The organism is Catenisphaera adipataccumulans, assembly GCF_014202755.1.
In the GTDB taxonomy this organism is placed as follows: domain Bacteria; phylum Bacillota_I; class Bacilli_A; order Erysipelotrichales; family Erysipelotrichaceae; genus Catenisphaera; species Catenisphaera adipataccumulans.
In genome coordinates, this window is sequence record NZ_JACHHK010000004.1 from 1 (window position 1) to 115,343 (window position 115,343).

113 protein-coding genes, 1 tRNA gene and 4 other annotated features (1 of these 118 running past the window's edge) are annotated in these 115,343 nt (G+C 47.8%); of the genes, 91 read left to right on the top strand and 23 right to left on the bottom strand.

Annotation, left to right across the window (positions count from 1 at the left end):
- Nucleotides 1-139: 139 nt before the first annotated feature.
- Nucleotides 140-1,513: a class II fumarate hydratase gene (gene fumC / locus HNQ47_RS05760; protein ID WP_183328447.1), complete on the bottom strand. Its 1,374-nt coding sequence runs from the start codon at nucleotides 1,511-1,513 to the stop codon at nucleotides 140-142.
- A gap of 126 nt (nucleotides 1,514-1,639) precedes the next feature.
- On the opposite strand from fumC, the gene pulA reads away from it, so the two are divergent.
- The 5 genes from pulA to HNQ47_RS05785 are packed head-to-tail and all read left to right on the top strand — an operon-like array spanning nucleotide 1,640 to nucleotide 8,964.
- Nucleotides 1,640-3,745: a type I pullulanase gene (gene pulA, locus HNQ47_RS05765; protein ID WP_246346081.1), complete on the top strand. Its 2,106-nt coding sequence runs from the start codon at nucleotides 1,640-1,642 to the stop codon at nucleotides 3,743-3,745.
- Between the two features lie 50 nt (nucleotides 3,746-3,795).
- Entirely contained in the window at nucleotides 3,796-5,310 is a 1,515-nt protein-coding gene (locus HNQ47_RS05770; RefSeq protein WP_183328448.1) for an IMP dehydrogenase, read from the top strand.
- Between the two features lie 56 nt (nucleotides 5,311-5,366).
- On the top strand, nucleotides 5,367-6,500 hold the full coding sequence (locus HNQ47_RS05775; protein WP_183328449.1) for an anaerobic ribonucleoside-triphosphate reductase activating protein: 1,134 nt from the start codon (nucleotides 5,367-5,369) through the stop codon (nucleotides 6,498-6,500).
- A gap of 2 nt (nucleotides 6,501-6,502) precedes the next feature.
- The gene (locus tag HNQ47_RS05780; RefSeq protein ID WP_183328450.1) at nucleotides 6,503-8,533 is read left to right on the top strand and encodes a ribonucleoside triphosphate reductase; all 2,031 of its coding nucleotides are present in this window, start codon (nucleotides 6,503-6,505) and stop codon (nucleotides 8,531-8,533) included.
- 8 nt (nucleotides 8,534-8,541) lie between these two features.
- Nucleotides 8,542-8,964 (top strand): PPC domain-containing DNA-binding protein, encoded by a 423-nt coding sequence (locus tag HNQ47_RS05785; protein ID WP_183328451.1) that lies wholly within the window; start codon nucleotides 8,542-8,544, stop codon nucleotides 8,962-8,964.
- A 51-nt stretch (nucleotides 8,965-9,015) separates the two neighbouring features.
- Here the strand turns inward: HNQ47_RS05785 and HNQ47_RS05790 are convergent, their stop codons facing one another.
- From HNQ47_RS05790 to HNQ47_RS05800, 3 genes are all read right to left on the bottom strand, one after another.
- Complete coding sequence (locus HNQ47_RS05790; RefSeq protein ID WP_183328640.1) at nucleotides 9,016-9,726, bottom strand: IS3 family transposase; 711 nt, start codon at nucleotides 9,724-9,726, stop codon at nucleotides 9,016-9,018.
- A complete protein-coding gene (locus HNQ47_RS05795) occupies nucleotides 9,690-10,166 on the bottom strand; it encodes a helix-turn-helix domain-containing protein (protein ID WP_183328452.1) in 477 nt (158 codons plus the stop codon). The genes HNQ47_RS05790 and HNQ47_RS05795 overlap by 37 nt, the downstream gene beginning before the upstream one ends.
- Before the next feature lie 81 nt (nucleotides 10,167-10,247).
- Nucleotides 10,248-11,036 (bottom strand): DeoR/GlpR family DNA-binding transcription regulator, encoded by a 789-nt coding sequence (locus HNQ47_RS05800; protein WP_183328453.1) that lies wholly within the window; start codon nucleotides 11,034-11,036, stop codon nucleotides 10,248-10,250.
- A gap of 100 nt (nucleotides 11,037-11,136) precedes the next feature.
- On the opposite strand from HNQ47_RS05800, the gene HNQ47_RS05805 reads away from it, so the two are divergent.
- Genes HNQ47_RS05805 through HNQ47_RS05815 form a run of 3 tightly spaced genes read left to right on the top strand, consistent with a single transcriptional unit; the run spans nucleotide 11,137 to nucleotide 12,731 of the window.
- On the top strand, nucleotides 11,137-11,775 hold the full coding sequence (locus tag HNQ47_RS05805; protein ID WP_183328454.1) for a flavin reductase: 639 nt from the start codon (nucleotides 11,137-11,139) through the stop codon (nucleotides 11,773-11,775).
- A 39-nt stretch (nucleotides 11,776-11,814) separates the two neighbouring features.
- Entirely contained in the window at nucleotides 11,815-12,288 is a 474-nt protein-coding gene (locus tag HNQ47_RS05810) for a macro domain-containing protein (RefSeq protein ID WP_183328455.1), read from the top strand.
- Entirely contained in the window at nucleotides 12,285-12,731 is a 447-nt protein-coding gene (locus HNQ47_RS05815; RefSeq protein ID WP_183328456.1) for a potassium channel family protein, read from the top strand. The genes HNQ47_RS05810 and HNQ47_RS05815 overlap by 4 nt, the downstream gene beginning before the upstream one ends.
- 34 nt (nucleotides 12,732-12,765) lie before the next feature.
- Here HNQ47_RS05815 and HNQ47_RS05820 read toward each other — a convergent pair whose 3' ends face one another.
- From HNQ47_RS05820 to HNQ47_RS05830, 3 genes are read right to left on the bottom strand one after another with little or no spacing between them, the layout of a single operon-like run.
- Nucleotides 12,766-13,275, bottom strand: coding sequence for a ferritin (locus tag HNQ47_RS05820; RefSeq protein WP_183328457.1), 510 nt, complete (start codon nucleotides 13,273-13,275; stop codon nucleotides 12,766-12,768).
- A gap of 48 nt (nucleotides 13,276-13,323) precedes the next feature.
- On the bottom strand, nucleotides 13,324-14,211 hold the full coding sequence (locus HNQ47_RS05825) for a PHP domain-containing protein (protein ID WP_183328458.1): 888 nt from the start codon (nucleotides 14,209-14,211) through the stop codon (nucleotides 13,324-13,326).
- On the bottom strand, nucleotides 14,208-14,972 hold the full coding sequence (locus HNQ47_RS05830) for a DeoR/GlpR family DNA-binding transcription regulator (RefSeq protein WP_183328459.1): 765 nt from the start codon (nucleotides 14,970-14,972) through the stop codon (nucleotides 14,208-14,210). Before HNQ47_RS05830 ends, HNQ47_RS05825 begins: the two co-directional genes overlap by 4 nt.
- A gap of 181 nt (nucleotides 14,973-15,153) precedes the next feature.
- On the opposite strand from HNQ47_RS05830, the gene deoC reads away from it, so the two are divergent.
- Together deoC and dapF are read left to right on the top strand one after the other, a co-directional pair.
- Nucleotides 15,154-15,864: a deoxyribose-phosphate aldolase gene (gene deoC, locus HNQ47_RS05835; protein ID WP_183328460.1), complete on the top strand. Its 711-nt coding sequence runs from the start codon at nucleotides 15,154-15,156 to the stop codon at nucleotides 15,862-15,864.
- 80 nt (nucleotides 15,865-15,944) lie between these two features.
- Nucleotides 15,945-16,823 carry a diaminopimelate epimerase gene (gene dapF, locus HNQ47_RS05840; protein WP_183328461.1) on the top strand — a complete coding sequence of 293 codons (879 nt, stop codon included), beginning with the start codon at nucleotides 15,945-15,947 and terminating at the stop codon, nucleotides 16,821-16,823.
- Between the two features lie 102 nt (nucleotides 16,824-16,925).
- Here dapF and HNQ47_RS05845 read toward each other — a convergent pair.
- A tRNA-Leu gene (locus HNQ47_RS05845) sits at nucleotides 16,926-17,009 on the bottom strand.
- Nucleotides 17,010-17,089: 80 nt separating this feature from the next.
- Nucleotides 17,090-17,332 carry a hypothetical protein gene (locus HNQ47_RS05850; RefSeq protein ID WP_183328462.1) on the bottom strand — a complete coding sequence of 81 codons (243 nt, stop codon included), beginning with the start codon at nucleotides 17,330-17,332 and terminating at the stop codon, nucleotides 17,090-17,092.
- A gap of 112 nt (nucleotides 17,333-17,444) precedes the next feature.
- On the opposite strand from HNQ47_RS05850, the gene HNQ47_RS05855 reads away from it, so the two are divergent.
- The 13 genes from HNQ47_RS05855 (at nucleotide 17,445) to holA (ending at nucleotide 30,390) form a co-directional block, all read left to right on the top strand.
- Nucleotides 17,445-18,248, top strand: coding sequence for an RICIN domain-containing protein (locus tag HNQ47_RS05855; protein ID WP_183328463.1), 804 nt, complete (start codon nucleotides 17,445-17,447; stop codon nucleotides 18,246-18,248).
- A gap of 94 nt (nucleotides 18,249-18,342) precedes the next feature.
- Complete coding sequence (locus HNQ47_RS05860; RefSeq protein WP_183328464.1) at nucleotides 18,343-19,974, top strand: hypothetical protein; 1,632 nt, start codon at nucleotides 18,343-18,345, stop codon at nucleotides 19,972-19,974.
- A gap of 91 nt (nucleotides 19,975-20,065) precedes the next feature.
- The gene (locus HNQ47_RS05865) at nucleotides 20,066-20,890 is read left to right on the top strand and encodes a glycoside hydrolase family 25 protein (RefSeq protein WP_183328465.1); all 825 of its coding nucleotides are present in this window, start codon (nucleotides 20,066-20,068) and stop codon (nucleotides 20,888-20,890) included.
- A gap of 44 nt (nucleotides 20,891-20,934) precedes the next feature.
- Complete coding sequence (locus tag HNQ47_RS05870) at nucleotides 20,935-21,489, top strand: TetR/AcrR family transcriptional regulator (protein WP_183328466.1); 555 nt, start codon at nucleotides 20,935-20,937, stop codon at nucleotides 21,487-21,489.
- Nucleotides 21,490-21,746: 257 nt separating this feature from the next.
- On the top strand, nucleotides 21,747-24,371 hold the full coding sequence (alaS, locus tag HNQ47_RS05875) for an alanine--tRNA ligase (RefSeq protein ID WP_183328467.1): 2,625 nt from the start codon (nucleotides 21,747-21,749) through the stop codon (nucleotides 24,369-24,371).
- A 93-nt stretch (nucleotides 24,372-24,464) separates the two neighbouring features.
- The gene (locus HNQ47_RS05880; protein ID WP_183328468.1) at nucleotides 24,465-24,716 is read left to right on the top strand and encodes an IreB family regulatory phosphoprotein; all 252 of its coding nucleotides are present in this window, start codon (nucleotides 24,465-24,467) and stop codon (nucleotides 24,714-24,716) included.
- Entirely contained in the window at nucleotides 24,716-25,150 is a 435-nt protein-coding gene (gene ruvX, locus HNQ47_RS05885; RefSeq protein WP_183328469.1) for a Holliday junction resolvase RuvX, read from the top strand. The genes HNQ47_RS05880 and ruvX overlap by 1 nt, the downstream gene beginning before the upstream one ends.
- Nucleotides 25,151-25,179: 29 nt before the next feature.
- Entirely contained in the window at nucleotides 25,180-25,458 is a 279-nt protein-coding gene (locus HNQ47_RS05890) for a DUF1292 domain-containing protein (protein WP_183328470.1), read from the top strand.
- Nucleotides 25,451-26,539, top strand: coding sequence for an endolytic transglycosylase MltG (gene mltG / locus HNQ47_RS05895; RefSeq protein WP_183328471.1), 1,089 nt, complete (start codon nucleotides 25,451-25,453; stop codon nucleotides 26,537-26,539). The genes HNQ47_RS05890 and mltG overlap by 8 nt, the downstream gene beginning before the upstream one ends.
- Before the next feature lie 39 nt (nucleotides 26,540-26,578).
- Nucleotides 26,579-27,061, top strand: coding sequence for a transcription elongation factor GreA (gene greA, locus HNQ47_RS05900; protein WP_183328472.1), 483 nt, complete (start codon nucleotides 26,579-26,581; stop codon nucleotides 27,059-27,061).
- Nucleotides 27,062-27,146: 85 nt separating this feature from the next.
- Nucleotides 27,147-27,587, top strand: coding sequence for a ComEA family DNA-binding protein (locus HNQ47_RS05905; protein ID WP_246346083.1), 441 nt, complete (start codon nucleotides 27,147-27,149; stop codon nucleotides 27,585-27,587).
- Nucleotides 27,584-29,452, top strand: a complete 1,869-nt coding sequence (locus HNQ47_RS05910; RefSeq protein ID WP_183328474.1) for a ComEC/Rec2 family competence protein — start codon at nucleotides 27,584-27,586, stop codon at nucleotides 29,450-29,452. The genes HNQ47_RS05905 and HNQ47_RS05910 overlap by 4 nt, the downstream gene beginning before the upstream one ends.
- Before the next feature lie 2 nt (nucleotides 29,453-29,454).
- A complete protein-coding gene (gene holA, locus HNQ47_RS05915; protein WP_183328475.1) occupies nucleotides 29,455-30,390 on the top strand; it encodes a DNA polymerase III subunit delta in 936 nt (311 codons plus the stop codon).
- 31 nt (nucleotides 30,391-30,421) lie between these two features.
- On the opposite strand, the gene rpsT is transcribed toward holA, so the two are convergent.
- Nucleotides 30,422-30,685: a 30S ribosomal protein S20 gene (gene rpsT / locus HNQ47_RS05920; protein WP_183328476.1), complete on the bottom strand. Its 264-nt coding sequence runs from the start codon at nucleotides 30,683-30,685 to the stop codon at nucleotides 30,422-30,424.
- A 114-nt stretch (nucleotides 30,686-30,799) separates the two neighbouring features.
- On the opposite strand from rpsT, the gene fmt reads away from it, so the two are divergent.
- The 20 genes from fmt to HNQ47_RS06020 all read left to right on the top strand — a co-directional run bounded on the left by fmt (nucleotide 30,800) and on the right by HNQ47_RS06020 (nucleotide 50,913).
- Nucleotides 30,800-31,729: a methionyl-tRNA formyltransferase gene (fmt, locus tag HNQ47_RS05925; RefSeq protein WP_183328477.1), complete on the top strand. Its 930-nt coding sequence runs from the start codon at nucleotides 30,800-30,802 to the stop codon at nucleotides 31,727-31,729.
- Between the two features lie 9 nt (nucleotides 31,730-31,738).
- On the top strand, nucleotides 31,739-33,544 hold the full coding sequence (lepA, locus tag HNQ47_RS05930) for a translation elongation factor 4 (RefSeq protein WP_183328478.1): 1,806 nt from the start codon (nucleotides 31,739-31,741) through the stop codon (nucleotides 33,542-33,544).
- Nucleotides 33,541-34,608, top strand: coding sequence for a radical SAM family heme chaperone HemW (gene hemW, locus HNQ47_RS05935; RefSeq protein ID WP_183328479.1), 1,068 nt, complete (start codon nucleotides 33,541-33,543; stop codon nucleotides 34,606-34,608). The genes lepA and hemW overlap by 4 nt, the downstream gene beginning before the upstream one ends.
- A gap of 88 nt (nucleotides 34,609-34,696) precedes the next feature.
- Nucleotides 34,697-34,963, top strand: a complete 267-nt coding sequence (rpsO, locus tag HNQ47_RS05940) for a 30S ribosomal protein S15 (RefSeq protein ID WP_183328480.1) — start codon at nucleotides 34,697-34,699, stop codon at nucleotides 34,961-34,963.
- Between the two features lie 87 nt (nucleotides 34,964-35,050).
- Nucleotides 35,051-37,234 carry a polyribonucleotide nucleotidyltransferase gene (gene pnp, locus HNQ47_RS05945; protein WP_183328481.1) on the top strand — a complete coding sequence of 728 codons (2,184 nt, stop codon included), beginning with the start codon at nucleotides 35,051-35,053 and terminating at the stop codon, nucleotides 37,232-37,234.
- A gap of 43 nt (nucleotides 37,235-37,277) precedes the next feature.
- Complete coding sequence (pepV, locus tag HNQ47_RS05950) at nucleotides 37,278-38,690, top strand: dipeptidase PepV (RefSeq protein ID WP_343052913.1); 1,413 nt, start codon at nucleotides 37,278-37,280, stop codon at nucleotides 38,688-38,690.
- Between the two features lies 1 nt (nucleotide 38,691).
- Nucleotides 38,692-39,327: a tRNA (guanosine(46)-N7)-methyltransferase TrmB gene (gene trmB, locus HNQ47_RS05955; protein WP_183328482.1), complete on the top strand. Its 636-nt coding sequence runs from the start codon at nucleotides 38,692-38,694 to the stop codon at nucleotides 39,325-39,327.
- 14 nt (nucleotides 39,328-39,341) lie between these two features.
- The gene (locus tag HNQ47_RS05960) at nucleotides 39,342-40,001 is read left to right on the top strand and encodes a hypothetical protein (RefSeq protein WP_183328483.1); all 660 of its coding nucleotides are present in this window, start codon (nucleotides 39,342-39,344) and stop codon (nucleotides 39,999-40,001) included.
- A 2-nt stretch (nucleotides 40,002-40,003) separates the two neighbouring features.
- Complete coding sequence (locus tag HNQ47_RS05965; protein ID WP_183328484.1) at nucleotides 40,004-41,320, top strand: UDP-N-acetylmuramate--L-alanine ligase; 1,317 nt, start codon at nucleotides 40,004-40,006, stop codon at nucleotides 41,318-41,320.
- Nucleotides 41,321-41,405: 85 nt separating this feature from the next.
- The gene (locus tag HNQ47_RS05970) at nucleotides 41,406-41,876 is read left to right on the top strand and encodes a hypothetical protein (RefSeq protein ID WP_183328485.1); all 471 of its coding nucleotides are present in this window, start codon (nucleotides 41,406-41,408) and stop codon (nucleotides 41,874-41,876) included.
- 1 nt (nucleotide 41,877) lies between these two features.
- The gene (locus HNQ47_RS05975; RefSeq protein WP_183328486.1) at nucleotides 41,878-42,444 is read left to right on the top strand and encodes a hypothetical protein; all 567 of its coding nucleotides are present in this window, start codon (nucleotides 41,878-41,880) and stop codon (nucleotides 42,442-42,444) included.
- Nucleotides 42,441-43,451 (top strand): LacI family DNA-binding transcriptional regulator, encoded by a 1,011-nt coding sequence (locus HNQ47_RS05980; RefSeq protein ID WP_183328487.1) that lies wholly within the window; start codon nucleotides 42,441-42,443, stop codon nucleotides 43,449-43,451. Before HNQ47_RS05975 ends, HNQ47_RS05980 begins: the two co-directional genes overlap by 4 nt.
- A gap of 49 nt (nucleotides 43,452-43,500) precedes the next feature.
- The gene (gene ybeY / locus HNQ47_RS05985; RefSeq protein WP_183328488.1) at nucleotides 43,501-43,956 is read left to right on the top strand and encodes an rRNA maturation RNase YbeY; all 456 of its coding nucleotides are present in this window, start codon (nucleotides 43,501-43,503) and stop codon (nucleotides 43,954-43,956) included.
- Nucleotides 43,937-44,278 (top strand): diacylglycerol kinase family protein, encoded by a 342-nt coding sequence (locus tag HNQ47_RS05990; RefSeq protein ID WP_183328489.1) that lies wholly within the window; start codon nucleotides 43,937-43,939, stop codon nucleotides 44,276-44,278. The genes ybeY and HNQ47_RS05990 overlap by 20 nt, the downstream gene beginning before the upstream one ends.
- 10 nt (nucleotides 44,279-44,288) lie before the next feature.
- A complete protein-coding gene (gene era, locus HNQ47_RS05995) occupies nucleotides 44,289-45,188 on the top strand; it encodes a GTPase Era (protein ID WP_183328490.1) in 900 nt (299 codons plus the stop codon).
- The gene (gene recO, locus HNQ47_RS06000) at nucleotides 45,166-45,894 is read left to right on the top strand and encodes a DNA repair protein RecO (RefSeq protein WP_183328491.1); all 729 of its coding nucleotides are present in this window, start codon (nucleotides 45,166-45,168) and stop codon (nucleotides 45,892-45,894) included. The genes era and recO overlap by 23 nt, the downstream gene beginning before the upstream one ends.
- A 96-nt stretch (nucleotides 45,895-45,990) precedes the next feature.
- Nucleotides 45,991-47,370 (top strand): glycine--tRNA ligase, encoded by a 1,380-nt coding sequence (locus tag HNQ47_RS06005; RefSeq protein WP_183328492.1) that lies wholly within the window; start codon nucleotides 45,991-45,993, stop codon nucleotides 47,368-47,370.
- A gap of 13 nt (nucleotides 47,371-47,383) precedes the next feature.
- Entirely contained in the window at nucleotides 47,384-49,126 is a 1,743-nt protein-coding gene (gene dnaG / locus HNQ47_RS06010; protein ID WP_183328493.1) for a DNA primase, read from the top strand.
- A gap of 3 nt (nucleotides 49,127-49,129) precedes the next feature.
- Nucleotides 49,130-50,272, top strand: a complete 1,143-nt coding sequence (gene rpoD / locus HNQ47_RS06015; protein ID WP_183328494.1) for an RNA polymerase sigma factor RpoD — start codon at nucleotides 49,130-49,132, stop codon at nucleotides 50,270-50,272.
- Complete coding sequence (locus tag HNQ47_RS06020) at nucleotides 50,269-50,913, top strand: tRNA (adenine(22)-N(1))-methyltransferase (protein WP_183328495.1); 645 nt, start codon at nucleotides 50,269-50,271, stop codon at nucleotides 50,911-50,913. The genes rpoD and HNQ47_RS06020 overlap by 4 nt, the downstream gene beginning before the upstream one ends.
- Here HNQ47_RS06020 and ispH read toward each other — a convergent pair.
- Nucleotides 50,908-51,810 carry a 4-hydroxy-3-methylbut-2-enyl diphosphate reductase gene (gene ispH, locus HNQ47_RS06025; RefSeq protein ID WP_183328496.1) on the bottom strand — a complete coding sequence of 301 codons (903 nt, stop codon included), beginning with the start codon at nucleotides 51,808-51,810 and terminating at the stop codon, nucleotides 50,908-50,910. The genes HNQ47_RS06020 and ispH overlap by 6 nt on opposite strands.
- 79 nt (nucleotides 51,811-51,889) lie before the next feature.
- On the opposite strand from ispH, the gene HNQ47_RS06030 reads away from it, so the two are divergent.
- From HNQ47_RS06030 to HNQ47_RS06060, 7 genes are all read left to right on the top strand, one after another.
- Nucleotides 51,890-53,221, top strand: coding sequence for a DEAD/DEAH box helicase (locus tag HNQ47_RS06030; RefSeq protein WP_183328497.1), 1,332 nt, complete (start codon nucleotides 51,890-51,892; stop codon nucleotides 53,219-53,221).
- Nucleotides 53,218-54,087 carry a deoxyribonuclease IV gene (locus HNQ47_RS06035; protein ID WP_183328498.1) on the top strand — a complete coding sequence of 290 codons (870 nt, stop codon included), beginning with the start codon at nucleotides 53,218-53,220 and terminating at the stop codon, nucleotides 54,085-54,087. Before HNQ47_RS06030 ends, HNQ47_RS06035 begins: the two co-directional genes overlap by 4 nt.
- Nucleotides 54,088-54,180: 93 nt before the next feature.
- Nucleotides 54,181-54,918 carry a GDSL-type esterase/lipase family protein gene (locus HNQ47_RS06040; RefSeq protein WP_183328499.1) on the top strand — a complete coding sequence of 246 codons (738 nt, stop codon included), beginning with the start codon at nucleotides 54,181-54,183 and terminating at the stop codon, nucleotides 54,916-54,918.
- Between the two features lie 12 nt (nucleotides 54,919-54,930).
- Nucleotides 54,931-55,674 (top strand): GDSL-type esterase/lipase family protein, encoded by a 744-nt coding sequence (locus tag HNQ47_RS06045; protein WP_183328500.1) that lies wholly within the window; start codon nucleotides 54,931-54,933, stop codon nucleotides 55,672-55,674.
- A gap of 10 nt (nucleotides 55,675-55,684) precedes the next feature.
- Nucleotides 55,685-56,164, top strand: coding sequence for a DUF4358 domain-containing protein (locus HNQ47_RS06050; RefSeq protein ID WP_183328501.1), 480 nt, complete (start codon nucleotides 55,685-55,687; stop codon nucleotides 56,162-56,164).
- A 12-nt stretch (nucleotides 56,165-56,176) separates the two neighbouring features.
- Complete coding sequence (locus HNQ47_RS06055) at nucleotides 56,177-57,556, top strand: MBOAT family O-acyltransferase (RefSeq protein ID WP_183328502.1); 1,380 nt, start codon at nucleotides 56,177-56,179, stop codon at nucleotides 57,554-57,556.
- Between the two features lie 15 nt (nucleotides 57,557-57,571).
- Complete coding sequence (locus HNQ47_RS06060) at nucleotides 57,572-58,714, top strand: DHHW family protein (RefSeq protein ID WP_183328503.1); 1,143 nt, start codon at nucleotides 57,572-57,574, stop codon at nucleotides 58,712-58,714.
- A 21-nt stretch (nucleotides 58,715-58,735) separates the two neighbouring features.
- Here the strand turns inward: HNQ47_RS06060 and ispG are convergent, their stop codons facing one another.
- Both ispG and HNQ47_RS06070 read right to left on the bottom strand, forming a co-directional pair.
- The gene (gene ispG / locus HNQ47_RS06065) at nucleotides 58,736-59,785 is read right to left on the bottom strand and encodes a flavodoxin-dependent (E)-4-hydroxy-3-methylbut-2-enyl-diphosphate synthase (protein ID WP_183328504.1); all 1,050 of its coding nucleotides are present in this window, start codon (nucleotides 59,783-59,785) and stop codon (nucleotides 58,736-58,738) included.
- Entirely contained in the window at nucleotides 59,757-60,590 is an 834-nt protein-coding gene (locus HNQ47_RS06070) for a carbon-nitrogen hydrolase family protein (RefSeq protein WP_183328505.1), read from the bottom strand. Before HNQ47_RS06070 ends, ispG begins: the two co-directional genes overlap by 29 nt.
- A 113-nt stretch (nucleotides 60,591-60,703) precedes the next feature.
- Between HNQ47_RS06070 and HNQ47_RS06075 the strand changes: the two genes are divergently transcribed.
- The 10 genes from HNQ47_RS06075 to HNQ47_RS06115 all read left to right on the top strand — a co-directional run bounded on the left by HNQ47_RS06075 (nucleotide 60,704) and on the right by HNQ47_RS06115 (nucleotide 67,235).
- Entirely contained in the window at nucleotides 60,704-62,782 is a 2,079-nt protein-coding gene (locus HNQ47_RS06075; protein WP_343052917.1) for a peptidoglycan D,D-transpeptidase FtsI family protein, read from the top strand.
- Nucleotides 62,783-62,840: 58 nt separating this feature from the next.
- Nucleotides 62,841-62,990 (top strand): 50S ribosomal protein L33, encoded by a 150-nt coding sequence (gene rpmG, locus HNQ47_RS06080; protein ID WP_183328506.1) that lies wholly within the window; start codon nucleotides 62,841-62,843, stop codon nucleotides 62,988-62,990.
- Nucleotides 62,991-63,022: 32 nt separating this feature from the next.
- Entirely contained in the window at nucleotides 63,023-63,625 is a 603-nt protein-coding gene (locus tag HNQ47_RS06085) for an MBL fold metallo-hydrolase (protein WP_183328507.1), read from the top strand.
- A gap of 50 nt (nucleotides 63,626-63,675) precedes the next feature.
- Nucleotides 63,676-64,686 (top strand): ATPase, T2SS/T4P/T4SS family, encoded by a 1,011-nt coding sequence (locus HNQ47_RS10085; protein ID WP_246346085.1) that lies wholly within the window; start codon nucleotides 63,676-63,678, stop codon nucleotides 64,684-64,686.
- 451 nt (nucleotides 64,687-65,137) lie between these two features.
- Complete coding sequence (locus HNQ47_RS10090; protein WP_246346100.1) at nucleotides 65,138-65,605, top strand: type II secretion system F family protein; 468 nt, start codon at nucleotides 65,138-65,140, stop codon at nucleotides 65,603-65,605.
- Between the two features lie 60 nt (nucleotides 65,606-65,665).
- Nucleotides 65,666-65,995, top strand: coding sequence for a competence type IV pilus major pilin ComGC (gene comGC, locus HNQ47_RS06095; protein WP_183328509.1), 330 nt, complete (start codon nucleotides 65,666-65,668; stop codon nucleotides 65,993-65,995).
- Nucleotides 65,979-66,368: a prepilin-type N-terminal cleavage/methylation domain-containing protein gene (locus HNQ47_RS06100; protein ID WP_221248059.1), complete on the top strand. Its 390-nt coding sequence runs from the start codon at nucleotides 65,979-65,981 to the stop codon at nucleotides 66,366-66,368. Before comGC ends, HNQ47_RS06100 begins: the two co-directional genes overlap by 17 nt.
- Nucleotides 66,355-66,516: a hypothetical protein gene (locus HNQ47_RS06105; protein WP_183328511.1), complete on the top strand. Its 162-nt coding sequence runs from the start codon at nucleotides 66,355-66,357 to the stop codon at nucleotides 66,514-66,516. The genes HNQ47_RS06100 and HNQ47_RS06105 overlap by 14 nt, the downstream gene beginning before the upstream one ends.
- Nucleotides 66,479-66,871: a competence type IV pilus minor pilin ComGF gene (locus HNQ47_RS06110; protein ID WP_183328512.1), complete on the top strand. Its 393-nt coding sequence runs from the start codon at nucleotides 66,479-66,481 to the stop codon at nucleotides 66,869-66,871. The genes HNQ47_RS06105 and HNQ47_RS06110 overlap by 38 nt, the downstream gene beginning before the upstream one ends.
- The gene (locus HNQ47_RS06115; protein WP_183328513.1) at nucleotides 66,831-67,235 is read left to right on the top strand and encodes a hypothetical protein; all 405 of its coding nucleotides are present in this window, start codon (nucleotides 66,831-66,833) and stop codon (nucleotides 67,233-67,235) included. The genes HNQ47_RS06110 and HNQ47_RS06115 overlap by 41 nt, the downstream gene beginning before the upstream one ends.
- 35 nt (nucleotides 67,236-67,270) lie before the next feature.
- Here HNQ47_RS06115 and HNQ47_RS06120 read toward each other — a convergent pair whose 3' ends face one another.
- Nucleotides 67,271-68,599, bottom strand: coding sequence for an LPXTG cell wall anchor domain-containing protein (locus HNQ47_RS06120; RefSeq protein WP_183328514.1), 1,329 nt, complete (start codon nucleotides 68,597-68,599; stop codon nucleotides 67,271-67,273).
- A gap of 228 nt (nucleotides 68,600-68,827) precedes the next feature.
- On the opposite strand from HNQ47_RS06120, the gene bsh reads away from it, so the two are divergent.
- The 13 genes from bsh to tyrS all read left to right on the top strand — a co-directional run bounded on the left by bsh (nucleotide 68,828) and on the right by tyrS (nucleotide 85,811).
- Nucleotides 68,828-69,796, top strand: coding sequence for a choloylglycine hydrolase (gene bsh, locus HNQ47_RS06125; RefSeq protein WP_183328515.1), 969 nt, complete (start codon nucleotides 68,828-68,830; stop codon nucleotides 69,794-69,796).
- Between the two features lie 83 nt (nucleotides 69,797-69,879).
- Complete coding sequence (locus tag HNQ47_RS06130) at nucleotides 69,880-71,151, top strand: MFS transporter (RefSeq protein ID WP_183328516.1); 1,272 nt, start codon at nucleotides 69,880-69,882, stop codon at nucleotides 71,149-71,151.
- Nucleotides 71,148-72,089, top strand: coding sequence for an ABC transporter ATP-binding protein (locus tag HNQ47_RS06135; protein WP_183328517.1), 942 nt, complete (start codon nucleotides 71,148-71,150; stop codon nucleotides 72,087-72,089). Before HNQ47_RS06130 ends, HNQ47_RS06135 begins: the two co-directional genes overlap by 4 nt.
- Entirely contained in the window at nucleotides 72,089-73,270 is a 1,182-nt protein-coding gene (locus tag HNQ47_RS06140) for an ABC transporter permease (RefSeq protein ID WP_183328518.1), read from the top strand. The genes HNQ47_RS06135 and HNQ47_RS06140 overlap by 1 nt, the downstream gene beginning before the upstream one ends.
- A complete protein-coding gene (locus HNQ47_RS06145; RefSeq protein WP_183328519.1) occupies nucleotides 73,257-74,399 on the top strand; it encodes an ABC transporter permease in 1,143 nt (380 codons plus the stop codon). The genes HNQ47_RS06140 and HNQ47_RS06145 overlap by 14 nt, the downstream gene beginning before the upstream one ends.
- A gap of 38 nt (nucleotides 74,400-74,437) precedes the next feature.
- Nucleotides 74,438-74,636: a binding site (T-box leader), on the top strand.
- 32 nt (nucleotides 74,637-74,668) lie between these two features.
- Nucleotides 74,669-77,065, top strand: coding sequence for a leucine--tRNA ligase (leuS, locus tag HNQ47_RS06150; protein WP_183328520.1), 2,397 nt, complete (start codon nucleotides 74,669-74,671; stop codon nucleotides 77,063-77,065).
- Nucleotides 77,066-77,321: 256 nt separating this feature from the next.
- Nucleotides 77,322-79,979 carry an InlB B-repeat-containing protein gene (locus HNQ47_RS06155; protein ID WP_183328521.1) on the top strand — a complete coding sequence of 886 codons (2,658 nt, stop codon included), beginning with the start codon at nucleotides 77,322-77,324 and terminating at the stop codon, nucleotides 79,977-79,979.
- Nucleotides 79,980-80,000: 21 nt separating this feature from the next.
- Nucleotides 80,001-80,981 (top strand): DUF7601 domain-containing protein, encoded by a 981-nt coding sequence (locus HNQ47_RS10135; protein WP_343052932.1) that lies wholly within the window; start codon nucleotides 80,001-80,003, stop codon nucleotides 80,979-80,981.
- The gene (lepB, locus tag HNQ47_RS06165; RefSeq protein ID WP_183328523.1) at nucleotides 80,978-81,493 is read left to right on the top strand and encodes a signal peptidase I; all 516 of its coding nucleotides are present in this window, start codon (nucleotides 80,978-80,980) and stop codon (nucleotides 81,491-81,493) included. The genes HNQ47_RS10135 and lepB overlap by 4 nt, the downstream gene beginning before the upstream one ends.
- A gap of 46 nt (nucleotides 81,494-81,539) precedes the next feature.
- A complete protein-coding gene (locus HNQ47_RS06170) occupies nucleotides 81,540-82,658 on the top strand; it encodes a DUF7601 domain-containing protein (protein ID WP_183328524.1) in 1,119 nt (372 codons plus the stop codon).
- 18 nt (nucleotides 82,659-82,676) lie between these two features.
- The gene (gene srtB / locus HNQ47_RS06175) at nucleotides 82,677-83,600 is read left to right on the top strand and encodes a class B sortase (RefSeq protein ID WP_183328525.1); all 924 of its coding nucleotides are present in this window, start codon (nucleotides 82,677-82,679) and stop codon (nucleotides 83,598-83,600) included.
- A 6-nt stretch (nucleotides 83,601-83,606) separates the two neighbouring features.
- A complete protein-coding gene (locus HNQ47_RS06180) occupies nucleotides 83,607-84,296 on the top strand; it encodes a hypothetical protein (RefSeq protein ID WP_183328526.1) in 690 nt (229 codons plus the stop codon).
- Nucleotides 84,297-84,364: 68 nt separating this feature from the next.
- Nucleotides 84,365-84,550, top strand: a binding site (T-box leader).
- Between the two features lie 28 nt (nucleotides 84,551-84,578).
- Complete coding sequence (gene tyrS, locus HNQ47_RS06185; protein ID WP_183328527.1) at nucleotides 84,579-85,811, top strand: tyrosine--tRNA ligase; 1,233 nt, start codon at nucleotides 84,579-84,581, stop codon at nucleotides 85,809-85,811.
- Here tyrS and mnmL read toward each other — a convergent pair.
- Genes mnmL through HNQ47_RS06200 form a run of 3 tightly spaced genes read right to left on the bottom strand, consistent with a single transcriptional unit; the run spans nucleotide 85,805 to nucleotide 89,040 of the window.
- Entirely contained in the window at nucleotides 85,805-86,740 is a 936-nt protein-coding gene (gene mnmL / locus HNQ47_RS06190) for a tRNA modification radical SAM protein MnmL/YtqA (RefSeq protein ID WP_183328528.1), read from the bottom strand. The genes tyrS and mnmL overlap by 7 nt on opposite strands.
- Before the next feature lie 14 nt (nucleotides 86,741-86,754).
- Nucleotides 86,755-87,768 carry a 3-deoxy-7-phosphoheptulonate synthase gene (aroF, locus tag HNQ47_RS06195; protein WP_183328529.1) on the bottom strand — a complete coding sequence of 338 codons (1,014 nt, stop codon included), beginning with the start codon at nucleotides 87,766-87,768 and terminating at the stop codon, nucleotides 86,755-86,757.
- Nucleotides 87,769-87,780: 12 nt separating this feature from the next.
- Nucleotides 87,781-89,040, bottom strand: a complete 1,260-nt coding sequence (locus HNQ47_RS06200) for a shikimate kinase (protein WP_183328530.1) — start codon at nucleotides 89,038-89,040, stop codon at nucleotides 87,781-87,783.
- 201 nt (nucleotides 89,041-89,241) lie between these two features.
- On the opposite strand from HNQ47_RS06200, the gene aroD reads away from it, so the two are divergent.
- The 5 genes from aroD to ileS all read left to right on the top strand — a co-directional run bounded on the left by aroD (nucleotide 89,242) and on the right by ileS (nucleotide 94,765).
- A complete protein-coding gene (aroD, locus tag HNQ47_RS06205; RefSeq protein ID WP_183328531.1) occupies nucleotides 89,242-89,940 on the top strand; it encodes a type I 3-dehydroquinate dehydratase in 699 nt (232 codons plus the stop codon).
- A 42-nt stretch (nucleotides 89,941-89,982) separates the two neighbouring features.
- Nucleotides 89,983-90,516, top strand: a complete 534-nt coding sequence (hpf, locus tag HNQ47_RS06210; RefSeq protein ID WP_183328532.1) for a ribosome hibernation-promoting factor, HPF/YfiA family — start codon at nucleotides 89,983-89,985, stop codon at nucleotides 90,514-90,516.
- A gap of 83 nt (nucleotides 90,517-90,599) precedes the next feature.
- Nucleotides 90,600-91,046: a cell division protein SepF gene (locus tag HNQ47_RS06215; protein WP_183328533.1), complete on the top strand. Its 447-nt coding sequence runs from the start codon at nucleotides 90,600-90,602 to the stop codon at nucleotides 91,044-91,046.
- A complete protein-coding gene (locus tag HNQ47_RS06220) occupies nucleotides 91,036-91,800 on the top strand; it encodes a YlmH/Sll1252 family protein (protein ID WP_183328534.1) in 765 nt (254 codons plus the stop codon). The genes HNQ47_RS06215 and HNQ47_RS06220 overlap by 11 nt, the downstream gene beginning before the upstream one ends.
- Nucleotides 91,795-92,004, top strand: a binding site (T-box leader). It overlaps the preceding gene by 6 nt.
- Nucleotides 92,005-92,035: 31 nt before the next feature.
- Nucleotides 92,036-94,765: an isoleucine--tRNA ligase gene (gene ileS, locus HNQ47_RS06225; protein WP_183328535.1), complete on the top strand. Its 2,730-nt coding sequence runs from the start codon at nucleotides 92,036-92,038 to the stop codon at nucleotides 94,763-94,765.
- 69 nt (nucleotides 94,766-94,834) lie between these two features.
- On the opposite strand, the gene ilvA is transcribed toward ileS, so the two are convergent.
- From ilvA to ilvB, 4 genes are read right to left on the bottom strand one after another with little or no spacing between them, the layout of a single operon-like run.
- Nucleotides 94,835-96,040 carry a threonine ammonia-lyase gene (ilvA, locus tag HNQ47_RS06230; protein ID WP_183328536.1) on the bottom strand — a complete coding sequence of 402 codons (1,206 nt, stop codon included), beginning with the start codon at nucleotides 96,038-96,040 and terminating at the stop codon, nucleotides 94,835-94,837.
- A gap of 9 nt (nucleotides 96,041-96,049) precedes the next feature.
- The gene (gene ilvD / locus HNQ47_RS06235; protein WP_183328537.1) at nucleotides 96,050-97,717 is read right to left on the bottom strand and encodes a dihydroxy-acid dehydratase; all 1,668 of its coding nucleotides are present in this window, start codon (nucleotides 97,715-97,717) and stop codon (nucleotides 96,050-96,052) included.
- Between the two features lie 48 nt (nucleotides 97,718-97,765).
- Nucleotides 97,766-98,272, bottom strand: coding sequence for an acetolactate synthase small subunit (ilvN, locus tag HNQ47_RS06240; RefSeq protein WP_183328538.1), 507 nt, complete (start codon nucleotides 98,270-98,272; stop codon nucleotides 97,766-97,768).
- A 10-nt stretch (nucleotides 98,273-98,282) separates the two neighbouring features.
- Nucleotides 98,283-99,941: a biosynthetic-type acetolactate synthase large subunit gene (ilvB, locus tag HNQ47_RS06245; protein WP_183328539.1), complete on the bottom strand. Its 1,659-nt coding sequence runs from the start codon at nucleotides 99,939-99,941 to the stop codon at nucleotides 98,283-98,285.
- Between the two features lie 416 nt (nucleotides 99,942-100,357).
- On the opposite strand from ilvB, the gene trpE reads away from it, so the two are divergent.
- The 8 genes from trpE (at nucleotide 100,358) to HNQ47_RS06285 (ending at nucleotide 109,309) form a co-directional block, all read left to right on the top strand.
- Nucleotides 100,358-101,872: an anthranilate synthase component I gene (gene trpE, locus HNQ47_RS06250; protein ID WP_183328540.1), complete on the top strand. Its 1,515-nt coding sequence runs from the start codon at nucleotides 100,358-100,360 to the stop codon at nucleotides 101,870-101,872.
- Between the two features lie 4 nt (nucleotides 101,873-101,876).
- The gene (locus tag HNQ47_RS06255; RefSeq protein WP_183328541.1) at nucleotides 101,877-102,701 is read left to right on the top strand and encodes a glutamine amidotransferase-related protein; all 825 of its coding nucleotides are present in this window, start codon (nucleotides 101,877-101,879) and stop codon (nucleotides 102,699-102,701) included.
- Nucleotides 102,702-102,743: 42 nt separating this feature from the next.
- Nucleotides 102,744-102,933: a binding site (T-box leader), on the top strand.
- A gap of 48 nt (nucleotides 102,934-102,981) precedes the next feature.
- Nucleotides 102,982-104,652 (top strand): 2-isopropylmalate synthase, encoded by a 1,671-nt coding sequence (locus HNQ47_RS06260; RefSeq protein ID WP_183328542.1) that lies wholly within the window; start codon nucleotides 102,982-102,984, stop codon nucleotides 104,650-104,652.
- A gap of 3 nt (nucleotides 104,653-104,655) precedes the next feature.
- On the top strand, nucleotides 104,656-105,936 hold the full coding sequence (gene leuC / locus HNQ47_RS06265; RefSeq protein WP_183328543.1) for a 3-isopropylmalate dehydratase large subunit: 1,281 nt from the start codon (nucleotides 104,656-104,658) through the stop codon (nucleotides 105,934-105,936).
- The gene (gene leuD, locus HNQ47_RS06270) at nucleotides 105,933-106,433 is read left to right on the top strand and encodes a 3-isopropylmalate dehydratase small subunit (protein ID WP_183328544.1); all 501 of its coding nucleotides are present in this window, start codon (nucleotides 105,933-105,935) and stop codon (nucleotides 106,431-106,433) included. Before leuC ends, leuD begins: the two co-directional genes overlap by 4 nt.
- Nucleotides 106,430-107,521, top strand: a complete 1,092-nt coding sequence (gene leuB / locus HNQ47_RS06275) for a 3-isopropylmalate dehydrogenase (RefSeq protein ID WP_183328545.1) — start codon at nucleotides 106,430-106,432, stop codon at nucleotides 107,519-107,521. The genes leuD and leuB overlap by 4 nt, the downstream gene beginning before the upstream one ends.
- Before the next feature lie 61 nt (nucleotides 107,522-107,582).
- Nucleotides 107,583-108,647 carry a branched-chain amino acid aminotransferase gene (locus HNQ47_RS06280; protein ID WP_183328546.1) on the top strand — a complete coding sequence of 355 codons (1,065 nt, stop codon included), beginning with the start codon at nucleotides 107,583-107,585 and terminating at the stop codon, nucleotides 108,645-108,647.
- An 86-nt stretch (nucleotides 108,648-108,733) separates the two neighbouring features.
- Nucleotides 108,734-109,309, top strand: coding sequence for a TMEM175 family protein (locus HNQ47_RS06285; protein ID WP_183328547.1), 576 nt, complete (start codon nucleotides 108,734-108,736; stop codon nucleotides 109,307-109,309).
- A 31-nt stretch (nucleotides 109,310-109,340) separates the two neighbouring features.
- On the opposite strand, the gene HNQ47_RS06290 is transcribed toward HNQ47_RS06285, so the two are convergent.
- Nucleotides 109,341-110,210: a phosphoribosylaminoimidazolesuccinocarboxamide synthase gene (locus HNQ47_RS06290; protein ID WP_183328548.1), complete on the bottom strand. Its 870-nt coding sequence runs from the start codon at nucleotides 110,208-110,210 to the stop codon at nucleotides 109,341-109,343.
- 41 nt (nucleotides 110,211-110,251) lie between these two features.
- Nucleotides 110,252-111,361: an FAD:protein FMN transferase gene (locus HNQ47_RS06295; protein ID WP_183328549.1), complete on the bottom strand. Its 1,110-nt coding sequence runs from the start codon at nucleotides 111,359-111,361 to the stop codon at nucleotides 110,252-110,254.
- A gap of 118 nt (nucleotides 111,362-111,479) precedes the next feature.
- On the opposite strand from HNQ47_RS06295, the gene HNQ47_RS06300 reads away from it, so the two are divergent.
- The 5 genes in view from HNQ47_RS06300 to HNQ47_RS06320 are tightly spaced (at most 12 nt apart) and all read left to right on the top strand, a layout consistent with a single transcriptional unit that may run on beyond the window.
- Nucleotides 111,480-112,781 carry an RnfABCDGE type electron transport complex subunit C gene (locus HNQ47_RS06300; protein ID WP_183328550.1) on the top strand — a complete coding sequence of 434 codons (1,302 nt, stop codon included), beginning with the start codon at nucleotides 111,480-111,482 and terminating at the stop codon, nucleotides 112,779-112,781.
- 12 nt (nucleotides 112,782-112,793) lie between these two features.
- Nucleotides 112,794-113,933, top strand: coding sequence for an RnfABCDGE type electron transport complex subunit D (locus HNQ47_RS06305; protein WP_183328551.1), 1,140 nt, complete (start codon nucleotides 112,794-112,796; stop codon nucleotides 113,931-113,933).
- On the top strand, nucleotides 113,930-114,448 hold the full coding sequence (locus HNQ47_RS06310) for an RnfABCDGE type electron transport complex subunit G (RefSeq protein WP_183328552.1): 519 nt from the start codon (nucleotides 113,930-113,932) through the stop codon (nucleotides 114,446-114,448). Before HNQ47_RS06305 ends, HNQ47_RS06310 begins: the two co-directional genes overlap by 4 nt.
- A 2-nt stretch (nucleotides 114,449-114,450) precedes the next feature.
- On the top strand, nucleotides 114,451-115,104 hold the full coding sequence (gene rsxE, locus HNQ47_RS06315; RefSeq protein WP_183328553.1) for an electron transport complex subunit RsxE: 654 nt from the start codon (nucleotides 114,451-114,453) through the stop codon (nucleotides 115,102-115,104).
- 1 nt (nucleotide 115,105) lies between these two features.
- On the top strand, nucleotides 115,106-115,343 hold the 5' portion of the coding sequence (locus HNQ47_RS06320; protein WP_183328554.1) for an electron transport complex protein RnfA. The gene runs 341 nt beyond the window's last position; only the first 238 of its 579 coding nucleotides appear in the window; it begins with the start codon at nucleotides 115,106-115,108; its stop codon lies beyond the right edge, outside the window.

The window sequence follows — 115,343 nt, forward strand, 5'->3', positions numbered from 1 at the left end:
CCCGAACACAGAAGTTAAGCACTCCCGCGGCGAAAATAGTTGGGCCTGCCCCTGCGAACATAGCACGTTGCCGGGTTTTTCTTTGCCTCTTTTGATAAAAAAAGCAGATATTCAGTGAATAGAATATCTGCTTTTTATATTATTGATGGATCATTTTTTTCGGATCGACGTATGTATCAAATTCCTCTTCAGTCAAATAGCCAAGCTCTAAGATTGCTTCTTTTAAAGTCAGATTATTTTTATAAGCATATTGACTGACTTCACCGGCCTTTTCATAACCAATGACTGGATTCAAACATGTCACCAGCATCAATGAATTATGAAGATTCTTTTCGATAACTTCACGATTTGGTTTTAATCCTTCCAGACAGCGGATCGTAAAGGAATCAATGGTATCACTTAAAAGACGAATGCTTTGATCCATATTATAGGCTATCACAGGCATGAATACATTTAATTCAAAATTTCCCTGGCTGGCCGCAAATCCAACGGCTGCATCGTTGCCCATCACTTGAACTGCCACCATCGTCATTGCTTCACACTGCGTCGGGTTGACTTTGCCAGGCATGATGCTCGAACCCGGTTCATTGGCCGGAATGTCGATTTCATGAATGCCGCAGCGCGGTCCGCTGGCCAGCCATCGAATATCGTTGGCGATCTTCATACAATTGGCGGCCAATCCTTTTAATGCTCCGGATGTAAAGAGACAGGCGTCCTTGCTTGTCAGGGCATGGAATTTGTTTGGATCTGGTATAAATGGCAGATCTGTCATCTTTTTAATATAGTCGATGCAGACCTGATCAAATCCTTCCGGACAATTGATGCCAGTACCTACAGCCGTTGCGCCGCAGGCCAATTCATAAACAAAGTTCAATGCCGATTTCAGCTGGCTTTTACTATGCTCCAGCATCGATCGGTATCCGCTTAGTTCCTGTGAAAAATAGAGCGGTGTCGCATCCTGAAGGTGCGTACGGCCGATTTTGATGATCCCTTGATTTTCTTCTTCCAAACGGTGTAGAGTTTCGATCATCCGGTCCATCTTAGGAAACAGCCGGCGGTTGATTTCCGTAGCAATCATAATATGCAGCGCAGCCGGAAAGGTGTCGTTTGAGCTTTGCGAACAATTCACTGTGTCGTTAGGATGCAGAATTTCTTCTCCTGCGAATTCGTTCCCGATCCCGGCAATCACTTCATTCATGTTCATATTTGTCTGTGTGCCGGAACCCGTCTGCCATACATGCAGAGGGAACTGGTCCGCATATTGTCCATCGAGAATGGCATCACAAACATGGACGATCGCATCGCGTTGTTTTGCATCGATTTTATGAAAATCAAAATTCGCCAGTGCGCAGGCTTTTTTTAAGACCGCAAAACTGCGGATGATCGATCGCGGCATTCGTTCATCCCCGATCTTGAAGTTGTTCAGACTGCGCTGCGTCTGGCTTTTCCAATATTTATCTGCCGGGACTTTCACATCGCCCAGCACATCGTGTTCGATTTTATATTTTTCCATCGTCTGCCTCACTTTTTAAATAACAATACCATAATTCCATACACTTTGAAAACGTTTAGTCATTTTAATAGTCTTGTCTGAAATTTCATGTTATGATAGTCAAAGAAAAGGAAAGAGGCCGTTAATATGCGAATGAAAGAAGCATATGAGGCGTATCTGGACGACTATAATTGTTTAAATGTCTATATATCGAAGAATTTTTTCGAAGGAAAAAGCCGAATATTTCATTTAAAAGATACGCACGATAGGATCATACCGCTGACGATCCAGTCAAGATCCGATTTATATAATGGGTACACCCATTATCAATTATCATTAAATGGAGCCTTGCAGATGGGAGAAGAATACACACTGTATGACGAACACTGTCAGACAACCGTGGTTCGCTATTCTCATATTGTCAAAACCGAGCGCTTTAATGAACAATATAATTATGAAGGCGACGATCTCGGCCTGACATATTCTAAAGAACAATCTATATTTAAACTCTGGTCACCCATTGCTTTACAAATTGTATTATGTCTGAAAAACGGCGGCGAAGCCGAAACGTACCCGATGCATCGTGAAGAAAAGGGTGTTTTTTCTGTCACTGTCCACAAAGATTTATTAAAAGCACGCTATACATTTATGGTCCGGGTCAACGGTAAATGGAACGAGATCGTCGATCCATATACTTCATTTTCGGGACCAAATGCGGAATACAGCGTAGTTTACGATAAATCACTGCTGCATCTGCCGCCGCGTGTGCCGATGGCACCATTGGCGGATAATGTAGATGCGATCATCTATGAAGCCAGTGTCCGTGATATGACCTCTGCCAATGATATTGGTGTTGAAAATCCGAAAAAATTCAAAGGATTTACGGAAGAAAACGAAAACACCCGGGCAAAAAACACGGGATTCAGCTATCTGCGTTCGTTGGGAGTCACCCATGTACAGCTGCTGCCGGTTTGTGATTTCGGCAGTGTTGATGAGGTATATCCAAATATCTTCTACAACTGGGGCTATGATCCGGTCCAGTTCCGCTGTCTGGAAGGCAGTTATTCGACAGATCCACGCAATGCGGTCGCCCGGATCGAGGAATTTGCACAGTTGGTGCATAACTGCCACAAAGCAGGACTGCGTGTCAATTTGGATATTGTCTTTAACCATGTCTATAAGAAAGAAGAATTTTCGCTGGAGAAGCTGGTCCCGAATTACTATTTTCTGATGAATCGGGAAGGTGAATTTTCCAACGGCAGTTTCTGCGGCAACGATATCGATTCGCAGCCGCCGATGGCCCGTAAATATCTAGTAGAAACGTGCAGACGACTGATCGAATGGTTCGATATCGATGGTTTCCGCTTTGATTTGATGGGCATCCTGGACATTCATCTGATGAATGAAATTACGCAGGTGTGCCGAAAGATGAAACCAGGATTTATGATTTACGGCGAAGGCTGGAACATGCCGAGCTTCGTGCCTGAAAATCTGCGGGCTTCGCAGATCAATCAGGCGGAGATGCCGTTTGTCGGACATTTTTCGGACAGCTTCCGGGAAACGGTCCGCGGTTCCAACGCCGATTTGAATCAGCAGGGCTACTCGAACGGAAACTTTGATTTGATTTATTCGATGATGGATCGAATGAGTGCCTCCGGCAATGCGTTCAATGCACCGGGCAAGGTGATCAATTATGTAGAGTGTCACGACAACCATACCCTCTGGGATAAAAACCGGGTCGCCTGCCATGGGGAAGGCCGCGATGTCCGTGAAAAACGTCAGGTACTGGCCAATGCGATGGTGCTGCTTTCTCAAGGCGTACCGTTCCTGCATGCCGGTCAGGAGTTCGGCCGCACGAAGCAGAACTTAGGCAATACCTACAACCGTTCTGACAACTACAACAGTATCAATTATATCCGAAGGGATCATCACATCAGCATCGTCACGGATACGATCAAGCTGATTTCGATCCGCCGGAAATACAGTTGTTTTCGACTGCGCACGGTCGAAGAAACACGGGATCAAACCAGTTTCCAGACCATCGAAAACCGGGTGCTGGTCTACATCTGCGAAAGCAAAGAAGATAAATGCATCAGCTTTTTCAACCCGTCCAACGGATACTATACATACAACTTGGATCATGATGTACAAGTCATCTTTGACAATGGTTCATCCAATACGCATCTGACCCGCAATATTCAGATCGCACCGTATAGTGTCATCGTCTGTGATATGATGAAACAATCTGCTTGACATCGATGGACAGGGTGATATAATCAACGCAAAAAATAAAGGAGAAAACAATGGCAAAATTTTTTGAAGAACCTTCAAGAACGTTTAACGAGTACTTATTAGTACCGGGATACACCGGAGAAGACTGCACACCGGATCGGGTCAGTTTGAAAACACCTTTGGTGAAGTTCCGAAAAGGGGAAGAAGAACCTGCATTGTCTTTAAATATTCCGATGGTATCGGCCATCATGCAGGCGGTCAGCGGCGAGAAGATGGCTTGTGCGCTGGCCCAGGAAGGCGGCGTTTCGTTCATTTACGGAAGCCAGTCGATCGAATCCCAGGCACAGATGATCCGCAATGTCAAAGCGACGAAAGCCGGTTTTGTCGGCAGTGATTCCAATGTCAGTCCGGAATCCACTTTGGCAGATGTTCTGGCATTGAAAGCACAGACGGGTCATTCAACGATGGCTGTGACCGAAAACGGCAAAGCCGACGGTAAATTGGTCGGCATCGTCACCAGCCGTGATTACCGTGTCAGCCGTATGGATCCGGCGACCAAGGTCAAAGAATTCATGACACCGTTTGAGCATCTGATCGTCGGCGGTGAAAACATCACTTTATCCGAAGCCAACGACATCATTTGGGACAATAAATTGAATCAGCTGCCAATCGTGGATAAGGATCAAAAGCTGAAAGCATTCGTGTTCCGTAAGGATTATGAATCGCATAAGGGACATCCGCATGAATTGCTCGACAGTCAGAAGCGTTACATTGTCGGGGCCGGTATCAATACCCGCGATTATGCGGAGCGTGTTCCGGCTTTGATCGAAGCCGGTGCGGATATATTGTGTATTGATTCCAGTGAAGGTTTCTCGGCATGGCAGAAAAACACTATTCAGTGGATCCGTGATCATTATGGCGACAGCGTCAAGGTTGGTGCCGGAAACGTTGTTGATGCGGAAGGATTCCGTTTTCTGGCCGAAGCCGGTGCGGATTTCGTAAAGATCGGTATCGGCGGCGGCTCGATCTGCATCACCCGTGAACAAAAAGGTATCGGCCGCGGTCAGGCGACCGCAACGTTGGATGTTGCCCGCGCACGGGATCAGTACTTCAAAGAAACCGGTATCTATGTGCCGATCTGCAGTGACGGCGGTATTGTCCACGATTATCACATTACATTGGCCCTGGCCTTCGGTGCTGACTTTGTCATGTTAGGACGGTATTTTGCCCGTTTTGATGAAGCCCCGAACAAACTGGTCACGGTCAACGGCAATTATATGAAAGAATATTGGGGCGAAGGCAGTGCCCGTGCCCGCAACTGGCAGCGTTATGATGTCGGCGGCGAACAGAAAATGTCTTTTGTAGAAGGTGTGGATTCGTATATTCCATATGCGGGAAGTCTGCATGAGAACGTCGGACTGACGCTTTCGAAGATATCGCATACGATGTGCAACTGCGGCTGTCTGACCATTCCGGAACTGCAGAAGAACGCCAAAGTGACGCTGGTTTCCCAGACCAGCATCGTTGAGGGCGGTGCCCACGATGTGGTGGTTCGTGACGAAAAGTTTGACGCGCGCAAAAAATAAACAACCAGCTCGATGAATTCATCGAGCTTTTTTCATGATTGTGCTAAAATTGGATTATGAGCAACCAAAGTGATTTATTATTGGATGTCAGTATCCTTTACCGCAGTACACAGAAGTACTATGACCGGATGCTGCAGAAACTGCACATGACGTATGCCCAGCTGCCGATCCTGATCATGATATATGAACAGGAAGGGATCACCATGCAGCAGATCGCCAATCAAGGGGTGTACGACAAGGGCACGATTTCAAAAAATGTAAAGAATCTGCAGACTATGGGATTTATTCGGACGCAGGAATCCAAGAAAGATAAACGAAATAAAGAACTGTATACGACGGATCAGGCAAAGCAGATCATGTTTCACGTTTATGGGATCCGGCGGGATTGGTGGCATCATTTGACCAAAGATATACAGACCGATGAATTGGATCATTTTATCTCGCTGTATCAGACGATGGCGGAAAATGCCCGCAGATATGCGAATACAGAAACTCATCCGATTCATTTTTATCAGTGGCAGAAAGTCAGTCTGGATGCTTATCCGGATCAAGTAGCGACGGTTCTTTCGACCGGCGGCTGCAATTTTCGCTGTCCGGCTTGTGTGAAATCTGATCTGGTTTTTCTTCAGGAGTCGACACAGGAAATTCTGATGGATGACGTGATCGATTATTTAAACAAGCGCAGAGGCATCATACAGGCTGTCAGTATTGAGGGCGGCGAGCCGCTGATGCAGGATGGCATCGCCTACTTTCTGCGGCAAATCAAAACCATGGGCTATAAAGTGAAAATTTCTACGAATGGCTCTTTTCCGGATCGTCTGAAAGAGTTAGTCAATGAACAGCTGGTCGATTATGTATCGATGCGGATCAAGAATGGCCCGCGTCATTATGGCAAAGCGATCGGCATGGATACACATGATGTCAGCGATATTCAAGAATCAGCAGAATTTTTGATACACGGCTCGGTCGATTATGAATTCTGGTGGCAGCCGATCAAAGAATTTCATAATGAAAAAGAAATTCAGGAAATTGCCCAGTGGCTGCAGGGAGCTAAGCGTTTGGTCGTTGCACCGCTGCCTGCCGGGGCACGCATGATTCAGCCGGATCTGCATGGTCTGCCGGCAGAACAAATCAAACAAGCAATCGAAATATTAAGGGGAACAATTCAAGACGTTCAAATGGGGGATTGAAAATGAAAGTCAAAAAGCGTGACGGAAAGCTGGTCGACTTTGATCTGCAGAAAATTAAAGTGGCCATTGCCAAAGCCTTTGCATCGTTAAACAAAACATATGATGATTCGATTCTGGACCTGCTCAGTCTGCGGGTCACAGCAGAATTTCAGGATCGTATCAAGGATGATCAGATTCAAGTCGAAGAAATTCAGGATGCGGTCGAAAAAGTCCTTTCGGTCTCGGGCTATGCCGATGTGGCCAAGGCGTATATTTTATATCGGCGGCAGCGCGAAAATGTCCGCAAGCTGAATACCAGCGAGCTGAATTATAAAAATATCGTCGATACTTATTTAAATGAACCGGATTCCGATCAAACGGATGATACATCTTCTTTATATTCGGTCGGCGGACTGATTTTATCAAATTCTGCCGCAATTACCCGCAACTACTGGCTGTCTGCCGTGTTTGACCAACAAATTGTCCGGGCGCAGCAGAACGGCGATATCTATATTCACGATTTAGATATGTTGACGGGAGACAGTGCCGGATGGTCACTAAAAACATTGATCGAGCATGGTCTGGGCGGTGTCGAAAAGAAAATTTCCTGTCGGCCGCCGAAGCATTTGTTTTCCATCTGCAATCAACTAGTAAACTTCTTAGGAATCATGCAGAATGAATGGGCCGGCGCCCAAAGCATCTCTGGCTTTGATACCTATCTGGCACCGTTCGTGAAAGCGGATCAGCTGGATCAGGCTGCCGTGGATCAATGCATCGAAACATTTATTTACGGTGTAAATATGCCAAGCCGCTGGGGCACGCAGTCACCGTTTTCCTGTATCGGGTTTGACTGGGATGTACCGGAGGTATTAAAAGAGGAACCGGTATGGATCGGCGGAAAAAAAGGTGATTTCTGTTATGGGGACTGTACCCAGGAAATGCGCATGATCCAGAATGCCTTCTTTCGCATCATGGCTTCTGCCGATCAGTCGGGACACGGGTTTCCGTTTCCGATCCCGACCGTCACGATCGGACCAGACTTTGACTGGGACGACCCGAGCGGCCGCTGGCTGTTTCAGGCAGCCGGAACTTATGGTACGCCATATTTTATGAACGGCCGTCTGCAGGATGCAGGCAAGCGTTCATTTGCGGCATGGAGCGAGGATCAGCTCATGAAAAAAACCGGCGGATACTATGGATATCAGGCTGGTTCCGGAAGCATCGGCATGGTAACGATCAATTTACCGAGGATCGCATATCGATCGGAAGATGAAAATGATTTTTTCCGGCAGCTGGAAGAATGGCTGCAGGTATCGATTCGTTGTCTGGATTTTAAACGTCAGGTATTGGAAAAATTGATGCAAGGCGGGTTGTATCCGTATACAGCACGATATATTGAGAATTTTGACCATCATTTTGGTACGATCGGGATCGTCGGCATGAATGAAGCTTGTCAGTTTGCCGGCTGGGTCAATGAAAGTCTGCTGGAGCCGAAAGGCCAGGCATTCGGTCTGAAGGTGCTCCGGTTCATGAATACGCATTTGATCCAGGCTCAGCAGAAAAATCATCACTTTTATAATTTGGAAGCAACACCGGGCGAACATGTTTCCTATTGGTTCGTGGAAAAAGATCAGGAATATTATCCGGAGATGAATGACGAGGGCCGGAAATGTTATACCAACTCGACGGATCTGCCGGTCAACGCCACGGAGGACGTATTTGAAGCGCTGGATATTGAACAGAAGTTCCAGCCATTATACTCCGGCGGCTCGGCATTCCATATTTATCTCAATAAAGCTATCAAAGATTGGAAACATTGCCGAAATCTGGTCCGTCAGGTCATCGATCATTTTGAAATTGTCAATTTTACCGTCTCCCCGTCTTATTCTGTTTGTCCGGAACATGGATACTTGCCGGGCGTGCAGGCGGTTTGTCCGGAATGCGGCGCAAAGACGGAAATCTGGGCTCGGGTTGCGGGTTATTATCAGCCGGTCGAAGACTGGAATGAAGGAAAGAAACAAGAATTTATTCAGCGTAAGAACTTTGTGGTATAGGAGAGTGTATGGAATATAAAAAATTTGATTCTGTTTACGTGGTCCGGATCGACCGCGGTGAAGAAGTAATGGAACAGTTAAAAAAATTTGCGGAGGCCGAAGCCATTCAGACGGCAAAGATCGAAGGGCTGGGTGCAGCCGATCATGTCGAAATGGGATTGTATGATGTCGGCAAACAAGCGTATGAATCGCATACGTTTGATCAGCCGATGGAAATTTCACAAATCAACGGCAGCATCACCCGTGCCGGCGGCGAACCGTATTTTCATCTGCATATCAATGTTTGTGATGAGAAACAAATCAGTTACGGCGGCCATTTGAATGCCTGCCGGATCTCGGGGACCTGTGAACTGTTTGTGACGGTGATCGACGGTTGTGTCGGCCGTCAAAAAGACCCAAAGGGAACCGGACTGAACGTGTTTCAATTTTAAAAAAGACCGGCTGCTAATATGGGGCGAACCCCAAAAGTTGGACAAAATAAGTTATCTAGATTTTAAGGCTTGATTTCTTGCTTCGCAAGGAGTCAGGCCTTTTAATCTGACCTGGATCCTTTCTGTATTGTAATAGGTGATGTATTCTTCCATCGCTGCTTTCAGTTCCTCCAGGCTCTTAAATTCATATTCATGTCCATAGAACATCTCGGTCTTCATCTTTCCAAAGAAATTCTCCATCACACAGTTATCCAGGCAATTGCCTTTTCGTGACATGGACTGTATGATTCCATGCTCCTTCAAGATGGCTCGATACTGCTTCATTTGATATTGCCATCCCTGATCACTATGTAAGATCAAAGCATCGAATTTCGTATGACCAGCGAATGCCTGCTCAAGCATATCAACCGTCTGTTTAAAGTCAGCACTTGATGAAATATTGTATGAAATGATCGTATGATCATAGAGATCCAGGATCGGTGAAAGATAGAGCTTGCCGGCCGCAATGTGGAATTCGGATACATCCGTCGCCCAGATCTGGTTGCTTCTCTCGGTATTAAAGTCACGAACATAAACTATTGTATGATCTTCTTCATCCACCTTTGGATGGAGCAGACGATTCGATACTGTCTCATTGAAATTCCCTCTATAAGATCTATATTTGGCACGCGGTGTGATACCGTAAAGGTCCATTTTCTTCATCAGGCGTTTCACCGTCTTATGATTCACATGAAAACCGTCTCTCTGAAGCTGCAGTACGATCCGGCGATAGCCATATCGCCCTTTAGTTCGGTCACTACTCCCGCGATTTCTTCTTTTCCCGGTTCTCTTTTACCGTAACCAAAGCATTTAATTTTTTTAAGTATGCGTTTTGTATCGTAAGAATCTCGTTCTGCCTGCGAAGATCTGCAATTTCTTTCTGCAGGGCTTCGTTCTTCTGAGGAAGATCCTTCGGTTTCTTCTTTGCCATGGGTTTTCCTGCCTTTCTTCTTTTCAATAACATTATACCCGTTGGCGATATATTCTTTCACCCATCGTGGTAAAGTTCCCTGATTGGAAAGGCCAAGATCCAATGATACGTCTCTCATGGATTCATGTCCGGCAAGTACACGTTCGATCGCTGCTTTTTTGAATTTTGGTGAATAGTAGGTCCAAGAATGTCGGATCTGTTCAATGCCCCAGCGGTCTGCTAAATGAACCATTTATTGTATATTTCTGCTTTTGTCTCATATAAATATTTCATAAAGAAAAACCCCTCCAGTTGGTCGTCCAACTTTTGGGGTTCATTTCAAATATGCAGCCGGTTTTTCCATTGTGATCATTTGAAAATTTTCCGGAAATTCAATGTCTTCTTCCGGCTGATTGCAGTAAATCGTGTCAAACTCGTCCAGCGCACAGAAGCGGCAGGAGCCGAGAACATTCAGTTTCGATGCATCGATCAATAAAGAAGAATGACGGGAATTCTTCATAGCAGCGATCTTGATATCGCGGGTCTCCAATTCAGCGGTATAAGCCAGATTGTTGGCGATATCCAGACCGGCACAGCCGACAAAGCATTTATCAAAAAAGAAATCTTGGATCTGCCGAATGGCCGATGTGCCGACGCTCATCGCATACTTTGGTGCATAGCGGCCGCCGACCACAAATAAATTGCAGGCGGAATTTTCCACGATCCGGGTCGGTACCAGATGATTGTGAGTCACGATAGTGACTGGTTTTTGTTTGATGTAGTCGATCAAGTACATCAGGGAAGTGCCGCCGTCAATAAAGATACAATCGCCGTCCTGTACTTCCTGCGCCGCTGCCTGACAGACACGTCGTTTTTCATCCGCGTGCAGCCGGAATCGACGCTGCATAAATACTTCTTTATCCGGTGTCAGCAGGGCACCTGGATTGACTGGAATGGCACCGCCGTTGATCCGTTTCAGTTTGCCTTGCTGCTCCAGTTCATGCAGGTCCCGGCGGATGGTCGCTTCTGAAACCTGATATGAACGGACCAGTTCATTGGTATACAAAATGTGATCGGATTGCAGCTGGGCAATCAATCGGTTTTTTCGTTCTTTTCCCGTCATAAATACGCCCTTGTTTATCATATCGGATTCTGAATAAAATATCAATTCCCGGCAATTTATGATACGATGAAAGTAACAAAACAGATGAAAGGAGAATCACATGAACGAACGCGCCATGTATCAATTAACATATGGATTGTTTATTCTCAGTGCCGCCGGTGACGGTACACGGGCATCTGATAATGCATGTATCATCAATACTGCGATCCAGGTAACTTCGCAGCCCAACCGCATTTCCATTGCCGTAAACAAATCCAACTATACGCACGATTTAGTGATGAAGAACCGGGCATTTAATGTTTCGGTGTTATCAGAAGAAGCGACGTTTGATTTATTTCAGCGTTTCGGCTTCCAATCCGGCCGGGATGTCGATAAATTCGATGGATTCAAGGAATGGAAACGCAGCGAAAATGGATTAGTCTATGTCACGAAGGGCACCAATGCCTATCTTTCCGGGAAAGTCGTGCAAACGGTCGATCTAGGATCGCATACATTATTTATTGCCGATGTTACAGATATGGACGTCCTGAGCGATGTTCCATCCGCAACGTACACATATTATCAGAATCATATTAAGCCAAAACCGAAAAAAGCAGCGGCCGGCAGGAAGACAAAGAAGGTGTGGCGCTGTAAAGTCTGCGGCTATATCTATGATGGGACGGATCTACCAGCCGATTATATTTGTCCGGTTTGTAAGCATCCAGCTTCCGATTTCGAACAAGTCGAAGTCGAAATTTAGGCTCTCGTAAGAGAGTCTTTTTCAAAAGGAGGGATGACAATGCCATTCAAGATTGTTTACGGCGATATTACGACAATGCAGGTCGATGCGATCGTCAACGCAGCCAACAGCCGGCTTCTTCAGGGCGGCGGAGTATGCGGTGCCATTTTCCGGAAAGCCGGGCCTGCGCGGCTGCAGGAAGCCTGTGATCAGGCAGCGCCGGTAGCCACCGGTCATGCAGCCATTACCCCAGGTTTTGATTTACCAGCGAAATATGTCATTCATGCGGTCGGCCCCATTTATCGTGCCGATCAGGCAGAATTGTGCCGCCGGCAGCTGGCTTCGGCTTATACCGAGTCATTGAAACTGGCTGATGAACATCATTGTGCCGATATCGCTTTTCCGCTGATTTCTTCCGGGATCTATGGATATCCGAAGGCAGAAGCACAAGCGGTGGCTGAAGATGCGATCCGCACTTATTTAAAACAGTCGGATTTGATGGTTTATCTGGTTTTATACGGAGGCGGACGATGAGTCGGAAGCGACGCCGGCATAGACAAAAACGCCGCCGTCTGTTGATGCGTGCATTTCGATCAGCTGGGGTCGTGCCGGTTTTTGAGATTTATCTTGTCTACTTCATCGTGGCAGCGATCATCATTCAATGGGCCGAGCCTTCGATCCATCATATCACCGACAGTCTTTGGTACTGTTTTGCGGTTGCGACAACGAGCGGCTTCGGAGATTATACTGCTGTGACCGCGGTCGGACGGATCGTTTCGGTTTTATTAAGCGTATACTCTATTGCCGTCACGGCAATCTTTACAGCCGTGATCGCGTCGTATTTTATGGATTTGTTTAAACTTGATGCATCTGAAAGTTCAAATGCGTTGATGGATGATCTAGAGAATCTGCCGGAGCTTTCTAAAGAAGAACTGGCTGAATTATCGCAGCGGGTCAAAAAGTTTCGGGAACAATAAAAAAGGGATCATTTTTTGATCCCGTTTTCATTTATTAAACCAGCGACGGTGCCGCATAAACACGGCCGGCCAATTCCTGATTCAGTGCATACAATCCTTTTGGATCGCCTGCATATAATTCATATTTTTTGATCAAATCATCGGCATTCTTTTCTTCTTCGCCTTGTTCCTTGACGAACCAATCCAAAAACTGCAGTGTACGGTAGTCCTTTTTTTCATCTGCAACACGGTAGATTTCGTTGATCAGCGACGTAACGTAGCATTCGTGCTCATAAGCGGCTTTCAGCGGATCGTTCAATGCTTCACACTTCACATCCGGTTTTTGAATGGCATCGAAAGTCACGGATTCACCGTTGTTGAACAGGTAAGTACGCATGAGCATCGCATGGTCGCGTTCTTCTTGTGCCTGCACATCGTACCAGTTCGCAAAACCGTCCAGACCTTTGTCATAGTAGAAGTTGGCAAAATCTAAATACAAATAAGCAGAATAGAATTCTTTGTTGATTTGATCATTCAACAGATTTTTTACTTTGGCATCTAACATGATGATCCCTCTTTTCCGTTCCCATCATACAACAACTGCTTTCCTGGCTCAAGCAAAAGGCTTGATCGTCTGTAAGGCAGAAATCAGAAGCTCCTGGTCTTCCGGCGGCATGCTGCAGTCGCCGATCTGGATCTGCGGTTTGGTCTTGCCGTGATAATCACTGCCGCATGTTTTCAATAAATGATTCGCCTCGGCTGCCTGCCGATAGTAGGCAATTTGTTTTGGTGAGTGATAAGAACTGTATACTTCCATGCCGTCAAAGGGCAGTTTCATCAGCTCATCCAACAACGATTTATCTTCTTTAATATTATTCCCTGGATGAGCCAATACGATTTTCGCTCCCTGACTGCGGTAAATGTCAAAGGCATCGAGCATCGGCATATAGACGATGGGCGCATAAGCGGGTTTTCCTTTTGCGCAGTATTCCCAGAAGAAGTCGACATACGGGCTGGTGCTGTGCATGCCGCCTGGAAAGAACTCTTTTAAATAAGGATTATTTCGGTTGCGGGGATCGGCCATTGCGACTTCACAGACAGTTTCCGCTTCATAGACGCCGTTGGGGCGCAGGGCTTTCAAACGATCATGATCGATAAACAGATGCATTTCATTTTCGATGTAGCGCAGACGTTTCCATCCGGCCTGACGTTCCGCTTCGGTCACTTCGCTGCGGATTTTTTCCCAAACGGGATCATCCGGCTGGATGCCGTAGCCCAGCACATGAAAATCATGATCCGCAAAGACGCAGTCCAGTTCGATGCCTGCAAGCCAGCGAATGCCGCGGCAGTCCGGCGTTTCGCGATAGGCGCGCGTCGTATTGTGATCACAGACTGCAAGCGTGTTCAGACCGTTGGCTTTCGCCAAATCAAAAAGTTCCTGTACTTCTTTCTCACCGTCCAGACTGTATTTGGAATGGATGTGTAAATCGATGGTATTCATTCTTCTTTCTCCGTTTCTATAATTTGATCAATGGGCAGCTGGGCTTTCACGGTGGCTGGCAGCGAAGTTGTGACCAGGACGTCGAAATCGCTGAAATCGGCATACTGCCAAGCTGCTTCCTGTTCGAATTTACCAGCTGCTGCAGCCAGGATCTTTTGCTTGGAACGATGCATCACGATTTGATCGAGGATCACCTCGACCGGTGTGCCGTTGGCCGGTCCATTTACTCCTTTGCATCCGTCCATGCCAAGAATACACGTATCAAACCGCATGGTCTGTACCATTTGAAGGGCGTAATCTCCCACAAGCATATGTCCTTTTTTGTAGAGTTTTCCGCCCAACGCATAGATCGTATGCCGGCTGCTGAATCCTGCCCGAACCAATTCATAGCTGTCTGTGACGATGGTCAGATCGCGCTTGGTTTCAAGGAAGTGCATCAAGGGCAGGACCGTACTGCCGCCGTCGATGTAGATCATTGCACCGTCATGGATAAAGGGCAGTATTTTTTTTGAAATAGCACGCTTTTCATGGTTGTCTTCCTGATAGCGGACCGTGATCGGCGGATCGGTCTTGAGCGGACGTATGACCGCACCGCCATGAATGCGCAGGATCGATCCTTTTTCCTCTAGAAAACGAAGATCCGTACGGATGGTTTCGGGTGTCACATGATAACGTGCAGCCAGCTGTTCGACCGTTGCCTGCTGTTCGGTTTGGATTTGTTTTTCAATAGCTTTTCGTCGTACATTATTTTTCTTTGCCATAGGATTCCTCGCTTTGATTGTATACGGTTTAATGAAATTATATAGGAAAATAAAAGAAAAAGCAGAAATAAAAGAAAATACAATAAAAATAAAAGAAAAGATCCGTATAAAATTTGGAAATCAAAAAAATAATTTCAATATTTCTTTCTGTGCTATGATAAGAATAACAGGAGGAACAAACATGAAACCAAATAAACCAGCAGCAGAAATGACAACCAAGGAACTGGCTTCCTACATTGATTATTCCGTTTTGAAACCGGAATTCACGGAGCAGGAGATCATTGATCTGACCAAAGACGGTGTCAAGCTGGGCTGTGCGACGATCTGCATCAACCCGGGCTATATGGAATTGTGCCGTCCGTATGTCCAGGGATCGGATACAAAGCTTTGTCCGGTCACGGATTTCCCATTTGGCGACAGTTCCACGGCCAGCCGTGTGAAACAAATTGAAGATGTCGCTAAATACGACGAGGTAAAAGAAGTCGATATCGTGGCTAATTTTGGTAAGATCCGTTCCGGCAAACTGGACGAAGTGACCGAAGACTTGAAGGCTTGTGCAGAGGCTGCCCATAAATATGGACGCGAGCTGAAAGTCATTTTGGAGACCGATGCTTTGACAAAAGAAGAAATCAAGGCCGGCTGTCATTGTGTCATGGACTCCGGTGCCGACTTTATCAAGACCAGCACCGGTTTCTTGACCGGACATGACAATGTCGGTGCAACACCGGAAGTCATTCAGCTGATCATGGATGAGAATCAGGGCAAATGCAAGATCAAAGGATCCGGATGCATCCGTACCCGTGAACGTTTCTTGAAGCTGATCGATATGGGAATTGACCGGATGGGTATTGGATTCCGTTCGATCCCGGTCGTACTCGATCTCAAGCGTTAATTTGAAATGCACTCCTTCGGAGTGCTTTTTTATTGACAGGTGGTATATAATAAAGATAAAAAAGCGGAGGAGGACCGGAAATGAATTTTCACTTTACAAAAATGGAAGGTGCCGGAAATGACTATATTTATGTCGATGAATTCAAGGAACCGATTCCGGAAAATATAAAGTCAGCACTGACGCAAAAATTATCCAATCGTCATTACGGGATCGGCAGTGACGGTGTGATCTTTATCAAACCATCCAAAGCCGCCGATGTGGAGATGGAAATGTATAATGCGGACGGAACGCCGGGCGGCATGTGCGGCAACGGTCTGCGCTGTGTCGGGAAATATGTTTATGATCGTTCACTGGTCAAAGAGAAGACATTTACCTTGGAAAGCTCCGGCGAGATGAAGAAAGTAGAAGTGATCCAGACGAATCCGGATGGCTCCGCAAAGATGCTGAAGGTGGATATGGGGGCACCGATCTTGGATGCTGACCGGATCCCGGTCACTCATGCAAAAACACGGCCGTTCGAAGGTGAACAAGCCGTGATCGATGAGCCGATCGAAGTACAGGGAAAAACCTATCGGATGACATGTGTCTCGATGGGCAATCCGCACGCAGTTGTTTTTGTCGAGGAAACGGATTCTTTGCCTTTAGCTGCCATCGGACTGCATTTCGAGCATCATGCATGGTTCCCGAAGCGCACGAACACAGAGTTTGTCCAAGTGCTCAACGAAGAGCATGTGAAAATGCGTGTCTGGGAGCGCGGGATCGGCGAAACGATGGCCTGCGGAACGGGATGCTGCGCAACGGCCGTCGCTTGTATCCTGAATCATAAAACCGGCAATAAAGTGCAGGTCGATGTATTGGGCGGACGGATCCTGGTGGAATGGGACCGCGAAAAAAATACGGTTTACATGACCGGACCGGCGGAAGAAGTTTTTTCTGGCATCATTAATATAAAATTGTAGAACATTCAACCAAAAAAAATAGCGCATTGGCTTGATCATAAGCCAATGCTTTTTATTAAGATGAGCAGAAAAAAAGCCTTTTGAAAAAGGCTTTGAAGACAATGGTGCGGGTGACAGGACTCGAACCTGCATGCCAATGGCGCTAGATCCTAAGTCTAGTGCGTCTGCCAGTTTCGCCACACCCGCGTACCTAAAAGATTAGACTATTTTATGAAAAAAAGCAAGCACTGCTGAAAACATGCTTACTTAAAGGAAAAATTGAGGCATCAATGAAGAACGGTCGGACGATGTTCTGCCTCGATCTGCTCTTGCACATAGGCTTCTAATTTGTCCAGTAATGCATCATCGATTTCGATCCCGTCGATCTTAATATGGTCAGGAATCTGGCTGCGGATGAAATGAATAGAAGGAATCTCAACCATTTCCTGATCGCCCATTTCATCTTCCAATTCTTTCAGCTTTTTTAGGATCGGAGCAGCTAAGATTTTAATTGCTTCATTTTCTGTCATATCTATATTATAGTGGAAAAACGGGTATGCTTCAATTACGAAAATTTGACAAAACACAGAAAGTAAGGTAAAATCTCGCGAAGAAACTGAATGGTCACCATTCAGTTTTTTTGTGAAGAGAAAAGGAGTGATGAATATCTTCGCCAACAAGCAAAAATTATTCGGGGCAGCTGCCGCATTTGTGATGATGTTTTCGATCGTTGCACAACCGGCAAATGCGAAGACAGCCAACGCCAAATTGGCCGATGGTACGTACCAGATCACGACAGCTGAAGAAAATTTAGCTTTAAACAAAGATGCAGATTTTGAGGATAAGAAAGATTCGGACGCACAGAAATGGAGCGTCAGCAGTGATGAAAAGGGATATTTGAAAATTACGAATGTCGAATCCAATCAGGTGCTGACTTATAAGGACAAGCAGCTGACTTTAGCCGATGATGCCGATTCCAAAGCGCAGAAATGGCAGCTGAAGAAAACAAGCGACGGCTATCAGATTCGATCCGTTTACAATTCGAAATACAGCCTGGCCGAAAATGAGAAAGCCGAATTGGAAAATGCCAAGGGCAAGGCAGAGTCCTTTACGTTCAGCGAAACGGAAAAAACGCAGACCTGGACCGGCCCGGTATTAAGTGCTTCTGCGGGATCCGTTGAAGGACCGTCCGGCCGGGAGACTTACTACAACTTGGACATGTCCGGAGTCGTTTCGGCCATGCAGGCAGCTGGTATCGAAGGAGAATACTGGGTCCGCGAAGACGGTGTAAAAATGTACGGGGATTATGTGATGGTGGCAGCCAATTACAGCATCCGCCCGAAAGGGACATTAATTGAAACATCGTTGGGAACCGGCATTGTCTGTGATACTGGTGGATTTGCTTCTGTCAATCCGACACAGTTAGATATTGCCACCAATTGGTAAGCAGAACCGCTGAGGCGGTTCTTTTTTTCTTGAAAAAGATTGTCAAATCATTTAACATTGAAATGAGTTTGTAAAATCAGAAGAGAGGTGTTCTATGGAGAGCAGATATAAAAGAAACTTATTGATTGCTGCTTCTGCTGCCTTTATCGCAGTCGGAGCTAAGACGGCTGCGCTGTCCATCCAGGCAGATACAGTCGATCCGGCGGAAACGATCGTAACCGCATCGGATACCGACACAACCGATACATCTGTGTACATCACAGAAGAAAATGAAGATACTTCAACGACTGAATCTGCACAAGATGAAACTGCAGAAACCAGTGAGGAAACTTCAAAAACGGAATCAACGCAAAATGAAATCAAGGAAAATACAAACAGTACGACTGATCAGACTACACTGAGCCGGGTTCAAAAGAACCAAAGTCTCTATCAGTCTATCAATGAAACGATTTTAAATGGCTGGTCCTCGGATTATCAGAAATATTATGTCGACGGAACAGCCGTGACGGGATTTAAAGACATCAACGGCAGTACCTATTATTTCAATGAAGATGGTACAAAAGCATTGGGCCAGCGTCGAATTGGGGATTACTGGTACTGCTTTTTACGAAATCAATCCAATGAACTCAGCAACGGCCGGATGGTCAAGTCACAGTTTTTTGATTTGAACGGAATTTATCATGCTTCCTGGGACCATGATAAGACGGCTTATTACGATGAAAACGGACATATGCGCTATAAGCAGCAGCACATCGGCAAGTATTGGTACTGCTTCGATCAGTATTCCGGTGCGATGAAGACCGGTTTTGTCAATCTGACGGGAACGTATCACGCATCGTGGGATCAGGATAAGACGGCCTACTATGATCAAAGCGGCCGCATGCAGTATAAACAAAAATACATTGACGGTTACTGGTACTGCTTCGATCAGTATTCCGGCGCGATGAAGACGGGTTTTGTCAATCTGACCGGGGATTATCACGCATCCTGGGATCAGGACAAGACCGCATATTATGATAAGAATGGGCACATGCTTTATAAGCAGCAGCACATCGGCAAGTACTGGTACTGCTTCGATCAGTATTCCGGTGCGATGAAGACTGGTTTCGTGGATCTGAACGGAACGTATCATGCATCGTGGGATCAGGATAAGAAAGCTTATTATGATCAAAACGGCCGGATGCAGTATAAACAAAAATACATTAACGGTTACTGGTATTGTTTTGATCGGATCTCCGGTGCGATGAAGACAGGGTTTGTCAAATTGACCGGCGATTATCATGCCGCATCGGAAGCAGATAAAACGGTTTACTACGATGAAAACGGACATATGTTATATGGCTATCAGACCATCAACGGCAAAAAATATTATTTTGATACAGCCTCCGGTGCAATGATGACAACCACAGAGTGGGACGGCCCGGTATTAAATGCCTATCTTGGAACCGTGCAGGGACCTTCCGGAACCGAAACCTACTACAATCTGGATATGTCCGGCGTGGTTTCGATCATGCGTTCCATGGGATATAGTGAAAAAGACTATCCTTATTGGGTTCGTTCGGATGGTGTGAAGATGCTCGGTGACTATATCATGGCTGCTGCCAATCTCAGCGTGCATCCGCGCGGATCTTTGGTCGACACGAGCTTAGGCAAAGCCATCGTCTGTGATACAGGGACTTTTGCTTACTTCAATCCGACACAGTTAGACATCGCCACAACATGGTAAAAAATCAGACAAGATCTTTATTGGATCTTGTCTTTTTCTATATCCACTATGTCCCTGACGTATTTGGAGCAGAGTGTGTTAAAATAATTTCATGAAGAAATTCAATCGAAAAGGAATCATCTGGTATCGATTGGTGCTGGTCATTGTGGTTGCTGCTTTGGCTGTTTTTGGCATCGCCCGCGGCATTCAGACTTTGATTTTCCGCCAGGAATCTGCCCATATTCAATCTGATGTCAATGCGTATTCCTACCAAAAAAAGAAATTCAAAAATAAGAATGGTTTTAAAATTTATACAGGCAGTGATTACACTTACTATAACGGCATCGATGTTTCTTCCCATCAGGGGGATATCGACTGGGATCAAGTCAAGGATTCTGGTGTGGATTTTGTGATGATCCGGTGTGGTTTCAGCAGCTTGGATACGGGAAAAGTTCATACGGACGAAAACTTCAAGAAGAATATCAAGGCAGCGAAAAAAGCCGGACTGCGTGTCGGTGTCTATTATTTTTCTTCCGCGAAAACCAAAAAAGAAGTTACCAAGGAAGCAAATTATGTTCTGAATTTGATCAAAGACTATGATCTGGAATTTCCGGTTGCTTATGATATGGAATACTATAATGGCGCCAGCCGTGCGGATTCATTATCCAAAAATAAGAAGACACAGTTGGCCTTGACGTTCTGTGAAAAGATTGAAGACGCTGGCTATACGCCTTTGATCTACGGCAACGATACCTGGTTTACGGATCATGTGAAGTTATCGAAAGTGAAAAAATATGCGCTGTGGTATGCGTCCTATTCACAGAAGCCGAATATGACCCATTATTTTGCGATGTGGCAGTATTCCAATACGGGCAGTCTGCCGGGGATCGACGGCGATGTGGATATGAACATTTATCTGGAACCGAAAGAGAGTTGAATTATAAACTATTTTTCGTTAAAATTTAGGCAGTGAGGTAATGTATGTCTGATTTTACGGAACAAGCAATTATGGAGGCTTTCGTCGAGCTGCTCGAAGAAAAACCGTTCAATAAAATTACGGTCAAGGACATTGTCGGCCGCTGCGGCATCAACCGCAATACGTTTTATTACCATTATCAGGATATTTACGATTTGTTGGAGAAAGTCATCCGTTATTATCTGGAGGCTTCCAATATAAAAAATCTGTCCCGTGAAAACTGGAAAGAAACCACCGACACGATCGTCCAGTTTGTGGGCAGTCATAAGCATGCGATGGCGCATGTCTTTGATTTCATCGGCGCAAAAGAACTATGCCATTATTTTCGCGAAGTCAGCTGGCAGGCCATCGAACATTATATGGAGCCGGTGTTCACGACCTTGAATGCGCCGGAAGAAGATCGGGAGTTTTTCCTGCGGCTGATGTCGAATTCCGTTGTCGGTACGATCATGGAATGGGCGGAACACGACTTTAACAAAGCGTTTGCGGACCGGGTCATCGAACGGCTGGCCTACTGGCTGACGGGCAGTTTGAATATGATCGATTACTGGCGAAATTAAGGTTGTTTTTTTTGCTTGATATGATAAACTATTCACGTCCGGCAGTGAAGAAAATAAGTACGGTATCCTGCAGAGAGGCAGAGATAAAGCGGTTGGTGGAAGCTTTACGAACAGGATATGCGGAAGCTCTTTCGGAGTCGGGCCGTTGCCGGCGTTAACGGAAAGTAAGGGCATCGCTGCGGCGATGAACTAGGATGGTACCGCGTAGTTATACGTTCCTAGAAAATGGGAACGTTTTTTTATTGGAGGAAGATAAAATGAAAGATTTAACCGGAAGTCAGATCCGGCAGATGTTTTTGGATTACTTTGCCGGAAAAGGACACATGATCGAACCGGGAGCAAATTTGATCCCGCGAAACGACCCGACATTGTTGTGGATCAATGCCGGCGTTGCAGCATTAAAGAAGTATTTTGACGGTTCGGAAAAACCAAAGTGCAACCGGATCGCCAATGCGCAGAAGAGTATTCGAACCAATGATATCGAAAATGTTGGCAAGACGGCCCGGCATCACACCTTCTTTGAAATGCTGGGAAACTTCTCGATCGGCGATTACTTCAAAGAGGAGGCCATTCCATTTGCGTGGGAATTCTTGACCAGCGAGGAATGGATGGGCATTGATAAAGACCGTCTATATATTACGGTGTATACGGATGATGCGGATGCTTATCGGATCTGGACCGAAAAATGCGGTGTGGATCCTTCGCATATTTTGAAAACCTATGATAACTTCTGGGAAATCGGCAAAGGACCGGGCGGGCCGGACTCGGAGATCTTCTTTGACCGCGGGGAAAAATATGATCCGGATCATATCGGCGAAAAACTGTTCTTCGATGAGATGGAAAACGACCGTTACATCGAAGTATGGAATATCGTCTTCTCACAGTATGACTGCGATCCCTCGATCCCGCGGAAAGAATACAAAGAACTGCCGCAGAAGAACATTGATACCGGCATGGGCCTGGAGCGGCTGGTTGCGCTGGTGCAGGACGGCGAAACCAACTTTGATACCGACCTGTTCCTGCCGATCATCCATGCGACCGAGAAAATGGCGGATGTGCCGTATGAAGGCGAATACAAGATGGCTTACCGGGTCATTGCCGACCACATTCGTACGGTGACCTTCGCACTGAGCGACGGCGCTAATTTCTCAAACAGCGGCCGCGGCTATGTGCTGCGCCGGGTACTGCGCCGGGCAGCCCGTTATGGCTTGAAATTAGGCTTGGACGATGCGTTCCTGTATAAACTGGTGCCGGTGGTTGCCGATACGATGAATGATTTCTATCCGTATCTGGAGGATCATGTGGCATTCAACCAGAAATTGATCAAGATCGAAGAAGAGACCTTTAAGAAGACTTTGCGCAACGGCCAGATGCTGCTGGATGAAGAAATTGCCAAAGCCAACGGTGAACTGAGCGGTGAAGTGGTTTTCAAACTATATGATACCTACGGATTCCCATTTGAACTGACACAGGAGATCGCCGAGGAGAGCGGTGTCAAAGTCAGCCGGGAAGCTTTTGATGAACAAATGAACAAACAAAAAGAACGGGCCCGCAAAGCGCGCGCGAACAAGGATTCGTTTGCCAGCCAGAACGAAGCTTTGATGAATTTCACCGAGCCAAGTGAATTCATCGGCTACGATCGGATCGACTGCCCGGCAAAAGTCATCGCTTTGCTGAAGGACGGCAAAATGGTCGACAGCCTGGAGGACGAAGGACAGGTCATTCTGGATCAGACGGTGTTCTATGCGGAAAGCGGCGGCCAGGTGGCCGATACGGGTACGATCACAGCCGATGGGCTGGAATGTGAAGTCTTGGATGTGCAGAAGGCCCGCAACAAGCAGCATGTCCATACGGTGAAAGTGAAATCCGGTATTTTGGAAAAAGGCATGGCCGTGCATGCATATGTAGATGGAATGAAGCGCCGGAAGACCACGGCCAACCATTCGTGCACGCACCTTCTGCAGAGTGCGCTGCGTCAGGTCGTCGGTGAGCACATTCACCAGGCCGGCAGTTTCAACAACCCGGATTATCTGCGGTTTGACTTCAACCATTACGAAAAAGTCACCGATGAGCAGATCCGCAAAGTCGAACAGTTGGTCAATGAATACATTGAAGAAGCATTGCCTGTCACCAAGGAAGTCATGCCGATCGAAGAGGCACGGAAATCCGGTGCCACAGCCTTATTCAATGAAAAATACGGCGATATGGTCCGCGTTGTCACGATGGGCGATGTATCCAAAGAATTCTGTGCCGGCTGCCATGTCAACAACACGTCAGAAATTGGCGTATGCAAGATCGTCAGTGAAGAAAGTGTCGGATCGGATATCCGCCGGATCACGGCTAAAACGGGACTGGCGGCTTATGAAGAGTTTGCCCATGAACACGCGATGCTGGAAAACATTGCGGCCAGTGCGAAACAGAAAACGATCAAAAAGATCGACCGGAAGGTCGCATCGGCCTACGATGATCTGAAGGCGGAACAGAAAGAGAATGCCGAATTAAAGAATCAGATCTTTGCGCTGAAGTCGAAAGACTGGGAAAAGGATATCGAAGATTTAGGCACGGTGCATCTGCTGATGAAAGAAGTGCAGGGCATGGAGGCCAATGCGTTGAAGGATATCGTTTCCAATGTCAAGAGCAGCGATCCGAACGTTGTCTGCTTCTTTGCGAATAAGAACGGAGGCAAGGTCGTCTTTGTGGCAGGAGCCGGAAAAGAAGCGGTCAAAGCCGGTGTGCACAGCGGCCGTTTGGTCAAGCAGGCTGCACAGATTTGTGCCGGCAACGGCGGCGGAAAACCAGATATGGCACAGGCCGGCGGCAAGGATGCGGCCAAGCTGCCGGAAGCGCTGCAGACGGTTCGTGATTTCTTGAACAATCTGTAAAATTTGCCCTCTTTTTGAGGGCTTTTTGGGTGCAAATCATTTATCTTTGAATCGTTTTCATGTATAATGGGGTAAGTCAAGGAGTGTGATAGCATGAAAGACGTTACTGAAACAATGACCTTCACAACCGAAGAGATCCGCAGAGAAAATATCAAAGCCATTCTTCAGGAAGTCAGTGACGCATTGGAGGAACGCGGCTATAATTCCGTCAATCAAATTGCCGGATATCTGATCAGTAATGATCCTGCATATATTTCATCCCATAAAAATGCACGAAATCTGATTCAGCGCATTGAGCGCTATGAGATCATCGAAGAATTGGTTCGCGCGTATCTGGAGAAATAATGTCCAGAATTATCGGTCTGGACTTAGGAAGCAAGACCTGCGGCGTTGCGATCAGTGATCGCTCGCAGCTGATTGCCAGAGCGCTGAAAACGATCCGCTTTGAATCCGATGACTACGATGACTGTTTTGATCAGGTGCTGGCATTGCTTGATGAACAGGATGTTCATGAAGTGGTGCTCGGACTGCCGAAGCATATGAACGGGGACATCGGGATCCGCGGAGAAATATCCGTACAGTTTGCCGAGGAACTGAAGAAAGAGGGCGTAAAAGCGATGCTCTGGGATGAACGGCTGACGACGGTAGCTGCCGAAAAGATCCTGCTTGAAGGAGATGTTTCCCGCCGGAAGCGGAAGAAAATCATTGACCAGATGGCGGCAGTACAAATTCTGCAGAACTACCTGGATAGAAAAAGAAACGGGAGTTTACCGGAATAAACTCCCGGTTTTTTGTGAAAGGAGAAATTATGTTGGATTCGAATTATTTATATATCACCGACGATGAAGGCAACGAACATAAAATGATCATCTTGTTTACGTTTGTCAATGAAGAAAATGGCAATCAATATGTGATCTTCCAGGATCCGGAAGATGAAGACGATGAAGTCTTTGCGGCTCGTTATGTCGAAGCCGATCCGGAAAACGACCAGGGACAGGGCGACTTATTTGAGATCGAAACCGAGGAAGAATGGGATATGATCCAGGAAGTCGTCAATACATTTGCTGAGGATTATGAGGATGCATAAGACAAAGAAGGTCAATAAAAAGAGAAAGCTGATCAAACGTCTGGTTGTATTGCTGCTGGTGGTCCTGGTTGCCTGCGGCGGTTCCTTGTATTATCGGCAGACTCTGCAGCCGGCTGGTTCAGGGAAAAAAGAAGTTCTGTTTCAGATCAAAAGCGGTGACAGCTATGATACGGTCCTGTCCAATTTGGAAGAAAAAGATCTGATCAAATCAAAAACCACCGCGAAGATCTATGCCCGTTTGTCGGGGCACAATACCTATTATGCGGGTTATTATCGGCTGAATAATGGTATGTCGACCAGTGAGATCCTGGATTATATTGCAGATATCGATAACGCAAACAAAGAACAGATATCCATCACAGTTACAGAAGGGGAATGGGCCAAGGATGTGGCGAAGTCCATTGCGAAAAAATACCCGAAATACAGTGAGGATGAAATCATCGAAAAATGGAATGACAGCGATTATATCAAGCAGCTGGCAGAAGATTACGAATTTCTCGATGCTGATGAACTGAACAGTGCTGATGTCAAGATCAAGCTTGAAGGCTATCTGTATCCGCAGACGTATTTATGCGATCCGGATGCTACGATCGATGACATTACGCGGAGCATGCTGGATCAATTTGATGCGATTTATCAGAAATACAAATCAAAGATCAAAAAGAGCGGCTATTCCACGCAGGAAATCGTGACGCTTGCCAGCATCGTTCAGTTTGAATCGGGCAAGAAATCCGATATGAAAAAGATTGCCGGCGTGTTCTATAATCGTTTGAAGAAAGATATGAAATTGGAATCCAGCGTAACGGTCTGCTACGCCTTGTATGATGATTTCGTTTCTCCTTCAGCTTGTGAAGTCAATACCGATGTGGATTCTCCATACAATACGTATCAAAATGAAGGCTTACCGGTCGGACCGATCGATAATCCAGGGGAAGATGCGATCAACGCGGTCCTGAACCCGGAAGAAAGCGATTATCTGTACTTCCTGGCGGATGTCAATGGCGATGGCACGGTCTACTATTTTAAGACCTATGAAGAGCACAAAGCCAAAATGGAAGAGTTGAATTTAAATATCGAATAGTGCTATAATCTCAATGCACAAAAAAGGAGTGGAAGATACATGGCGGATGAAAAAAATTATGTGACCCAGGCTGGTTATGATGCCTTGGTTGCCGAACAGAATGATTTGGTTCATAATGTCCGGGCGCAGGTCATTGTCGAACTGCAGGAAGCCCGTGCACAAGGCGACTTGTCCGAGAACGCCGACTATGATGCGGCCCGTGAACATCAGGCACAAGTAGAAGCTCGTATCCGTGAGCTCGAAGTTCTGATCAAGAATGCGGTCATCATCGAAGAAGAAGGAGCGAATAAACAAGGTCCGAAAGTCGTCAAACTGGGCGCAAAAGTGAAGCTGTTGGATTTATCGGATAACACGGAACATACCTTTAACATTGTCGGTTCGATCGAGGCTGATCCGCTGAACGGCAAGCTTTCGAACAACACGCCGTTGGCGGAAGCCATCATGGACAAACAGGCCGGCGACGTTGTACGCGTCAACCGTGTTGATGAACCATACGACGTGAAAATTTTGGAAGTCCGTTAGTTTAAATATACTAAGCATTCGTATATAGAGAAGGGTGAGTTTATTGAAGCGCATTCTTCTCTGTTTTTTTATCTTGGTTTTCTTTTTGGCAACGTATTACGGTCGTTATCAGCCGGTGTCATTGGATCTGGTGCAGCCTACGGTCAAGCAAGTCGAAATCAAAGGCGCCGTTAAAAAACCAGGGGTTTACACAGTAAAGTGGGAAGCAACGGTCCGCGATGTCATCAAGGCGGCCGGCGGGACTTCGGCTGATGCGGATACTGGTACAGTTTCCATGGTCAAGGAGGTCAACGATCATGATGTGATCGTCATCCCGGAAAAAGAGGCGACGCCGCAGACCAAAGTCTCCATCAACAGTGCGACCTTGGAACAGCTGGATGCCCTGCCTGGGATCGGGCCGGCACTGGCGCAGCGGATCATTGATTATCGTGAGCAGACACCTTTCCAAAGTATCGAAGACATTCAAAACGTCAAGGGCATTGGAGAAGTGATGTATGCGAAGATCAAAGATCAGATCACATTATGACATGGCTTCTGCTTTGTGCGCTGGGTACCACAGCACTGCTGATCATCCGGATCCCGGTTTTTATGATTGGTTTTGCGGTCGGGTTCGGGATCATGTTAATGTGGCTGTTCAAGCGGCCGGCCATCCTGGCTGTTTGGATTTTTTTGAGTGCCGCATCTTTCATACCGGTGATCCATCAACCGCCTGCCGCAGCGCCGGGCAACTATGAGATCTGTGAAATCAAACCGCATTATTGTCTGGCGCAGAAGCAAGGATCGAAGATCCTGCTTTACGGCATCAATTCTCCCAACTATCATGATGTGTATCACGTTTCACATGTCGAAAAGTTTTCTTCGTTGAAAAATATCGGTCTGTTTAATTTTGAAGAGTACTTGAAAAAACAGGGGATCGAATATGCCGCACGCTGCACCGACCGTGATCTGGTGCACAGTTCCCGTTCCTTGAAAAGCCGGGTCTATTCGGTACTGTCGCGCAATCCGTATTATCGTGCGCATCTTTATGGCATTTACGATGAGAATACATCCGCGCTGACTCCTTCGCTGGGACTGGCGGTCATCGGTTTTCTGTCGTTATTTGAATATGGGTTGATGCGGATCGTCAGCCGGCGAACGGCCCAATGGTGCACGCTTGTGCTGGCGATCCTTTCCGGCTGCTTGTTTGTTTTCACAAACAGTTTGGTGCGCTGGATCACATTTAAAATGGGACGGATCTTTTTTAAAGAATGGGATCGTTCTGTTTCGTTCGGAGTCTTTTTATTTCTTTTCCTTTGCCCGCTGGCTGCTGGTGACTTTGCGTTCTTATTGCCGCTGTGTCTGCGACTACTTTACCGGCTGGTGACCGATCCGTCCAAACGCATTCTATACACACGTATGTGTCTGTTTCTTTTTCAATGCATGTATTTCCATTCCATCAACTGGGTCTTGTTTCTGTTTTTTCCGATTCTTCGTTCGGTGCAGGGAGGACTGCTTTGTATTGCCTGGTTATTTCCGGTGGAAACCCTTTGGCAGCATCTATTGTCCTGCCTGCCCATGATCCAGACCCATTATGTGCCTGGTCTGTTGTTTTATCTTGTTTTCGTGGCATGGCTGCTCACGCGGAAAAAATCATTGATCTTTTGTTTATTATTGATGCCGTTTTTCGAGACCACATTGGATCCGTTCTTTCATGTATATATGTTGGATATTGGGCAGGGGGACTGCACGTTGTTGGTTGAACCGCATAAAAAGTCTGCCGTCATGATCGACTGCGGGCAAAGTTTATACCGAGATAATGTAGAGACGATCATTGTCCCGTTTTTACGATCCCGGCAGATCGATCATTTGGATGCATTGATCTTGACGCATGATGATTATGATCATAGCGGCGGCGCCGAAGAACTGTGCCAAAACATCCCGGTCGATCATGTCATCACCGATTCGTATCAGAAGATCCCGGTTCGATATCCATTTTATTCATTACTGCCGGATCGTTCGGTCCATGATGAAAACAGTAAAAGTATCGTGTCGTATTTCAGCTATGATGATATGCAGTATCTATGGACCGGGGATGCGGATACCGGCGTGGAGGAACAAATCATAAAAACCTATGATCTGGATGTAGATGTGCTGAAACTTGGTCATCATGGATCGGATACGGCTTCGTCGTATGATTTCCTTGATCGCACCCGGCCTATATTGGGACTGGTTTCGGTCGGGGCACACAATCGCTATGACCATCCCTCTTCATCAGTCATTGGCCGTTGTCATGATTTAGGGATTCATGTCTTGGAAACCAAGGATGTTGGTATGATCCATATTCAGTCATTCTATCATTTTACATTCTTTACAACAGCGACCCGGATATTTGGTATAATAAGCCCGAGGTAGGTATGTACTATATTATTTACGGAAATGATAAAAATCGCATTCATCAGCGGATCACGACGCTGCAGAAGAAATATCACATCGAATCGGTCACCACGATCGATGCGACCCAGGAACCGCAGTCAGCCGTCCTAAATGAGATGGACAGTGTTTCACTGTTCGATGACCAGAAGATGATCGTGGTGGATCATGCAGATTTTCTTTCATCCAAAGATACGACCCACTACGAAGTACAACCGTTTTTAGAGCGTCAGGATTCCTCTGATGCGGTCATTGTGGTATTCTGTTGTGCATCGGAGAAACTGGATAAACGAAAGAAAGCCGTCAAATCGCTGCTGCCGCTTTCCACGGTTTATGAATGCAAAGCCTTAGATGGCCGAAGCCAGCCGATCTATGTGCGGGATGTGATCAAAGAATACGGTCTGCATGTCGACCAGGATGCGATGAACTGGATCGTGCACCGCATTGGGATGGATCCGATGCGCATCCGCAGTGAAATCGAGAAGCTGAGCATTTACAGCTCGACGATCCATTTGGAAGATGCCCAGGCATTGATCACACCGGAACCGTTGGATGATATCTTCAAAATGGTCGATGCGCTCTTTCAGCGCAACGCTTTATTGGTGCTGGCCTTCTATCGGAATTTCCGCCGGCTGAACATGGAACCGGTGACGATCGTATCAAGACTGGCCGGGCAGATCCGCTTTTTGTTTCAAGTGCGTGTATGCATGGATGAAGGCATGGATCACGATGCAATCACGGAAGAACTGCATGCCCATCCATATCGGGTGCAGATCAATATGGAGAATGCCCAGCGCTTTTCGGCCGACGAATTATTAGACGAACTGGCCAGCCTGGCAGATCTGGACCGGAAGATGAAACAAGGATTGGTCGATAAGGATGCCGGCTTTGAACAGTTTGTCATGGAGATGCTCGTATAAAAAAAGTTTTCCGATCTCGCGGAAAACTTTTTTACTCCATCGCGTTGATTGCTTTTGCCAAACGTGATTTCTGGCGGCTGGCGTAGTTCTTATGATGAACGCCGTGCGCAACTGCGCTGTCCAATTTGGAGCAGCATTCGTTGTACGCTGCGACTGCCGCTTCTTTATCGTTAGCATCTACACAAGCCAGTACTTTTTTGATGCTTGTCTTCAATGCTGATTTTCTGGATACGACCAATTTATGCGCTTTGGCATTGGTTTTTACACGTTTCTTCTGAGATTGGATCTGTGGCATGTTCTGCACCTCCTGACATAAATCGCAAAAACATTCTATCAAAAATCACTAACTAATGCAACACAAGTTATAAAAAATACGGTATAATACCGTGGTATTAGAGGAGGGATCGCAATGGCAAAAATTCGATGCATTTTTATGGGGACACCGCAGATCGCTGCCGATGTTCTGAACGCGATGTTGGATGCCGACATCGACGTTGAATTGGTTGTGACCCAGCCAGATAAAAAAGTCGGCCGGAAACAGAAAATTGTTTATTCGCCGGTCAAGCAAGTGGCGCAGGCCTATGCTATTCCGTGTTTTCAGCCGATCCGGATCAAAACAGATTATCAAACCATTATAGATACAAAGCCCGATGTGATCGTCACATGCGCTTATGGGCAGATCGTACCGCAGGAAGTGCTGGATGCGCCGGTTTACGGCTGTGTCAATCTGCACGGCTCGCTGCTGCCGAAATACCGCGGCGGTGCTCCGATCCAGCGTGCCATTTGGAACGGGGATCAAAAAAGCGGCATGTCGCTGATGAAGATGGTCCCGGCCATGGATGCCGGTCCGGTCATGGATACCGAAGAAATCGAAATCACACCGGATGATACTGCATCAACACTGTTTGAAAAAATGGGGCAGGCTGCCGGCCGTCTGATCGTCAAAGACTTTGACCGGGTCTGTTCACCGGATGCGGTTTATACCGAACAAGACGAATCGCAGGTCGTTTATGCGCCGATCATCAAAAAAGAAGAAGAACACCTGGATCTCAGTCAGCCGGATGAACGCATCCTTTGTCAGATCCGCGCCCTGGCTGATCATCCCGGCGCCTATGTGAAAGTCGGCCGCCGGAAGTTAAAAATCTTAAAAGCAGACTATAAGAAAGAAGAACACGCCGAACTTGGCACGATCTTCGGCAATAAAAAACAATTCGGCATTGCGCTGCATGAAGGCAATTTATATGTAGAGCGCTGCCAGATGGAAGGCAAACCGCTCATGGACAGTCAGTCGTTCTGCTGCGGACAAGGCCGAAACCTGGTCGATCAGAAAGCGGAATAGGAGGAGATTATGGATCAAAAACACATACGAAATTTTTCTATTATCGCCCACATCGACCACGGCAAGTCCACCTTGGCCGACCGGATCCTGGAACTGACCGATACCGTGGAAAAACGGGAAATGAAAGATCAGATCCTGGATTCCATGGACCTGGAACGGGAACGCGGCATCACCATTAAACTCAATGCCGTGCAGCTGGTCTACCATGCCAAGAACGGGGAAGATTACCTGTTTCATCTGATCGATACCCCGGGCCATGTCGACTTTTCTTATGAAGTCTCACGTTCGCTGGCGGCCTGTGACGGCGCTGTCTTAGTGGTCGATGCGGCCCAAGGCGTACAGGCCCAGACCTTGGCCAACGTATATCTGGCGTTGGAAAACGATCTGGAAATTCTGCCGGTCATCAATAAGATCGATCTGCCCAGTGCCCAGCCGGATGTCGTCAAACAGGAAATCGAGGATTTAATTGGTCTGGACTGCACCGATGCGATCGAAATCAGTGCGAAAAGCGGATTAAATGTCGATCAGGTCCTGGAAGCGATCGTTCATAAACTGCCGGCCCCGAAAGGAGATCCGGATGCCCCGCTGCAGGCACTGGTCTTTGACTCACTATACGATTCTTACCGCGGCGTCATCGCATTTGTGAGCGTGAAAAACGGCACCATCCGTCCGAAGGACAAGATCCGTTTTATGGCGACCGGTGCGGAATACGAAGTACTGGAAGTCGGTGTCCATACCCCGAAGGAAGTCGTGGAATCCAAACTAGGCACCGGCGATGTCGGCTGGATCAGCGCAGCCATTAAAAATATTGAAGACGTTCGTGTCGGTGATACGATCACATCGGCTGATCATCCGGCTGATGCCCCGCTGCAAGGCTACAAGGAAATGAATCCGATGGTCTACTGCGGTCTGTATCCGGTCGATAACGCCAAATACGAAGACTTAAAAGAAGCACTGGAAAAACTGAAACTGAACGATGCTTCTTTACAATATGAACCAGAAACCTCCCAGGCACTGGGCTTTGGTTTCCGCTGCGGTTTTCTCGGCCTGCTGCACATGGATGTCGTTGAAGAACGGCTGGAAAGGGAATACAATCTGGACCTGATCGCCACCAGCCCGTCCGTGATCTACCATGTCTATAAGACAGACGGCACGATGGAAGCCATCGACAACCCGAGCCTGCTGCCCCCGCAGCAGAAGATCAGCCGGATCGAAGAGCCCTATGTCAAAGCCGAGATCATGGTGCCCAAGGAATACGTCGGTCCGATGATGGAACTGTGTCAGAAAAAACGCGGCGAATACAAAGACTTACAAGTGCTGGACGATGTCCGGATGATGTTAGTGTATGAACTGCCGCTCAGTGAGATCATCTTCGACTTCTTCGACAAGATGAAATCCAGTACGAAGGGCTATGCTTCATTGGATTATGAAATCAGCGGCTATCGGGCCAGCGATCTGGTCAAGATGGATATTCTGCTCAACGGCCAGCCGGTCGATGCCTTGTCGGTCATCGTCCACCGGGAATTTGCCTATCACCGCGGCAATGCGATGACGCGCAAATTAAAAGAGCTGATTCCCAAGCAGCAGTTTGAAATTCCGGTCCAGGCAGCCATCGGCGGCAAAGTCATCGCCCGCACCAACATCAAAGCCCTGCGTAAAAACGTCCTGGCCAAATGCTACGGCGGCGATATTTCCCGAAAGAAAAAACTGCTGGAAAAGCAGAAAGAAGGCAAGAAACGCATGAAACAAGTCGGTTCCGTGGAAATCCCGCAGGAAGCGTTCATGGCCGTCTTGTCGATGGATGATGAATCATGAAACATATCTATGTACATATCCCGTTCTGTGACGGGATTTGTTTCTATTGCGGCTTTTATCGGCAGACCGCCGGCCGGCAGGTACGGGAAGCGTGGCTGGAAAGAATTTGTGAGACACCGGTTCAAAAGACGAATACATTGTATTTCGGCGGCGGTACGCCGAGCTGCCTGGATACCGATCAGCTGGATCGGCTCTGCGCTCACTTCGCCGATTGTCTGCTGCCCGGTTATGAATGGACCATAGAAGCCAATCCCGAAAACCTGACTGCGGAAAAAATCGCTGTGATGGGGCGATACGGCATCAACCGCGTCAGTCTGGGCGTGCAGACCTTTTCGGATCCTTTATTAAAGAAGATCGGCCGCCGTCATACCGCGGATGATGCCCGCCGGGCAATTCGTCTGCTTCGGCAGTCCGGCATTGAAAACATTTCGATCGACTTGATCTATGGCCTGCCAGGCCAGATGCAGACAGATGTTGAACAAGATCTAAATGAATTCCTCCAGCTGCAGCTGCCGCATCTTTCGATCTATGCTCTGCAAATTGAACCCAATTCCGTTTTTGGCAAACAAGGCATCCCGCCGCTGGCAGAAGAAACCGATGCCGATTGGTACGAAATGATCGTCCGTACGCTCAAAGCGGTCGGTTATGAACATTATGAAATCAGCAGTTTTTGTCGGCCGGGCATGTATTCCCGGCACAATCTCGGCTATTGGAACGACGATGATTTTATCGGCATCGGTCCAGGTGCTGCCGGCCGGGAAGGGCATCAGCGCTATTTGATCGAACGCGACCTCCAGCGATTCATTCAAGTTGGCGAGACCCGCTGTCCGGAGCCGACCGATGCACCGTTTGAAGCCATCATGATGGGCCTGCGCACGATGTTCGGCGTCGATATCGAAAAATGGAACCAAACGTATCAGAACGATCTGGAAAAAACCTACCAGGCTGTCCTGCAAAAATACATGCCGGATTTTCTGACGATTGAAAACGGACACTTGATCGCGACGGAAGCCGGCATGGAACAACTGAATTCAATTTTAGTTGATTTTTTGGGAACAGACTGATAAGATATAAGAGCTTTTGTACTGAGTCTGCGGAAGACTCCGACCGTTTACCCGGTATAAAAGGACCAAATAATAGGAGGAAAGAAACATGTTATTGAAATCAGAAAAAGATGCGATCATCAAAGAGTACGCCATCCATGAAGGCGACACCGGATCGCCGGAAGTGCAGATTGCCGTATTGACAGCGGAAATCAACCGCTTGACCGAGCACTTCAAAGAACACAAACACGATTATCATTCCCAGCGCGGATTGATGAAGAAGGTCGGCCGCCGTAAAAACCTGCTGGCTTACCTGAAGAGAAAAGATCTGGAACGTTATAAAACCCTGATCGCTAAATTAGGTTTAAGAAAGTAATCGCAAGATTACTTTTTTTCTGTTATTTTATCAAGCAGTATGCTATGATAAAATGGTTAGAAATTGTAGTATAAGGAGAAAAAAGAAATGGCGAAACAAGAGTTTCATTTGGATTTCTGTGGTCGGGGGATCACAGTCGAGACCGGTGAAATTGCGAAACAGGCCGATGGTGCCGTCATCATCCGATACGGAGATACCGTCACATTATCGACAGCCTGTGCAAGCAAGGAACCGAAGGAAGGAATCGATTTCTTCCCGTTAACTGTTAGTTTTGAAGAAAAATTATATTCGGTCGGAAAAATTCCGGGCGGATTCTTACGACGCGAAGGACGCCCGAGCGAACATGCCACCTTATCGGCACGAATGATCGACCGTCCGATCCGCCCATTGTTTGCGGATGGATTCCGCAACGATGTACAGGTCGTCAACACGATCTTAAGTGTTGACCAGGATGCGCTGGCCGAAATGGCGGCCATGCTCGGATCCAGTCTGGCGCTGTGTATTTCGGATATCCCGTTCAACGGCCCGATTGCCGGCGTGAAAGTCGGCCGCGTCAACGGTGAGTTTGTCGCCAACCCGTCCCTGGAACAGCAGGAAGTCAGCGATATTGATCTGACCGTTGCCGGCACGGCACAGGCATTGAACATGGTCGAAGCCGGTGCCAAGGAAGTCAACGAAGACGATATGCTCGAGGCATTGATGTTCGGACACGAACAGATCAAAAAATTGTGTGCCTTCGAAGAAGAAATCATCAAAGCGGTCGGCAAAGAAAAACGCGAGATCCCGCTGTATACCGTCGATGCGGAATTAGACAAGAAAGTCCGCAGCAGCTTTGAACAGCCGATCCGTGAAGCCGTATCCATCAAAGAAAAACTGGAACGCTACGGCAAGATCGATGAATTGACGCAGCAGGCAGTCGATCAGATCGCGGCCGAGGACTATCCAACCGAAAAAGCGCAGAACGAAGCCATCAAACAAACGAAGGAAATCTGCCGCTCGATCGAGGCCGATGAAGTCCGCCGCCTGATCATCGAAGACAAGATCCGTCCGGACGGCCGGAAGATCGATGAGATCCGGCCGCTGAACTCCCAGGTCGACTTACTGCCGCGGGTCCATGGCTCGGCCCTGTTTACACGCGGTGAGACCCAGGTTTTATCCACCACGACATTGGGTGCTTTGAATGAAAATCAGATCATCGACGACCTGACGGAAGTCGATTCAAAACGCTTCATGCATCAATATAATTTCCCGCCGTACTGCGTCGGTGAGACCGGCCGCATGGGCAGTCCGGGACGCCGCGAGATCGGACATGGCGCATTGGGCGAACGGGCACTGAAACAAGTCCTGCCAAGCGAAGAAGAATTCCCGTATGCGATCCGTACGGTAGCCGATGTCATGGAATCCAACGGTTCCAGTTCACAGGCAAGTATCTGTGCCGGAACGATGTCTTTGATGGCCGCCGGAGTGCCGATCAAAGCGCCGGTTGCCGGTATCGCGATGGGATTGATCATGAATGATGAAACCGGTCAATATACGGTACTGACCGATATCCAGGGCATGGAAGATCATTTCGGCGACATGGACTTTAAGGTAGCCGGAACGAAAAATGGCATCACGGCTTTGCAGATGGATATCAAGACAACGGGCATCACCCGGGATATCTTCAAGCAGGCGCTGGCCCAGGCGCACAAAGCCCGTCTGGAAATTCTGGACAACATGCTCGCATGCATTCCGGAACCGCGCAAGGAACTGAGCCCGTACGCACCGAAGATCGCGATCATGCACATCAACCCGGAGAAGATCAAAGATGTCATTGGTCCGGGCGGCAAGATGATCAACGAAATCATTGCCGAATGTGACAATGTCAAGATCGATATCGACGAAGACGGCCAGGTCGTGATCTACCATCAGGATCAGGCAGCCATCGAAAAAGCCAAACAACGTATTTCCGATATTGTCCGTGAGGCCAAGGTCGGCGATGTATACACGGCGAAAGTTGTCCGCATTGAAAAATTCGGTGCCTTTGTGAACTTGTTCGGCAACACCGACGGTCTGCTGCACATCTCAAAAATCAGCCACCACCGCGTGGACAAAGTCGAAGACGTGCTGAAGATCGGTGATACGATCGATGTCAAGGTGACGGAGATCGACAACCGAGGCCGCATCAATGTCAGTGCCAAGGCACTGCTGCCAAAGCCAAAGAACACCGAGAATAAAAAAGAGAAAAAACCGGCAAAGAAACCGGAAAAAGCAGAGGAAAACGCTGAATAAAGGCCTGCGGGCCTTTTTTCTTTTATCTTAAAAAAATTATGGTATGATAGAGTGCGAGGTGAAAGAAATGAATTTTCGTGAAGAGATCAATCGCTATCAAGAAGATATGCTGAATGATTTAAATACACTGGTGCAAGTAGAATCCACCCGTGATCTGAGCACCGCTGCCGAACATGCACCGTTTGGAAAGAACTGCCGCAAAGTGCTGGATCATGTACTGGCGATCGGCCAGCGCGATGGTTTTCAGACCGAAGACATCGATGGCTATGCCGGCCTGATCACCTATGGCCAAGGAACGGAAACCTTCGGCATTCTTGGACACATGGACATTGTCCCGATCGGGGATGACTGGACCAAGGAACCGCTGCAGGTGACGCTGAAAGACGGCTATTTGTTCGGCCGCGGCGTCCTGGATGACAAAGGACCGTTCATGGCCGCTTATTATGCGGTGAAGATGATCCGCGATCTGCACATTCCATTGAAGAAACGCATCATGATGATCGCCGGCTGCGATGAAGAATCAGGCATGAGCTGCATCGAATACTATAAGAAACATGCAGAAATTCCCCAGACCGGCTTCGTTCCGGATGCGGACTTCCCGGTGATCTACGGGGAAAAGGGCGGACTGCACGTTTCCCTGAAGTCACATGATCATACCGTGATCGAAAAACTTAACGCCGGATCCCGACCAAATATCGTGATCGGTAAGGCGGACTGCTATGTGAAAACCATCAGTCCGCAGCAGCGTAAATTATTTGATTTCTATTGTGCGGCCAACCACATTCAAGGTACAATAAAAGAAACCGAAGGATCGGTCCAGCTGCACATCGACGGTGTATTCTCGCATGCCGCGATGCCATGGTTAGGCATCAACGCCGCGATGCATCTGCTGAACTATGTCGGCATTGCCTACGGGGATCAACTCGCCAATGATTTATATTCGATCTTATATGATTGGCAGGGAAAACCGATGGATCTTTGCCAGAACGGCATGTATATGGGCTTCTTGACATTGAATGTCGGCATGATCCGGATGGAAAACGACGAAACCAGCGTCCTGCTGGATATCCGGTATCCGAATGACACCAACGCCCAGGAAATCATGGACCATATTAACCAGGCCTGCGAAGCCCTGCCGTCGAAGGTGGAAGCACACTTAGATTCGGATATGGTACCGCTGTTTGTCGATCCAGATTCCGATCTGGTCAACACATTGATGGATGCTTATCGGAAATATACCGGTGATACGTTCTCTTGTCCGATCACGATCGGCGGCGGAACGTATGCCCGGATGTTCGATCACTTCGTTTCTTATGGTCCGGTGATGCCGCGGGAACAGAAAACCACGGACGATTTTGTCGGCGGCTGCCACCAAAGAGATGAAGGCATCAAACTGGACGACCTGCTGACGGCTGCCGCCATCTATGCCGAAGCCATCGTCCGATTGTGTCAATAGTATGAGAATGCGCCGCATCAAGTGGGCCGTTGAGTACCTGCCCACCAGCAGCAGCTTGATCAAAGAACCGGAACAGCTGAAAGGGAAGTGGAAAGAATTCCTGCAGACCGATCGGCTGCATCTGGAAATAGGCTGCGGGAAAGGCGGTTATTCCGCCGCGATGGCAAGCCTCTATCCTGAAGAGGGATTTATCGCTTTGGAATACAACGATTCTGCAGCCGGGGTCGCCGCAAAGAAATTTGATGAAATCAAAGGTCACAAACCCGTCCTGCTTTGGAAAAACGCCGCTTATGTGACCGATTGGTTCGGCGAAAACGAAGTGGATGTGATCCATCTGAATTTCAGCGATCCATGGCCAAAACACCGCACCGCCAAGCGACGCTTATCAAGCCCGCGCTTTCTCGAACAATACAAGTCGATCTTAGCACCTAATGGCGAAGTGCAGATGAAAACCGACAATGAAGATTTGTTCGCCTATTCGCTGCTGGCTTTTCAGGATGCCGGCTTCCGAATGGACGATGTGACACTGAATTTCCGAAAAGAACCGCATGATGAAGATCCGATGACAGAATACGAAGCAAAATTCGTTGCCCAAGGCCATCCGATCTATCGCTGTGTGTGGAAAAGGAACAAATAAAAGGAGGAAACGAGATGTTTAAAGATTTAATGAAATCCATGTTTAAAGAAGACGTCGATATTGAAGAAGAACTGGAAGACGACGAAGAATATCCGGTCGATGAAGTCAGCGTACAGGCACCGGAGAAAAAAGAACCGGACATCAAAGCGGATGCGGCCCAAAGCCCGGCTGCCGATGCAGAAAAACAACCGGAAATCGTGAATTTCGACGAAATCCCTCCTGTTCAGCCGTTTCAGCCGGAACAACCGAAAAAAGAAACCGGCTTTATGGATATCCACGCCGACGGCTATCGCCCGCATAACCGCAGAAGAAACAGCGAGTATCATTTTGACCGCAATAAACTGAAAAACAACAGCCGCACACGGAGCAATTATCAGGCGATCATCTCGCCGATCTTCGGCAATACCCACGACGAAGACAAAGATTACTCCAAGGTGCACGATGCGATCCGTTTGGAGAAACCGCTCAACGATCCGAACTTTAAAGAAGTCCTGTCTCCGATGTACGGCCAGGATCTGCCGACCGTCACCAAGAAACAGACCGTGCCGAAGATGGATCCGAAAAAGGAAGCAGCCAAAAAACAGGCCGTGGAACTTTCGGACATGCTGGAAAAACCAGAGAAGAAAACCGATGCACAGCAGGGACTGTTTGACGGCAGCGGAAAGAAGGACTGACCATGGCGTATCATTTTATCGGTATCAAAGGAACCGGTATGGCCGCGCTGGCCTGCATTCTGCATGACGAGCACTATGAAGTGACCGGCAGTGATATCGCCAAATACATTTTTACGCAGGACCGGCTGGAAGAACGAAACATTCCGTTTACGACATTCGATCCCGCCAACATCAAAGACGGCGACACGGTCATCATCGGCAACGCGTTTGATGAATCCAATCCGGAAGTCAAAGCCGCGCTGGCAAATCCGACCGTGAAGACCTATTACTATTTTGAATTCTTAGGTAAGTTCATGGAATCGTATGATTCCATCAGCATTGCCGGAACGCACGGTAAGTCGACCACGACCGGTATCCTGGGATCGATGCTTCATGACTTGGATAAGACCGGTTATTTGATCGGCGACGGCCATGGCTATATGCCGGAGGGCGCGAAATACTTTGTGGTCGAGTCCTGTGAATTCCAGCGTCATTTCCTGAACTATCACCCGGATTATGCGATCATCACCAATATCGATCTGGATCATACCGATTACTACAAAGATCTCGATGATTACATTTCCGCTTTCCAGTCCTTTGTGGATCAGATCCGCAAGAAAGCCGTTGTCTTCGGCGATGATCCGCATCTGACCAAGCTGCATTATAATGTTCCGTATGTGACCTACGGCTTGAAAGACGGCAACGATTATCAGGCGGTCAATGTAGAGCAGGGCCCGTTCGGTATGCGGTTCGATATCAAACACAAAGGCAAGATCCTGGCGCATGCGGAGCTGCCGGAAGCCGGCGATCCGTTCCTGCAGGATGCGCTGGGCTGCTTTGCGATGGCACATGAACTGGGCATGCCGGCCGATGATATCGTAGAAGGTTTAAAGAACTTTAAGGGCATCTCCCGCCGTTCGGTCATCGAAGAAATCGGTGAGAACGTGCTGATCGATGATTATGCGCACCATCCGACGGCGATTCGTTATATGATTGATATGGCCCGCAAAAAGTTCCCAGGCAAGAAAATCGTTGCGCTTTATAAACCAGATCGTTATTCACGGCTCCAGGATTTCCTGCAGGGCTTTGCGGACAGTCTGAATACAGCAGATCAAGTCTGCCTGTGCGACTTTCCGAAAAACGCAGTGCGTGAAAACGAGAATGTCACCGTGACGATCGATGATCTGATGAATCTTTGCCCGGGCGCCAAATTATTGGACATCGACGATGTCTCGGCCAAGATTTTGTATGACATGCAGCCGGCGGTTTATGTATTCATGTCCAGCAAGGATATCTACCTGCTGAAGGATAAATTAAAAGCATTATTTGAAGAGGACTGAGCGCCTCTTTTTTTCTTATGAAAATGTTTTCAAAATCGGTAGAGGTAAATTTTCAAACGTGTTATAATTTTTTCGAGGTGATACCATGGAAGAAGTCTTGGAAGGCATCCGTGAATTGTTCTTATGCCTGCTGCCGGTTGCCGGCGTTGTGGCCCTGGTGTATTTGGCATTTTTCCTAAAGAAATTAATCGAGACGTTAAAGGAATTCGATAAGACCCTAGCGGTCGTAGATACACAGATCAAAAAACTGGATGCACCGTTAGCGACAGTGGAAGACCTGTCACATACTGTCGATGATGTCCACCATGCCGCCAGAGAAGCGACGATCGCCGCTGTGAAATCTGCCGGTGAAGGATTGGATCAGCTGAAAGCGTGGGTCAATGAAAAGAAAGAAGATCAGAAATTGGCCAAAGATGCAGAAGCTGTGAAGAGCTGGGTGGATGAAAAAACGACGGTCGTAAAAGAAAAACAGGATGAAATCAAAGATGCTGTTCATCAAAAACGGGTACGTGAATTCCCGGTCTATCATGACGGTCAAATTGAGGAGGATCGATAATATGTCAGATGAAGAAAAGAAAACAGCCGAATCCGAAGTGGAAAAACTTAAAGAAGAGTCCCTGGAAGAATTGGAAAATTACCGTGAAGACGGCAATGCCGAAAACGAAAAAATGATCAATGATGCCCGCGAGCGCCTGAACAAGATTTTCAGTGATTTGAAACAATGGACCAAGGATACATCTGATCCGGAGAAAATCAAAGCGGTCTTGGAAAATTCCAAGGAAAATGTCACCAAGACCTTGCAGGAATCGCGTGAAAAAGCCGTTGAAATCAGCAACAGCGAAAGTTTCCGCAAGACCATTGACGGCACCAAAGATGTATTGGAAGGAACGCTGGGACTGATCAGCGAAGGCTTTAAAGCCACCGGCGAGCTGCTGATGAACAACCCAGCGATGAAAAATGCCGCCCAGCGTGCGGATGAACGCATGGATACACTGCGGAAAAGCGAAGGCTTGAAACGCGGGGTGGATGCTGCAGAAGAGTTCACCAATAAGATGAATTCCACAATTTTCGGCGGACTGCGAAATCTGCTGGATAAAAAGGACGATGGTGACGGTCAGCAATGAAACGAATAACAATTTATGATGTCGCAAAAGAAGCGGACGTTTCCCTGGCTACGGTCAGCCGGGTCATCAATGACAGCAACGTCGTGCGGGAAGATACCCGCTTACGCGTACAGGAAGCAATCAAAAAATTAGGATACAAGCCCAATGCCATTGCGCAGGGACTGGCTTTGTCAAAGACGACGACCGTATCGATTGTCATGAGCGAAAAACTGTTTGCCTACAATGCGAAGATCCTGAATGGTTTGATGGATGTAGCCAAGATCTACAACTACAACATCATGTTCCACACCACCAGCAAGGGCATTTCCCGGATGCAGGATGTGATCGAATCGATCATCAAATCGCGTGTGGATGGTGTGATCTTATTCAATGACAACTTCTCCCAAGAAGAGATGGAAGTATTGAATGATTACCAGATCCCGACCGTCGTGGTCGGCAGCCGGATCGAAGACAACGGCATCGAAACGGTCGGCAATGTCTATATTAATTTTGAACAGCTGGCCTATGAACTGACCAACCGTTATTTCGAACGGGGCATCGACGATATTTCATTGGTGGAAGATAAGCTGAATATGAGCACCATGCAGCAGCTGAAAGCCGGCATGGAGCGGGCGTTTAAGGAAAACGGCAAAGAATTTACAAAGTATATTTCCTACGATGAAACGTATAAGAGTTCTTATGCCTTCCTGACGGAATATTTCAAGACGCATAAACCAAGCAAAGTAGTCGTGACGCTGCGTGATTCACAGGCGATCGCTATGATGAACGCCGGCACCGAAGCCGGATATACTGTTCCGGACGATGCCGAACTGATCTGTGTGCTGAACAGCAAGTACCTGATGATGACCCGTCCGAATGTTTCGACCTACAATGTGCCGGAATACGATATGGGTGCGGTCGCGATGCGTCTGTTGACCAAGATGCTGGTCAATGATGAGTCCGTGAAAAACAACAATAAGATCAATATGTCGTACAACTATATGCCGCGGCAGACAACGAAAGATTAAGGTGCGCAGGCGCCTTTTCTTTTTAATTTCAGTATCTTATAATAAGAACATGGAACTTGTAATTGTAAATCAGGCGCATGACCATTCCGTTTATCGTTATAAAAAAGATTATCAAACGATCCTGGAACGGACCTGCACCGTATTGAACCGTCCGGGCGACTGGACCTTATCGGTCATTTTCGTGACCCCCGAAGAAATTCATGAGATCAACCGCAGTTATCGGCACGTCGACCGTGCCACCGATGTGATCAGCTTCGCGCTGCAGGATGACATGTCGGATGCATTCGGTGAAGAAGATGAATATGAACTGGGTGATATTTTTATTAATGTACAGGCCATCCGTGATCAGGCAGCAGAATACGGCCATTCCCAGCGCCGGGAAGCCTGCTTCTTATTCTGCCACGGTCTGCTGCACTTAATGGGTTATGATCATATGACACCGGAAGACGAAAAAGAAATGTTTCATTTACAGGATGTGATATTGGATGAAGTGGTTCATCGGTAGATTTAAATATGCGGCATCCGGTTTTCGGTATATGTTAAGGGACAGAAGCATCCGTCTGCAGATGCTTTTCGGACTGATCGTGCTGATCGCAGCTGTCCTTCTGCACTTGAATGCCGGCGAATGGCTGTGGATCTGTACAGCGATCTTACTGGTAGTTGCTGCTGAGGTCTTTAATTCCTGCATCGAAGGCTGTGTTGACTACATTTCGACCAAACGGGATCCGCGCGCAAAACGGATCAAAGACATGGCTGCTGCCGGAGTGTCCTTGATCTGCATTTTAGCGGCGATCATTGGTCTGGTTATTTTTATTCCCAAATTATAGGAGGAACGCTATGAGCTATCAATCCGGATTTATTGCGATCATCGGCCGGCCGAACGCCGGTAAAAGTACGCTGATGAACGCTATGCTTCAGGAAAAAGTATCCATTATGTCGGATAAACCAAACACTACCCGCAATAACATCGCGGGTATTTTAACGAAGGCCGACTGTCAATATGTTTTCATGGATACCCCTGGTATCCATAAACCGCAGCAGCAGCTGGGACGCGTTTTAAATAAAAATGCTTATACCGCGATGGAGGACTGTGACTGCATCGGCTGGATCGTTGACGGCACACAGAGCTTCGGCACCGGTGACCAGCATATTCTCAAACGCATTGAAACGCTGCACAAACCAGTGGTCCTGATCTTAAACAAGATCGATTGTCTGCCGCGGGAAAAAATGATGAAGAGCCTGCTGAAATGGCAGACTGTTTATGATTTTGCGGACATCGTGCCGATCAGTGCGTTAAAAACGGACAATCTGGAAGAACTTCTGAACGTCTTCCGTAAATATCTGCCGGAGGGCGGACCTCTGTTCCCGTCAGAAATGACCAGTGACCACAGTCTGACATTCCAGTTATGTGAAATTGTCCGGGAGAAGATCCTGACCCGCACGCAGCAGGAGATCCCGCACAGTGTGGCCGTGGTCCTGGATTCGTATCAAGAGGAGGATGAGAAACTTTACCTGCAGATGTCGATCATTGTCGATAAGGACAGCCAGAAAGGCATCTTGATCGGCAAACAAGGGGCCATGATCCGTGCGATCCGTCTGGATGCTCAAAAGGAAATCAAACAGAAACTGCAGCGCCCGGTGCAGCTGGAACTTTATGTCCGGGTGGTAAAAAACTGGCGGAACAAAGCCGATAAGATCAAAGAATTCGGCCTGGATGAGTTGGAAGATGACGACTGAGACCGAAGCGCTGATCTTGAGCGTAGATGCTTATCGGGAAAACGACGGGCTGGTGTCAGCGCTGCTGCCGGACCGGAAGATCCGCTTTCTGGCCCGCGGGATCCAGAAAAACAGTTCGAAAAACCGCATGGTCTGTCAGCCGTATTCGAAAGTTAGCATCAGCATCAATGAACGGCCGGGCAAACTGCCGATGCTGCTGTACGGCCAGGTGATCTCGTATGCTTACCGCATCATGTCCGATTTAGAAATGCAGTGCGTGGCAGCCGGCATGACCGAATGCATCAGTCATATGGAAACCGATCCGACGGTGTATCATAGCCTGGATCACATGTGGCAGGCGTTCCAAAAGGAAGCAGACAACCGCTATGGCTATGCCTGTCTGGCGATGGCCAAACTGTTGATCAAGAATGGGATCGCTCCGTATACGGACGGCTGTGTGCGCTGTCAGCGGACCGACCATCTGGATGCTTTTTCCGTACGGGAAGGCGGCTTCCTTTGTCAGGCGGACAACCGCAATCCAGTCAACCGGCGCCCGAAAGCAGATCTGATCAAGATCCATTCGTTGTTTCATTGCCGTGGAAAGGAAGAAAAACTGCTGGAATTGTTCCATTTTACGCTTTCGGACTGGCTGGAATGGGCCTATTGGTTTGAATATTATACGCAGATCCATTTGAATAGTGTTGAGCTATTGAAAAAGATACAATAAACAGACGTCTTTGGCGTCTTTTTTATTGAAATTGTGTTATTATATTAAAGTACCTTTTTGTCAGCATTTTTGACAAAAACAATAAAGGAGTCGACTATGAACGAAAAAACTTTTAATGATGTTGTGGCGCATATGAAGAACACCGGATTCGTTTTCCAAGGATCCGAGATCTACGGCGGCCTGTCCAATACTTGGGACTTCGGTCCGCTGGGTGTGGAATTAAAGAATAATATAAAAAACGCGTGGTGGAAACGTTTTATTGAAGAAGACCCGCGCAATGTCGGCATTCAAAGTGCCATTTTGATGAACCCGGAAGTCTGGGTGGCCAGCGGCCACGTCGGCGGGTTCAGCGATCCGCTGATGGACTGCAAGGAATGCAAGAGCCGTTTCCGTGCCGATCAGCTGATCGAAGAGGCAACCAATCATGAAGTCAGTGCTGCCGGCATGTCCAATGAAGAAATGGAAAATTTCATCAAAGAACACGAAATTGCCTGCCCGAAGTGCGGAGCCAAGAATTTTACCGGTATCCGTCAGTTCAATTTGATGTTCAAAACGTACCAAGGCGTTCTGGAAGATGCGAAAAGCACGATTTATTTACGTCCGGAAACCGCCCAAGGTATCTTTGTGAATTTTAAAAACGTCCAGCGTACGATGCGCCGAAAGGTGCCGTTCGGCATCGGCCAGATCGGCAAGAGCTTCCGCAATGAAATTACGCCGGGCAACTTTATTTTCCGTACCCGTGAGTTTGAGCAGATGGAACTCGAATTCTTCTGTAAGCCGGGAACGGACCTGGATTGGTTCAAATATTATTGCGATGCCTGCCTGCAGTTCTTGTACGATTTAGGCATCCGCAAAGAGAGCCTGCGCCTGCGTGCGCACGATCCGGAAGAACTGGCCCACTATTCCAACGGCACCAGCGATATCGAGTATCAATTCTCCGAACCGATCGGCTGGGGCGAACTGTGGGGCATTGCGGACCGCACGGACTTTGATTTAAAGGCGCACCAGGAACATAGTAAACAATCACTGGAGTATTTTGATCCAGCGACAAACGAAAAATATATCCCGTATGTCATCGAACCGAGTGTCGGTGTCGAACGAATGATGCTGGCGCTGATGTGCGAAGCCTATACGGTTGAACAACTGGAGAAGGAGGAGCGCGTTGTCCTGAAGCTGCATCCGGTATTGGCACCGTATAAGGTTGCCGTGCTGCCGCTTTCTAAGAAATTGAGCGAACCGGCAACTGAAGTATTCCACATGCTGTCAAAGCACTTCTCCTGCACCTATGATGAAGCCCAAAGCATCGGCAAGCGGTATCGCCGTCAGGATGCGGTCGGCACGCCGTACTGTGTCACGGTGGATTTCGATACGGCCGAAGATGGCTGCGTCACGGTGCGTGACCGCGATACGATGGCACAAGAACGGATCGCGATCAAAGATTTGAAAGCTTATTTGGAACCGAAATTCGAATGGTAGAAAGGAGAGCGGATTGAGCTGGATCGCTGAAGAAGATTTAAAGGCCATCCGCAGTCAGGCGGATATTGTAGATATCATCTCACACTATCTGGACTTGGAAAAACGCGGCAAAGACTACAAAGCCGTCTGCCCGTTTCACGATGACCACGATCCGAGTTTATCTATATCGGCAGAAAAACAGATCTTCAAGTGTTTTGTATGCGGGGCCGGCGGCGATGTGTTCGGCTTTGTGCAGCGGATCGAAAATATCAGTTTTCAGGAAGCTGTCTATAAAGTAGCGGACATGATCCATTATCCCCTTGAGCACCGCAGTGTGATCAAACGCGAAGATCCGAACCAACGTTATTACGATGCGCTGCAGGAATATATCCGTTTTACGTGCTACGAACTGAAAAGCGAAGAGGGGAAGCAGGCCGATGCGTATCTGCGGCGACGTAAGATGACCGATCAAATCATCGATGATTTTGAGATCGGCTATGCACCGGCAGCGGACATCTCCCGGCGTTTCCTGCAGGCTAAGCAATATAGCCCGCAGATCCTGGAGGAAATCGGATTGACATCCGGCGGCCGGATCTTATTTCATGATCGGTTTTTGATCCCGATCCATGATGAGAACGGCTATCCAGTCGGGTTTACCGCCCGCCGTTTAAATGACCGCAGTTCCGAGCCGAAGTACATCAATACCTCGGCAACGAAAATTTATGAAAAAGGCAATTTTGTCTTCAATTATCACCGTGCCCGGCCGGCTGCCCGGAAAGCGGAACGCGTCATCCTGACCGAAGGCGCGATGGATGTGCTGGCATTTGAGAAAGCCGGGATCCATGAAGCCATTGCCTGTCTGGGAACCGCTTGTACCCAACGACAGCTGCAGCTGATTGCCGGATTGAAACAACCGGTAACGGTTTGTTACGACGGGGATCAAGCCGGTCAGGATGCAGCCTATAAGTTCGGCCGTTCGGCAGCTGCCCGTCATCTTTCGTTTCAGATCGTTCAAAGTTCGACGGATCAGGATCCCGATGAGATCTTTGACAGCGGCGGCAAAGAAGCCCTGAGCGAATATGTATCACGGACGATTTCGTGGGTCGATTTTCTATTTGACTATTTGCGGAAAAAATATAATCTGGATACATATGAAGACCGGAAAGCCTATGCGCAGGAAATCTTTGAAGCCATCAAGCTGACCGATGAGCCGTTTGAGAAGCAGACCGACCTGCAGAAACTGAAACAACGGAGCGGTTTTGATTTTTCCCAGGCGATCAGCCAGCCGGTGCAGCCGCATAGGAAAAATCGGCCGCTCCCGCAGACCGTCATTTCGATGCCGGAAGACGGGCGTACGCATGCGGAGCGGGTGATCTTATCCATGATGTTATTGAATAAAGACGCAGCCCGCCGTTTTAAGGAAGAAATCGGATTTTTCAAGAATGAATACTGCCGGCAGATCGCCTTGTACTGTTATGACATCTATCGGGAGAAAGATCAGCTGGATCCCGATGATCTGATGTCCCGGATCAACGAAGAACCGGTCCGTCGGTACTTGAACGATCTGCTGCTGGATACAAACCGTCCCCAAACGTTTGATGAAACGTATTTTGAGGACAGTCTGACCAAGGTCCGCAAGTGTCTGATCCAGGAACAGCTGGATGTGATCAATCGTAAGATCAGCAGCACTTCGGATCTGGATGAAAAATTGAAGTTATGGAATAAGAAAAAAGAACTGATCATGAATAAAGATCGTTTAGGAAGAAAGGAAGGATAGGGAATGGCTGAAGAAAAAAACACCATGCCGAAAAGCTTTGCCACATTGGAGGAGGCAAAAGAATACTTGCTGAATACCAAGAATTCAGATGAGAACTTATCGCAGCACGCCTTCATGGAAGCCATCGCCAAGCTGAAATTATCCGATGATGATCTGGATGCCTTATTCAACTGGTGTGATGAAAACGACATTGCTTTTCTTGATAAAGACGGGCTGGATGACATCGATGAAGATGTCGAAGTGGAAGAAGATGAGGATTCCGTTGACGAGATCGCGCAGCTGGAACAATCGTTTGCGAACTCTTCCCATACCAAGATCAATGATCCGGTCAAGATGTATTTGAAAGAAATCGGTCAGATCCCGCTGCTGGATCCAAAAGAAGAGCCGATCATCGCCAAGCGGATTCAGGAGGGGGACGAAGAAGCCAAACAGATCCTCATTGAATCGAACTTGCGGCTGGTGGTCTCGATCGCAAAGAAATATGTCGGCCGCGGCATGCTGTTTCTGGATCTGATCCAGGAAGGCAACTGCGGATTGATCAAAGCCGTCGATAAATTTGATTATAAAAAAGGCTTTAAATTTTCTACCTATGCCACATGGTGGATCCGGCAGTCGATCACCCGTGCCATTGCTGATCAAGCCCGGACGATCCGGATCCCGGTGCATATGGTCGAAACCATCAATAAATTGACGCGGATCCAGCGGCAGCTGGTCCAAGATCTGGGCCGTGACCCGATCCCGGAAGAAATCGCTGAAAAGATGGACAACATCACTGCGGATAAGGTACGTGAGATCCAGAAGATCGCTTTGGATCCGGTCAGCCTGGAGACGCCCATCGGTGAAGAAGATGATTCACATTTGGGTGATTTCATCGAAGATAAAGAGACGCTTTCGCCGGATGATTATACAAACAACCAGCTGCTGAAGGACGAGATCAACAACGTCCTGCAGGGCTTGACCGAACGCGAGGAAAAAGTTCTGCGGCTGCGGTTCGGCCTGGAAGACGGCCGGACCCGGACGTTGGAAGAAGTCGGCAAAGAATTCAATGTGACCCGTGAACGGATCCGCCAGATCGAAGCCAAGGCGATCCGTAAACTGAAGAAACCGAACCGTTCCAAACGTCTGAAAGACTTTATGAAATCATGATTTCCCGCCGGCTGCGCAAGATCGTCGACTGGATCGACGGCAGCGTCTTAGCAGACATCGGCTGTGATCATGCCTATGTGGCCATTGCTGCCGTGCAGGAACATCGGGTAAACAAAGCCTACGCCTGTGACATTGCGCCCGGACCGCTGCAGCGGGCGGCAGAAAATATCCGCGCACAGAACTTAGATGGTCAGATCGAATGCCGTCTGCAGACCGGGATCGAAGGACTCCCCGAAGCGGTCGATATCATTGTCATTGCCGGCATGGGCGGCCGCACGATCCAGGATATCTTATCCAAGGGACAGATCCGGGAGCAGACCTTTCTGATTTCGCCGCATAATCATGCAGCCGACCTGCGCATGTATCTTCAGGCGCACGGACTGCATATCCTTCGTGAGCAGCTGATCACGGAAGGGAATCATGCCTATCCGATCCTGGAAGTCAAGAAAAAGGATACGATCCAGCCCATGACTGCCTTTGAGATCGAATACGGCAAGAATGTATGCAACAGGGAAGAGTTTCAGACCTATTTGGATCGACTGGAACAAAAATATAAAACGCTGCTGAAACAGGTCCCGCCGGAAAAAAACGGCGAATTGGTTCAAAAGCTGGAATGTTTAAAAAAAAGAGATACACTATAGAATTTCTTCTATGTGTATCTTTTGTTTTTGTTCGGGATGATGCAGCGTATCGATGACCATCTGCGTTAAATAGGGCGGCGTGCTCGCTCCGCTTGTGACCGCGATCGTCTCTGCCTCAGCGATCGCTGCCGGATCCAGTTCAGTCACATCCTGGATGCGCTGAATGCTGCGGATCCCCGCAAGCCGGCCGATCTCAGCCAGTTTGGCGGTATTGTTGCTGGTGGGGGAGCCAACGACGATCAGAGCCTGTACATTTTGTTTTTTTAAATCCAGGATCGCCTGCTGACGGACACGCGTCGCATTGCAGATTTCATCATGGAATTCAGCTTGTGGATAATACCGGCGGATCGCCAGAAAGAGATCGCGGATATCAAGTACGGACATTGTGGTTTGATTGGTGACAAAAATCGGGCTGCGGACCGCTGTCGGAATGTCATCCGGTTTGGTGATCAAGGCCACATGATCCTGGTGCAGATAGATGGCTTCGGCCTCGGGATGACGGTATTTGCCGATGTAGAAAACGGTATAACCAGCCTGCAGTTTTTGTTTGACAATTTTTTGTGTCTGCAGGACAAACGGACAGGATGCATCGACAATGGTCAGCCCTTTTGCTATAGCCTTCTGCCGGACTTCATCACTGATGCCATGCGCTGTGAAGACCACAACACCTTCGTTGATTTGATCGAGCAGCTCCAGGCGGGTCCGGCCTTTTTGTTCCAAGGTGCGGATGTCCAGCCGGCCCAGCGCTTCTTTGACATACTCATTGTGGACCAGATTGCCGAGGATGGTGATCGGCTGATCCGGATATTGATTGCGGCAGGCTTTTACCTTGGCAATCGCCTGCCGGACGCCGCCGCAGTAGCCCTGCGGTTCGACTTTGATAATTTTTCTGTTCATGAAAATATTATCGCATAGCTTCATTTGTTTTCAAAGGGGGAGTATGGTATCATGAACAAGATTTTAAGGAGGCGAAACCATGAATTCATCAAAACGGATCCAGGAAATCATGGATCTTGAGCATTTTAAGACCATGACACCGATCCAACAGGAAGTATTAAAATATGAAAACAGTAACCGTGACCTCATCGGTATTTCCAGCACCGGTTCCGGAAAAAGCCATGCCTTCTTTTTTCCGATCTTCGATCAGCTGGATCTGGAGAAAGATGAAGTCCAGGCGGTGATTTCAGCGCCCACCCGTGAATTGGCGTTTCAGTTGTATTCCCGTTGTAAAACTATTGCCAAACATTTCGGCGCGCGGGTCAAGCTGGTGACCGGCGGTATGGAACGAAAAGAAATTGGTCTGCAGCCGCAGATCGTGATCGGGACACCAGGACGGATGAAAGATTTATTTATTCAGGAAAATGAACTGCGTCTGGATACGGCCCAGCTCATGGTCATCGATGAGGCGGACATGACACTGGAATTCGGTTTTCTGGAAGATGTCGATGTGATTTTATCCAAGATGCCGAAAAATCTGCGCCTGATGGTCTTCTCGGCGACGATCCCGAATGCGCTGCATCCGTTCTTACAGAAGTATCTGCACGATCCGGTCTGGATCCAGATCGATGAAAACAAAGATTATCAAAGTGACGTCACGCATTATTTGGTGCCGTGCAAACATAAATCCTATCAGGAAAAACTGCTCGATGTGCTGCCGGCCATTCAGCCGTATGTTTGTCTGATTTTCTGCAACACAACAGCGGAGACAAAAGCGACCGCGGATTTTCTGCGCGCCAATGGATACGATCTGGTCGAACTGCACGGCGATCTGGAATCCCGCCAACGTCTGCAGGCCATCAAGACCATCGAATCGCAGCAGAAAACATATATCGTGGCCAGTGATATTGCCAGCCGCGGCATTGATATCGAAGGGATCACGCACGTGATTTCTTGCGGCTTCCCGCGGGATCTGAAATTCTACATTCATCGGGCCGGCCGGACCGGACGGGTGCAGCGGGACGGAATTTGTATTGCACTGTATCAAAAATCCGACCGCAATGCGATCCTTTCGCTGATGCGGAAAGGCATTGCGTTTCATCATAAAGATGTGAAGAACAACACGTTTGTTGATCTGAAACCATACGTCGACCGCAAACCGCCGAAAAAAGACGATCCGCTGGAACAAGAAATCAATAAGATCGTGCACCGGAAGAAGCAGAAAGTCAAACCAAATTATAAAAAGAAACAACGTCAGGAAATTGAACGATTGAAACGAAAACGGAAACGCGAGATCATCCAAAAGGATATTCAGCGGCAGAAAAAAGAACGCGCGATCGAAAAGCAGCGTGCGAAAGGAAAACGATCATGATCTATTTAGGCAGTCACGTATCTATGAAAGCCCCGGACTTCATGCTTGGTTCGATCAAGGAAGCCCTCTCTTATGGCGCCAATGCGTGCATGATCTATACCGGGCCGCCGAGCAATTCCCGCCGTCGGCCGGTCGATCAGCTGAAGATCGACGAGGCCCATCAACTGATGGCGGAACATGACTTTGATCCGCATCGGATCATCGTCCATGCTCCGTATATCATTAATTTGGCAAATTCCGTCGATCCGGAAAAATCGCAGTTCGGTGCGGACTTTCTGAAAGAAGAATTAGGCCGTACCGCGGCCATCGGGGCCGATACGCTGGTGCTGCATCCCGGCAGCCATGTCAAAGCCGGTACGGAAATCGGGATCCAATGGATCATTCAGCGTCTGAATCAGGTATTGGATGCGGATGATCATCCGGTCAACATTGCCCTGGAGACGATGGCCGGCAAAGGCAGTGAATGCGGGACGACGCCGGAGCAGCTGGCCGAGATCAAAGCCGGGGTGCATAAACAGGAGCGGATCCGTATCTGCATGGATACTTGTCACTTGAATGATGCCGGCTATGACATCGAGGATTTTGATTCAGTCTTGGATCGGTTTACAGCCTTGTTCGGACTTGAAAACATTGCGGTGATCCATGTCAATGATTCAAAAAATCCGCTGGGAGCACATAAAGACCGGCATGCGAATATCGGGCAGGGAACCATTGGGTTCGAGGCGTTATACCGTGTTTGTCACCATCCGCAGCTTGCGGATGTCACAAAGATCCTGGAGACGCCGTATGTGGACGGCGAACCGCCGTACGAACATGAAATTGAAGCTTTACGCGATCATTTACCAATCGAAAAGGCAGACCATTGATCTGCCTTTTTTTCTGGTCTGAACATTGGTGTCGGAGCGCTTGAGTATTGGGAAAGGTTTGTGATAGAATAGGTGCGGTAAAGGAATGAGAGTATGAAGTTTAGAGGTCATCGTTTTGTGTTTGTTTTGGTTGTTCTTGTTTGTGCAGCCTTTTTTATTTTTCATGCTTTATTGTCGGAACCAAGCAATGTACAGACGGGACTGTCTTATATCGAAAAACAAGAAAATGCGGATACCGACCAGCTGAATCATAAATTAAGCACCATCCGAAGCCAAGAACTGGAAAAAGCGTATCAGGACGGCAAGATCAATATCTTTGCTTTTTATCAAGACTACGCGTTTTTTGGCGATTCTCGTGTGACCGGCTTTTCAACATACGGTTATCTGGATTCATCACGGGTCCTGGCAAAAACTGGGCAGACCATCGTAAATATCAAAGATTGGAAACCGCAGATCAAAAAAATGCGGCCGACCCACTTGTATTTTTCCTATGGTGTGAACGATATCCAAAGCAATTTGGATGAAAGTCTCGGCGGGTATGATACATATTACGAGAAACAGATCAAAGAAATTCTGAAACTGTGTCCGAGCGGAACGACCGTGACGGTCAATTCTATCCTTCCGGTCTCGGCTGGGGCAGAGGAAAAGAATGCGAACTGGAAGAATATTGATGCATATAATCAAAAAATCAAAAAAATGTGCAAGCGAAATCACTGGACGTACATTGATAATGATTCTATTTGCGATTCGGATTCAATCTATGAAGGCGACGGGATCCATTTTGTTCCTTCCTTTTATCAAGTTTGGGCGATGCATATGCTGGGATTGTAAGAAGGGTGAAAGATGAAGAAGAGAAAAAAACAACTTCGAAGACATGTTGTTTTTGTTGTGATTTTTGCGGTGATTCTCGGCATCGTTATATGGCCTGCAGATGATGCGGTGGATAGGGGAATTGCCTATGTGAAGGGGCAGGAACAGAAATCAACGACGGCTATATCGAAAAAATTGACCAAAAAACGTAGCCAGGAATTAAACGATGCCTATAAAGAAGGCAAGATCAATGTCTATTCTTTCTTTACAGATTATGCCTTTTTTGGCGATTCCCGCGTTGTGGGATTTTCCAATATGGGAGTCCTGGATCGTGCACGGGTGATGGCCGGCGCCGGCCATACCGTCAAGAATATTACGGACTGGAAAAAACAAATCAAAGGGCTGCGTCCGAGTCATTTGTATTTTTCTTACGGCGTCAATGACATGGGACTGGATATTGACGGACAGTACAATGGGTACGATCGGTACTATGCCTCGCAGATCAAACAAATCTTGAAATACTGTCCCGATGGGACGACTGTCACGGTTTGTTCCATCATTCCGGCCACAGCAGCGGCCGCGGCCAAGTCTCCTGCCTGGAATCAGGTGGATAAATACAATGCAAAGATCAAAAAGATGTGTAAAGAAAATGCCTGGACCTATGTCGATAATACCGAGATCTGTGATGACGGACAAGCGGATATTTATGAAGCAGATGGGGTCCATTTTCATGCGTCATTTTACCCGGTATGGGCAAAGAATATTTTAGGATTATAGAGGTGAGGGCATGTCAAAGAGAACGATTACGATCCTGCGCTATGTTTTTTTCGCGCTGATCATCGGTGTACTGGCAATGAATTTACACCAGCCGGCAGACTGTAATAAATCGGTGAATACAGTCACCAAACAGACGATGGCTTCGGTCAACACGAAATCTTTAGAACAGCAGAACAACCAGGAAATCAAACGCTTCCTGCAGCTGGATGCCAGTATGTATGACGGCATTGTCTATTATAAGGATTCAGATACGATGAAAGCGGATGAATTGCTTATCGTAAAATTTAAAGATCATTCCCAGGCGGAGGATTTTAACGATAAGATGCAGACCCGCATCGACAGTCAAAAAAAGATTTTTGCAGGCTATGCACCGAAAGAGGCCGATAAACTGGATGCGGCAGTCGTCGATGTGCGGGCCAATTATGCTTTATATGCCGTCAGTAAAAATGCGGATACATTTGATCAGCAGTTCCGGGCTGCTTTGAAATAGAAAGGGCGAATCATGACATTTAATAGTTTAAATTTTATTTTCATGTTTCTGCCGGCTGCCTTGCTGCTGAATCATTATCTTCCTTCTGCACGGGCCAAGAATATCATGCTGGTGGTGCTGAGCTTTTTGTTTTATGCGTGGGGCGATCCCGCTGCATTGCTCCTGCTGCTGATTTCGATCGGCTGGAATTATTTGACGGCGCTGCAGATGGCGGCAGAGGACGATGACCGTAAGAAAAAGCATCAGTTTGTGCTCGGCATCGTGATGAACTTAGTGATCCTCGGTGTTTTTAAATATACGAACTTTATTTTAAATGATGTCCTGTTCCTACATCGGCAGCTGGATATTGCCTTGCCGGTCGGTCTTTCCTTTTTCTTATTTTCGGAAATTTCCTATTTGGCTGATGTTTACATGGGAAAATCAAAAGCATCGCATGATTTAGTGGAATACTCCTTATATGTCAGCTTCTTCGGAAAAATCAGCATGGGTCCGATCGTGCAGTACCACGATATGGAAGACCAGCTGGGCGAAAGGACAATTGATCCTTACGATGCCGGTCAGGGCGCATTGCTTTTTACAAAAGGTTTGATCAAGAAAAGCCTGCTGGCCGATCAGTTTGCGACCTTATTTGCCGCGACAGCCGGCAGTACCTCTGTATTGGGAGCCTGGCTGTATGGTGCGGCATATATGTTGGAGATCTATTTTGATTTTTCAGGCTACAGCGATATGGCCATCGGCATCGGGCAGATGTTTGGATTCCACATGGATCCAAACTTCAATCATCCGTATATTGCCAAAAGCGTGCAGGATTATTGGCGGCGCTGGCACATTTCTTTGTCGCGCTGGTTCCGGGATTATCTTTATATTCCGCTGGGCGGAAGCCGCGTATCCAATCGAAAATATATCCGTAATATCCTGATCGTCTGGTTCTGTACTGGATTGTGGCACGGTGCCAACTGGACCTTTATTTTATGGGGATTGTATTTTGGTGCGTTCACGCTGCTGGAAAAGTTTTATCTGAAAGATTTTCTTTCGAAGCATACAAAATTCGGCCATATTTATACGTTGTTGGTCGTGCTGGTGAGCTGGATCTTCTTCTGCAGTCCGGATATCGGTACAGCATTTGGTGTGATCGGCCGTCTGGTCGGTATCGGCGCTTCGGCATGGGCAGACGGCAGTACAGCCTTCCTGCTGCTGAACAACTGGTTCCTGCTGCTGTTGGGCGTGCTGTTCTCGATGGATATTTTCAAAAATCTGCAGACTTCCATACTGAATCGATACAAGAAGAAAGGCATCACCTGGATGACAGCTGTCTATCTAGTTGGTTTTGTTTTATGCATTGCTTTTATTGTCGGCGGAACGTTCCATCCGTTTCAGTATTTCGCGTTCTAGAAAGGGGCTGATCATATGAAGAGAAAACGTTCAGATAAAGTCGGGATGCTTTATTCCCGCATTATGATCATCGTTTTATGTCTCGGTTTTGTGATCAATGCTCTTGCGCCGGATCAAGCAGAATCGACGGTGGAAAACCGTTCGCTGCAGCAGTTTCCTGCCTGGAATACGGAAGATGTGATTTCCGGGCGGTACGGAACCGAATTGAACAACTGGTTCTCAGATCAGTTTGTCGGCCGCAACGCCCTGATCCATCTGCGTTATCTCACACTGAAAGCAACCGGCACCCGGAAGATCGATGATGTCTATCTAGGGCATCATACCTTGGTAGAGGATGTTGCAGTCGAAAACGAGAAGCAGCTGCAGCGCAATTTGAAAGCGATCAATGCATTTCAGAAGAAAGAGTCGGATATCAACTGTACGTTTGTACTGGTGCCCAATGCCGTTTATGTACAGCCGCAGAACCTGCCGACCGGGGCTGATCCGGCGGATCAGAGCGAACGAATCGATGCGATCTATGATCAGCTGAATTCAAAGGTCAAAACCGTGGATCTGCGTTCTTCCTTAAAGAAATATAGTGATGATTATCTGTATTATCGTACGGACCATCATTGGACATCTTACGGAGCATTCCGTTCGTTCCAGACGATTGCCAAAGAGATGGACCTGGATCAAAATGTTAAGAAAAGCGACTACAAAGTTTATACGGTCGCGGACGATTTTAAAGGAACGCTGGCACATAAGACCGGCAGCCTGAACATGAAAGATGATGTTGAGATCTATGTCCCGAAGAATGATCCAGATTATTTGATGACGGATCCCTCTTCGCATAAACGTTCCCGTACGGTTTTTTCCAGCGAGGGTGCGCAGTCCGAAGATGCCTATACGGTTTTTCTGAACGGCAACCATGCCCGCATCGATCTGGAAATGGACAATGATTCGGACCGGCATCTGCTGCTGATCAAAGATTCCTATGCCAATGCGATGATTCCTTTCCTGATTCCGTATTATCGGACGATCACGGTGGTGGATCCGCGCTATTATACGGGCAACCTCTCGCAGCTGATGGCAACCAATGTCTATACCGATGTACTGTATTTATACAACTACAACACCTTTGTCCAGGATACCTCTTTGGCAGATGTGCTGAATTCATAAAAAGCGGACACATGTCCGCTTTTAGTATGCCTCGATTTCCTCAATCAGACGTTGGACCATCTGATCCTGCGGGATCTTTTCGATGATCTTTCCTTTTTTGATCAACAGTCCTTCGTTCTTGCCGCCGGCAATTGCGATATCGGCATGTTTCGCTTCGCCCGGCCCGTTAACTGCACAGCCCATGATGGCAACGGTGATGTCTTTGTGGACCGTCTGTAAGTAGTGTTCGATTTCGTTGACGACTGGTTCCATGTTCCATTGTGTCCGGCCGCACGTCGGGCAGGCGATCAAGTTCGGGACATCATCGATCAAATGACAGGCTTTGAGTAGTTCTTTTGCCAGGATGATCTCATCGGCCGGATCGCCGTTGATGCTGATGCGGATCGTATTGCCGATACCGTCTAACAGTAAATTGCCTAAAGCCAGACTGGATTTGACCGCACTGGTCATTTTCGTGCCGGCTTCCGTCACGCCTAGATGTAACGGATAGTCAAAAATTTCTGATGCTTTCCGGTACGCTTCGATACAAAGGAGCGGATCGCTGGATTTGAATGATAAGACCGTATCGTAAAAGTCCATTTCTTCTAAGATCCGGACATGCCGGCGGGCACTCTCGATCATGCCTTCGGCAGTCGGTCGGCCGTATTTTTCGTGAATGTCTTTTTCCAATGAACCGCTGTTGATGCCGATCCGGATCGGTATGTGTTTGGCCTTGCAGGCCTTGACGACCGCTTCGACATTTTCGCGTCTGCCGATGTTGCCCGGATTCAGGCGGATCGCATCGGCACCGGCTTTAATGCAGGCCAGTGCGAGCTTATAGTCAAAATGAATGTCCGCTACCAACGGAATGTGGATCTGGTCCGTGATGGCTTTGATCGCTTGGGCATCTTCCATATCCATGCAGCTGACACGAATGATCTCACAGCCCAGTGTTTCCAGTTCATGGATCTGGGAGACAACAGCGCTGACTTGGCTGGTCTTGATGTTGCACATGGATTGAATATAGATATGATCGTTGCCGCCTAAGGGCAGGCTGCCGATCTTACATTGTCTGGTTTCTGTTCTTTTCATGTTGTTCCTCCAATCTATATAGGTCCGTACGGCGGTGTTTTAATAACGGCAGCTGCTGACGGACTTGTTCCGTATCATTAATATCAATGGATGTGATCTGGCTGCAGGCGTCGGTTCCAGCCTGTGTTACGACGCGTCCCCATGGATCTGTGATCAGCGAATGGCCCCACGAATGATACGATGCATGCGGGTCCAGTGCCGGAGCTGTGGCAACGCAGAAGACTTGATTGAACAGCGCCTGTGCTCGAAAGGTCAGTTCCCAATGCGCGGGCCCAGTCGTCTGATTGAAGGCGGCCGGCACAAAGAAACAGCGGGCGCCGTGCAGAGCCATCAGCCGTCCTAGTTCCGGGAAGCGGATATCGTAGCAGATGCAGATCCCCATGGTTCCGAATTCGGTCGGAAATGTCGTGACGGCATCGCCGGCAGAGAGAATGTCGGATTCTTTAAAGTGCTGTCCGCCTTGGACCTGGATATCAAATAAATGCATCTTGCGATGTCTGGCCAGCAGTCTGCCGCTGCGGTCAAAGACAGGGGCAGTATTATAAATATGCCCGTGATCGATTTCAGGAAAGCTTCCGCCGATGACGTAGGCATGATGACGGATGGCCAGCTGCTGCATAAACTGGAAGCAAGCTCCTTCAAATGGTTCGGCATAGTCCGGAAAGCACTTGGTATCATAAGGACAGGCAAACATTTCAGGCAGACAAATAAAATCGATATCGTCAGGAATGTCGATCTGCGCAATGGCCTGAAAGGTCTTCTGCAGCTGAGAATTGGTATGGGATTGAATCTGAAGAATTTTCATGATACATCTCCTTTCTATTTATCTTACCAAAATTCTGTCTTCGGATATACAAGGTTTTGAATGTGCAAGAAAAAAATTTCGTGTATAATAGAAGGAAATGGAAGGAGAGCGCTGTGAAGAGACGTCGGTCAAAAAAAAGTTTAAAAAAAGTACGTTCGCTGAACCATGAAATCTCTCATCGGATCATGCTGCTGTCCGGTGTTATCATGGTCGCTTTTTTGATCATTTTCATTCGTTTGTTTTATATACAAGTGATTTCCTATCAGGAATATACAGCGAAAAAAGACGATTATACATCTGTCAAACAGTATGTCAGCGCACCGCGCGGTCAGATATATGACCGCAAGGGCCGTGTCCTGGCCGCTACTGTCGTCAGTCACAATATCGTATACACATCGCCGCAGAATATGAGCGATGATGATTATCTTGTTTATGCGCGCCGGATCGTATCTGTGTTCAATGTCAAAGTAAAAGATTTTACGACAACCGAAAAGAAAGAAGCCTATATTGCCTGGAAATCCCAGCTGGATCCGGATGACAGCGAATATATGTGCAACAATCTGCTGACGGCCAAAGAACGCAGGGAATATAACAGCGGAGCATGGGGATCGGATGCAGAAACGGTCCGCCACTCCATTTTGATGCGCCGCATCGGCAAAAAACAGCTGAAAGAAATGACGACCAAGCAGATGAAGACGTATCTGATCTACAACCGGATGACAGAAAATGCATCGACCGGTCAGGAGAACGTCGTGCTTGAGGATGTCAGTGATGATGATGTGGCTTATATTGTCGAACATAAATCCGATTTCCCGGGATTTGATGTCGATTTCGGCGGCTGGAAGCGGGAGTATCCATACGGAGAGACGTTATCGGATGTCCTTGGTACGGTTTCTACCAGCACAGAAGGTCTGCCGGAAGAATTGGCGGATTATTATCTGCAGCGCGGCTATCAATATAATGCCTCTGTCGGTAAGTCCGGACTGGAACTGCAGTACAACGATGTGCTGTCCGGTACACCGCAGGAATCGAAGATCACATACAATTCGCAGGGGCTGGCAAAGCAGACAGTTACACGAGAGGCAGTCAAAGGCAATGATGTCTATCTGACAATTGATATTGAACTGCAGCAGTCTGTGGACGATACAGTGAAAGAAACGTTGGAAACCTACGGCGGAACGACCAATCGTGAAAACTTTTCAACGTTGTTTATGTGCATGATGAATCCGAACGACGGTTCAATTTTAGCTATGTCCGGATATACGATGGACTTAGATACGCGGGAACTGACCTATTATGCTTCCGGATGCTACAAGTCTCTGGTCAACCCAGGATCTTGTGTCAAGGGAGCTACTGTATACATGGCTGAAAGCGAAGGCGTAATTGAGCCGGGCGAAGTCTTTGTTGATCAGCCGATCATCGTCGGCGGTACGGAATATTCTTCCTATACGAATCATGGTGCGGTCAACGATATCAATGCACTGGCGGTATCCAGTAACGTATATATGTTTAATATTGCGATTCGTATGGCGGGTCAGAATTATTCAGAAGGTATGGCATTTAATGTCGATGATGTGGGAGCTGTGTTCACAAAAATGCGGCAGTATTTCTCAGAATTCGGCTTGGGGGTGAAGACCGGTCTGGATGTGCCGGATGAGGCGAACAGTTACCAGGCTTCCAGCAGTGAATCGACGATGCTGCTGAACTTTGTCATCGGTCAGTACGATATGTATACACCGATCCAGCTGCTGACCTATGCATCTACGATCGCAACGACCGGTAAGCAGTATAAACCAACGCTGATGAAATGTATCAAAGAAGTCAACAGCGATCAGAATATCGAGATCGGTACCGGCCAGCTGCGGAATGTGCTGCCGGAGAAAAATATCAAGTATTTGAAGCGGGTACGGGAAGGTTTCCGACAGGTCGTTGCCCAAGGCAACGCCAGTGCCTCGCTGCAGAATATGTCTGTGGAAGTATCCGGCAAGACAGGTACAGCCGAAGTCGACGAATGGACGACGGCGAACTTTGTCGGTTATGCACCAAGTGATGATCCGACGGTCTCCTTTGCGTGCAGTGCGCCGACCTCCAGTGTCAACTCGCAGTCGGTATCGTCAAACATCTGTACAGATAACGTTGTACCGGACGCTTTGAACGAGTACTTTGAACTCTATCCTGTTGATGAGAATTAGCTTGCAAATGTTGTATATTTTTGATAGAATGCTCATGTTAACGTAAGGAGGACTGGCAATGAGAGATCGTATTACTTTTAAGTGCTCTGTTTGCGGTGAAGAGAACTATATCGGAACGAGAAATAAAAGAAAACATCCGGAACGTATGGTAATTAAAAAATATTGCCCGAAATGCAACCAGAAAACGGAACATAAGGAGAAAAGATAAGACCGTACAGCGGTCTTTTTTTCTAAAAGATCATGGAAATCAAACACAAGGAATTAGGACCTGTACAGGCCAACTGCTATGTGGTGCGTGACGGCGGCCATGCGCTGATCATCGATCCGGGCGGTTCGTTTCCGGAAGTCAGAACGTTTGTGGACGGTGATCAGGTGGATGCAGTTCTGCTGACGCATGCGCACTTTGATCACATCGGCGGACTGGATGAGCTGCTGAGAATCTATCCGGTGCCGGTCTATGTATATCCTTCGGAAGTCAATGCCTTGGCGGATCCGCAGGCAAATGTATCTGAATCCTTTTATGCCCATATTGTTTCCTATGCAAAGGCTGAACCAATCACAGAAGGGCATCATCAAATCGGGCATTTTGATGTGGATGTGATTCATACACCGGGACATTCGGAGGGCTCGGTTGTTTATCTGATCGGGGATGCGATGTTTTCCGGTGATACGCTCTTTCAGGGGTCGGTCGGCCGGGTAGATCTGCCAGGCGGCAGTTATCGTGAGATGGAAGCGTCACTGCTGAAATTGAAAGCACTGAAAAAGAATTATCATGTTTATCCAGGTCATGGACCGGAGTCAACATTGGATCAGGAGAAAATCTGGAATCCGTATTTAAGATGATCATTGATCATCTTTTTTTTGTGGGAAACGAATCTGCGTCGTATATAAGCATGATGAGCGAACATATCATGGAAGACTTGCTGGTGACATTACTGCAGCTGGCAGCTGAAAAACATGTCAGTGATATTCATTTTGTCTGGGAAAAACAACGGCTTTCCATTGAATTTAGGACCATGTTCGGCATGCAGCCGCTGCATCAGGATATCTGGAACGGCGAGTTCTTTTCCTATTTGAAATATCGGGCCAAGCTGGATCTGACACATCCGCAGAAGCCTCAGAGCGGACAGTTTGACATCCGTCTGCATGATCAAACATTATACTGCCGGTTCAGTACGATCTTGAACCAGAACATGCAGACCGGTGTGCTGCGTATTCTTCATACCGAAGGAGTGATGACCATCGATCAGCTGACCGATGATCCAAGACCTGTACGCATGATGCGTGAACTATGCCATTATCGGCAGGGACTCGTCGTTGCGATCGGACCGACCAATACGGGAAAGACGACGACGCTGCATGCGATGCTTCATGAAATCGCATCGGCACACCGTTTTAAAATCGTCAGTCTGGAAGATCCGATCGAAATCGAAGATGAGAGCTATATTCAGCTGCAGATCAATGAAGCACAAGGCTTTACGTATGAAAAAGGCATCGAAGAATTGCTGCGTCATGATCCGGATATCATTTTCATCGGCGAGATCCGCAGTGCCTATACTGCCAAAATGGTAATTCGTGCTGCTCTGACCGGACACTTTGTATTCACGACGCTCCATGCCAAGAACTGTCTGGAGGGGATCCAGCGTTTCTATAATTTTGGCTTGACAAAATACGACCTGACCAATACATTGACAGCTTTGATCGCACAACGGCTGTATGCCTGTGATCAGAAGGGAGGAAAACAATGTATTTATGAAATCCTTTCGAAACAGGACCTACGCTATGCCTTGGAACAAGGCGCTTACCCGGCAGGCTTCGAAACGCTGGAAAAAGAAATCCGACGGGCCTTGGCGGAAGATCGGATCTGTGACCCGCAGGCCGTCTACGACGTGCAAAGTTTCTAAAAAGGAAATGGAACGATTCCGTCTCCTGCTGAATAATGGTCTGGATATACAAACCATGATCGAATTATCGTTTCAAGACGCACCCGAAATACTGTCACGTCTGGAACAAGGGCAGGAACTGGCAGACATTTTGACCGGCAGCATGGAGACTCGCTACAACCAAAGCGTTCGGATCCTTTCCCGGTGCATGCCTTTAGAAAAGGCACTCGACAGTGCGGAGCGCATTGAAAAAGCAACGCACGATTCATTTATGAATTTCTTTCGTGAAATTGCGTATCCGTTGTTTATTTTCGTGTTCTGTTATGGATTTATCTTGTTTTTTTCTTCAACAATCCTGCCGACCATGTCGATGTATACAGAAAACACGAATGCGGAATTATTTGTCGGTTTTCTGAAACTGTTTTATACACTGATCTGCGTCGGTGTCTTATCTTTTGCAGGTATTGCCAAGATGATCAGTTCCAGCCGTGCCGGCATTCGATGGCTGCATCGATTTTCCTGGCTTCGATTGTATGATACGTATCAATTTTCTATCTATTTTCATGTCCTCTGTGAGACCGGCCTGGCGACGACAGATTGTGTGGAGCTGCTGACGCAGCTTTCCCGTTCGAAGCGTATTCAGATTTATGCGGCAGATCTTTTATCCTCGATCCGACATGGGGTCCCGATGGAACGAGCGCTGAACGACGCCTCACAGTTTGATGCCGATTTTGGCCGTTTTATTTCGATCGGGATCCATTCCTCCGAAATCTCAAAACTCCTTTCTTTGTATGAGCAGCGTGCGGAACATCTGCTGAAGCAGAAAATCAAACACGCTGCGGTCGGTGTACAAATTCTCTCTTATCTGTCCGTTGCTTTGCTGGTGTTTGTGTTTTACCAGATCATGTTGATGCCGCTGAACATGCTGAGTACGTTCTGAAAGGCTGCCCGGCAGCCTTTCGTTCTTTTTGTTTTATGATCTATCAGAAAGGAAAAAACGATGAAAAAAGAAACTCTTCCGGATGAAATTCCGGAAAACCGGAATGCGTTTACTGTTTTAGAAATGATGATCGTGATGTTGGTGATCGCATTATTGCTGCTGATCACATTGCCGAATATTCAGCAGAAAGAGAAAATTATTCGGGCCAAAGGGTGTTCCGCATTATTGGATGTCGTCAATTCACAGATCGTTCTTTATGAAATCAATGAATTAAAAACCCCGACCAGCGTTTCACAGTTGATCCAAAAAGGCTATTTAAAGAAAGGCCAGGACCGCTGCCCGAACGGACAATCGGTCGTTATTGTCAACGGCGATGCCAAAGCACAGTAATGGGTTTACGATGGTTGAGATGATGCTGGTCATGCTCTTGATCTGTGTGATGGGCATCGGCATCAAAGCGACGCAGTTTCATTCTTCGCAGTCGGTATTGGTCAAGGCCTTGAGCAGTCAGGCCATCGTCATGCAGGAACAAGCATATGCCTACAAGGAAAGCCGAGCAGTCGAAATCAAAGAACATGAAGCTATTTTTGATCAGAAGGTCATGACGTATCCGCCGGATATTGTCTGCACACCTTTTGCCTTTCATTACAACGCGGCCGGCAACATCAGCCAGGGCGGTACGGTGACCTGTCACAGCGGAAATCAAACAATGCGTCTTGTCTTTCAATTAGGCAGCGGGAGGGTCCGAATTGAAAACGAATAATGGTTTTGTGCTGCTGGATGCGTTATTGGGGCTATGGATCTTATCTATTTGTATCTTGCTGCTGTATCAGATGACAGCGGCGGTCCAGAATGATGCCCGGGGATGGATCGATGCCGAGATCGACGAAGAATGGTTTTACACTGATTGAAGCCTTATTGGGGTTGATGGTCTCATTGATCGTAGCGATGCTGGCGGTCCTCTGGCTGATGAGCGCACGAACTTTGCTGCAGATGGATATCGGTCTGCAAGATCAGTATGCCATTCTGCAGCTGCGGCAGCTTGCCTCGCTGTCCGAGTCGACCGATGTGCAGACCCATCAGCTGACCATGCTGATCAATCATGAAGAAGTGATAATTACAGAAAATAAAAATCGTTTGGTCCGAAGAAAGGGTTATGAAATTTTTTTGGAACATATCCAGCATGCTGAATTTATACAAAAGGATGACCGCATTTATCTGCAGTATGAAAAAGCAGGGCATACGTACAGCTACCAGATCGTCTAACGGCTACGGCACCTGGCTGGCGCTGCTGTGCTTTGGTTTGCTGATTCAGATCGTTTCACTGGTCGGATTGTATACGGTGCAGTCGGCGTATCTGCTGCAGTGCAGCCGGCAAAGCCGGATGGATCTATCCTGCATGTCCTATGCGCGGCATATGATCGAAAACAATGCTGCGGTCCGCCGCTGCCATTATGATGAAAGCAGGGAGATCCAGGAACTGGATGCAAAGATTGGCTCCGTGCCGGTGCATTTTACAGATCGCGGAACATATATTGAATGTTCTTATCCACGAAGCGGGAAGACCATCGTAATGGAGGTGTATTATGAAAACAGCACGCCGATCGATATAGAATACAATAGTTATTAAATAAAAAAACCGGGATCGCTCCCGGTCAGAAATGCTTAGGCATTTCTCTTTTTACGTTTGAATACGGCAAATAATGCAGCACTTAATGCAGCTGTCATCGCATAGAAGCCAGTGTGTTCTTCGGTCCCTGTTTCAGGAGATTTTATCGTTTCCTTTTTGATAACAGTAGCTTTGACCGTCTTAACAGCGGCATCTTTTTTCGTTCCCGCACCGTCCTTCTTGACTTCAGCTTTGCCGGTCTTTGGCACGCTCATCAGTTTCCATGAATACCAGACGGTTCCGTCCTCGTCCTGGGCCGCGGCGATGTACAAAGCCGCACCATCTTCCTTGTCCGTCGGTTCACTGAGGACTTCTTTTGTGATCTCCGCTTCCAACGTTTTGGTTTCACCGCAGTTTGCACAAGTCAGAGTCACAGTTGCCTTGGTGTTGTCGTCGTTCCATGTCCACTGTGCATCGCCCCATTCATGACCGGTTGCCGGTATTTCTTCACTGTAGGTATCCGTGATCGTCTTGGTCTGTGTTGGTACCGTTGTATTTTCCGGATATGTTGCTACATCGATTGAAACGTTTGCCGGAATGGTCGCTGAAGCGGTTGCCACTTTTGTACCGTTTTCTGTGCAGGTCGGATCTGTAACACTATTGGTGACGGTAGCATCAAATGTTTTTTCTTCGCCGCAGACCGCACAGGTAACCGTTACCGTAGCAGCAGTATGATCTTCATTCCAGTTCCATACCGGGTTTTCATAATCGTGTTCTTCCGTTGGCGTCTGAAAAGTCTGGTAGTCAACCCATGTCGAACCATTATAATCATAGCGGGCGTAACGCGTGCCTTTTCCTTGCTGCGTACACATTGCGGGTTTAAGGGCGCGGGTCGACATGGTCGCATCAAATGTCTCGGTGTGGCCGCATACACTGCAGGTCAATGTCACCTTTGCACTGGCCAGACCATTCCATGTCCACTGCGGATTGCCGTAGTGATGGGCTGTCTTCGGCAGCGTATCGGTTTTCCAGTCGACGAACGTACCGTTGTCAGTTACTGCTTTCGCAAAATAACGGACCTTTCCTTCCTGTGCGCAGGTTGCTGGTTTCAAAATAGTTTTTGTGACCGTCGCATTGACCGTCTTGGTTTCACCGCCTTGTTGGCAGGTCAAAGTGACGGTTGCAGATGTATGATCTTCGCTCCATGTCCAGGATGGATTTCCCCACGTATGGGTCGTATGCGCCTGTGTGCTGTTTACAGCAGGTGTTTGCTGTGTGGTTTGTTCTTCTGCCAGGATCGGACTGGTGTCTAGCGGCAGAATGATGCCGGCGGCAGCGGCGCTGGAGACCGCCAGACAGAATGATAATTTTCGAAATGATTTCATATACCCTCCTCAAAAGATGATGATCTGTTCCGGAACATTTTTATGCTTGTTCCTCAATTTGATTATAAAAAAGGTATTTTAAATGCAGATCATTTAACCGTAAAGTCCTTCATAAGAAGTGTAAAAAGTCCATCAAAAAGAAAATGTTGAATGTTAAAAAAATGTAAATGTTAAGGGGAAAAGCGGGAAAGGAATCATATATGATATGATGGAAACAGGAGGCCCAACATGTGTACATGTATAACATATCATCATTATTTTGGCCGCAATTTAGATCTGGATCATTCCTATCAGGAAGAAGTGACGATCACACCGCGGCACCTTAGTTTTCATTTTCGAAACGGTACTGTTCTTGATCATCATCCAGCTATGATCGGCATGGCATACAATTGTGATGGATATCCATTGTATTACGATGCCACAAATGAATATGGTCTGTCGATCGCCGGTTTGAATTTCCCGAATAATGCCGTATATACACCGGCAGAAGAGGGAAGGATCAATGTCGCGGCATTCGAATTGATCCCGTGGCTGCTTGCTCAATATCAAAGCGTTGCTGAAGTAAAGAACGTTTTGCCGCAGATCCATTTGACAAATGAAGCCTTTGCTCCTGCACTGCCTAGTGCACCGCTGCACTGGATGATCGCGGATCAAAACGAATCGATCGTGTTTGAGGTCACAAAGGACGGCAATCACGTATATGATGATCCAATCGGTGTGATGACCAACAATCCAACGTTTGATATCCAGCTTTGGAACCTGACAAAATATCGCAGCGTATCATCGGAACAGGCGCCGTCTACGTTTGCCACGCAGCTGCAGCTGGACGCCGACAGCCTGGGCATGAGCGGGATCGGTCTGCCGGGGGATTGGTCTTCATCGTCACGATTTGTGAAAGCCGCTTTCACCAAGCTCAATTCTGCTGCACCAGATCAGGAAAATCATCTGGTGAGCCAGTTTTTCCATATTCTCGGTGCTGTCGAACAGCCGCGCGGATGCAGTCGGTTAGGCGATGACAAGTATGAAATAACGATTTACAGTTCGTGCTGTGATATGGAAACTGGTATCTATTACTATCATACTTATGACAACAGCACCATTCATGCCGTAGATCTGCATGCGGAAGATCTGAATACGGAAAAGCTGATTGCCTATCGACTGGTCGATGAGCCCGTATTTGATTTTCAGAATCGTTGACCATCTTACAAAAACTTTACGTCACGCTTACATGGCTTGATACAGGGAATGATAAAATATAAGAAGAAATGATGGAGGGATATATGAATGAGCCGGCAAATGCGCAAAAATTAACAAAAAAAGAGAAAGCCTGGATCCTCTATGATGTGGGGAATTCAGCTTTTACGATGATGGTTTCGACCATCATACCAATTTACTATAATGCTCTGGCAGCCCGTGCCGGCATATCCGATGCAGATTATCTGGCAACATGGGGGTATGCAATTTCTTTGGCAACATTTGTCAGTGCGATCCTTGGTGTGCTGTTCGGCGCCTTATCGGATCAAAAAGGTTATAAGAAAATCATGTTTTCGCTGTTTTTGTTCATCGGTGCGGCAGGCTGCACGCTTCTAGGTTTCACGACCGGCTGGCAGATTTTTTTAATTGTGTTCGTACTGACACGGATCGCATACAACGACAGCTTGGTGTGCTACGACTCCATGGTCACGGATATTACGACCGATGACCGGGTGGATAAAGTATCGGCCCACGGCTATGCCTGGGGATACATTGGGTCCTGCATTCCGTTCGGCGTATGTTTGGTGCTGAATTTATTCTATAAAAACCTCGGAATGACACAGACCCTTGCGATGCGGTTATCTTTTTTGATCACGGCCGTTTGGTGGGTCGGTATGTCCGTGCCGCTGCTGCGCTGCTACCGCCAAATTCACTATGCCCAGTCCGGCAGTCATCCGGTCAAGAACAGTCTGATCCGGCTGCGCGATACCTTGCTTCAGGTGCGTGAACAAAAACATATCTTTATCTTTTTACTGGCATTCTTTTTCTATATTGATGGTGTCTATACGATCATCGATATGGCAACTGCCTATGGCAAAGCGCTCGGCCTCAATACGGCCGGTTTGCTTCTGGCTCTGTTGGTCACACAGTTCGTAGCCTTTCCTTGTTCGATCCTGTTCGGCCGGCTGGCCGATAAGCATCCGACCGGCAAGCTGATTCTTGTCTGCATCACCGCTTACATCGGGATCGCGATTTTTGCGATCTTCCTGCATTCCCAGATCCAATTCTGGATCCTGGCCATTGTGGTCGGCATGTTTCAGGGCGGGATCCAATCGATGTCCCGTTCTTATTATGCAAAACTGATCCCGGCAGAGCAGTCCGGGGAGTATTTCGGTTTGTATGATATCTTCGGCAAAGGGGCATCATTCATGGGCACTTTTCTCGTTAGTGCTATGACTCAGATGACCGGCAGCATGAATATTGGCGTCGGTGCCATCACGCTGATCATGTTTGTCGGACTGATCCTGATGCTTCAGTCAGAAAAGCAAAACAAAGCTTTACAAAAGGAGAAATTATGAACAATGTGATCGAAGTCAGCCATCTGACCAAAAGCTACCGACATACGATCAAGGCGGTGGATGATCTTTCATTTGACGTTCATGAAGGAGAAATCCTCGGTCTTCTTGGTCCTAACGGCAGCGGCAAATCAACAACGATCAACTGCATTCTGTCGCTGCTTTCTTATGAGGGCGGGGAGATCAAGATCTTTCATGAAACGATGCGTCCGGATTCGTATGATCTGAAAGCCAAAATCGGCGTGGTTTTTCAGGATGTAGCGGTCTTTGAAGAATTGACCGTGCAGGAAAATATCAATTATTTCTGCGGACTTTATGTCAATGACCGAACATTACGTCGGCAATATGTCGAAGAAGCGATCCAATTTGCGGAACTGGAAAACTATCGAAAATTCTATCCGAAACAACTTTCAGGCGGCTTGCTCCGGCGGCTGAATATCGCGTGCGGCATTGCACATAAGCCCAAACTGCTGTTTGCGGATGAAGCAACGGCTTCGGTGGACCCGCAGAGCCGCAGTCAGATCTTGAACAGCATCGATCAGCTGCGCAAACAAGGGACGACCGTCATCTATACAACACATTATATGGAAGAGGTAGAACAAATTTGTGATCGGGTGTTGATCATTGATAAAGGAAAAAAACTTGCGGCCGGAACAATCGATGAACTAAAAGAACATTCCGGTATTCATGAAAAAATCAGTATCGAGCTGCGTGAAAACGATGAGCGGCATGTGGAAGAACTTCGTCAGCTGCCGGATGTGCTGGAGATCCGCCGATCGGGTGCGGCCCTGATTTTGTCCTTCCAAGAGGGCAGCAATCACCTTGCGGATTTAATGGATTATCTGCAGTCCAATCATCTGCATTACGATAAAATCTATTCCGAACGGCCGACGTTAAACGACGTCTTCCTGGAATTGACCGGAAAGGAATTGAGAGACTGATGTTTGCGCATAATTTTCTTTACACGCTCAAGATCCTGCTCGGCAGACGGTCATTGGTATTCTGGACCATGGCCTTTCCGCTGATCCTGGCAACCTTATTCTACTTAGCTTTCAGCAATTTTTCTGCCAGCTCTCAGTTTGAACCGATCCGCATTGCGGTGGTACGATCAGAGGAAAAAACGGAAAATAGCGAAATTTTTGAATCGGCCATTGCCACGCTTTCGGACCCGGATCAAGAAACTCAGGTATTTAAGACCCATTATACGACCGCTGCCAAGGCGAAGCAGCAGCTGGCAGATAATAAAATTGCCGGGTATATCATTTCCAGTGATCAGCCGTCGGTGCACATCAAAGAAAATGGGATCGAACAAACCATCTTAAAAAGTGCTGTCGACGAGATCCTTGTCGACACAGATATCATTCAGCACGCTGCCGCCAAGCAGATCGAAATTGAAATGCGTCAGGGAAATCCCAATCCGGATGTACAGTCGATCACACAGGAAGCAGCCGACGCCGTCTTGAATGAGGATGTAAAAATCAAAGATATCTCCGGAGAGCATCTGGATCCGATCATGGTCGAATTCTATACATTGTTGGCGATGGTCTGCATGTACAGCGGCACCATCGGCATGGAAGCGGTATCCAAGCACCAGGCCAATGTTAATGCCCAAGGCAAGCGGACTTCCATTACCGGTGTGAAGAAAAGTACACTTGTCTTCAGCAGTGCATTGGCTTCCTGGCTGATCCAGCTGGCTGCGCTGACCGTTGTTTTCTTGTTTACGTACCATGTTCTGCATATTGATTATGGAACGCATTGGATGCAAGTCATATTGCTTACCTGTGTCGGTTCACTGGCCGGTTTGTGTTTTGGTATTTTTGTTTGTACATTGCCGAAGATCAGCCAGCCAAATAAAGATTCATTGATCATCACGCTGACGATGGTCGGATCATTTTTATCCGGTATGATGGGCGTGGATATGAAATATTTTATCGATAAAAATATGCCGCTTGTCAATAAGCTGAATCCGGTGGCAATGATCACGGATGGCTATTATGCGCTCTACACCAACATTGGGGCTGCGCGTTTTTATGAAGATCTTTTTTCGCTATTGATCTTTTCCGGCATCCTGCTGGTGATTGCGATATTCGGCTTAAGGAGGCAGACCTATGACAGTCTTTAGAGCCTATTTACGGATCCTGAAGAAACGCAAATGGCCGGTGCTGATGATGTCTGCCGGTCTGGTGCTTTTTTCTTTATTGTCGTTCGGCACGGATTCCGGCACCGGCTACTACAAAGCCAGCAAGCCAAATGTCGTCATTTACGATCATGATGATTCCAAGATTTCTGACGGTCTGTGTGCCTATTTAAAGAAAAAGTGCGATGTCAAAAAGATCCCCGCAGATCAAATCGACGATGCGCTGTTTTATGAAGATGCAGAATATGTGCTCACCATTCCGAAAGGATACGGCAAAGCGCTGACCGAAGGCGATGAACCGGAATTGAAGATCCGGACATCCAATGAATCAAGCAGTCTGCTGGCAAAACAATATACGCATGAATATCTGCGGACGGTCAAAGTCTATCTGTCCGCGGGTAACGATGCCGAAACTGCAGTCAAAGAGACAGCGTCTTCCTTGGACCGCGCGGCTTCAGTCAAGATGGAGCGTAAAAAGAAAGTCAATATGACTGAATTGGGGAAGGCGACACAGTTTTTCAATTTTGAAAACTATATCCTCTTGTGTGCCAATATTTATATCATCGGTCTGATCTTATTCAGTTTCCGGGAGGAAAAACTCGAACGGCGGACCCGGATCAGCAGTATGAATTTTCATCGCTACAATCGGGACTTGCTGCTGTCGAACTTAGTGGTCTCATTGGGGATCTGGGCCGTATATACTCTGATGGCCGTGCTGTTTTATCCGCAGACCATGGCAACCGATCATGGCCGTTTGTTCATGATGAATTCGTTCCTGTTTAATCTATGTGCCATGTCGATCGGATTCTTTGTATCGGCGATCTCTAAATCAAAAAATACGGTAACTGCTTTGATGAATGTCATTGCCCTGGGTCTTAGTTTTCTGTGCGGGGCATTTGTGCCGATGTCGATGCTGCCGGCCGGCGTTTTGAAAGCCGCACATTTCCTGCCGTCCTATTGGTTCGTCAACAATAACGACCTCATCCAGGAATTGGATGTCATAACAGGCAAAGCGCTGCAGCCCATCGGGCAAGGCGGACTGATCTTGATCCTGTTTGCGGCGGTTTTCTTTGGATTGTCGCTGTTCTTTACCGCGAAGAAGCGGAAAGCGTGACAGGAATTGACGGGTGCTGAAAAAAAGGGTAGAATACACTTAAAGCGATGAATCAGAATAGTAATTTTCCGCTCATTTTTGAAGAGAACAGGCGGCTGGTGCAAGCCTGTAAATGATGAAGATGAACTCGCTGAGGAGCCGGTAAGTAATGCTATCCGTAACCTTGCGTTAAAAGGAAAAAGTGTACGGACCAAAAGTCCGTAAACTAAGGTGGTACCGCGTTCAAACGTCCTTAGACAGGGCGTTTTTTTTATGAGGAGGACTTAGAAATGTACGACCATAAGACAATTGAAAAGAAATGGCAGAAAAAATGGTTGGAAGAGAAAACCTTTGCCTGTGACACAAGTGATTTCTCCAAACCAAAGTATTACGTGCTGGATATGTTCCCGTATCCAAGCGGACAAGGCCTGCACGTCGGTCATCCGGAAGGTTATACGGCGACCGATATCGTTGCACGGAAAAAACGCATGGAAGGCTACAATGTTCTGCATCCAATGGGCTGGGATTCCTTCGGTCTGCCGGCGGAGCAATATGCGATCCAGACCGGTCATCATCCGGCCAAATTCACTAAGCGGAACATCGATCATTTCCGTGAACAGATCCAGTCTTTGGGATTCAGCTACGACTGGGATCGTGAATTTGCGACATCGGATCCGTCCTATTATAAATGGACACAGTGGATCTTCCTGCAGCTGTACAACCGCGGTCTGGCGTATGTCGATGAAATTCCGGTCAACTGGTGCCCGGCATTAAAAGCCGTACTGGCCAATGAAGAAGTCATCGACGGCAAAAGCGAGCGCGGCGGTTATCCGGTCATCCGAAAACCAATGCGTCAGTGGGTGCTGCGCATCACAGATTATGCCGAACGGCTGCTGAAGGATCTGGATCTGCTGGATTGGCCGCAGTCGACAATTGAAATGCAGAAGAACTGGATCGGCAAATCCGAAGGCGCCAATGTCATCTTTAAGATCGACGGACATGACAAAGAATTTACTGTTTTCACAACGCGCTGCGATACTTTATTCGGAGCGACGTACTGTGTCATGGCACCGGAACATCCGTTTGTCGATGAGATCACGACGCCGGAACAAAAAGCAGCTGTCGAAGAATATAAGAAGATCTGCCAGACGAAATCCGATCTGGAACGAACCGATTTAAACAAAGACAAGACCGGTGTGTTCACCGGAGCCTATGCGATCGATCCGGTCAACGGCCATCGGGTCCCGATCTGGATCAGTGATTATGTCCTGGCAAGCTATGGAACCGGAGCGATCATGGCCGTGCCGGCACACGATACGCGAGACTATGAATTTGCGAAGAAATTTGACCTGCCGATCATTCCAGTATTGGACGGCGGCGATGTCTCCAAAGAAGCATTTACCGGGGACGGACCGCACATTAATTCGGAATGGCTGAATGGCATGGGCAAGGAAGAAGCCATTGAAACAATGATCAAATGGCTGGAAGAACATCATTGCGGCGAACGCAAAACAACCTACAAACTGCGTGACTGGCTGTTCTCCCGCCAGCGTTATTGGGGCGAACCGATCCCGATCATCAATATGGAAGACGGTACCCAGCGCACGGTAGATATCGATGAGCTGCCGCTTGAACTGCCGGCCACAAACAATTATCAGCCAAGCGACAACGGCGAGAGCCCGCTGGCAAATGTGCCGGACTTTGTCAACGTTGAAATTGACGGTGTCAAAGGCAAACGCGAAACCAATACGATGCCGCAGTGGGCCGGTTCCTGCTGGTATTACATGCGGTTCATCGATCCGAAAAACGATAAAGCACTGGCAGATAAAAAACTGCTGGATCACTGGCTGCCGGTCGACTTATACATCGGCGGCGCAGAACATGCCGTGCTGCACTTGTTATATGCGCGCTTCTGGCATAAAGTGCTGTATGACTGCGGTGTTGTATCGACCCCGGAACCGTTCAAAAAATTGTTCCATCAGGGTATGATCCTGGGCGAAAACGGTGAAAAGATGAGTAAGTCCCGCGGCAATGTCGTCAATCCGGATGACATTGTACAAAGCCATGGTGCGGATGCACTGCGTGTCTATGAAATGTTCATGGGACCGCTGGAAGCCAGCCTGCCATGGACCACGACCGGTCTGGACGGCACCCGGAAGTGGCTGGAACGGGTATGGCGTTACTTCAGTGAAGTCGCAGAGTATACCGACGAAAATGACGGCAAGCTGGACAAGAGCTATCATGCCGCTGTGAAGAAAGTTACGCATGATATCGATGCGCTGCGTTTCAACACCGCGATTTCTGCCATGATGGTCTTTATCAACGATGCCTATAAAGCGAAGACAATTTATCGTCCGTATGCCGAAGGTTTTGTGAAGATGTTTGCCTGCTTCGCACCACATTTAGGCGAGGAAATCTGGCATACCGTCTTAGGCCATCCGGATACCATCACATATGAGCCATGGCCGACATATGATGAGAAGTATCTGGTTGAAGATACTGTTACGGTCGTTGTGCAGGTCAACGGCAAGGTTCGCGGTAAGTTTGAAGCCCCTGCCGGCAGCGATCCAAAAGATCTGGAAGCCAAGGCGAAGGAACTGGAAAACGTACAACGTCAGCTGGAAGGCAAGACGATCCGCAAGGTGATCGTTGTCAAAGGCAAAGTTGTCAATATCGTTGCGAACTAAATCAATTCTATGAAGGTCTCCCGATATAGGGAAGGCCTTTTTATTTTGCTTCTTATATAAATACTATTTATATAAGGACAATAAATGAAATATTAAAAATAGATAAAAAGAAATATCAAATATTTAAATTAATATGAATAAACATTTAAAAATCAAAAAATAAAACAAATATGTACCAAAAAATCAAAATAATGATTGACATTGCCTATATGTATATGATGTAATTATTGCGTTAAAGGATTGGATGGAATATATCATGAAGAGAGGTATAATAAAGAACATTGTTCGTTGGGCAATGACTGCTATCATTATCACCACCATGACTTTTGCCATGGTGTTTTCTAATGTCTCAGTTCATTCTGGACAAACCATAGCAGCGGAAGAAACAACAGAAACGTCTGCGGATCCAGACAGCCGTTCTTCTGATGAATCATCCGATGAAACGTCAGAAGATACGTCAAGCAAACAAACTCCATCAGAAAATAAGACAGATGAAAGCAAATCGGCTCCTGAAGATCCTGCAGAAACGGAAAAAGAAACAAAGACGGAACAACAAAGTTTATCTGCGATAATTTATACGGACGGATCGTATCAGCAGAAATCGAAAACGAAAGATCAAATCACACTGACTGGAATGATGCCGGAAAATGCGGAAGTAAAAGCGTATCCAGTGTCCGTTAAAATCGAAGGAGCTAAAACGATCGCGGCATACGATATCACAATTTTCGATCAGGATGGGAACACGTTTGAACCAGATCGTACGATTCAAGTGAAGATCCAGACGGAAGAAGCCATGGATACAGAAAAAACAATTGAAGTACAGCATAAAGAAAATATCGATTCTCAGCCAGAGTCCATTGCGATCACCTCAAATTCCAAACATGATGTCACCTTTGAAGCATCGCAGTTTTCCATCTATGCGGTCGGTGAGCATTACACGGATACATGGATCTTTCAAGATGAAGACGGCACGGAAGTTTATAAAGAAATTCTTTCTTCGGGCGAAACACCGGTCAAACCGGCAACACCGGAAAAAGAGGGCTATCGTTTTATCGGCTGGAAAGACGAAAGCGGCAATATTCTGAGCGATGATGCATTCAGTACCGCCATTGGAACATTGACGGCAGATGAAACGCACGTTTATACCGCTGCCTATGAAAAAGTCTATCATGTCAGCTATGCGGGTGCTGCATCTTCAGATGCAGGCATCATTGCCGTGCAGGATTATTCAGAAGGCGAAACCTTAAATACTGGAACTGTGACATTCGTTCCGGCAGAAGGTTATGTGTTTAAAGGATGGTCGACAACCACAGATGGCTCGTCGCCGGTATCGGATTCCACAACAGTTACCGAGGATATGACATTATATCCGATCGTCGAAAAAGGATATTGGATCACGTATCATTCCAACGGCGGCACAGCGCAGGAACCGACATTTGTCAAGCAATCGCAGACACCAAGCGAAGGATCTCCGGCAGATCCGCTGAGCGTCACACCAACCCGAAAAGGATATACGTTTGCGGGATGGTATAAGGATGAAGCGCTCACAGAAGAATGGACATCGACGGATAATACAACTACCTTGACGGGCAATACGGATTTATACGCGAAATGGGAACCGGCAGAGACAACATTCCAAGTCATCATCATGCAGGAAAACAATACCAGTACTGGATACGATTATGTCGAATCACAAAGTTTTGATGCCATGACGGATTCAACGATCACATTGACTCAGCCGTCGGGCAGTTCGTCGATCCGTATGGCATATACAGACAGTAATGGCAGTCAAACAGATACGTTTAGCAATTCGGCATATGATTACTTTCATATCAATACCGATAAGACATTGGACAGCAGCAATTCATCGGTAACAGTAAGTGGTGACGGATCGACAAAAATTTATGTGTACTATGATCGGAATACATACACATTTGAATTTCATTTGAACAGTTATAACGCAAGTATGGCCAAAGACGGTGTAACTTATCGGGATTTCTCATATAGCGGCGGAGCAAATTATTATACATTTACTGCCAAGTATGGAGAATCGATTACGGAATGGCCATATCGCGGCAATGCCACTTTCTCGAATTCATCCTATGGTTATCAGTGGACGGGCTGGCGCGATGCGAATGCATCCCAATACGGTTATGCCTACAGCCAGATGAATCGAACTGTGGTAGAAAGCGATATGATCCCGAACAGCTTGAAGAACACCGATAATGCAACCATTACCGTTTATGGAGCGTGGGACGCCGGTGCCTCCTTGTATTACATTCATTTCTATGAAGACAAAGATGACGGGACACAGGAAGAACTGACGGATTATTATTTTGAAGCGTACAGTACAACTTCAGGCTGGGTCGCAGCGGATTTACGTGGATTTACCAAAGAGGATTCCAAAACAACAGTTTCTTCGAGTCGAAAGGTCAGCTTCTATTACACAAGAAATAAATATACAATTGACTTTTATACCGCGGATGGATCCAGTGTTGCGCATGAATCAAGCGTTCCATACGATTACGTTGTCAAAACCAGTCTAGACGATCAATCGGATCAGTATTATCTAAATCCGACTGCACCGGAAGATGATTATATATTTGAAGGCTGGTATACTTCACCGACATTTGAAGAAGGCACCGAGTTTGAGTTTGACGACAGTTATAAGATGCCCGACAACAATATCAGTTTGTATCCAAAATGGTCACCGCCGTCTTATACGGTGAGCTTTGATCTAAATGGTGCGGACGGCAGTATTGATTCTCAGACGGTGGTCAAAAACAACACAGCTTCCGAACCGGATGATCCAGTTCGTGAAGGGTATGAGTTTGTCGGCTGGTTCAATGAAGATGGTTCAGCCTTCAGCTTTGATACGCCGATCACGGCCGATACTACGTTGGTCGCACACTAGCAAAGCAGCGTCACCACAAATATTGTCTATGATCCAAACGGAGGATCACCAAGTGATACGTGGCAGTCGGACACATCCTATCATTTAGGAAGTCAAGGCATTGTCGGCAACATGAAAAGCGGTGTCGAACCGCCGAGCGGAAAAAATGATTTCATTTGTTGGAATACAAAAGCAGACGGCACGGGTACAAATTATTATCCGGAAGATCTAATTGCGGTCACGGAAGAAAACTTGACATTATATGCAGTCTGGGCAGATCAACGAGCTACCCAGCTGACATTTGATGCCAACGGCGGAAGCTACAATGACAGTACCACGCAGCGTATCGTGCAGTTCCCGGATTATACGGAAGACAGTGAAAATGTGCCGAATACAGAATTCACCATTACGAATACGTATACACCGGAGCGAAGCGGTTATATATTCAAAGGCTGGGCAACAACGGCAGATGCAGATACGGCAGAATACAATGTCGAAGATGTTATCCAGGCGGATACCTTAGACACAAATATTCTGTATGCGGTCTGGGAGCCGGTCTGCAGCTTGACTGTCAAGAAAGTTGTCGATGGTGAATATGGTGATAAAAATAAATCGTTTAATTTTACCATCACATTAAAAGATGAAAACGGCGATCTGGTGAATGCAACTTACAGCAGTATGCAGTTCGTAAACGGACAATATACAGCTCAACTGAAAAATGACCAATCCATCAAATTTGCGGACATTCCGGAAGGATATACCTATGAAATTCAGGAAGATGATTATTCATCCGAAGAATATGAAACATCCAGCTCCGGGGATGCTGCACAAGGAACATTGACCGAAAAAGCGGACGGTACATACGATTACGAGGTCATTTATACGAACAAGCGTGATATCACGATCACAGGTATCCTCGAAGATCATGCCGGGTTACGCGTGCTGCTAGTCGTTGCGGTTGCTGCAGTGATCTATGGAATTTATCGGAAACAGAAACAAAAAATCACAAGGAGCGATAAATGACCGGATCAAATAAAAAGGAATTGCCGATTTCAGCTGAAGTAAAACTATTGGTCATGAAAATCGTAATGATCATTCTGTTTTTGATCATGCTGTTTACATTTCTGTTTGGGATCATGAAAGAACCTGACAATATGATGAATCCGGCCATTAAAGAAGGCGACCTGGTGATCTACTATCGTCTGGACAAGGATTATCTGGCTGGAGATGTCGTCATGGTGAAGTACGACGGTGAAATTTCGCCAAAACGTGTCGTAGCAGTTGCCGGCGATACCGTTGAAATCACAGACGAAGGGTTAGTTGTCAATGGGTACGTCCAGCAGGAAAAGGATATCTATACGGAAACGCTGCCTTACAAAGGGAAGGTCAGCTATCCGCTGAAAATAAAAGAGGGACAAGTCTTCGTACTCGGAGATAATCGTCCATATTCGTTGGACAGCCGGAACTATGGACCGGTGTCCACAGATGCAATAAAGGGTCAGGTCATTACCGTGATCCGCCGAAGAGGGATTTAAATGATCAAATAAAGATCATTTAAAGAAATAAATAAGGAGAGTATTTATGAAGAGAACAAAATTATTTAAGGTATTGCTTTCGATGTTTGTGGCAGTCGTCATGCTTGCCGTGCCGATCCAAGCGGATACGGTAGATCCGGGAAGCTATACTACAGCAACTGATGAACAGAAAACAACGACTCCGTTTATCACAAAGCACATGGTAGGAAATTTAGGAACTTCTATTAGTGGCGACTTTAAATTTACTTTTACGCAGCTGGATACGACGACGACAACGGTATTAGCGAATTCAGCTCCGATTGCAGATGTTACGATCAGCGTGGACAAAACACAGACTGAAACACAGCAGGATGTCATGGGAACTATTACGTTACCATCTTACAGTACACCAGGTGTCTATGCTTACACCGTTGCCGAGTCAACAAGTACACCGACCGGATATACCGATTACAATGATCCGGGATTACTGACTTTCGATACCAATACATATACGATGTTGGTCTATGTCAATTCGGATAATCAAGTTATCGCGGTTACATCTGTCAACAATTCAACAGGAAACAAGGTAACATGGGAAGATTATAAAGGAATGGAATTTACCAACGAAATCGTCAAGAAAGCCAATCCAGGTTCTGACAGTACAGATCTGAGCATTACGAAGAGTGTAACAGGAACATATGGTGATAAAACAAAAAAATTCTCTTTTACCGTAACCTTTGATACCAATGGTACAGTTGCTTTACCAACCGATTGGTCTTTGAGCTCGATCACTGCCACCATAGGTTCAGATGCAGTTACGAACAATAGTGGTGTTTTCACATTTAATTTGAAAGACGGTGAAACCATTAACTTCAATAACATCCCGGCTGGTGTAAACTATACGGTTACCGAGACCGGCGTCGAAAACTACACGGCAACTTATACCAATACACATGGAACGGCCTCGGACACGGCTGTTGTCGGAACAAAAGGACAAGGCGTAACAGCCGGAAGTTATCTGATCTATGAAAGCGGCGGAAACTCGGGTACGATGGTCAATGATTATCCAGATATCACCATTACTGGTATTCTGACGGATAACGCACCGTTTATCGCTGTGATCGCATTTGCAGCAGTTGCATTATTTCTGTATCGTTCCGCTAAGAAAAAGGCAATGAATTCCTAATCTTGAAGAGGTAACGGAATGCGAAAACCTTTCCGTTCTTCGGGCTCTTCAGAGAAAAGGATCCGCAAGATCCTTAAGGGATTAAATGGACTGGTGGATTTCTTCATTATTGCTTTTCTGGTCCTGCTGGTGGCGTTCGGAATCTATTCCATTTACGATAACCATCAGATCATGCAGAATGCCAGCACGGAGCAGTTTGAAACATACAAACCGAAAAGAAACCAGTCCATCCCTTTTTCAAAATTACAGAAAATCAATCCGGAAGTCATCGGCTGGATTCATATCTACGGCACCGGGATCGATTATCCTTTTGCGCAAGGGGAGGATGACGAAAAATATATCAATACCGGTATTGACGGTTCGTATGATTTATCCGGTGCGGTATTCATGCATTGTAAAAATGCGCGGGATTTCAGTGACTACAACACCATATTATACGGACATCACATGGAATATCATCGAATGTTCGGTGATTTGGATCAGTTTGAAAAAAAGAAATTTTTCAAGACGCACAAATATGGCGATGTCTATTACAATGGAAAGCACCACGGCGTTCGGATCATCGCATATCTGAAAGCAGATGCCTATGATGATTCGGTATACCAGATTGTTGGTGAGGATACCAGTCAGCGGCAGGCTTACTTGGATCACATCTATGAAATCGCTGTGCATGAACGTCAGATCGGCACCGGTCCGGAGGATCAATTGCTTGTATTATCGACTTGCGCAAGCGGCGCCGGAACAAACCAACGGTATCTGCTGGTTGCGGAGATCACGGATAAAACATATAAAAATACGTTCAAAGAAGAAGAACGATCCTTGAAATCTACTGATTCCTGGTTCAGTCGATGGCCGATCTGGTGGTGGATCACTGGTATCGTATTGATTGCGTTATTGATCGTTTGGTTCAGGAAAAAACACCAGACTAAGAAAGGAGGATGATCAGCCGTGCGAAAATTATTGAGTATTCTGCTTAGCGGAGTCATGGCCCTGCTGTTTTGTATCGTACCGGTACAGGCGCAGGAACGGCAAGAAACATCCTCTGTTACGATCCGACAGACCATAGAAATCAATGGAAATTATCCAGAACAACTTGATCGGACCGTAAAGTATATATTGACCGCAGAAAACAATGCCCCGCTGCCAAATACACTGTCTACTATTTCAATCACAGGCAGCGATTCAGCATTGTTGACGTTCAGTGTGAATGAAGAGGCGGAAAATGCAGTCATTCTGACAGAACCGCAGGATGATCCCTATATTTATACCATTACGGCTCAATCGGTTGATGATGAGAATTTCAGCATCGATACAAAGTCCTACCAGATCGAAGTTCTTGTTCAGCAGACACCGGACGGTCAGCGATATTTACAGGTGGTGTGCATTGATTTGACCACCGGCAAGAAAGTGGATACGATCTCGTTTACACATACATATGAAGGTGTTGTCCCAGAAGAAAAAGAGGAAACCGATCCACCAAAAAAGAATGAAAATACACCAACCAGTTATGTGCAGCAGATCAAAAAAGACGTCAAAACCGGACAGGCTTATTATTTAACGCTATTTGTGATGGTATTCCTGTTCTCGGCCGCTGCTTTATGGATCATGCCAAAAACATCGCGTAAGAAAAACCATTGACCGAAAGTCATCTGTGAAAGCAGATGACTTTTTCTATTGAATAAACCAATTTTTTTGGCTATAATACGCATGTAGCGTTGAAAAGAAAGAGTACATGAAAACGTCGGATCCAGAGAAAGGCCGGTTGGTGAAAGGCCTCGTTCGGCATTCATGGAATACACCTTGGAGCTTCTTCGGACGTATCTCTGCGTTAAAGGGAAGAGCGCATGCACATGCATGAAGTAAGGTGGTACCGCGAACATTTCGTCCTTATAGAAGGGCGTTTTTTTATGGGAGGAAACTATGGAATTATTTCAGGAATTACAATGGCGCGGCTTGATCGATAATGTGACAAGCCCGGAAGTCGAAGATGTCATCAACAATCAAAAGATCACGTTTTACATCGGTACGGATCCGACGGCCGACAGTCTGCATATCGGCCATTATTCGTCCTTGTTGATGGCAAAACGCTTGGAAAAACACGGCCATCATCCGATCATGTTGGTGGGCGGCGCAACCGGCTTCATCGGCGATCCGAAAGCGACCGGAGAACGCCAGATGCTGACAAAAGAAACACTGGAACACAATTTCAACTGCCTGCATGATCAAATCAAAAAAATCTGGGGCTTTGAAATGGTCAACAACTTAGACTGGACCAAGAACATGTCGGTGATCGATTTCCTGCGCGATTATGGAAAATTGTTCAATGTCACGTATATGCTGAATAAAGAAACGGTCAAGAAACGGCTGGAGACCGGCATCAGTTATACAGAATTTTCTTATATGATCCTGCAGTCGCTGGACTTCCTGCACTTGTATCAGGAAAAGAACTGCGTGATGCAGATCGGCGGTCAGGATCAGTGGGGCAACATCACATCCGGACTGGAACTGATCCGGAAAAAATGCGGTGCCAATACGAAGTGCTATGGTCTGACCATGCCGCTGATCACCAAAGCGGATGGCTCGAAGTTTGGAAAGAGCGAAAGCGGAACGGTCTGGCTGGATGCTGAAAAGACCTCTCCGTACGAACTGTATCAGTTCTTATTTAATACCGAAGATGCCAAGGTCGTTGAATACTTAAAGAAGCTGACGTTCTTAAGTGTAGAAGAGATCCAGAAGCTGGACAAAGCGACACAGGAAGAGCCGCACAAACGCATGGCACAGCGGGCTCTGGCCGAAGAAGTAGTGCGCGACCTGCATGGACAGGAAGGACTGGATTCTGCTTTATCCATCACCAATGCGCTGTTCCGCGGCAATTTAAACGATTTAAGCGAGCAGCAGCGCCGGGATGCCATGAAAAACATGGAAAAAGTCGACTGCGAAAACGGTCTGATCCTGGAAGATGTTTTGGTCAAATGCTCGATAGCCTCCAGCAAGCGTGAGGCGCGGGAATGGATCAACGGCAATTCCATCAGTATCAACGGTGAAAAGATCAAGGATACGCATTTTGTGGTCGATAAAGAAAATGCGTACGTAGACAATTATGTCATCGTACGCCGCGGAAAAAAGAGATATTATTGTCTGAATCTTCAATAATATTTACCTTGCCAGGTATTCAAACGGACCATCTGTTTATCAATTTCATTGGTAACGATGGTCTTTTTGATTGTCCATAATGGCGCAATCAGATCTTTGGCCATGCCGTCGCCGGTCAGCCGTTCGATCACCATGTCCGGCGGCAGCACTTCCAGCTGCCGGACCGTTATATCGACATACTCGGCCAGAGAAAGGACCGAGAACGGATCAGACGCATACCATCTGGCCATTTCCGTATCTTTAATGATATGAAGCATGTGGATCTTGATCGCATCGGGGTGCAGGGAAGCCACCCAGCGTGCCGTTGCCAACATGTCCTCTTTTGATTCACCAGGCAAACCGTTGATGATATGCACACAGGTCTTGATGCGGGTCGGTTTTAAACGCTCCAGCGCCTGCCGGACATCGTCCGTGGTGTGCTGACGGTTGCAGCGGGCCATCGTGCGTTCATGGATGCTTTGCAGCCCCAGTTCGATCCACGTTTCTTTTTTTTCGGCACAGTCCTGAAAGAATGCGATCTTTGCTTCGTCCAAGCAGTCCGGACGGGTCGCGATACTGATGCCGATTACCGCATCGTTTTCGATAAACGGGGTATAAAGCTGCTGCAGACGTTCCAGATCGGCATATGTATTGGTGAACGACTGAAAATACGCAAAACCCAGGCAGTCCGGCCATTTCTTCTGCATGCGCGCCAGACCGGCTTGATACTGCGTCATCAAGTCTTCATGCGGCAAAAGGATACTGTCACCGGATCCTTTGGCAGAGCAGAAGGCACAGCCGCCGATGCCTTTCGCTCCGTCTCGGTTCGGACAGGTAAAACCGGCGTTTAAAGGCACTTTTGCGACTTTATGACCAAAGGTATGCCGCATATAATAATTCATCGTCAGATAGCGTTTATTATCGTCTGAATAAGGAAATGGATTGTTCATGAACAATGCTCCGCCTACAAGGAACGGCCGACCACTTGTGCGATGGCTTTCGCCTTGTTGACCAGCTGCGCATAACGCTCTGGTTTCAGGCTCTGCTGGCCGTCGCTCCAGGCATTTTCCGGATCATCGTGGACTTCAATGATCAATCCGTCCGCACCGGCCGCAATGGCCGCCAGCGACAAGGATTCGACCAGTTTCCAGTCCCCGGCTGCGTGACTTGGATCGATGATGATCGGCAGGTGAGTACGTTCTTTGATGATCGGCACGACACTGAGATCCAAGGTATTGCGCGTATAAGTCTCGAATGTGCGGATGCCGCGTTCACAGAAAATGACATTTGGATTGCCTTCGCTCATGATATATTCTGCCGACATGATCCATTCTTTGATCGTAGCCGACATGCCGCGTTTTAATAAGACAGGCTTCCTGGTCCGGCCGACCGCTTTCAGTAAATCGAAATTCTGCATATTGCGGGCTCCGATCTGGATCAAGTCCACTTGATCGATGAATTCATCCAGATGTTCGGCCGACATCAGTTCTGTCACCACCGGCAAACCGGTTTCCTTTCGCGCCTGAGCCAAATAGGAGATGCCGTCGGAGCCTAAACCTTGGAACGAATACGGCGAAGTCCGCGGTTTATACGCACCGCCCCGCAGCAGATCCGCACCCGCATCCTTGACTTCTTTGGCAATGCGGCAAATTTGTTTCCGTCCCTCTACGCTGCAGGGACCGGCCATCATGACGACTTTTTTCCCGCCGACCGGGATCCCTGAAACATCGATCACGGAATCTTCTGGATGGAACATCCGATTGGCAAGTTTATAAGGCTCCGCCACGCGCTGAACATTGTGGACGATCGGGTTGGCCATGATGGTCCGTTCATCCAGACGGCTCGTATCACCGACCAAGCCAAAGACATTAAATTCTTCACCGTAGATCGCTGTGACTTGCAGACCTTGTTTTTCAAACCGCTGCATCAGCCGTTTGACGTCCCGTTCCGGGGCATTTTTCTTTAATGTGATGATCATATCTTTTTCCTCCTATCGCAGCCGTGCCCATACATTCGGATCCGCGTAGGCATCCAGGCACCCCTGTATGCCTAGTTGAATCTGGTTATGGGTATGAATCGTTTCATCGGAATACTTTTCATATAAATCTTTTCGTTCATAATACAATTTTTCTATGGAGTTGTTCTGTAAAAGCGGCCGGCGCGGATCTTTGCGGACCAGGTTTTCCAACGGCCGGTCAATATACAAAATGATGCCGTTCTGTGCCAGCACATCCATATTTTCTTTGCGCTTGATGATGCCGCCGCCGCAGGAAATCACCTGACCGGTCTTCAGTCCTGCACGGCAGGCCGCTTTGGTTTCTTCATCCCGAAAAGCCGTTTCGCCGTCCTGGGAAAAAATCTCTGCGATCCGCCGGCCGGTTTCTTTTTCGATCTTTTCATCCAGATCGATCCAAGGCCGATGCAGCCGTTTGGCTACTTCATGACCGATATGCGATTTACCGCAGCTCGGCATGCCGATCAGGACAATGTTGCAGGCTTGCTGGGTCAGAGAATCGACGATCTTCTGGACATCGCATTCGACCGGCCGATCCAGGAAGTGCTCGGCTGCCTTGACGGCCTGCACCACCAACATGGTCAAGCCATTGGCTGCCGGAATGCCGGCTGCTTTTGCCTGCTGGATCAATACGGTCTGCAGCGGATTGTATATCGCGTCAAACACAAAGGATAAATTAGTCAGTTTGGACAAATCGATCGGGCTGACATTTTTACGGCCGGCCATACCGACCGGGGTCGCATTGATCAGGATGTCCGCATCGGCATACCTTTCATAGGCTTCTTCGTAAGTGATGGTTCCTTCTGCCGGCTTGTAGTAGACGGTCTGGATCTCGGCAGCGCCTAAATCTTTCATGACCGCATAGAAAGCGTGGGCGACCCCGCCTTTGCCCAAAATCAGCACGGTTTTCTGATGCACATCGACATGATGTTTTTTCAACGTGTAGACAATGCCGTCATAATCCGTATTGTATCCATAAAGTGTCCCGTTCTTGTTTACGACACAGTTCGAAGTGCCGACCGATCGGGCTTGTTTGTCCAATACATCACAATAGGTATAAGCAATCTGTTTATAGGGAATGGTCACGTTGATGGCTTTGAAATCTTTGTTTTGGAAAAATGCATCAATATGGTCACGTGCCACTTCGTGCAGTTCATAGGTGTATTGACCAAACGATTCGTGAATCGGTTTGGAAAAGCTGTGTGATAAATGTTCACCGATCAATCCGTAATTCATAGGTCCTCCTTATAAAAAAAATAAGCATTCTTTTTTTGGAAAAAAGAATGCTTTGAAAACCTCATAAAAAAGCCAACCCAAGTTTGACTGATTATGCAGGTTCAATCTGTAAATCGAAAATAAACAGAGTATTTCATGCCTTTATTCTAGTTGAAATGAAATACTTTTTCAAGTTTATGATAAAATATTCAAGGTGATGTTATGAAAAAAATGAAAACGATCTGCCCAATTTTTCTTTCGGATACAGGATCCTATTGGCAGGAACTGCAGGCACTGGAAGACAGTGTCTGTGACCTGATCGAGATCCGGCTGGATGCCTTTCCGCAGGAGCAGCTGCTTCATTGGTCATTCCCGCTGATCGAAAAAAGCCTGGCTGCCGTTTCCAAGCCAGTGATCCTCACGATCCGCACGAAATCCCAGGGCGGTCAAGTCGATATTGATGCGCAGACATATGAAAAATGGCTTCGGCAGATGCTGCGGTATGATTGTTACCTGGATGTCGAGCTGGAACATGCCCGACAGTTTGAACAGCCTCTTGAGACCGATAAAATGGTCATCAGCTATCATGATTTTCAAACGACCCCAAATGATCTGGACGCCATCTGGGAGGAGATGGATGAGTATGAGGCAGCGATCGAAAAGATCGCCTGCATGCCGCAGACCACCGAGGATGTGACGCGGCTGTTGATCTCATGTTTCGATCATGCGACGTCTTCCGAAAAACTGGTGATCGCTATGGGAGAGACCGGCCGGATCAGCCGGATCATCGGCGGCCTTTTTGACAGTTCATATACGTTCTGCACCTTAAGCACATCCAGTGCACCGGGTCAAGTTCCTTTGGACCAAGCAGTCAAATATCTGGACATCTTGGCACAAGATGCCGGAAAAAACGAAATGTGATATACTTTAAGCAGAAATAGTAAACACTGAGGAGGTGTCAATATGAAAGTCAGAATTGTAGGAAAAAATGTGAAAGTAACTCCGGGATTGACGGAGAAGATCACCAAAAAACTCAACGTGCTGACCAAATATTATTTAATCGATGAAAATGATGTGGCGAGTGTGCTGGTACGTGAATATCCGCATCGCAAAAAAATAGAAGTAACCATTCCGACCAAATATTCCACTCTGCGTACAGAAGTACAAGCGGAAACATTGAACGAAGCCATCGATGCTTCCATCGATAAACTGGAGGATCAGATCCGGCGGACCAAGACGCGCCTGCAGCGAAGAAATAAAATGTCGCTGGGCAAAGCGTTCGTTGACCTGGACATGATCGATGACGGGGAAGAGGAACCGGATGAAGTCGTCAAGACGAAATCCATCGTACCGACGGAAATCAGCCTGGATGAAGCTATCATGAACATGGAACTGATCGGACATGATTTCTATATTTATACCGATGATGAGACACATAAGATCGCTGTTGTTTACAAACGAAACGACGGCGGATATGGACTGATCGAAACAGAATAGAGGAGAAATCCTCTATTTTTTAATTCGTTGTTTCAAAATAGATTTTATGTGATATAATTAACGTCGAACAAGGAGGATTTCCCATGGGATTTATGGATAGCATCAAGTCATTCGTCAACCCCGTAGATGACGATGAGGAATACGAAAACGAAGAAATGGAAGAAAATGAAAACACGCAGGCGGCACCTGTGTCCAATTCGGATACTACAACTCGATATGAACGACCGAAGAAATCTGCTCCGGCAACGTTGAATGCCAATACAAAAATGGTTCTGTTTGAACCGCGCGGATTCGGTGAAGTCGAAGAAGTCGGACTGCGCCTGAAAGAAGGACGTGCAGTCGTTGTCAATCTGCATAAGTTAGACCGCGATTATGCACAGCGTACGATCGACTTTTTGACCGGTGTTGTATTTGCGCTGGACGGTAAGATCCAGAAGATCGGTCAGAACGTTATTTTATGTTCACCGGCACAAATCGGCGTACAGGGCCAGATTTCGCTGGGTGATCCTGACGATTTTGATGAAGAATAATCAGCTCGTCAGCAATCGATCGCATTATAAAGGTCATGAACAATTTACGGTGAAGGTAAAAGATCAGATGCATTGGTCTGTCCTTCATCGTCAAGGCGTTCATACCTCTTTTTTATCCGGTGTGGAAGGTTTGATCCTGCAGCAGATCGTTGATCCGGAACTGAATCTTTCGCTTTACGGCGGATATCCGGAAGCACTGCGGAAAGTCGCGTGGTTTTCACCGCTGGATGAAACACCGGAATATGGCATTGTCACCTTGGCCTCTGCCTATGATGACCGTTTCAAAAAGATCGGACACCGCGATGTCTTAGGGGCATTGATGCATTTGGGCATCGAACGGGATCAGGTCGGTGATATTCTCGTGAACGATCATGCGATCACCGTGTTTGCGACCGAAACGATGGCTGAGTACATCTGCACACATGTGCCGATGATCGGCCGGGTGCCGGTTCATTTTGAGCCGACAGATCAAATACCGGAAAACACAGCCGGATATAAAATGATTCGGGTAAACTGTGCCAGTCTCAGGCTGGATGCGGTCGTGGCCCAGCTGGGACATTGTTCCCGCAAGGAAGCGATGCACAAGATCCATCAAGGTGATGTCAAACTCAATGAAATCGTACTTGCCGAGAATGATCAACTGTGTCATAATGATTTTGTTTCGATCCGACGGTACGGAAAGTATCAGTTTGTCGACGTGGAAGCGACGACAAAAAAGGATCGTTTGATCTTGCTTTTTAAGCAGTTTTTATAAGTGAGGAAGAAGACGCGTCACGACAGGGAAATATTCAGAGAACAGCAGTCTGGTGAGAAGCTGTATAGGAACCTGCCGGGATATCACTTCGGAGCTGATGTTTTGAATGGAGTAGAAACATCCGGACCGGCCGTTATCGGATCGAGGGTACATAGGAGTTCCTATGTAAACTAGGGTGGTACCGCGTTTTATAACGTCCTTAGAGAAGGACGTTTTTTTTATGGAAGGAGCAGCTATGGATTACAAAGACACACTTCATATGCCGAAAACAAAGTTTGAGATGCGCGGCAATTTGGCAAAAAAAGAACCAGGCATCCAACAGCGTTGGCAGGACATGCATTTGTATGAAAAAATGTTGGCACAAAGAGAGGATGCCAAACCATTTGTTCTGCATGACGGCCCGCCGTATGCCAACGGTGACATTCATCTCGGTCATGCCTTGAATAAGATCTTGAAAGATGTCATCAACCGTTCCCATTATATGGAAGGCTATCGCGTACCGTATATCCCAGGTTGGGATACACACGGTCTGCCGATCGAGACTGCAGTTACGAAAGCAGGCTATGACCGGAAAAAAATGGGCATCGCCGAGTTCCGCAAAGTATGCGAACAATTCGCGCTGGAACAAGTGGAAAAGCAGAAAAAAGGATTCCTGGCATTGGGATCGATTGGCGATTACGATCATCCATATCTGACCCTGCGCAAAAGCTTTGAAGCCAAACAGATCGAAGTCTTCGGCAAGATGGCGATGGACGGACTGATCTACAAAGGCCTGAAGCCGGTGTACTGGTCGCCGAGCAGCGAGACAGCCCTGGCAGAAGCTGAGGTCGAATACAAAGATATGAAGACCCCGACCATTTATGTCAAATTCAAAGTCAAAGATGGTAAGGGCATCCTGGACGAAGATACATACTTTGTCATCTGGACGACGACACCGTGGACCATTCCGGCCAACCAGGGCATTTCCCTGAATCCGCGCATGGACTATGCACTGGTCAATACCGATAAGGGAAAAATGGTGATGCTGGAAGAACTGGTCGATCAGCTTTGTCCGGAATTCGGATGTGAAAAATACGAGATCATCCGTACCTTCAAGGGCAAGGATCTTGAATATATCACGTATGAGCATCCGCTGTATGCCGGGGATGAAAGTCATGTCAATCATGAAGGATTTATCATGATGGCCGATTATGTCACGGCCGATGCCGGTACTGGTTGTGTGCATACCGCCAGTGCCTTCGGTGCCGATGACTTCTATACGGTCCATAACAAATATAAGATGGATGTTTTGAACAACGTCGATGATCAAGGTAACTTGACGGCGGAAGCCGGTGACTGGCTCGAAGGCCAATATGTCTTCGATGCCAATAAAACGGTAACGGTCAAATTGGATGAACTGGGCGTGCTGCTGAAGCTGTCCTGGCTGAAGCACTCCTATCCGCATGACTGGCGTACGAAAAAACCGATCATCTATCGGGCAACGACGCAGTGGTTTGCCTCTATCGATAAGATCCGGGATGAGCTATTGGAACAAATCGATCAGGTTCATTGGACACCAAGCTGGGGACAGCAGCGGATGCATAATATGATCGCTGACCGTGATGATTGGTGCATTTCGCGTCAGCGTGCCTGGGGCGTACCGATCCCGATCATCTATGCCGAAGATGATACACCGCTGATGGAAAAAGAAATCTTTGATCATGTAGCGGATTTGTTCCGTCAATACGGTTCAAACGTATGGTTCGAACGGGAAGCCAAAGATCTGCTGCCGGATGGTTATTCGACCCCGCATTCACCAAACGGTATTTTCCGTAAGGAAACCGATACGATGGATGTCTGGTTCGATTCTGGTTCCAGCCACACCGGTGCAATGCTGGAGCGCGGTCTGGGATATCCGGCGGATCTGTATTTCGAAGGAAGCGACCAATACCGCGGCTGGTTCAACTCCAGCTTGATCGTCGGCACAGCGGTCCATGGACAATCACCGTACAAGGCTTGTCTGTCGCATGGTTTCGTCATGGATGAAAAAGGCGTGAAGATGTCCAAGTCCCAATGGAATGCCGTCGCACCGAAAGAGATCACCAAGAAACAAGGGGCCGATGTGCTGCGGCTCTGGGCCTGCAGCGTAGATTATCAGGCCGATGTTTCCATGGGCCAGAAGATCTTAAAACAAGTCAGCAACGATTACCGCAAGATCCGCAATACCCTGCGTTTCCTGATGGCAAATCTGGATAATAATACGTTCACCAAAGCGGATTGTCTGCCATTTGAAGAATTGGCACCGCTGAATCAGTACATCTTGGTCAAACTGGAAAAATTGATCCCGGAAGTGATCACCGCGTACAACGAGTACCGCTTTGCGGATGCGGTAAGTGCTATGTCGAATATCATGACCAACGAATTATCGGCATATTATTTGGACTACACCAAAGATATCCTGTACTGTGATGCAGAAGACGACCGGGAGCGCCGTGAAGTGCAGACCGTCTTATATACGGCATGCGAAGTGCTGACAAAATTGCTGGCACCGGTCTTATGCCATACGATGGAAGAAGTCAACGACTATATGCACTTTGAGGAAGAATCCATTCATCTGGGCAGCTTCCCTGAACTGCATCTGAACATCGACGAAGAAAGCCTGATGAAAGATATGGACATCGCACTGAATATTCGTAAAGATGTGCTGAAAGCACTGGAGGAAGCCCGTGCTGCACAGGTCATCGGCAAAAGCCTGGAAGCGCAGATCTTCCTGCATCTGGATGCCGATGAGAAAGCAGCTCTGGATCGGGTGACGAAGAAACCGGCACAATGGCTGATCGTATCCAAAGTTACCTTTGCCGAAGACGGCGACCGCGTACGTGTGGAAAAAGCACCGGGCCATATCTGTCCGCGCTGCTGGACCTATACCGAAAGCGAGAATGAAGACGGACTTTGTGATCGCTGTGCCGCAGTTTTGAAAAAGTAAAATGAGATCCCGTAAGGGATCTTTTTTTGTGCGAAAAAAATCCTTGCCATAAAGGCAAGGATCCATTCTTTAATTGCTTTCTTTTACGATATGCAGACCGTTCGCATTCAGATCGTGCTTGATCTGATTCAGATGCGCTTTGTTTCGGGTCTCCAATGTGATCTTCAGGTAGCAGTCCGTGATGCCCAGATCCGGGTCGGCGTTGTCATAATCGACTGCGACGACATTGCCGCCGTCCTGCGCGATGATGTGACTGACATTCTCCAGCTGTCCCGGTTTATCGGTCAGCTGGATGATAAAGCTAGTCTTCCGGCCGCTCAGCAGCAAACCGCGGGTAATGACACGGTCGATGATATTGACATCGATGTTGCCGCCGGAAACGATGCAGACGATGTTCTTGTCCCGCAGCGGGATCTTGTCAAACATGACCGCTGCGACAGAGACTGCACCGGCGCCTTCCGCGATCAGTTTCTGTTTTTCCAGCAGATGCAGGATCGCAGCCGCGATCTCATCTTCCTCGACCGTTACGATCTCATCGACGTATTCCTTGACCATCTGGAACGTGATATCACCTGGGTGTTTGACCGCGATGCCGTCCGCAAAGGTGTTGACCGTTTCCAAGGTCAGCTGTTTATCTTCTTTGACCGACTGGTACATACTTGCGGCTTTTGCCGCCTGTACCCCATAGATCTTGATCGACGGTTTCAGACATTTTGCCGCAAAGGCAACACCGCTGATCAGACCGCCGCCGCCGATCGGGCAGACGATCGCATCGATATTGTTCAGTTCTTCCAGGATCTCCAGACCGATGGTTCCTTGACCGGCGATGACATCTTCGTCATCGTACGGATGAACAAAGAAGTAGCCGTTTTCTTCTGCCAGCTGGCAGGCCAGGGCATAGGCCTCATCATAGGCACCCTGCGCCAGTTCAACGGAAGCGCCGTAGCTTTTCGTTGCTTCGATCTTCGAGATGGGCGCATTGTCCGGCATGCAGATGACGCAAGGAATGCCTTGTTCCTGTGCGGCCAGGGCCGTTCCCTGGGCATGGTTTCCGGCGCTGCTGGCGATGATGCCATGCGATTTTTCCTCGTCACTAAGCTGGGATACTTTATAGTATGCGCCGCGGATCTTGAACGATCCGGTGCGCTGCAGATTTTCCGGTTTTAAGTAAATATGATTATAGCTGGATACATCGGCCGCCGGGATCACATTGGTCTTTCGGATGACATTTTTTAAGACCTGGCGGGCATCGTACACTTTGTCAATCGTCAACATTTCCTTCACCTACTTCAGGATGGCGCCGATATTGGCTCCTTGCACCATTTTGGCATAGCGCTTCAGCCAGCCCTTGTCGATCTTCGGCGGCAGAATTTTCTGCGTCTTTTTCCGTTCTGCCAATTCTTCGTCACTGACCAGTACATTCAATGCATGGTTCGGGATATCCAGTTCGATTTGATCGCCTTCACGGATCAAGCCGATCGGACCGCCGCTGGCTGCTTCCGGACAAATATGACCGACGCTGGCTCCGCGGCTGGCACCGGAGAAGCGGCCGTCCGTCAGCAGTGCGACACATTTATCCAATTTCATACCTGCCAAAGCCGAAGTCGGATTCAGCATCTCCCGCATGCCCGGACCGCCTTTTGGTCCTTCGTAGCGGATCACGACGACATCACCTGGATGGATCTCGCCGTTATAGATTGCCTGAATGGAATCGTCTTCGGAATCAAAGACACGAGCCGGTCCGACATGGTGCATCATTTCCGGTGCGCAGGCACTGCGTTTGACGACGGCACCGTCCGGGCAGATATTGCCGTATAAAATGGCGATACCGCCGTTCGAGCTGTATGGCTTATCGATCGGACGGATGACATCCGGATTCATGTTTACCACGTTCTTGATATTTTCACCGACCGTCTTGCCGGTCACGGTCATGCAGTCCAGATCGATCAGATCTTTTTTCGACAATTCTTTGAGGACTGCCTGCAGACCGCCGGCGCGGTTCAGATCCTGCATATGCGTCGGTCCGGCCGGCGCCAGGTGGCATAAATTCGGGGTCTTGTCACTGAAGACATTGAATTCTTTTAAGTCCAGATCATATCCGGCTTCCTGCGCGATCGCCAGCAAGTGCAGCACACTGTTGCTGGAGCAGCCCAAAGCCATATCACATGTCAAGGCATTCTTGATCGAACGCTCGTTGACGATATCTTTCATCTTGATATCCTGATCCAACATTTTCATAACGGCCATTCCGGCATGTTTTGCCAGCAGCATTCGTTTATTGGAAACTGCCGGGATCGTACCGTTGCCCGGCAGAGCGATACCCATCGATTCACACAGGCAGGCAACACTGTTGGCCGTATACATACCGGCACAGCTGCCGCAGCCCGGGCAGACACCTTGTTCATATTCTTTCAGATCATCATCGGTGATCAGATCGGCTTTGCGGGCACCGACTGCTTCAAAGATCTTGGACAGTGAAACTTCCTGTCCTTTGACATATCCGGCCAGCATCGGTCCGCCGGTCATTACGACCGTCGGCACATTGACCCGCAGCGCGCCCATGACCATGCCCGGAATGATCTTGTCGCAGCTCGGCACCAGGACCAGGGCATCGAAACAGTGTGCTTCTGCCATCGTTTCGACACTGTCCGCGATCAGTTCGCGGGAAGGCAGGGAATAGTGCATACCTTTATGTCCCATTGCGATGCCGTCACAGACACCGATGCTTGGAACGACGATCGGCGTTCCGCCGGACATCGAAACGCCGGTCTTGACTGCTTCAACCAGTTTATCTAAATGAAAATGGCCGGGAACGATGTCGCTTTTTGCGGAGATGATGCCGACCAGCGGCCGGTCCAGTTCTTCCTGCGTATAGCCCATTGCGTAAAACAAACTGCGCATCGGGGCTTTTTCAATTCCTTGCGTGACTTGTGCACTCTTTTTATTGTTCATGTTTCTACTCCTTACTATGAAAGAAAAGCGGAAACCCGCTTTTTCTTCCTATTCTTCATCTTCATCTGTGGTATCGTAGGAATCCCGCGACATGCCGGTGATACCGGTGCGGCAGACTTCCAGGATATCGTAGCAGCTCAGCATATTCATCAAGCCGTCGATCTTTTCCGGCGATCCGGTCAATTCAATGATCAAGTTATCCTTGCTTAATGAAATGATCTTGCCGCGGTAGATATTGACGATCTCGATGATGCCGGAACGATTGGTTTTATCGCATGCTACTTTGAGCAGCAGCAATTCGCGATATAAGCTGTTCATCGTGCTCAGACGATGGATGTCTTTGACGACTTCCAATTTTGCCGTCTGGGTCATGATCTGGTGAATATCCGTTTTGGCACCGTCGAAAGCGACGGTAATACGGGAAATTGTCGGATCATTGGTTTTCGCGACCGTCAGGGAATCAATGTTGAATCCGCGGCGGCCGAACAAGCTTGCGATCCGGGTCAATACATTCGATTGATTTTCGACAAAAATACTGATAACTTCTCTGGCCATACGAACACCTCTAATCTACGATCATATTATCGATGGTACCGCCGTTCGGGATCATCGGTAATACGCGTTCTTCTTTGTCAATGTGGCAGTTGATCCATACCGGACCGTTGATCGTCAGCGCTTCCTTGAAGGCGGCTTCAAATTCCTCCAGTGTCGAACAATCATAGCCTTTCAAGCCAAAGCCTTCCGCGACTTTCGCATAATCCGTCTTACGATTCAGGATCGTCTGCGAATAATGCTTATTATAGAAGACCGTCTGCCATTGATAAACCATACCCAGAACACGGTTGTCAAAGATGACCGTGATGATCGGCAGGTTGTATGTGACCGCGGTGCAGGCTTCATTCATGTTCATATGGAACGAACCGTCGCCGGTAATATGGATCACGCGTTTATCCGGGTTGGCAATCTGTGCGCCGATAGCCGCGCCGTAACCAAAGCCCATCGTACCTAAACCGCCGCTGGTGATAAAGCGATGCATGTTATGGTGCTTGACATATTGGGCTGCCCACATTTGATGCTGACCGGCATCGGTGCAGTAAATGGTTTCTTTGTCGGTATTGTCACAGATCGTATCGATGATTTCTTTTGGGCGCAGCTTGGCTCCCGGCATATCGACACGGACCGTTTTCTGGTAAGCAGTGACTTGATCGATCCATTCGGTGTGTTTCGTTGCTTTGACATGCGGCAGCAGAGCTTTCAGCACTTCGCGCACATCACCGATCACGCTGTAGTTGATATTGACATTCTTATTGATCTCGCTGGCATCGATGTCGACCTGAATGATTGCTGCTTTGTGTGCAAAGCGGTTCGGATTCAATGCGACCCGGTCGGAGAAACGTGTACCCAGCGCAATGACCAGATCGGCTTCATCGACCGTTTTATTGGCAGCAACGGTGCCGTGCATACCGATCAGACCGAGATTCTTCGGATTTTCATAGTCGATGACCCCGGCAGCCATCATGGTATACGTAGCCGGAATATCTGCTTTATTCAATAATTCCAGCAGTTCATCCTGGGCGCCGCTGGAAACCACGCCGCCGCCAAAATAAACGACCGGACGTTTGGAAATATTAATGATGTCCGCTATCTCTTCGATATCTTTTTCGTTGAATTTCGGATTTGGTGATAATGGCAGCGGTGTGCGCGGTTCGAAATCGTACTTCATAGCCGTGACATCCTTTGTGATGTCGACCAGGACCGGCCCCTTGCGGCCTTCATTGGCAATGCGGAATGCATTGCGCAGCGCATCGGCTAAGTCATCGATGCGGTTGACAAAATAATTGTGCTTTGTGATCGGCAGCGTCACGCCGGTGATGCTGACTTCCTGGAACGAGTCCCGGCCGATCATATTGTCGGACACGTTGCAGGTGATCGCAATCAGCGGCACACTGTCCATGTAAGCGGTCGCAATGCCGGTGACCAGATTGGTCGCTCCCGGACCGCTCGTAGAAAATACCACGCCGGTCTTGCCGGTACTGCGGGCATAACCGTCGGCGGCATGCGCAGCTCCTTGTTCGTGAGCTGTGATATAATGCGTGATCTTTTTTGAATAATCGTACAAAGAATCATACACATTCAGTGCTGTTCCGCCGGGGTAGCCGAAGACCGTATCCACGCCCTGTTCCAACAGGACTTCCATCACAATTTGTGATCCGGTTAGTTTCATAATTTACACCCCATTCAGTTTTCATAACTATTACTTGAAATTATAGACCAAATAAACATGTTTCTCAATCAAAATGCGTTATATTTACAATCATGTTACTGCTTTCTGAAAATAAATGAAAATATTCTTTGACATCCATTTTCATTTTCGGTATTCTTTAAGAAAAGAAATCCGATCAACAAATGTAAGTAAGCCAAGCAGGAAGTTGCAGAGAGCGGCAGGTGGTGAAATGCCGTACGGAATGCTTCGCTGAATGGGTTTGCCAGGAGCGACGTGAAGCAAGTAGCGAAGCCGTAAAGCCTGCGTTAAAGGTGATGATATTGTTGGATATCTAAGTGATAAAACAGGGTGGTACCGCGTATTGAACGCCCCTCGGTCTGCATGCCGGGGGGCTTTTTGTGTCAGGAGGAAAGAGTATGAAACCAAGCCGGAATGAAATGTGCACGTATTTGCGGACAGCCGGAACCGTGCCGCTGATCAGCGAACTGCTGACCGACAGCATTACCCCGATCCGTATCTTTTCGATCTTAAAAGAAAACTATAAAGATTGTTATTTGTTGGAGTCCGTCGGCAACGGTACGCAGTGGGACCGTTATTCCTTTATCGGTTTCAGTCCGAAAGCCAATCTGCGCGTCGAAGGCGGCACGATCAAGACCTATGATCAAGATCACATTCTCGTTGATGGATCCAAAGGAGATCCGATTCGTTATATTCAAGATTTTCTCGATCGGCATCGATCCGTGAAACTGACCTATGCGCCGAAGTTTACGGGCGGCCTGGTCGGCTATTTTGCCTATGATATGGCCCGCTTCGAACTGAAGAAGCTTGGAAATCCGCCGACCGATGATATCGGACTGCCGGATGCCGACTTATATTATTACGATAAAATCATCGCGTATGATCATTTAGCCGGCCAGGTCTTGATGATCTTCAATGTGGATCGGGAAGATGTTCAGGATCTGATGAAAAACAAATCAATTTCATTTGAACAAGCTTGTGACGTGCTTTATGAACAGAAACAGGAAGAATGCCGGCGCTTGGGGTATCTTTTGACGCATTCCGTCCCGCAGGTGCAGGCGCGTATGATCAAAGAAAACCCATCGCCTGTCCATTCGGACTTTTCGAAAACGGAATTTATCGACATGGTCAACCGATGCAAAACTGCGATCCGGGCCGGAGAAATCAGTCAGGTCGTCGTTTCCCAGCGCTTTGAGGTACAGGATCCGCCGGCAGCCTTCGACGTATACCGACAGCTTCGTACCACAAATCCAAGCCCGTATCTCTACTATTTTGACCATGAAGATTATCAGATCGCCGGTGCCAGTCCGGAAATGCTGGTAAGTGTTAATGACGGGATCGTCACCAATAAGCCGATTGCTGGTACGATGCCGCGCGGCAAAACCACGGAAGAGGACCTGGCTCTGGAAAAACAATTGTGCACCGATGAAAAGGAACGTGCGGAACATACGATGCTGGTGGATCTCGGACGCAATGATGTCGGTCGGGTGTGTCGGATCGGCAGCGTGAAGGTCACGGATTTCATGCGGGTGGAACGTTATTCTAAAGTCATGCACCTTGTCAGTGATGTCCAAGGCCGGCTGAAGCCGGAGTGTACGCCGCTGCAGGCGCTGATGTCTGTTTTACCGGCAGGCACATTATCCGGCGCGCCGAAAATGCGGGCCATGGAATTGATCGATGAATTTGAAAAACACAAACGCGGCGTATACGGCGGAACGCTGGGATATCTGGGACTGAACGGGGATATCGATACGTGTATCTGTATCCGGACCGTGCTGTTCAAAAACCAGAAGGCCTATGTCCAGGCCGGAGCCGGTATCGTATATGATTCAAACCCGGAAAATGAATATGAAGAATGCAGGCGCAAGGCTTCGGCTGTCATTGAAGCCATTCACCGCGCAGAAAGGATGTAAGAATATGCTGCTGATGATCGATAATTATGATTCCTTTACTTTTAATGTTGTCCAGGTGCTGGGCACGTTGTATCCGGATATCAAAGTGGTTAAAAATGATGAAATTACCGTGGATGCGATCGAAGCGATGCAGCCGCAGGCCATCGTGCTCTCTCCAGGTCCTGGCACCCCGGATCGCGCCGGAATTTGTCTGGATGTGGTGTCACGCTATGCCGGAACGATCCCGATGATGGGCATCTGTTTAGGTCATCAAACCATTGCGCAGGCGTTCGGCGGAAAGATCATCAAAGCGAACAAGCCCATGCACGGCAAGGCGTCGGATATCTGCATCGATACGGATCATCCATTGTTCTACGGCCTGCCGGATCATATCCAAGCCGCACGTTATCATTCGCTGATTGCCGACCGGCCGTCATTTCCGGATCAATTACGGATCATTGCAGAAGATAAAGATGGTCAGATCATGGCTTTGGCGCATCGGGAACTGCCTGTCTGCGGGGTGCAGTTTCACCCGGAATCGATCCTGGCGGAGCATGGGATCGAGATCTTCCGGAATTTCCTGATCCGGATCGCAGGCATTTCACCGGATGAACTGCCCGCCGTACCGGTGCAGAATGCTTTACGACCGTATCTGCGCAAGCTGACAGCCGGCGGCAAACTGGATCCTACGGAGCTGAAAGAAGCAGCCGATGTGCTGCGTACCCATCAGGCATCCGAGGTGCAGGCTGCCGCATTGATGACCGCTTTAAAGATGCAGCATATTGATCTGATCGATGAGCAGCTGGCAGACGATCCTTATATTGCCGGCCTGCTGGCCCAGATTGAATGAAAAGGGTTGAAATATTTTTTCTTTTTTTATAGAATAGCAATTAATAAAGCGAGGAATTGGAGCAGTACCTTTGGAACGCGTTGCAGAGACCGGGCGGTCGGTGAAAGCCCGGACCGGGAAGAGGGGAACTTGCCAAGGAGCTGAAACGTATTTCGGCGTTAACGGAGAATGAAGGGCACAAGTCAATGATGATTTGTGAACTAAGGTGGTACCGCGTGCAAGCGTCCTTAGAAATAGGGACGCTTTTTTTGCGTAACAAAAAGAAAAGGAGAGATTTCGTATGATGAACAACAAAAAGTACCATAGAGGCTATTTTATGCCTCCGGAACCAAGCTATGATTGGGTGAAAAAAGAGTACATCGACCATGCGCCGACATGGTGCAGCGTCGATCTGCGTGATGGCAACCAAGCGTTGGTCATTCCGATGAGTTTGGAAGAAAAACTGGAATTTTTTAAAGTGCTTGTCGACATCGGCTTCAAAGAAATCGAAGTGGGCTTTCCGGCTGCCAGTGAAACGGAGTTTGAGTTCTTACGTACGTTGATCGAACAAGATTTAATTCCGGATGATGTGACGGTGCAGGTGCTGACCCAGGCCCGCGATCATATTATCCGTAAAACATTTGATTCTTTAAAAGGATGCAAGAACGCAGTCGTGCATTTTTACAACTCGACCTCTTTAGCTCAGCGGGAGCAAGTGTTCAAAAAATCCAAAGAAGAAATCATGAAAATTGCCACGGACGGCGCGAAATTGGTCAAACAGTTATCCGATGAAGCCGGTGCGGACTATAAGTTTGAATACTCTCCGGAAAGTTTTACCGGCACGGAGATCGATTATGCGCTGGATGTGTGCAATGCGGTGATCGACATCTTCCAGCCGACACCGGAAAAACCGTTGATCATCAACCTGCCGGCGACGGTGGAAATGAGCCTGCCGCATATTTATGCCCAGCAGATCGAATACATGTCCAAACATATGAACCGGCGTGATTCCATCATTCTGTCGGTCCATCCGCACAATGACCGCGGCACCGGTGTTGCCATTACAGAGCTGGCACTGTTGGCCGGTGCAGATCGAGTCGAAGGAACCTTATTCGGCAACGGCGAGCGGACCGGCAATGTCGATCTGGTGACCGTCGCATTAAATATGTATACGCATGGGGTGGATCCGAAACTGGACTTCAGTCACCTGCCGCAGATCGCGGAAGTGTACGAACGTGTGACCCGCATGAAGATCTACGAACGGCAGCCGTATTCCGGCAAGCTGGTCTTCGCGGCCTTCTCCGGCTCTCACCAAGATGCCATTGCCAAAGGTATGCACTATCGCGACGACCATCATACCGATGACTGGACCGTACCATATCTGCCGATCGATCCGACCGATATCGGCCGCGTCTACGAAAGCGATGTCATCCGCATCAATTCGCAGTCGGGCAAGGGCGGCATCGGCTTCATCATGGAACAAAACTTCGGTTATAAGCTGCCGAAAGTCTTCCGTGAACAATTCTCTTACTACATTAAGGAAATCAGTGACCATAAACATAAAGAACTGAAACCGGAAGAAATCTTTGATGTATTCAATCATGAATTCGTGAATCTGAATGCACCGATCCGGTTGGTGGATTATCACTTTGTGCGCGGTGAGAAGATCTTGGTTACGCTGACGATCAACTTCCGCGGCGAAGAAATGGATATTACCGGCCGCGGCAACGGCCGTCTGGATGCGGTCGCCAATGCGCTGCGCAAAGGCTGCAATCTGACGTTTGATGTCGTGGACTACAATGAAAGTTCATTAAGTAAAGGAAGTACATCCAAGGCCGTTTCCTATGTGCAGATCAACGACTGCATCCGGGAAGACCGCTTCGGCGTCGGCGTTGACGACGATATCATGGCTTCCAGTATCAAAGCGTTGATCAGTTCGATCAACCGCGCCATCATCCATAAGGAGGACTAAGCGATGGGAATGACAATGACACAGAAGATCCTGGCGGCACATGCCGGTTTGGATCATGTTGAGGCCGGTCAGCTGATCGAAGCAAAATTGGATGTCGTGATGGCCAATGACATCACGGGGCCGATGGCACTGCCGATTTTCCGGCAGATGGCCGACCGCGTCTTTGATCCGGATAAAGTCTATCTGGTTCCGGATCATTTTACACCGAATAAAGATATCAAAAGTGCCGAGAATTCCAAAGCAATCTTGGATTTCTCGTATGACCAACATTTGACTCATGTCCTGGAACAGGGGAAATGCGGCGTGGAACATGCGATCCTGCCGGAACGCGGCTATGTCACGGCCGGTGAATGCATCATCGGTGCCGATTCCCATACGTGTACCTATGGCGCGCTGGGCGCCTTTTCGACCGGTGTCGGTACGACCGACATTGCCACCGGTATGGCGACCGGAGAACTGTGGTTCAAGGTGCCGTCCGCGATCCGTTTTAAGATCACGGGCAAACCAAGTCCGTATGTGAGCGGCAAGGATGTGATCCTGCATATCATCCACGAAATTGGGGTAGACGGTGCATTGTATCAGTCGATGGAATTTACCGGCGACGGTATTCAATATTTAACAATGGACGATCGTTTTACCATCTGCAACATGGCGATCGAAGCGGGGGCAAAAAACGGCATCTTCCCAGTCGACGAACAGACCGAAGCATACTTAAAAGAACATTGTCAGAAACCGCATACTGTTTATACCGCGGACGCGGATGCCGTATATGACCGGGAAATCGAAGTTGACTTATCGAAGGTTCGTCCGATGGTGGCTTTCCCGCATTTGCCGGGCAACGGTCATACCATCGATGAAGTGGAGCAGATGGACCGGATCAAGATCGATCAGGTCGTCATTGGCTCCTGTACCAATGGCCGGATGAGCGATTTACGCAAGGCAGCGTCCATCTTAAAAGATCAAAAGGTCGCTGACCATGTTCGTGTCATGGTCGTACCGGCAACGCAGAAGATCTTCCTGCAGTGCATTCAGGAAGGCTTGGCAGAAATCTTTGTCAAGGCCGGCTGTGCCTTCAATACGCCGAGCTGCGGCCCATGCATGGGCGGACATATGGGCGTCATGGCAAAAGGAGAACGCTGCGTTTCGACGACCAACCGGAACTTTGTCGGCCGCATGGGCGATACGGAATCGTACATTTATCTGGCTAGTCCGCAGACCGCGGCTGCCAGTGCCATTGCCGGCTATATTGCCAATCCCGAAACCATAGGAGGTGCGCAAAAATGAAAGCACGCGGACATGTATTAAAATACGGTGATAATGTGGATACCGATGTGATCATTCCGGCTCGTTATTTAAATTCCTTTGATGCCGAAGAACTGGCATCGCATGCGATGGTCGATATCGACCCGACATTTACACAGCGTCTGCAGAAAGGGGACATCATGGTCGCCGGTAAGAATTTTGGCTGCGGCTCGTCCCGTGAGCACGCGCCGTTATGCCTGAAGACGGCAGGGGTTTCCTGCATCATTGCGAAAAGTTTTGCGCGGATCTTCTACCGCAACAGTATCAATATCGGCTTTGCGATTTTGGAGTGCCCGGAAGCAGCCGAAGAAATTCAGGAAGGCGATGTGGTGAATGTGGATTATGACAGCGGCATCATCACTGATGAAACGACCCATAAAACCTATCAGGCACAGCCGTTCCCGCCGTTTTTACAAAAAATGATCAAGGCCAACGGCTTGGTCAATTATGTGAATGAAAAGAAGGGAACGAAAGCATGAAAAAGAATATCGCGGTCATCAAGGGTGACGGCATCGGACCGGAAATTGTCAATGAAGCATTGAAGGTCCTCCATGTCATTGAAAAAAAATACAACCATACATTTCAGCTGACCGAAGTACTGGCCGGCGGTGCGGCGATCGATGCGACGGGAAACTGTCTGCCGCAGGAATCTATCGATCAGTTACTGGCCAGCGACAGCGTCCTGCTCGGAGCGGTCGGCGGGCCGAAATATGACAGCCAGCCGCCGGAAAACCGTCCGGAAAAGGCATTGCTCCGTATTCGCAGCACGTTGGGGTTATTTGCGAATATGCGGCCGGCAAAATTATATCCGCAGCTGCGGGAAGCCAGTCCGTTAAAAGATGAATTAGTGGATGAAGGCATCGATTTTGTGGTCGTGCGCGAACTGACGGGCGGAATTTATTTTGGCAAACATGAAACGTGGACCGAAAACGGTCAGGAAACCGCACAGGATATCATGAAATACAGCACGGCTGAGATCCGCCGTATTGCCAAGGTGGCATTTGATACGGCGATGGTCCGCCGCAAGCATGTGACTTGTGTGGATAAGGCCAATGTCCTGGACACGTCCAAGCTCTGGCGCCGGACGGTTCGTGAAATGGCCAAAGACTATCCGGAAGTCACGCTGGATTTTATGTATGTCGATAATGCGGCGATGCAGATCTGCCGCAAGCCGAGCCAGTTTGACGTGATCTTGACCGAAAATATGTTCGGCGATATCTTAAGCGATGAAGCCAGCATGATCACGGGTACGATCGGTACCATTCCTTCTTCTTCTTTAGGCGAAACATCCCGCGGTATGTATGAACCGATCCACGGATCGGCACCGGACATTGCCGGCCAGGATATTGCTGATCCGCTGGGAACGATTCTGTCAGTGGGAATGATGCTGAAGTATTCCTTCGGACTTGAACAAGAAGCCGAGGACATCGACCGCGCGGTCAATGCGGTGCTGAATGCCGGTTACCGCACACCTGACATGATGAGCGAAGGCATGAAAAAAGTCTCCTGCCATCAAATGGGTGATCTTGTCGCAACCGAGATTGAAAACAATTGTAAAGAAATGTAAATATTTACATTGACGAATTTATCTCATAGGAGTATTTTTAAGGAGTAGTGGAGGAATTTCTATGGAAATTAAGGTAGTTAAAACGGATCACTTGAAACCGAAACCGACCGGTGCGCTGGGCTTCGGTACATATTATGCAGATTACATGTTTGTTTACGATTATGATGAAGACCAGGGCGGCTGGCATGATGCCCGCATCGTTCCGTATGGTCCGATGGAAATGGATCCAGCATCGATGGTCCTGCATTATGCACAGGAGACCTTTGAAGGTTTAAAAGCTTATAAAGCCAAAGACGGCCGTGTGCTGCTGTTCCGTCCGGAAATGAACGCTCGTCGTTTCCAGAACAGCAACAAGCGTTTGAGCATGCCGACGCTGCCGGAAGAAGACTTTGTGCAGGCGGTCAATGACTTGGTCAAATTTCAGGAAGACTGGATCCCGACCGGAGAAGGCGAATCATTGTACATTCGTCCGTTCATGTATGCAACAGAAGTTGCGGTCGGTGTACATCCGGCAAGATCTTATAAATTTATGATCATCTTATCACCGGTTGGTGCGTACTATCCGGAAGGTGTCAATCCAGTTAAGATTTATGTCGAAGACGAATATGTCCGTGCAACCTTGGGCGGTACCGGATTTACAAAATGCGGCGGCAACTATGCCGGCAGTTTGGCGGCACAGGTCAAGGCCGAAAAATTGGGTTATACCCAGGTTTTATGGCTGGACGGTGTGCATCGTCAGTACGTCGAAGAAGTTGGCTCGATGAACGTCATGTTCAAGATCAACGGCAAGATCATCACAGCACCTGCAGGAAAAACGGTCCTGCCGGGCGTTACCCGCGATTCCATCATTCATTTACTGAAAGACTGGGGTTATGAAGTGGAAGAAAAACATTTGGATATCAAAGATCTGATGAAAGCCGGCGAGGACGGAACCTTGGAAGAAGCCTGGGGTACCGGAACGGCTGCCGTGATTTCACCGATCGGTGAACTGTACTTCAAGGGTGAAAAAGTGCAGATCAACAACTTCAAGACTGGTGAGTTAACGCAGAAATTATATGATACGTTGACAGGTATCCAATGGGGCGTTTTACCAGATAAATTCCACTGGACACACGAAGTGAAATAGCTGATCGACCGGACCGGAACGGCCCGGTTTTTTTTTCATGCGGTTGACACATATGATAGAATGAAAAATATCTATGGGGGTTTGATATGAACAAAGATCGATTGATCGCATTTACGGATGCCATATTAGCGATCATCATGACGATCCTGGTCCTGGAACTGGATAAGCCGGCCGCGCCGAGCGTGTCGGCATTCTGGGATCTGCGGACAAGCTTTTTTTCTTACGCCTTGTCTTTTTTCTGGCTGGGCTCGCTGTGGGTCGGTCTCAACAGTATTTGGGAACAAGTACGGCGGATCGATTCAACGGTCATCTGGCTGAATCTGCTCCTGCTGTTTCTGGCTTCTTTGATCCCGTATGCTACGTCACTTTGCAGTGATTATTTTTACGATCCGGTGATGCAGGGATTTTACGGGATCGTCGTCATTGCGATGACCGTGTGCAATTATTTTCTGCACAAAGCGCTGGACCGACCCAATGCGGATGCTGAAAATTTACTGCAGGCGACAGCCGCATATCGCAAAATACTCATTCCGGATATATTGATCAAAGTTACTGGTTTGATTCTTTCCTTGTTGATTTATCCGCCGCTGATGATGTACAGTGTATTGATTGCAGCCGTCTATATTCTGACAATGAAACACATCCAGGAAAAACGGGCATAAGAAAGCCGGCGGATTTTTTTCCGCCGGTCTTTTATAATGTCTTGCCCGTCAGCATCGTATAGGCTTCTTTGTATTTCGCGATCGTCTTATCGATGACATCCTGCGGCAGTTTATAATCACTGTCCGGATGGGCTTTCAGCCAGTCGCGGACGAACTGCTTATCAAAGGATGGCTGCGAATGGCCCGGTTCATAGCCGTCGGCCGGCCAGAAGCGGGAACTGTCCGGTGTCAGCATCTCATCACCCAGGACCACATTGCCGTTTTCGTCCAGGCCAAATTCAAATTTCGTATCGGCAATGATGATGCCCTTGGTCAAAGCGTAATCGGCACATTTTTTATATAGTGCGATCGTATAGTCGCGGATCTTTTCCGCGTATTCCTTGCCGCGGCCCGGGAAGGCTTTTTCCAGTACGTCGATGCTCTTTTCAAAACTGATGTTTTCATCGTGGTCACCCAGGTCTGCTTTGGTGCTCGGTGTATAGATCGGTTCCGGCAGCTTGTCGCATTCTTTCAGACCTTCCGGCAGCTGAATGCCGCAGACGGTGCCGTTCTTTTGATAACTTGCCCAGCCGCTGCCGGTGATATATCCGCGTACGATGCACTCGATCGGGATCATCTTTAATTTCTTGCACAACATGGAATTTCCGATAAATTGTTCCTGACGGAAGAATTCCGGCATATCGTTGTTGTCGACGGAAATCATGTGATTGCTGACGATGTCCTTGGTATAGTCAAACCAGAACTTGGACATCTGGGTCAGCACGGTTCCTTTTTGTGTGATCTTGTTTTTCAAGATGACATCGAATGCGGAAATACGATCGGTGGCGACCATGATCAAGGTATCGCCGTTGTCATATATTTCTCTGACTTTTCCCTCTTTGAAAGGTTGATAGGTTTTCATTTTGTTTCCTCCTATATGCCTTTAGTATAAGTCATTTTGGTCTAATAAGAAACGGAAATTTTATCTTTCATATTGTCGGTCGCATAAATATAAAAGCCATCGCTCTTCAGATCCGGTGAATCATCCGGGGCCTGGGATTTTGTGAAGATCCATACTGCGCCGATCTTTTCTTTCTCTGCGAGCTTCTTTCCATCTTCATAATTCAGACAATAAAGGGCGGTGCTCAGCGCATCAGCCTTGCCTGAATCGGAGCAGACCACGGTGACCGAACGGCAGTAATTGGCCGGATAACCGGTCGTGAAGTCAATGATGTGGCTGTATTTCTTTTTGCCGACCTTGTAGTACCGTTGGTAATCCCCGCTGGTGACGATAGCATCATCTGAATCGGTTTCATAAGTGATCAGAGCGGTGTTGCCGTCAGGATTCTGAATACCGATCTTCCAGTCGCTGCCGTCACTTTTTGCACCGAGGATCACGACGTTGCCGCCGGCATTGATGAAGCCGTTTTTCAGACCGCGTTTATTTAGTTCCTCTTTGACCAGCTGGGAAGTATAGCCTTTGGCGATGCCGCCTAGGTCCAGCTTGAGTTCCGGATCGGTAAAACGGATCGTATTGCCTTCAATAATGACCTTGTCGCTGCCTGCATGGGTCAGGGCTTCCTGCAGCTGTGCATCATCCGGCAGCTTGCCGGATTTGCCTTCGTCATTAAGCTGGATGCCTTCTTCCCGATAGGTATGCCAGATACTCATGATATCGCCCTGCGTGATGTCAAATTGGCTGCAGGTCTCGTTCATCTGGAGGCCCAGTTCAATACAGTCGGTCAGGTCGGGATCGACTTCTACGGCATGATCATAGGCTTCCTGGTTCAGCGTGTAAACATTGTTGACGCCTTTATAGGAATTATATGCATCATATAGTTTATTGTAATGTTTATACATTTTTCGGACGATTTTTGTATATTTGTCAAAATCTTCTTTTGAACAGGTCGCCTTAAAAGTGATGGAGGTATCAAAACCGACATCGGTCATCGTGATACTGCGTTCCCGCACGGCGTTGTCATCCGGGCGGTTGTTCAGGTAAAAGACGATGCTGACGACCAAGATCAGAAAGCACAAAGAAACCGCAAGCCAGTTCTTCATTGTTTTTTTCATAGTGTTGATCCTTTCAAAAAAATATTATAGCGTATCTGTTCTTTGGTTGCATGAAAATTGCTTGCAAGGCATATAAAATGGGCTTAAAATACTAGTTATGACAGGAGGGAGATAAGTCATGTCACTTTTCTTGGGATCGATGAGTCACCACATCCCCGGACGTAAAGAACTGACTGACAGTAAAGCTGTTGTGCGTCTGCTGCCGAAAAAGGAAGCATATATTCCTTTGGTTGCCGGACGTGCGGCCGGACAGAACAGTTTCAACATTCTTGTTGAAGAAGGCGAAGCTGTGCAGGTCGGCACCAAGCTTGCGGAAACCAAAAGCGGTATGTATGTACCGATTTATTCCAGTGTTTCCGGTACGTATAAAGGGATCGTGAAGAGAATGCATAGTACATTGCGTCCTCAAGAGCATATGGTTATTGAATGTGACGGCAAACAGACGTCTGTTCAAGCCTTTGAGCCGCTTGACTATAAGCATGCGACACGGGAAGAATGTGTCGATTTTGTCAAGAATGCAGGAATTGTCGGATTGGGCGGTGCCGGCTTCCCGACCTACGTGAAATATGGCAAGCCCGACGGCGTAGAATGCGTATTGATCAATGCCGTTGAATGCGAGCCGTACATCACGGCTGATTACCGCAATGTCATGGATGATCCGACAGATTTAATTATTGGTGCGGACATCATGAAGAAAATGGCCGATGTCCAGCATGTTTACATCTGCATCAAAGAGAGCCATCCGGATCTGATCGCGAAAGTTAAAGAAAATCTCGGCGGATACCAGGGCATCGAGGTGCGTCCGGTACCGGATGTTTACCCGATGGGCTGGGAACGTGTGCTGGTACGTGAAGTCCTGCACCGGGAATATAACAACCTGCCGGCTGAAGCAGGTGCGATCGTCGGCAACGCGTCCAGTGCGATCGCGATCGCGAAAGCCTTTACCAAAGGCGAGCCGATCCACGAAAAAACCGTAACGGTCAGCGGCAATGCGGTGAAAAACCCGCAGAACGTGGTCGTACCGGTCGGAACACCGGTCAGTGAAATCATGGAAGCCTGCGGCGGATATACCGCAGAAACGGTTCGTTTGATTGCCGGCGGACCAATGATGGGGCGCACCATTGTCAACGATCTGTTCGTTGTTGATCGGGCGACCAATGCGATCACCGTATTGGAAGATGTTGCGGATGATGCCATTGCGTGTCTGCGCTGCGGCCGATGCAGCGATCACTGCCCGAGCGGTCTGCAGCCAGTACGGATCAAAGAAGCCGTACAGAAAAACGATTTAGATGAAATGATCAAGCGCGGCGCGAGCAGCTGCATTGAGTGTGGTATGTGTACGTATATTTGCCCGAGCCACATCGACGTCACGGAACATGTGCGCAAGGCAAAGCGTGTGATTGCCATGAAGAAAAAGTAGGAGGACGAAACAATGAAATTCAAATTTCATGTCAGTCCAAGTATCAAAGGGAATCTGACCACACAAGAAATCATGAAAGAGTTAACTTGTTGTTTACTAGTTCTCTTTGTCTTGGCTTGTATTTATTATGGAACAAACTACGGTGCAGACTATGCGATGCAGGCGGTAGCGATGTTGGCTGCTTCACTGGTCACAACGTTTATTTGTGAATATTTGTTTGCGAAGATCCGGAAACGGGATCCGAAATCTGAAATTAAAAATTCCTTCGGATGGGTCACGGCAATTATCCTGACGTTGATGGTGCCGATCACGATGCGTATTTATGCTGTTGTCATCGCCACGGCCTTTGCCATCATTTTCGGAAAGATGCTGTTCGGCGGATTCGGACACAATGTGTTCAACCCGGCAGCTGTCGGACGTGCCGTTATCTTCGCCTCGTTTGCCGGAGCGACCACGGATCTGGTTACATCGGCTACGCCGACCACCACGATCGCATCAAATTTAGGATGGATGCCTTCCAGCGCGGATGAACTGTCGCAGTTCCTGTCGCAGTACGGCGGTTGGTCCTCTTTGTTCTTAGGAACGTATCCGGGCGCATTGGGAGAAACATTCACCCTGGCGATCGTTATTTTAGGAATCTTCCTGATTGTCCGTAAGATCATTGACTGGCGTGTACCAGTTGTGTATCTGGGTACGATCTTTGTGATGACCATGGTCGTGGCGATTTTGGCCGGTATTCCGTCGTATCACGGTATTCCGGGCTTCTTATGGTATCCGGTCCTGCACTTGCTGCTGGGCGGTGCCGTATTTGGCGCATTCTTTATGCTGACCGATCCGGTCACATCACCGACCGCACCGGCCGGCCGTACGATCTTTGCGTTAGGTGCCGGTATCCTGACGGTATTGATCCGCTTGACGGGCAACCTGCCGGAAGGCTGCTTGTATTCGATCCTTCTGATGAACATGTTCACACCGATGATCGAATCGGCATTGGACGGCAAGCAATTGGAGATCCAGACCAAAGCGAAGAAAATGTTTGCCTGCCTGGCCATCATCGGACTGGCTTTGGCATTCTATTCATCGACGCAGATCGGTAAGAGCGAAACTGCGGCTGTGCCGCAGGCAGAAGTGAAGGAGGTTGACCAATTATGAAAAAGATCCTTCATTTAACGATTTTCCTGGCGGTCATTTCTTTGATTGCCGGCGGTGCTTTGTCGTATTTCCATAATTTGACAGCGCCGATCATTGCTGAAAATGATGCAAAGCAGGAACGTGAATCCCTGCAGGAAATGTATCCGGATGCCAATATCAATGATTTCAAGAAAATCAGCACCAAAGGCATTGATTCGGATACGATCGAAACGGTGTACAAATACGATAATTATTTGATCTTTAAAATGAGTGTAACAGGCTACAAAGACGGAACCGTGTTCCTGGTATCTATTGATAAAGATACGAAGAAGATCGATAAATATTTGGCAATTTCCAACGGTGATACCAAAGGTCTTGGCAGCAAGGTCATGGATGATGACTTCAAGAACAGCCTGGAAGGAAAAGATGCTTCCGGTAAATTGGATACCATTTCCGGTGCGACCATTTCATCCAGTGCCGTCACTGAAGGCATCAACGAAGCCAGCGGCTATGTTGACGAGCTGAAAGGAGAATAAGGATGAATCGTTTTCAAAGTTTTAAAAACGGATTATTAAAAGAAAACCCGGTATTCTCATTGTTCCTCGGTATTTGTTCGACCTTGGCCATTACGACCAGCCTCAATAACGGGGTCGGAATGGGAATCGCTGTTATATGTGTCCTGGTGATGTCCAACGTGATCATTTCATTGATCCGCAATATCACACCGGATGAAATTCATATTCCGGTATACATTGTGGTCATCGCTTCTTTGGTTGAGATCATCCAGATGTTGATCGAAGCGTATGCGCCGGCCCTGAACACCAGCTTAGGCGTGTTCATTCCGCTGATCGTTGTCAACTGCATCATCCTGGGCCGTGCGGAGGCATTTGCCGCCAATAACGGACCGCTGGATTCTGCATTGGATGGTTTAGGTATGGGCCTTGGTTATACACTGGCGGTATGTTCCATGTCGGCGATTCGTGAGATCCTTTCGACAGGCGGCATCACGTTCACCAATATGTTCAATGAAGATCAGGTTTTGTTTAGTTTCCAGCTGATCCCGGATGACTTTACGATCAGTATGTTCAGCTCCTCAGTTGGTGCGTTCCTGACCTTTGCGATCTTGGCAGCCGGGGTTGCCTGGTATAAAGCCAGAGATGCAAAAAAAGCAGAAACAAAGGAGGTAAAGTAAGATGTTCGGTGAATTAGTCGGATTGCTCTTTACCAGCATGATCGTAAATAACGTTGTCTTAGCGCAGTTCCTCGGTATGTGTCCGTTCATGGGTGTTTCCCGCAAACGTTCGTCTGCCGTAGGCATGGGCATGGCCGTGGTCTTCGTTATCGTGGCCGCTGCCTTGGTCACATATGGACTGCATTACCTCGTACTGGTTCCGCTGGGATTGGATTATATGGATCTGATCACCTTCATTC

Excerpts from the sequence above, each read along its gene's own strand:
- HNQ47_RS06130 (WP_183328516.1), top strand. The coding sequence starts at position 69,880 with ATGAATGAGCCGGCAAATGCGCAAAAATTAACAAAAAAAGAGAAAGCC.
- HNQ47_RS06060 (WP_183328503.1), top strand. The coding sequence starts at position 57,572 with ATGAAGAGAAAACGTTCAGATAAAGTCGGGATGCTTTATTCCCGCATT.
- HNQ47_RS05870 (WP_183328466.1), top strand. The coding sequence starts at position 20,935 with ATGTCTGATTTTACGGAACAAGCAATTATGGAGGCTTTCGTCGAGCTG.
- HNQ47_RS06005 (WP_183328492.1), top strand. The coding sequence starts at position 45,991 with ATGAACGAAAAAACTTTTAATGATGTTGTGGCGCATATGAAGAACACC.
- HNQ47_RS06155 (WP_183328521.1), top strand. The coding sequence starts at position 77,322 with ATGAAGAGAGGTATAATAAAGAACATTGTTCGTTGGGCAATGACTGCT.
- aroF (WP_183328529.1), bottom strand. The coding sequence starts at position 87,768 with ATGATCATCACATTAAAGAAAAATGCCCCGGAACGGGACGTCAAACGG.
- HNQ47_RS05785 (WP_183328451.1), top strand. The coding sequence starts at position 8,542 with ATGGAATATAAAAAATTTGATTCTGTTTACGTGGTCCGGATCGACCGC.
- HNQ47_RS05880 (WP_183328468.1), top strand. The coding sequence starts at position 24,465 with ATGAAAGACGTTACTGAAACAATGACCTTCACAACCGAAGAGATCCGC.
- HNQ47_RS06020 (WP_183328495.1), top strand. The coding sequence starts at position 50,269 with ATGATTTCCCGCCGGCTGCGCAAGATCGTCGACTGGATCGACGGCAGC.
- HNQ47_RS06085 (WP_183328507.1), top strand. The coding sequence starts at position 63,023 with ATGGAAATCAAACACAAGGAATTAGGACCTGTACAGGCCAACTGCTAT.
- ruvX (WP_183328469.1), top strand. The coding sequence starts at position 24,716 with ATGTCCAGAATTATCGGTCTGGACTTAGGAAGCAAGACCTGCGGCGTT.
- ybeY (WP_183328488.1), top strand. The coding sequence starts at position 43,501 with ATGGAACTTGTAATTGTAAATCAGGCGCATGACCATTCCGTTTATCGT.
- HNQ47_RS05795 (WP_183328452.1), bottom strand. The coding sequence starts at position 10,166 with ATGGTTCATTTAGCAGACCGCTGGGGCATTGAACAGATCCGACATTCT.
- ispG (WP_183328504.1), bottom strand. The coding sequence starts at position 59,785 with ATGAAAAGAACAGAAACCAGACAATGTAAGATCGGCAGCCTGCCCTTA.
- HNQ47_RS06110 (WP_183328512.1), top strand. The coding sequence starts at position 66,479 with ATGCCGAGATCGACGAAGAATGGTTTTACACTGATTGAAGCCTTATTG.
- HNQ47_RS06300 (WP_183328550.1), top strand. The coding sequence starts at position 111,480 with ATGTCACTTTTCTTGGGATCGATGAGTCACCACATCCCCGGACGTAAA.
- HNQ47_RS05865 (WP_183328465.1), top strand. The coding sequence starts at position 20,066 with ATGAAGAAATTCAATCGAAAAGGAATCATCTGGTATCGATTGGTGCTG.
- HNQ47_RS05965 (WP_183328484.1), top strand. The coding sequence starts at position 40,004 with ATGGCGTATCATTTTATCGGTATCAAAGGAACCGGTATGGCCGCGCTG.
- HNQ47_RS05990 (WP_183328489.1), top strand. The coding sequence starts at position 43,937 with ATGAAGTGGTTCATCGGTAGATTTAAATATGCGGCATCCGGTTTTCGG.
- leuC (WP_183328543.1), top strand. The coding sequence starts at position 104,656 with ATGGGAATGACAATGACACAGAAGATCCTGGCGGCACATGCCGGTTTG.
- HNQ47_RS05910 (WP_183328474.1), top strand. The coding sequence starts at position 27,584 with ATGACATGGCTTCTGCTTTGTGCGCTGGGTACCACAGCACTGCTGATC.
- leuB (WP_183328545.1), top strand. The coding sequence starts at position 106,430 with ATGAAAAAGAATATCGCGGTCATCAAGGGTGACGGCATCGGACCGGAA.
- HNQ47_RS10085 (WP_246346085.1), top strand. The coding sequence starts at position 63,676 with ATGATGAGCGAACATATCATGGAAGACTTGCTGGTGACATTACTGCAG.
- HNQ47_RS06280 (WP_183328546.1), top strand. The coding sequence starts at position 107,583 with ATGGAAATTAAGGTAGTTAAAACGGATCACTTGAAACCGAAACCGACC.
- ilvD (WP_183328537.1), bottom strand. The coding sequence starts at position 97,717 with ATGAACAATAAAAAGAGTGCACAAGTCACGCAAGGAATTGAAAAAGCC.
- comGC (WP_183328509.1), top strand. The coding sequence starts at position 65,666 with ATGAAAAAAGAAACTCTTCCGGATGAAATTCCGGAAAACCGGAATGCG.
- HNQ47_RS06035 (WP_183328498.1), top strand. The coding sequence starts at position 53,218 with ATGATCTATTTAGGCAGTCACGTATCTATGAAAGCCCCGGACTTCATG.
- HNQ47_RS05810 (WP_183328455.1), top strand. The coding sequence starts at position 11,815 with ATGCCATTCAAGATTGTTTACGGCGATATTACGACAATGCAGGTCGAT.
- HNQ47_RS05775 (WP_183328449.1), top strand. The coding sequence starts at position 5,367 with ATGAGCAACCAAAGTGATTTATTATTGGATGTCAGTATCCTTTACCGC.
- HNQ47_RS06305 (WP_183328551.1), top strand. The coding sequence starts at position 112,794 with ATGAAATTCAAATTTCATGTCAGTCCAAGTATCAAAGGGAATCTGACC.
- HNQ47_RS05850 (WP_183328462.1), bottom strand. The coding sequence starts at position 17,332 with ATGACAGAAAATGAAGCAATTAAAATCTTAGCTGCTCCGATCCTAAAA.
- pnp (WP_183328481.1), top strand. The coding sequence starts at position 35,051 with ATGGCGAAACAAGAGTTTCATTTGGATTTCTGTGGTCGGGGGATCACA.
- HNQ47_RS06135 (WP_183328517.1), top strand. The coding sequence starts at position 71,148 with ATGAACAATGTGATCGAAGTCAGCCATCTGACCAAAAGCTACCGACAT.
- leuD (WP_183328544.1), top strand. The coding sequence starts at position 105,933 with ATGAAAGCACGCGGACATGTATTAAAATACGGTGATAATGTGGATACC.
- rpoD (WP_183328494.1), top strand. The coding sequence starts at position 49,130 with ATGGCTGAAGAAAAAAACACCATGCCGAAAAGCTTTGCCACATTGGAG.
- HNQ47_RS05860 (WP_183328464.1), top strand. The coding sequence starts at position 18,343 with ATGGAGAGCAGATATAAAAGAAACTTATTGATTGCTGCTTCTGCTGCC.
- deoC (WP_183328460.1), top strand. The coding sequence starts at position 15,154 with ATGAAACCAAATAAACCAGCAGCAGAAATGACAACCAAGGAACTGGCT.
- bsh (WP_183328515.1), top strand. The coding sequence starts at position 68,828 with ATGTGTACATGTATAACATATCATCATTATTTTGGCCGCAATTTAGAT.
- HNQ47_RS05960 (WP_183328483.1), top strand. The coding sequence starts at position 39,342 with ATGTTTAAAGATTTAATGAAATCCATGTTTAAAGAAGACGTCGATATT.
- HNQ47_RS05825 (WP_183328458.1), bottom strand. The coding sequence starts at position 14,211 with ATGAATACCATCGATTTACACATCCATTCCAAATACAGTCTGGACGGT.
- HNQ47_RS06260 (WP_183328542.1), top strand. The coding sequence starts at position 102,982 with ATGATGAACAACAAAAAGTACCATAGAGGCTATTTTATGCCTCCGGAA.
- HNQ47_RS05830 (WP_183328459.1), bottom strand. The coding sequence starts at position 14,972 with ATGGCAAAGAAAAATAATGTACGACGAAAAGCTATTGAAAAACAAATC.
- ispH (WP_183328496.1), bottom strand. The coding sequence starts at position 51,810 with ATGAACAGAAAAATTATCAAAGTCGAACCGCAGGGCTACTGCGGCGGC.
- pepV (WP_343052913.1), top strand. The coding sequence starts at position 37,278 with ATGATAGAGTGCGAGGTGAAAGAAATGAATTTTCGTGAAGAGATCAAT.
- HNQ47_RS05780 (WP_183328450.1), top strand. The coding sequence starts at position 6,503 with ATGAAAGTCAAAAAGCGTGACGGAAAGCTGGTCGACTTTGATCTGCAG.
- fumC (WP_183328447.1), bottom strand. The coding sequence starts at position 1,513 with ATGGAAAAATATAAAATCGAACACGATGTGCTGGGCGATGTGAAAGTC.
- HNQ47_RS06070 (WP_183328505.1), bottom strand. The coding sequence starts at position 60,590 with ATGAAAATTCTTCAGATTCAATCCCATACCAATTCTCAGCTGCAGAAG.
- hpf (WP_183328532.1), top strand. The coding sequence starts at position 89,983 with ATGAAAGTCAGAATTGTAGGAAAAAATGTGAAAGTAACTCCGGGATTG.
- alaS (WP_183328467.1), top strand. The coding sequence starts at position 21,747 with ATGAAAGATTTAACCGGAAGTCAGATCCGGCAGATGTTTTTGGATTAC.
- trmB (WP_183328482.1), top strand. The coding sequence starts at position 38,692 with ATGAGAATGCGCCGCATCAAGTGGGCCGTTGAGTACCTGCCCACCAGC.
- lepA (WP_183328478.1), top strand. The coding sequence starts at position 31,739 with ATGGATCAAAAACACATACGAAATTTTTCTATTATCGCCCACATCGAC.
- ilvB (WP_183328539.1), bottom strand. The coding sequence starts at position 99,941 with ATGAAACTAACCGGATCACAAATTGTGATGGAAGTCCTGTTGGAACAG.
- HNQ47_RS06115 (WP_183328513.1), top strand. The coding sequence starts at position 66,831 with ATGAAAAAGCAGGGCATACGTACAGCTACCAGATCGTCTAACGGCTAC.
- HNQ47_RS06295 (WP_183328549.1), bottom strand. The coding sequence starts at position 111,361 with ATGAAAAAAACAATGAAGAACTGGCTTGCGGTTTCTTTGTGCTTTCTG.
- rpmG (WP_183328506.1), top strand. The coding sequence starts at position 62,841 with ATGAGAGATCGTATTACTTTTAAGTGCTCTGTTTGCGGTGAAGAGAAC.
- HNQ47_RS06200 (WP_183328530.1), bottom strand. The coding sequence starts at position 89,040 with ATGAATTACGGATTGATCGGTGAACATTTATCACACAGCTTTTCCAAA.
- ilvA (WP_183328536.1), bottom strand. The coding sequence starts at position 96,040 with ATGTTGACGATTGACAAAGTGTACGATGCCCGCCAGGTCTTAAAAAAT.
- pulA (WP_246346081.1), top strand. The coding sequence starts at position 1,640 with ATGCGAATGAAAGAAGCATATGAGGCGTATCTGGACGACTATAATTGT.
- trpE (WP_183328540.1), top strand. The coding sequence starts at position 100,358 with ATGAAACCAAGCCGGAATGAAATGTGCACGTATTTGCGGACAGCCGGA.
- HNQ47_RS06040 (WP_183328499.1), top strand. The coding sequence starts at position 54,181 with ATGAAGTTTAGAGGTCATCGTTTTGTGTTTGTTTTGGTTGTTCTTGTT.
- recO (WP_183328491.1), top strand. The coding sequence starts at position 45,166 with ATGAGTTGGAAGATGACGACTGAGACCGAAGCGCTGATCTTGAGCGTA.
- HNQ47_RS06045 (WP_183328500.1), top strand. The coding sequence starts at position 54,931 with ATGAAGAAGAGAAAAAAACAACTTCGAAGACATGTTGTTTTTGTTGTG.
- greA (WP_183328472.1), top strand. The coding sequence starts at position 26,579 with ATGGCGGATGAAAAAAATTATGTGACCCAGGCTGGTTATGATGCCTTG.
- HNQ47_RS05820 (WP_183328457.1), bottom strand. The coding sequence starts at position 13,275 with ATGTTAGATGCCAAAGTAAAAAATCTGTTGAATGATCAAATCAACAAA.
- HNQ47_RS06100 (WP_221248059.1), top strand. The coding sequence starts at position 65,979 with ATGCCAAAGCACAGTAATGGGTTTACGATGGTTGAGATGATGCTGGTC.
- ilvN (WP_183328538.1), bottom strand. The coding sequence starts at position 98,272 with ATGGCCAGAGAAGTTATCAGTATTTTTGTCGAAAATCAATCGAATGTA.
- HNQ47_RS06140 (WP_183328518.1), top strand. The coding sequence starts at position 72,089 with ATGTTTGCGCATAATTTTCTTTACACGCTCAAGATCCTGCTCGGCAGA.
- tyrS (WP_183328527.1), top strand. The coding sequence starts at position 84,579 with ATGGAATTATTTCAGGAATTACAATGGCGCGGCTTGATCGATAATGTG.
- HNQ47_RS06145 (WP_183328519.1), top strand. The coding sequence starts at position 73,257 with ATGACAGTCTTTAGAGCCTATTTACGGATCCTGAAGAAACGCAAATGG.
- HNQ47_RS10090 (WP_246346100.1), top strand. The coding sequence starts at position 65,138 with ATGATCAGTTCCAGCCGTGCCGGCATTCGATGGCTGCATCGATTTTCC.
- holA (WP_183328475.1), top strand. The coding sequence starts at position 29,455 with ATGTACTATATTATTTACGGAAATGATAAAAATCGCATTCATCAGCGG.
- HNQ47_RS06290 (WP_183328548.1), bottom strand. The coding sequence starts at position 110,210 with ATGAAAACCTATCAACCTTTCAAAGAGGGAAAAGTCAGAGAAATATAT.
- lepB (WP_183328523.1), top strand. The coding sequence starts at position 80,978 with ATGACCGGATCAAATAAAAAGGAATTGCCGATTTCAGCTGAAGTAAAA.
- HNQ47_RS05980 (WP_183328487.1), top strand. The coding sequence starts at position 42,441 with ATGAAACGAATAACAATTTATGATGTCGCAAAAGAAGCGGACGTTTCC.
- HNQ47_RS05975 (WP_183328486.1), top strand. The coding sequence starts at position 41,878 with ATGTCAGATGAAGAAAAGAAAACAGCCGAATCCGAAGTGGAAAAACTT.
- HNQ47_RS05805 (WP_183328454.1), top strand. The coding sequence starts at position 11,137 with ATGAACGAACGCGCCATGTATCAATTAACATATGGATTGTTTATTCTC.
- mnmL (WP_183328528.1), bottom strand. The coding sequence starts at position 86,740 with ATGAACAATCCATTTCCTTATTCAGACGATAATAAACGCTATCTGACG.
- era (WP_183328490.1), top strand. The coding sequence starts at position 44,289 with ATGAGCTATCAATCCGGATTTATTGCGATCATCGGCCGGCCGAACGCC.
- rpsO (WP_183328480.1), top strand. The coding sequence starts at position 34,697 with ATGTTATTGAAATCAGAAAAAGATGCGATCATCAAAGAGTACGCCATC.
- HNQ47_RS05890 (WP_183328470.1), top strand. The coding sequence starts at position 25,180 with ATGTTGGATTCGAATTATTTATATATCACCGACGATGAAGGCAACGAA.
- HNQ47_RS06255 (WP_183328541.1), top strand. The coding sequence starts at position 101,877 with ATGCTGCTGATGATCGATAATTATGATTCCTTTACTTTTAATGTTGTC.
- HNQ47_RS05815 (WP_183328456.1), top strand. The coding sequence starts at position 12,285 with ATGAGTCGGAAGCGACGCCGGCATAGACAAAAACGCCGCCGTCTGTTG.
- HNQ47_RS06310 (WP_183328552.1), top strand. The coding sequence starts at position 113,930 with ATGAAAAAGATCCTTCATTTAACGATTTTCCTGGCGGTCATTTCTTTG.
- HNQ47_RS06215 (WP_183328533.1), top strand. The coding sequence starts at position 90,600 with ATGGGATTTATGGATAGCATCAAGTCATTCGTCAACCCCGTAGATGAC.
- dapF (WP_183328461.1), top strand. The coding sequence starts at position 15,945 with ATGAATTTTCACTTTACAAAAATGGAAGGTGCCGGAAATGACTATATT.
- aroD (WP_183328531.1), top strand. The coding sequence starts at position 89,242 with ATGAAAAAAATGAAAACGATCTGCCCAATTTTTCTTTCGGATACAGGA.
- HNQ47_RS05800 (WP_183328453.1), bottom strand. The coding sequence starts at position 11,036 with ATGACGGGAAAAGAACGAAAAAACCGATTGATTGCCCAGCTGCAATCC.
- HNQ47_RS06170 (WP_183328524.1), top strand. The coding sequence starts at position 81,540 with ATGAAGAGAACAAAATTATTTAAGGTATTGCTTTCGATGTTTGTGGCA.
- HNQ47_RS06055 (WP_183328502.1), top strand. The coding sequence starts at position 56,177 with ATGACATTTAATAGTTTAAATTTTATTTTCATGTTTCTGCCGGCTGCC.
- HNQ47_RS06285 (WP_183328547.1), top strand. The coding sequence starts at position 108,734 with ATGAACAAAGATCGATTGATCGCATTTACGGATGCCATATTAGCGATC.
- HNQ47_RS05970 (WP_183328485.1), top strand. The coding sequence starts at position 41,406 with ATGGAAGAAGTCTTGGAAGGCATCCGTGAATTGTTCTTATGCCTGCTG.
- hemW (WP_183328479.1), top strand. The coding sequence starts at position 33,541 with ATGAAACATATCTATGTACATATCCCGTTCTGTGACGGGATTTGTTTC.
- leuS (WP_183328520.1), top strand. The coding sequence starts at position 74,669 with ATGTACGACCATAAGACAATTGAAAAGAAATGGCAGAAAAAATGGTTG.
- ileS (WP_183328535.1), top strand. The coding sequence starts at position 92,036 with ATGGATTACAAAGACACACTTCATATGCCGAAAACAAAGTTTGAGATG.
- HNQ47_RS05770 (WP_183328448.1), top strand. The coding sequence starts at position 3,796 with ATGGCAAAATTTTTTGAAGAACCTTCAAGAACGTTTAACGAGTACTTA.
- srtB (WP_183328525.1), top strand. The coding sequence starts at position 82,677 with ATGCGAAAACCTTTCCGTTCTTCGGGCTCTTCAGAGAAAAGGATCCGC.
- HNQ47_RS06030 (WP_183328497.1), top strand. The coding sequence starts at position 51,890 with ATGAATTCATCAAAACGGATCCAGGAAATCATGGATCTTGAGCATTTT.
- rsxE (WP_183328553.1), top strand. The coding sequence starts at position 114,451 with ATGAATCGTTTTCAAAGTTTTAAAAACGGATTATTAAAAGAAAACCCG.
- HNQ47_RS06120 (WP_183328514.1), bottom strand. The coding sequence starts at position 68,599 with ATGAAATCATTTCGAAAATTATCATTCTGTCTGGCGGTCTCCAGCGCC.
- HNQ47_RS06050 (WP_183328501.1), top strand. The coding sequence starts at position 55,685 with ATGTCAAAGAGAACGATTACGATCCTGCGCTATGTTTTTTTCGCGCTG.
- HNQ47_RS06220 (WP_183328534.1), top strand. The coding sequence starts at position 91,036 with ATGAAGAATAATCAGCTCGTCAGCAATCGATCGCATTATAAAGGTCAT.
- rpsT (WP_183328476.1), bottom strand. The coding sequence starts at position 30,685 with ATGCCACAGATCCAATCTCAGAAGAAACGTGTAAAAACCAATGCCAAA.
- mltG (WP_183328471.1), top strand. The coding sequence starts at position 25,451 with ATGCATAAGACAAAGAAGGTCAATAAAAAGAGAAAGCTGATCAAACGT.
- fmt (WP_183328477.1), top strand. The coding sequence starts at position 30,800 with ATGGCAAAAATTCGATGCATTTTTATGGGGACACCGCAGATCGCTGCC.